Consider the following 114,462-nt stretch of genomic DNA (forward strand, 5'->3'; position numbering starts at 1 on the left):
TGCGTCGAACTTGTCCTCGGCGCCCGCGCTGTCGGCGACGCGGCCGTTGCGCACCTGCTCGATCGCGGTGTTGAGCGCCTCGGGCGTGACACCCGCAGTCTTGAGCGCCTTGCCGGCCACGGTGTTGAGCGACAGCGCGAGCGCGAGGAGCAGCCGCTCGACCGTCACGAAGCTGTCGCCCGACTTGGTCGCGATCTGTTCGGCCTGGTCGAGCACGCGCACTGCGTCGTTATCGAGCCCCGGCGTCGCTTGCGCGCCGCTGCCCGACACCGCCGGGATCTTCGACAGCGCGAGGTCGGTCTCGCTGACAGCGCGCTTGGGGTCGCCGCCGGCCGCGGTGATCAGCCCCGATGCCATGCCCTGCTCATCCTCGAGCAGCGCCTTCAGGATATGTTCGGGTGCGATTCGCTGATGGCTCATCCGGATCGCCACGGTCTGCGCCGATTGCAGGAAGCCCTTGGCGCGGTCGGTGAATTTTTCGATATTCATGTGGAAGTGTCCCTCCTTCTTCCAGCTCGATGTAGTGTTGCACATTTGCAACACAAGGGGTGGCGCCGTCGCGAGACCGCCAATGATGCCGAGCCGTAACGACCGTCATCGGCGTGCCACGGAAAGTACGTATTTCCGCAACGCAGCGTAGCTAGGCACCGCCGCAGGGCGCGGGGAGTAGTGCCTGAAAAAACGATCACATCGGGGACCACATCATGCGCCGTTTCACGCTTTGCCTGCTCGCGGGCGCCGCCCTCGCCTGGCCGCTCGCCGCCTCCGCGCGCGATGCCGCTCCCGCTCCGGCCCCGGAAGCCCCCGTCGCCGACACCGCCGCGCCGGTCGAGGACGCGGCGAGCAGCGACATCATCATCGTCGGCAAGGGCGAGACGCGGCAGGTCCAGCAGCTCGGCCAGGCCGACCTCGCGATCCTCGCGCCGGGCACCAGCCCGTTGAAGGCGATCGCCAAGCTGCCCAACGTCAACTTCCAGTCGGCCGACGCGTTCGGTGCCTATGAATGGTCGCAGCGCGTCTCGATCCGCAGCTTCAACCAGAACCAGATCGGCTTCACGCTCGACGGCATCCCGCTCGGCGACGGGTCGTATGGCAACACCAACGGGTTGCACATCAGCCGCGCGATCTCGTCGGAGAATATCGGCCGCACGCTCGTCTCGCAGGGGGCGGGTTCGATCGGCACGCAGGCGACCAACAATCTCGGCGGGACGATCGAATTCTTCTCGAGCGATCCCGCGGCGACGCCCGGGCTGCAGCTCAACGGCACCTATGGCAGCGCCAATACCGTGCGCGCGTTCGGCCGGCTCGATACCGGCGTGCTCGGCGACAATGGTCCGAGCGCCTACGTCTCCTACGGTTTCCTCGATACCGACAAATGGAAGGGCTTCGGCGTCCAGCGGCAGAACCAGGTCAACGCCAAGTTCGTCGCGCCGGTCGGCGCGGTGCGGCTGGTCGGCACGTTCGATTATTCGGATCGCCGCGAGCAGGACTATCAGGATCTGTCGCTCGATATGATCAAGCGGCTGGGCTACCGGAACGACAACATCGCCAACAACTTTCCGCTCGCCGTGCTGATCGCCGATACCGGCGCGAACAGCGGCTATACCGGCGCACCCAAGCTCAACCCGGCGGCGGGCACCGTCACGCCGGCGCCCTATGCCAATGCCGACGACGTCTATTTCGACGCGGCGGGCCTGCGCGAGGATTATCTCGCCTCGCTCGGCGTCGAGACCGCCAAGGGCGCGACCGTACATGGCGAGTTGAAGGCCTATTATCACGCCAACCACGGCCAGGGCCTGTGGTTCACGCCCTATGTCCCGTCGCCGTCGGGCGTGCCGATCTCGGTCCGGACGACCGAATATGACATCCACCGCAAGGGCGTGTTCGGCTCGCTCGGCACCAAGCTCGGCTTCAACGACATCACCGTCGGCGGCTGGTACGAGCTGAACGATTTCCGCCAGGCGCGCCGCTTCTACGGCCTCGACAGCCGCACCGCGCCGACCCGCAGCGCGCGCGAATTCCAGTATATTCCGTTCGCGACGCAGTGGTACAACACCTACCAGACCGACACCGTGCAATATTACGTCCAGGACAAGATCGCGCTCGGCGATCTGACGGTCGATTTCGGCTGGAAGGGCTTTGCCGTCACCAACAAGGCGACCCCGATCGTGTCGGGCGGGCTCGCCTCGGGCCGGATCCAGGTGAAGGATTTCTTCCAGCCGCACGCCGGGCTCAACTACCGCATCGGCAGCGCCTTCGAACTGTTCGGCGATTTCACCGAGGTTACCCGCGCCTTCGTCGCCTCGGCGACGAGCGGGCCGTTCGCCACGACGCAGGCCGGGTTCAACGCCCTGCTCACCACCAACAAGCTCAAGCCCGAATCGTCGGACACCTATGAGGTTGGCGGGCGCTATCATTATCGCGGGATCAACGCGCTGATCGCGGGCTACTATGTCGACTTCCAGAACCGCACGCTCGCGCAGACGGTCGGGTCGGGGATCCAGGGCAATCCGCCGATCCTGTCGAACGTCGGCTCGGTCCGCGCCTACGGCATCGAGACCGCGCTCGAGGCGAAGATCGGCTACGGCTTCGGCGTCTATGCGTCGTACAGCTACAACGACTCGACCTACCGCAATAACGTGACCGTCGGCGGCGTGCTGCAGGCGATCCGCGGCAAGCAGACCGTCGACACGCCCAAGCATCTCGCCAAGGCCGAGCTGACCTATGACAAAGGCATGTTCTTCGGCCGCTTCGGCGCGGATTATATGAGCCGCCGCTACTTCACCTACACCAACGACCAGTCGGTCCCCGACCGCGTGCTGGTCGACGCGACGATCGGCGCGCGCCTGACGATCGCCGATCGCAAGTTCGAGATCCAGGCGAACGCGACCAACCTGTTCGACAAGAAATATGTCGCGACGATCGGGTCGAACGGCTTCGGCTATTCGGGCGACAACCAGACGCTGCTCGCGGGCGCGCCGGCGCAATATTTCGTGACGATCAAGGCGGGGTTCTAAGCGCCGTTCTCCGGCGAGCGCAGGGATCGAGGGTTGCGGGCGCTCCGCTCGTAACCCTGGATCGCTGCGTCCGCGGCGAACGATCGATGTCGCGAGAAACATTGTCTCGTCTGCGCCGGATCGCCCCGCTACACCTTCGCTCAAACGATAAAGGGGCAGGGTGGATGCGGGGATTGCGGCGGGTGGCGGTCGGGATGATCGCGCTGGTGGTGCTGGTCGCGATCGGGCTGGCGGTGTGGGAGCAGTTCGTCGCCACCGCCGCCGCGCCGCCGCCTGCGCATCGCTATGACAGCGTGATCGCGCGCGACCGCTTCGGCGTGCCGCACATCTTCGGCAAGACCGATCCCGACGTTGCCTACGGTGTCGCTTACGCGCATGCCGAGGACGATTTCGCGACGCTGCAGGAGGCGGTCGCGATGGCGCGCGGGCGGCTCGGCGCGATGATCGGGGCGGATGGCGCGAAGGTCGACTATACACTCGCCCTGCTCGGCGCGCGCGCGACTGCGCATCGCGACTATTTCAAGCAGCCGGCCGATGTCCGCGCGCTGCTCGACGCCTATGCCAGCGGGCTCAACGCCTATGCCAGGCGCCACCCCGGCGAGATCCGGCTCGCGCGGTTGTTCCCGACCAATGGCGAGGACATCGCGACCGGCTTCGTGTTGCGCACGCCGTTCTTCTTCGGGCTCGACCAGACGCTCGGCGCGCTGTCGGGCGACAAGCCGCTGCCGGCCGAGAGCGCGGGCGCGGTGCCCGACAGCCCCGACCCGACCGCGCTCCCCGCGACCGGCGAGGCGATGCCCAACGGCTCGAACGCCTTCGTCGTCGCGCCCAGGCGATCGGCCGATGGCTTCACCCGCGTGATCTCGAACTCGCACCAGCCGTGGAGCGGGCCGGTCGCGTGGTACGAGCTCAGCGTGCAATCGGGCACCGGCTGGCATTTCTCGGGCGCGACCTTCCCCGGCGTGCCCTTCCCGGTGCTCGGGCATAACGAACATCTGGGGTGGACCAACACCGTCAACCGCCCCGATCTGACCGACGTCTACAAGCTGGTGCGCAATGCCGCGGGAACGGAGTATCGCTTCGACGGCAAGTGGCTCCCGCTCGAGGCGCAGCGCGTGTGGCTCAAGGTGCGCTTCGGCCCGTTCGTGCTGCCGATCCCCAAGATGGTCTATCGCGCGGTGCAGGGGCCGGTGATCGTCAACAAGAGCGGCGCCTATGCGATCCGCTATGCCGGCGCCGACCAGCTCCGCATGGTCGAGGAATATTACCGCCTGACGCGGGCGCGAAACTTCGAGGAGTGGCAGAAGGCGCTGGCGATCCAGGGTGTGTCGGCGACCAACTTCCTCTACGGCGATGCGACGGGCAACATCGCCTATGTCTACAATGCGAGCTTCCCCAACCGGAAGCCGGGGTTCGATTACCGCCACGTCCTGCCCGGCGACACGTCGCGCGATCTTGCAGCCGGAACGGTGCCGTTCGCGCAGGTGCCGCGCAACGTGAACCCGGCCTCGGGCTATCTCGCCAACGCGAACAACACGCCGTTCCAGGCGGCGGGGGCGGGGTCCGAGCTCAAGCCTGCGGACTATTCGCCGCTGCTCGGGATCGAGACCGACACGACCAATCGCGGGACGCGCGCGGTCGAACTGCTCGGCGCCGACCCGTCGATCTCGGCCGACGATCTGCTGCGGATCAAGTTCGACACCGGGGTCAGCCGCTTGAGCTGGGCAGCGAAATGGTATGGTGACGTCGCCGGGGTCGATCCGAAGGACGACGCGCAGCTCAAGCAAGCGCTTGGCCTGCTGCGCGGCTGGAACTGGAATTTCGACGGGCATCATTCGGGCCAGGCGCTCGCCGCGATCCTGCTGCGGACGGGGCAGAAATGGCATTATCAGCGCCGTCCCGAGCTCGACCCGCGCGACGCACTCGCCAAGGCGGCGGCGTATTTGCAGACGCATTTCGGCACGCTCGATCCGCCGCTCGGCACGCTGCTGCGCTTGCGGCATGGCGGCGTCGACCTGCCGCTCGACGGTGCACCCGACGTGCTCCGCGCCGCCTCGACGTGGGACGAGGCCAAGGACGGGCGGCTCGTCGTCAACCATGGCGACAGTTTCATCATGGTGATGGCGTGGGACAAGGCCGGGCGCGTCGCGTCGCAGTCGATCCAGCCCTATGGCGCCGCGACGACGCGGCCGCAGTCGCCGCATTATGCCGACCAGGCGCCGTTGTTCGCGGCGCACAGGTTCAAGCCGGTGCTGTTCTGGCGCGACGATCTCAAGCGCAACGTCGAGCGTGTGTACCGGCCCTGATGGCTCCCCTCCCTTCCAGGGAGGGGAGGAAGAGCCAAGCCCTCCTTTCCAACCAAGCTAGAGGAAGCGATTGCTACCGCTGGAGCGCTGCTATAGCCTTCCACCACAGTCCTGTTTTCAGACACAATTCCCGGGGGATCTTCATGACCGTCAAGCTGCTCGCGCTCTCTGGTGTAGCGCTCGCGACCTTTGTCACGCCCGCACTCGCGCAGACCACGCCGAAGCCCGTCCCCGTCGCCGATCTCGTTCGCCAGGTCGACATCCCCTATAGCGAATTCCGCCTGCCGAACGGCCTGCGCGTGATCGTCAACACCGATCGCAAGGCGCCGGTCGTCGCGGTGTCGGTGTGGTACAATGTCGGCTCGAAGTTCGAAACCAAGGGCAAGACCGGCTTCGCGCATCTGTTCGAGCATCTGATGTTCAACGGCAGCGAGAACGCGCCGAAGGACTATTTCACCTACACCAAGGAAATCGGCGCGACCGATCTCAACGGTACGACCTATTTCGACCGTACCAACTATTTCGAAACGGTGCCGGTGGCGGCGCTCGAGCGCGCGCTGTTCCTCGAGAGCGACCGGATGGGCTATCTGCTCGGCGCGATCACGCCCGCCGTCGTCGACGAGCAGCGCGGCGTCGTCCAGAACGAGAAGCGCCAGGGCGACAACCAGCCGTTCGGCCTGGTCGAATATAAGCAGACCGAGGCGCTGTTCCCGGCGACGCACCCCTACGGCCACACCACGATCGGCTCGATGAGCGATCTCGACAGCGCCAGCGTCGCCGACGTGAAAGACTGGTTCCGCAGCCATTACGGCCCCAACAACGCCGTGCTGGTGCTGTCGGGCGATGTCGACGTCGCCACCGCCAGGACGCTCGTCACCAAATATTTCGGCGCGATCCCGAAGGGGCCCGAGAGCGTCGTCCCTGCCGCCGACGTCCCGACGCTCGCCGCGCCGAAGGTCGAGACGATGAAGGATCGTGTCTCGAACACGCGGATCTACCGGATGTGGGCGGTGCCTGGCATCGACAATACCGATTCGGTCGCGCTCGACGTGGCGGCGGGGGTGCTCGGCGGGCTGTCGAGCAGCCGGCTCGACAATGCGCTGGTGCGCAAGGAGAAGATCGCCGTCCGCGTTTCGGCGAATAACGAGAGCTTCGCGCAGATCGGCATGTTCGTCGTCAGCGCCGACGCGAAGCCCGGCGTCGATCCCGCGCTCGTCGCCAAGCGGCTCGACGAGATTATCGCCGACGTCATCGCCAACGGCCCGACCGCCGACGAGGTTGCGCGGGTCGCCACGCGCGATACCGCGGCGCGGATCGCCGGGCTCGAATCGACCGGCGGCTTCGGTGGCAAGGCGGTCGCGCTCGCCGAGGGCGCGCTCTATCGGAACGATCCCGGTTTCTACAAGAAACAGCTCGCCGAGCTGGCTGGCGAGACGCCGGCGCGGGTCAAGGCGGCGACCGCCAAGTGGCTGACCCGCCCGGTCTATGCGCTGACCGTCGTGCCCGGTGCGCGCGAGGCCTATGTCGAGGCGACCCCGCCGGTGAAGGTCGCGATCGCGCCCGAGCCCGAATTCAAGGGAACGCGCGGCGCACTGCCGCCGGTCGGCACGCTGTCGAGCCTGGTCTTCCCGAAGGTCGAGCATAGCAAGCTCAAGAACGGCATCGAGCTGGTCTACGCCTATCGCAACGCCGTGCCGATCACGCAGGCCGCGATCAGCTTCGACGCCGGCGTCGCCGCCGACGTGCCGGGCAAGCTCGGCACGCAGCAACTGACGCTCGACATGCTCGACGAAGGCACGACGACGCGCGATTCGATCGCGATCGCCGAGGCCAAGGAACGGCTGGGCACGACCATCACCAGCGGTTCGGCCCCGGATCGCACCGTCGTCGGCTTCTTCACGCCGAGCGCCAACCTCGCCGCGTCGACCGAATTGCTGTCGGACATCGTCCGCCATCCGCGCTTCGACCCGGCCGAGGTCGCGCGCGTGAAGAACCAGCAGCTCGCGCGCATCTCCGCTGAGCTGACCAGCCCGCAGGGCCTCGCCTCGCGCGTCTATCCCAAGCTCGTCTATGGCGCCGGTTACCCCTACGCCAAGGGCATCGGTGCAGGCGATCCCAAGGCGGTGGCGGCGCTGACGCGCGACGACCTCGTCGCCTTCCAGCAGGCATGGCTGCGCCCCGACAAGGCCAAGATCTTCGTCGTCAGCGATCGCCCGCTTGCCGAGGTCAAGGCGGCGTTCGACGCGCGCTTCGGCGACTGGACGCCGACCGGTCCCGCCGGCGTCAAGGATTTCAGCAAGGCCGCGACGCCGTCGACGCCCAAGATCGTGCTGATCGACCGGCCCGATTCGCCGCAGTCGTTCATCATCGCGGGCGCGCCGACGCCGCTCGTCGGCACCGACGACCTGCTGACCGTGACCACCGCGAACGATTCGCTCGGCGGCGATTTCCTGTCGCGCGTGAACATGGATCTGCGCGAGGCGCGGCACTGGTCGTACGGCGTCAACGGCTCGTTCCGCCGTGCGCAATATGCAACGCCCTATCTGCTCGGCACCGGCGTGCAGGCCGACCGGACCGGCGATTCGATCAAGTCGCTCCAGGTCGACTTCAAGGAGTTCCTGACGACCAAGGGCATCACCGACACCGAGTTCGCGCAGACGATCACCGATTCGGTGCGCTCGCTGCCGGGCAATTTCGAGACGTCGGGGGCGGTGCTCGGCGCGCTGCAGTCGAACGACCTCTACCGCCGGCCCGACGATTATTATGCGACGCTGCCGCAAAAATATCGCGCGATGACCAAGGGCGAGCTTGACGCTGCGGCACGCGCCGCGCTCGACCCGAGCCGCTTCGTGTGGGTCGTCGTCGGCGACGCCGCCAAGGTCCGCGGTCAGCTTGACAGCATCGGGTTGCCGGTCGAGGTGGTCCCCGCGGCATCCGTTGCGGATGTGCGCTAGAAATTTTTGGCAGGAGAGACATCATGGCTGCAGTTGATGGGACGTGGGATACGGTCGTCAAATCGCCGCTCGGCGACCAGAAGGCGACGCTGACGGTCAAGACCGACGGCAACAGCTGGACCGGGTCGCAGACCGGCGCGATGGGGTCGGTCGAGATCACCGACGGCACGGTCGAGGGGGACACGATCAGCTGGAAGATGTCGATCGTCGTGCCGATGCCGATGACGCTCGATTGCAAGGCGACGGCCGAGGGCGACACGCTTACCGGCACCGTCGGTGCGGGCGCGTTCGGCAGCTTCCCGATGACGGGCACGCGCGCGGCGTAAGCTGCGGGGTTCGTTAGGCTGAAGACGGCTCGCTTTCCGAACGGAAAGCGGGCCGTTTTTGTTTTGCGTGCTCCTCTCCCGCGTGCGGGAGAGGCAACGAAGACTTGAGGCGTGCTTCTTCAGCACGGCCCTAGTCGCAGTCGGTGAGGGCCTTCTTTTGGTCCTGGTCCGGAAAAAAGACCCTCACCCAACCCTCTCCCGCAAAGGGCGGGAGAGGGCCAAGCGGCGCTACCGCCCCAGCCGGGTGACATGCCCCATCTTGCGCCCGGGCCGCGTTTCCTTGCCGTAGAGGTGGAGGTGCGCGCCCGGCTCGGCGAGGATCTCGGACCAGCGGTCGGCCTCGTGCCCGATCAGATTTTCCATCGCGACCGTGGGCGCGGTCAGCCCGGTGTCGCCGAGCGGCAGCCCGCAGATCGCGCGGATGTGGTTCTCGAATTGCGAGCAGACCGCGCCCTCGATCGTCCAATGCCCCGAATTGTGGACGCGCGGCGCCATCTCGTTGAACACCGGCCCGTCGCGCCCGGCGAAGAATTCGCAGGCGAGCACGCCGACATAGTCGAGCCGGTCGGCGATCCGCCCGGCGAGCGCCGCCGCCTCGCCCCATTGCGCGGCGATCTCGGCCGGCGCCGGCAGCGTCGAGCGCGCCAGCACGCCGTCGCGATGCTCGTTCCATGGCGGCGGATAGCTCACCATCTGGCCGTCGGCGCCGCGCACCAGCAGGATCGAGAATTCGTGGCTGAACGACACGAACCCCTCGAGGATCGCGGGCCGCGCACCGATCGCGTCCCACGCGGCGTCGATCTCGTCGGCGGCGGTGATGCGCACCTGGCCCTTGCCGTCATAGCCCAGTCGCAGCGTCTTGAGGATTGCCGGCGTGCCGATCTCGGCGACCGCGGCGTGCAACTGCGCGAGCGTCTCGACCTTGGCCCAGGGCGCGGTGCGCCCGCCGAGCTCGCCGACATAGCTTTTCTCGGCGGCGCGATCCTGCGCGATGCCGAGCGCTGCGGGGGCAGGGTGAACCGGCAGCTTGCCCGCGAGATAGCGCACCGGATCGAGCGCGATATTCTCGAACTCATAGGTGACCACGTCGGCCGCGGCGGCGAATTCGTCGAGCACGATGCGGCTGTGATAATCGGCGCGGGTGAAGCTCGACGCGGTCTGCGCGGCGACGGCTTCCTCGTCGGGCGCGAGGATGCGCGTGTGATAGCCGAGCTGTGCCGCCGCCACCGCGAGCATCCGCCCGAGCTGCCCGCCGCCGAGGATGCCGATGGTCGAGCCGGGGGGGAGGGGGGTCATGCTTGGGTATCCGCTGTAGAGGCGTGTGGTCGGCCGATTGTCATCCTCCCCTCCCTGGAAGGGAGGGGCTGGGGGTGGGTTGCTATGGGGCTGGTGACCCGCTCGATAACGGGCCGACCCACCCCCGTCCCCTCCCTTCCAGGGAGGGGAGAACGAACGGTGGCGGGCGTCATTCCGGGTCGATCGCGACGCCTTCGGTCTGCGCCGCGCGCCACGCCTGCAACCGCGCGCCGAGCGCCTCGTCCGAGAGCGCGAGGATCGCCGCGGCGAGCAACGCCGCATTCTTCGCACCCGCCTTACCGATCGCGAGCGTGCCGACCGGAATGCCGGCGGGCATCTGGACGATCGAATAGAGGCTGTCCAAGCCCTTCATCGTCTTGCTTTCGACCGGCACGCCGAGCACCGGCAGGTGCGTCATCGCCGCCGCCATGCCGGGCAGATGCGCCGCGCCGCCCGCGCCCGCGATCACGACCTTGAGCCCGCGCTCGGCCGCGCCGGTCGCATAGTCGTAGAGCCGCTTCGGGGTGCGGTGCGCCGAGACCACCTTCGCTTCATGCGCGACGCCGAGCTCTTCGAGCAGATCGGCGGCATGGTGCATCGTCTCCCAATCGGACGTGCTGCCCATGATGATGCCGACGAGGGGGGACGCGCTGGATGCCATCGCGCCGGACTAGCGGGCGGGCTGCCGCAGGGCAACCACCCGCCGGCTCATATCGCTTGCGGAACTTGTTCGGCTCGGTGCGGGTTGAACGGGTCCAGATTGGTCATAATGGACACACGCTTATGAACCGCATTTCCACCGTTTCGTCCGTCGCGCTCGCGGCGGTCCTCGCCTTCGCCGCCCCGGCCTTCGCCGAGGGCAAGCACGATCGCGCCGAGCAGGCGATCGCCGAGGCCAAGGCCAAGATCCAGGCCTCCGCGCAGGTCGGCGCCACCGCCGAGACGCCGCGTCTCCAGGCCGATGCGCAGGCGCAGCTGCGCGCTGCCGAGGAACATCTCGCCGCCGGCAAGAAGGCGCAGGCGATCGAGGACGCGCACCGTGCGTCGCAGCTTGCCGACACCGCGCTTGGTCAGGCGCAGCGCGCCCGCACCGACGCCGCGCGCGCCGCGACCTCGAATGCGCGTAACGCCGCGCAAGACGCGCAGGCCGATGCGGCTGCCGCCAACGCCCGCGCCGATGCCGCCGAGCAGGCCGCGGCCAGCGCTGCCGCCGATGCAGCCGCCGCGCGCTCGGCGCCGCCGGTCGTCGTCCAGGCGCCTGCCCCGACCACGACGATCACCACCGAGACGACCAAGACCGCCGCTCCGGTCGTGCGCCGTACCGCGGTGAAGAAGGTCGTCGTGCGCAAGCCCGTCGTCCGCCGCGTCACGCCGCGCGTGACCGAGAAGACCACGACGACGGTCACGACAGGCCAGTAAGCCCGCGAAATCCTCCCCCGCGCAGCGGGGGAGGGGGCCATGAGCATTTAGCGAATGGTGGCGCGGAGCTCTCCGCGGGCGGTGCGCTTGTGGCGGCCCCCCCCTCCACCACCAGCCTGAAGGAGGCTGGTGGTCCCCCTCCCCCGCTTGCGCGAGGGAGGATTTGCAGTCTCAGCGCTCGCTCAGATAATAGCGGTCGGTCGCGGCGAGCGTATCGTCGAGCTCGTAAACGATGGGCTGACCGGTCGGGATTTCGAGCGTGGTGATCTCGTCGTCGGGGATCCCCGAGAGATGCTTGACCAATGCCCGCAGCGAGTTGCCGTGCGCCGATATGACGACGCGCTGGCCGTTGTGCAGCGCCGGCGCGATGCGGCCCTCCCAATAAGGGAGCACGCGCGCGATCGTGTCCTTCAGGCTCTCGGTGTCGGGAATGGCGATCCCGGCATAGCGACGGTCCTTCGACAGATCGTAGTCGCTTCCGGCCTCGAGCGGCGGCGGCGGGATGTCGAAGCTGCGGCGCCAGATATGCACCTGCTCGGCGCCATGCTTGGCCGCTGTCTCGGCCTTGTCGAGCCCGGTCAGCCCACCATAATGCCGCTCGTTGAGGCGCCAGTCCTTCTCGACCGGAAGCCACAGCCGCCGCATTTCCTCGAGCGCCAAGTTGAGCGTCTTGATCGCGCGGGTCTGGAGCGAGGTGAAGCAGAGGTCGAAATCGAGCCCCTTTTCCGCCATCAGCCGCCCCGCGGCGCGCGCTTCCTCGACGCCCTTGTCGGTCAGGTCGACGTCCCACCAGCCGGTGAAGCGATTCTCGAGGTTCCAGGCCGACTGGCCGTGGCGGATCAGGACGAGCGTTGGCATGTGAGTCTCCATTTCGTCGCCCCGGCGCAGGCCGGGGCCGCTGGGTTTTTCCAGCGTCGGACAGGTGCAGAGCGGCCCCGGCCTGCGCCGGGGCGACGGTCAGATCGTGTCGATCATGTCGGCGAGTACCTCGAGGCAGGCGTGCGCCAGCGTCTTCGAACGCGCGCCCGACCAGCCGAATTCGGCGTCGGGGTTGGGATCATGATCCTTGAACGGCATTTCGAGCGTCATCGACACCGCGCCAAAGCGCTCGGCGAGCTGGTTGGTCGACATCGCCAGATTGGCCCGGCCGGGCGCTGCCTTGTCATAGCCGCGCGCTGTCTGGAAATCGGGCGAATGCGCTTCGAGCCGCTGGCCGAACTCGGTATATTTGGCGCCGAGCGCGTCGGTCCACGACGGAATGCCCTCGAACCCGGCGAGGAAGTTGGCCGGGATCGCCTCGTCGCCATGCACGTCCATCGCGAACGCCACGCCGGTCGCGTCCATCGCATTGCGGACGCACAGCACTTCGGGGCTCTTCTCGAGGGTAGGCGTGTGCCATTCGCGGTTGAGGTTGATCCCCGCCGCATTGGTGCGCAGGTGGCCGCGGAACGACCCGTCGGGGTTCATGTTGGGCACGCAGTGGAAGGTCGCCTTCTCGCGCAGTGCGACAGCCACCGGGTTGGCGGCATCGGTCAGCCATTCGAGCGCGCCTTCCATCCACCATTCGGCCATGCTCTCGCCGGGATGCTGGCGCGCATAGAGCCAGACCTGCTTGGGGCCGGTGCCGATATCGAGGCAGTCGATCGCGCGCCCGTCGAGCGACTGGCCGAGCTCGCGGTGCGTCACGCCCGGCGCGAGCGCGATGCGCGCGACCAGCGCGTCGTGGCGCTCGATCGAATAGGGTTCGAAATAGGCGAACCAGACGAGCTCGCTCGACCCGGTCCATTCGAATTCGAGCATGCCGTCGACATAGCGCGTAGGGATCATCCGCCACGCTTCCCGATCGGTGCTCGCGCGGACCTTGTAGCCCGGCCAGCCGAACGGATAGGCCGACTGCCCGGCATTGCGGATCCGGAAGGTCAGCGTCCGCCCCTTCGCGCCCGCGACGCGGAAGTGGAACCACTGGAAGAAATCCGACAGGTGATCCTGGCGGATCGTCAAATCGACGCGGTCGCCGTCGATGGCGACCACGTCGATGTTCCCGCTATCGAAAGCGGCGTTGATGGTGATGCTCATCGCACCGTGATAGTGCGCCCCGATTCCCCGGGGAAGCCCAGGAACAGCGCATGTGCCAATTTTGCGGCGGCGGCGTTGGCCTGTGCGGCGGGCGCCTCGCCGGGCGCGAAGGTCTGCGCGTGGCCTTCCCAGATCACCGTCGCGTCGCGGCGACGACGGATCTGCACCGTCAGGTCGGTGAGCACGACGGTGCGATAGCGCTGCTTGCCGATCGGGAAGGAGATGCCGCCGCCGAGCCCGACGCCGCCACCACCGCCGCGATAGCCGCCACCGCTATAGCCACCGCCACCCAGGCCGATGCTCACGCCGCTGCCGCCGCTCCGCGACGGGGCGGGGCGCGTCGTGCGGGTGAAGCTGACCACTGCGAGATATTGTGCCGCCGGGTCGCTGGTCGGCACGGTGAAGCCGTGGCCGAGCGCCTCGGTCTGCACTGCGGCGGCATAGGTCTTATATTCGAGGCTCGGGGGCGCGCCGCCCGGCGCGGGCTCGACCGCGAGCGTACCGGTTTCGAGCGGGGCACTGATCGATCCCAGGTGAAAGCGCGTCACCTCGACCGGGCCGCTCGTCGTCGTCGTCGCGCAGGCGCTCAAGCTCGCTGCCGCCGCGATCGCCATTCCCAAAGCCAGCTTCATAACTCTCGTCCTCGTCTACGCAGTCGTTGCAGGAGTGTAACGCCCGGACCCGGCCTCCGGGTTCCGTCGCCATAGCGGGGCAAATCGGCGCGGTCGCGCTTGACTTGAGGGGCACCCGACCATATGCGCAGCCGCTCTTTTCCACATTCCAGATTTTGCAAAGCGAATCGATCATGAAGATCCGCAATTCCCTGAAGTCGCTCAAGGGCCGTCACCGCGATAACCGCGTGATCCGTCGTCGTGGGCGTACCTACATCATCAACAAGACCAACCGCCGCTTCAAGGCCCGCCAGGGCTGAACGACGTGACGCGGGCCGTCGTCTTCGACGTCGGCAACGTCTTGTACGACTGGAATCCCAGATTCCTCTACGAGCGCCTGATCGGTGACGATCGGGCGCTCGATGCGTTCCTGCGCGACGTCGCGACCAAGGATTGGCACTTCCAGCACGATGCTGGCCGCCCGTTCGCCGAGACCTCGGCCGAACTCGCCGCCGCGCATCCGCAGTATGCCCATCTGATCGCGGCGTGGGGGCCACGCTTTACCGAGCAACTCGGCGGGATGCTGCCGGGGATGCAGGAGCTCGTGCGCGAGCTCGATGCCGCCGGCGTGCCGCTCTATGCGATCACCAATTTCTCGGGCGAGTTCTGGCCCGCCTTCCGCGAGCGCGAGGCGGAACTGTTCGATCGCTTTCGCGGCATCCTGGTGTCGGGCGACGAACTGCTGACCAAGCCCGACCCGGCGATCTATCGCCTCGCGCTCGACCGTTTCGGGCTGCGCGCCGAGGACACGCTGTTCGTCGACGATCGCGAAGACAATGTCGCGGGTGCGCGCGGCGTGGGGATGGGGGCGGTGATCTTTACCGATGCGCCCGCCCTGCGCGCGGATCTGGCGCGTTACGGGGTTCTCGCGACGCCCGCTCTTTAAGCGCTTTCCCTATCGACCCCCTTCGTCACCCCGGCCCTGTGCCGGGGCCCACCGTGCCGCGCGCGCTCGGGCAGTGAGACGCGCATCCCGGTGGACCCCGGGACAAGCCCGGGGTGACGGATGAAGGGGTGTCGGGTGCAGCGAGCGCCTAGCCCGCATACCCCTTGAGCTCGTCGCCATTGATCCGCACGACATGCAGCACGTTGGTCGAGCCCGGCGTCTTGAACGGCACGCCGGCGATCAGGATCACGCGGTCGCCGGCCTTGGCGAGCCCGTGGCGCAGCGCCATGCGCTTGGCCTTGGCGACCATCGCCTCGAACGAATCGACGTCCTTGGTCAGGATCGCATAGGCGCCCCACAGCAGGCCCGCACGGCGCGCCGTCTCTGGATTCGGGGTGAGGATCATCAACGGCACGCCGGGCCGCTCACGCGCGACACGCCGCGCGGTCGAGCCCGAGGCGGTGAAACAGATGATCGCCGCGGCATCGACCGTCTGCGCGATGTTCTTGGCGGCTTCCGCGAGCGCGTCGGCGGTGGTCGGGTCCGAGCGGATCACGGTGAAATGGATCCGGTCGCCGTGAGTCGGATCCTTTTCGACCGCCTCGCCGATCGCATTCATCATCGCCACCGATTCGGTCGGCCACGCGCCCGCCGCACTCTCGGCCGAGAGCATGATCGCGTCGGCACCGTCATAGATGGCGGTCGCGACGTCGGACACTTCGGCGCGCGTCGGCGAAGGCGAGGTGATCATCGATTCGAGCATCTGCGTCGCCACGACGACCGGGCGGCCGAGCCGGCGCGATACTTCGATGATGCGCTTCTGCAGCGGCGGCACCGTCTCGGGCGGCAGTTCGACGCCGAGATCGCCACGCGCGACCATCACGCCGTCGCAATTCTCGACGATCTCCTCGAGCCGGTCGATCGCCGAGGGCTTCTCGATCTTGGCGAGCAGCGACGCCCGGCCGCCGATCAGCTTGCGTGCCTCGGCGAGATCCTCGGGCCGCTGGACGAACGACAAAGCGATCCAGTCGACGCCCTGGTCGACCGCGAAGGCGAGGTCGCTGCGGTCCTTCTCGGTCAGCGCCGCCATCGGCACGACCACGTCGGGGACGTTGAGGCCCTTGTTGTTCGACAGCGCGCCGCCGACGACGACTTCGGTGACGATCGTCGTGTCGGTGTGGCTGGTCACGCGCAGCACGAGCTTGCCATCGTCGAGCAGCAGGCGCGCGCCGGGCTCGATCGCCTCGAAGATTTCGCGGTGCGGCAGTTCGACGCGGGTGGTGTCACCGGGCGTGGTGTCGCGGTCGAGCGTGAAGGTCTGGCCCTTGGTCAGCTCGATCTTGCCGCCCTCGAACTTGCCGACGCGGAGCTTTGGCCCCTGCAGATCGGCGAGGATCGTCGAGGGCCGGCCGTAGATCTTCTCGAGCCCACGGATCGACTGGATGACGGCGATCTTCGATTGCTGGTCGCCATGGCTCATATTGACGCGGAAGGCGTCGGCGCCGGCTTCGAAAAGCGCGGCGATCATTTCGGGGGTGCTGCTGGCTGGCCCGAGCGTGGCGAGGATGCGTACCTTGCGCGCGCGCGGGCGGATTGGCTTGATCATGGGGAGGTCCTTGCCGTGGGGAGGCTGTACGCCTGCTGCTCTACCTCCTATCTCGCCACGATCAACCGTGGAGCGAACAGATGCGCGATTTGGATGAACTGGATGATGCCGTAGCGGCGGCGGCGTTTCGGCGGCTGGTGCGCCATCTGCGCCACCGCAGCGACGCCGAGAATATCGACCTGATGGGGCTCGCCGGTTTCTGCCGCAACTGCCTGTCGGATTGGGTCGAAGAGGCCGATGGCGGCATGACCAAGGACGAGGCGCGCGCGATCGTCTACGGCATGCCCTATGCGCAGTGGAAAGCCGAGCATCAGGGCGACGCGACCCCCGAGCAGCTCGAGCGGATGCGCCAAAGCGTGGCGAAGAATGCGTGACGGCGGCGCCGCGCTGCCCTAAAGCGCGCGCCTTTCACTGATTCAAACCCCGGGGGATTTACCGTGAGCGACATCATCGCCGCCGACCAGCTACGCCTTCTCATCGAGCGCATCGAGCGCCTCGAGGAAGAAAAGAAGGGCATCGCCGACGACATCAAGGACGTGTACGGCGAGGCCAAGTCGACCGGTTTCGACGTCAAGACGATCCGCTCGATCGTGCGCCTGCGCAAGATGGAGAAGCATCACCGCGACGAGGCCGAGGCGCTGCTCGAAACCTACAAGCAGGCGCTTGGGCTCGACTGACCGACCCCTCTCCGTTCGTCCTGAGCTTGTCGAAGGACTGCACTTTCTTCTAACTGCGCCGCAGGAGAAGGGCAGGGCTTCGACGGGCCCCATGAAAATTCCATTTTCATGGGTACCCTGGCAGGCTCAGCCCGAACGGCAGTTTTCAGGACGACATCATGGCAGGCCATTCCAAATATAAGAACATCATGTACCGCAAGGGCGCGCAGGATAAGAAGCGCTCGGGCATGTTTTCCAAGCTGTCGCGCGAAATCACCGTCGCGGCGAAGATGGGCCTGCCCGATCCCGACATGAACCCGCGGCTGCGCATGGCGATCAACGCCGCCAAGGCGCAGTCGATGCCCAAGGACAACATCCAGCGCGCGGTCGACAAGGCATCGAAGGGCGATACCGAGAATTACGAGGAAATCCGCTACGAGGGCTTCGGCCCCGGCGGTGTCTCGCTGATCATCGAGGCGCTCACCGACAACCGCAACCGCACCGCGACCAACGTCCGCACCGGCATGGCCAAGAACGGCGGTAATCTCGGCGCGTCGGGCTCGGTCAGCCATGCGTTCGACCGGATGGGCTTGATCTCCTATCCGGCGACGGCGGGCGATGCCGAGAAGGTGTTCGAGGCGGCGCTCGAAGCCGGCGCCGAGGACGTCCAGTCGAGCGAGGAGGGCCATGAGATCTGGACCTCGAACGAATCGCTCCACGAAGTCGTCACCGCGCTGACCCCGGTGCTCGGCGAGCCCGAGGGCGCCAAGCTCGCCTGGCGCCCGCAGACGATGGTCGAGGTCGGCGAGGACGATGCGGCGACGCTGTTCAAGCTGATCGACACGCTCGACGACGATGACGACGTGCAGACGGTGTGGGGCAATTACGAAGTGTCCGACGCGATTTTGGAAAAATTGGGATGACCTTTTTCTCCCTCTCCCTGTGGGAGAGGAGTTTCGGGTCGGCCATGCCCGCGGCATGGCCTGAACAGCGCGGGGCGCTGTTCACCCGAAACTGGGCCCGCTCGGCACAGCCGAGTGGGAAGGGTGAGGGCAGTTACGGCGCTCTGTCCTCACCCTTCCGTCGCTTCGCTCCTCCCTCCCTCTCCCACAGGGAGAGGGAATTCAGATGCTGATCCTCGGCCTCGACCCCGGCCTCGGCACGACCGGCTGGGGCCTGATCCGCGCCGAGGGCAATCGCCTCAGCCATGTCGCCAACGGCAAGCTCAAGACCGACACCACCGCCACGCTCCCGCGCCGGCTCGCGCATCTCGACGCGATGCTCTCGGCGCTGATCATCGACCGAGCGCCCGATGGCTGCGCGGTCGAGGAGGTGTTCGTCAATTCCAACCCGCAATCGACCTTGAAGCTCGGTCAGGCGCGCGGCGTCGTGCTGTGCGCGGGCGCGCGCGCGGGACTCGAGGTTGGCGAATATGCCGCGCGACTCGTCAAGAAGGCGGTGGTCGGCACGGGCGCGGCGGAGAAGGCGCAGGTCCATGCGATGGTCTCGCGGCTGCTCCCCGGCGTGAAGATCGACGGCGCCGATGCGGCCGATGCGCTGGCGGTGGCGATCTGCCACGCGCACCATATCGCGAGCGCGCGGCGGCTGCCCTGATTTCGCTTTCCCGCAAGCGCCCGTTCCTGTTACGTACCTGCGCATGATCGCCCATCTCAAAGGCCGCCTCGACGCGACGGGACTCGACCATGCCGTGATCGACGTCGGCGGCGTCGGCTATCTCGTCGGCGCGTCGAGCCGTACGCTCGCCAGCATCGGCCCGGTCGGCGAAGCGGTGATGCTGCATACCGAGATGCTCGTGGCGGAGGATTTCATCCGCCTGGTCGGCTTTTCGAGCGCGGCCGAGCGCGACTGGTTCCGCTTGCTCACCGGCGTGCAGGGGGTCGGCGCGCGCGTCGCGTTGGCGATCCTGTCGGCGCTTGAGCCGACCGACCTCGCGCGCGCGATCGCGGCGCAGGACAAGGCAATGGTCGCGCGCTCGAACGGCGTCGGGCCCAAGCTTGCCGAACGGATCGTGCGCGAATTGAAGGACAAGATCGGCGGGGTCGAACTCGGCCACGCCGCATCGTCGATCGCGCCGGTCGGGGCGGGCGCGGATGCCGTCTCGGCGCTGCTCAACCTCGGCTTCCGCCCGGCCGAAGCATCGGGCGCGGTGGCGGCGGCGGAGGAGGAGCTTGGCGCCGGCGCGACGCTCGACGCGCTGGTGCGCCTCGCGCTGCGCAAGGCGGCGAAGTAGGATGGCGACGGTGCGGGAAACCGCGGACGGCAAAGACCGGAGCAACGTCTCGGATTGCGGCACGTCGTGAGCGAACCGGGATCAGATCCGCGAGGCGGGGGCGCCGTGCACGTGGTCCCGACGATCGAGCATATCCGCGATGTCCTCTGGGACGACGAAGGCGGCGTCGCGGAGATCTACAACCATCTGATTTATCGATTCGAAGCGTCGGGGATCATCGCGCGCGCCTATCTCGATGATCCCGACAAAGTGTCGATCATGGAGGTCGGCCCGGTGCCCGATCCGGTGCTCGACTATCTCAAGGATCGCTTCTGGCGGATCGACCAGATCGGCGCCCAAGGCTATCGAACGATTTGGACCGCATGACCGACAAGCCTCTCCTCTCTCCCGCGCGCACGCCCGAAGACGTCGATGCCGCGCTGCGCCCGAAATCGCTCGACGATTTCGTCGGGCAAAAGGCCGCGCGCGAGAATCTGCGGATCTTCATCGCCGCCGCCAAGGCGCGCGGCGATGCGCTCGATCACGTCCTGTTCTTCGGCCCGCCCGGGCTCGGCAAGACCACGCTCGCACAGATCGTCGCGCGCGAGATGGGCGTGGGCTTTCGCGCCACATCGGGGCCGGTGATCGCCAAGTCGGGCGATCTCGCTGCCTTGCTCACCAATCTCGAGGATGGTGATGTCCTGTTCATCGACGAGATCCACCGGCTCCAGCCTGCGGTCGAGGAAGTGCTCTACCCCGCGATGGAGGACCGTGCGCTCGATCTGATGATCGGCGAGGGGCCGTCGGCACGTTCGGTGCGGATCGATCTGCCGCGCTTCACGCTGATCGGCGCGACGACGCGACAGGGGCTGCTCACTACCCCCTTGCGCGATCGCTTCGGGATTCCGGTGCGGTTGAGCTTCTACAGCATCGAGGAGCTCGAGAAGGTCGTGTCGCGCGCGGCCGGGCTGCTCGACCTGCCGCTGTCGCCCGACGGGGCAACCGAAGTCGCGCGCCGCTCGCGCGGGACGCCGCGGATCGCCGGGCGCTTGCTGCGCCGCGTGCGCGATTTCGCGCATGCCGCGGGGCATGAACTGGTCGATGCGCGCGCCGCCGATGCCGCGCTCAACCGGCTCGAGGTCGACAAGCTCGGGCTCGATGCGATGGATCGCCGCTATCTGATGATGATCGCCGACATCTATCGCGGCGGCCCGGTCGGGGTCGAGACGCTCGCGGCGGGCCTGTCCGAACCGCGCGACACGATCGAGGAAGTGATCGAGCCCTATCTGATCCAATTGGGCCTCGTCGCGCGGACCGCGCGCGGGCGCTGCCTCAATGCGGGCGGGTGGAAGCATCTCGGGCTGACCCCGCCAGAGGGCGCGCAGGAGAGCCTGTTCGATAGCTGACCTAAAAGCCCCTCCCCTGAAGGGGAGAGGAGGAACGAAGAAGCAAATCTTGTGCGCCGCACGATAGCCAAGCCCCTCATCTTTCTGTTAGCCCCGCAGGCATGACTGCAGCCGCCTCCGCCCGCGAAATTCTCCGCCGCCTGCACGATGTGATGGCCTCGCGCACCGCACCGCAGGCCAAGCTGAACGCCGTGGTGGGGATCGTCGGTGAGGGCGTCGCGAGCGAAGTCTGCTCGATCTACCTGCTGCGCGAGGGCGTGCTCGAACTCTACGCGACGCGGGGGTTGGCGCAGGAGGCGGTCCATGTCACCAAATTGGCGCTCGGCGAGGGACTGGTCGGCACGATCGCCGAGCAGGCCGAGATCCTCAACCTCGACGAAGCGTCGAGCCACCCCGATTTCGTCCACAATCCCGAGACGGGCGAGGAGAAGTTCCGCAGCTTCGCCGGCGTGCCGATCATCCGGCGCGAGCGGGCGATCGGCGTGCTGTCGGTCCAGCATGTCGACCCGCGCCGCTATGACGAGGTCGAGATCGAGGCGCTGCAGACCGTCGCGATGGTGCTGTCCGAGCTGATCGCCAATGCCGAGCTGGTCGATGCCAGCGGCGCGTCCAACCTGCGCCCGCAATCGACCGCGCCGATGCGTATCCCCGGGCTCAAGCTCGTCGACGGCATGGCGAGCGGCTATGCCGTGTTCCACCAGCCGCGCGTCCATGTCGAGCATACCGTCGCCGAGGATACCGAGGCCGAGCGCCACCGCGTCTATGCCGCGTTCGACAAGATGCGCGAGCAGATCGAGCGGATCGCCGCACAGGCCGAATTCGGCGTCGGCGGCGAGCATGAAGAGGTGCTCGAGACCTACAAGATGTTCGCCTATGACGAGGGCTGGGCACGGCGCATCAACGAGGCGATCGATTCGGGGCTGACCGCCGAGGCCGCGATCGAGCGCGTCCAGCAGCGCACGCGGATGCGGATGCGGCAGATCGACGATCCCCTGCTCGCCGACCGGATGCACGATCTGGAAGATCTGTCGAACCGGCTGCTGCGGATCGTCTCGGGCCAGATGGGCACCGCGGCGCAGATGGGGCTGCGGCAGGACACCATCCTCATCGCGCGGAACCTCGGCCCGGCCGAACTGCTCGAATATGACCGGCGGCGGCTGAAGGGCGTGCTGCTCGAGGAGGGTTCGCTCACCGCGCACGTCACGATCGTCGCGCGCGCGATGGGCGTGCCGGTGCTCGGCCGGGTGCGCGACGTGCGGCGGCTGATCGGCGAGGGCGATTTGCTGTTGCTCGACGTCACCGCGGGCAACGTCTTCGCGCGGCCGTCGTCGGCGATGGAGGAAGCGTTCCAGACCGCGCTCGAACTGCGCCAGAAGCGCCGCGCGGTGTTCGCCGCGCTCAAGACGCAGGCGCCCGTCACCAAGGACGGGCACCGGCTGACGGTGATGGTGAATGCCGGCCTGCGCGACGACGTCGCCGCGCTCGATGTGACCGGCGCCGACGGGATCGGGCTGTTTCGCACCGAATTCCAGTTCCTCGTCTCGGCCACGCTGCCCTCGCGCGAGCGCCAGCAGCGGCTCTACAAGGACGTGCTCGACGCCGCCGGCGATCGCCCGGTGATCTTCCGCACGGTCGATATCGGCGGCGACAAGGCGCTGCCCTATCTCAACAAGGAAGATGCCGACGAGGAGAACCCCGCGATGGGCTGGCGCGCGATCCGGCTCGCGCTCGAGCGCGGCGGGTTGATGAAGGTCCAGGCGCGTGCGCTGCTCGAGGCGGCGGCGGGGCGGACGCTCAACGTGATGTTCCCGATGGTCAGCGAGCCGTGGGAATTCGACGAGGCGCGCGCGCTGTTCGAGGCGCAGCGCGAATGGCTGATCGCGCGCGGCAAGAAGATGCCGAACGAGATCCGCTATGGCGCGATGCTCGAAGTCCCGGCGCTTGCCGAGCAGCTCGACCTTCTGCTGCCCAACATCTCGTTCCTGTCGGTCGGCACCAACGACCTCACGCAATTCCTGTTCGCCGCCGATCGCGCCAACCCAAAGCTCGCCGAGCGCTATGACTGGTTGAGCGGGGCGATCCTGCGCTTCCTCGCCAAGCTCGTTGCGCCGACGCGTGCGGCCGGTGTGCAGCTCACCGTCTGCGGCGAGATGGGTGGGCGCCCGCTGGAGGCGATGGCGCTGATCGGGCTCGGCATCGAGCGGCTGTCGATCACGCCGGCGGCGGTCGGGCCGATCAAGGCAATGGTGCGCTCGCTCGATCGCGCTGCGCTCAGCGCGTATCTCGACGAACTGCTCAAGGCCCCGCCGCGCGACATGCGCGGCGCGCTGACCGACTGGGCGCGCGAAAACGGTGTCGAACTGGCGTGATAGCGCGTTCGGCGGCGCGGCAGGGCGTTGACTTGTCGGGCCCCCTTTGTGAGACACGCCGGGACAGGGTGCTTAACGGGCCGCACACACCCTGCCGGAGATAGTGATGACCGAACCGACCCCGGCCGAAGAGGCGACGCTGTTTCCCAAGAGCTCGGGAGACAAATTGCGCGAGGCGCGCGAAGCGCTCGGCCTGACGCTGGCCGAGGTCGCCGCACGGACGCGCATTCCCGGGCGCCAGCTCGAGGCGATCGAGCAGGGCAATTATGCCGCGCTGCCGTCGATCACCTATTCGGTCGGCTTTGCGAAGGCTTATGCGCGTGCCGTCGGCCTCGACGAAGTCGCGATCGCGCGCGACGTGCGCAGCGCCAGCGACCAGCCGAGCGCGCGCCGCACCGATTACCAGGCGTATGAGATTGACGAGCCGGCGCGCGTCCCACCGCGCGGGCTGGTGCTAGGCGCGGTGGTCGTCGCCGTACTGCTGCTGATCGGGGTCGGGCTGTTCTACGGCACCAGCCTGTTCCGCGGCGACGGCGAACCCGCCCCCGCGTCGTTCGTCGCGATCGAGGCGCCGAAGGCTCCCGTCGCGGCGCCCACGCCGAGCGCGCCGACCGGCGCGGTCGTGCTGAGCGCGACCGACGAGGTCTGGCTCAAAGTCTATCAGAAGGCCGCCGACGGGACGAGCAAGACGCTCTACATCGGCACGCTCAAGGCGGGCGAGCGCTATCCCGTCCCTGCCGATGCGACCGCACCGCTGATCAATGTCGGGCGCCCCGACAAATTGACCGTGACGGTCGGCGGCACGCCGGTTGCGCCGCTCGGCGATGGCCGGATCGCGATCAAGGATGTGCCGATCGACGCTGCGACGCTGACCGCGCGCGGTGGTGCGGCACCGGTCGCGACGCCGACGACGGCCGCTGCGCCGTCCGAGCGCCGCCCCGAAAGCCGCGGCACGCCGCGCGCGCGCGCTTCGTCGTCGATCGCGCCGCTCAATATCGCCGCGCCCGCCGCGGTCGCGCCCGAGCCCGAAGCGCCCGCCGCGACTCCTGCGCCTTAAGGCTGGCAAGGGCATGATCCAGTCCGCTATACGGCGCTCTTCATCAGCACCGGGGGGTGTACGAATGCGCTACCATCTATTGACGGCCCTGCTCCTCGCGGGGAGCACGCTCGCCGCGCTGCCCGCGCAGGCGCAGAGCAGCGATCGTGCGATCGAGGGCCGCGTCGGCCGGCTCGAGGGCGAAATGCGCGCGGTCCAGCGCAAGGTCTTCCCCGGCGGCAGCGGCCAGCAATATGTCCAGCCCGACAATCGCCCCGCCGATCCCGAGGCGATCCTCGCCGGTTCGCCGACCAGCCCGGTCGCCGACCTGACGACGCGGGTCGATTCGCTCGAGACGCAGTTGCGGGCGCTGACCTCGCAGACCGAGACCAACCAGCACCGCGTGCAGTTGCTCGAGGGTCGACTGAAGACGCTCGAGGCCAACGCCGCCGCCGCCGCCGCGGCGGCTGCAGCGCCGCCACCCGCCGCCGCAGGCGACGACAGCGGGTTCGATCGCCCTGCGCCGGTGCGCCCGACGCAGAGCCGCCCGACTGCCGATCGCCCCACGCCTGATCGATCGACCCCGGATCGCGCTGCCGACCAGCCGTTCAGCACGCCCAAGCCGACCGCGACGACGCGGCCGGGCGCGAGCAAGGGTGCCGTCACCCCGCCGCCGGTGGTCGCGACCAAGGATCCCGAGCGCGCCGCCAAGGTCGCCGCGGTCGAGCGGCCCGACAGCGGCGACGTGGCCGAGGACACCTATCTCTACGGCTATCGCCTGTGGGCGGCGAAGCTCTATCCCGAGGCCGAGGCGCAGTTCACCACCGTCACCACCAAGTTTGCGACGCACAAGCGCGCCAGCTATGCGCAAAACCTGCTCGGCCGGTCGTATCTCGAGGATGGCAAGCCGTCGCTGGCGAGCCTCGCTTTCTACGACAATTACAAGAAATGGCCCGACGGCGACCGCGCGCCCGAGAGCCTTTATTACCTCGCGCAGGCGCTGGTGAAGCTCGACAAGCCCGCAGCGCAGGTGTGCAAGGTCTACACCGAGCTCCAGCGCAGCTATGGCGCCAAGGTCGATGCCGATGCGCGGATGAAGGCGGGCGTCGCCAAGGGCCGTGCCGCCGCCAACTGTTCGTGAGATGAGTCCGCCCGACCGCGTGCCGGTGGACCCGGCACTGGTCGAGCGGTTCCGGTGCGATGTCGCGCGGGTGCACCCGCTCGAACCCGACGAACGCCTCGCGCTCGCGGTGTCGGGCGGGCCTGACAGCATGGCGCTGCTCGCGCTCGCTGCGGCCGCTTACCCGGGGCGAATTGTCGCCGCGACGGTCGACCACCGCCTGCGCCCCGCCGCTGCTGACGAGGCGCGCATGGTCGCCGAGTGGTGCGCCGCACATGGCATCGCGCATACGACGCTCGTCGTGCACGAGGCATTCGCGTCCGGCGGCGTGCAGGCCGAGGCCCGCGCGCGCCGCTATGCGCTGCTCGCCGCCTGGGTCGCCGAAGCCGGCGCTGCCTGTCTCGCCACGGCGCACCACGCCGACGACCAGGCCGAAACCTTCCTGATGCGCGCCGCGCGCGGGTCTGGCGTCGCCGGGCTCGGCGGCATCCGCGCGCTACAACGGCTGGCCGGGGTCGCGGTGATCCGGCCGCTGCTCGGCTGGCGGGTTGCGGAGCTGCGCGCGCTGGTCACCGCCCGCGCGATTCCCTTTGTCGATGATCCCAGCAACGCCGACCCGCATTACGAGCGCACCCGCTTTCGCACGTTGCTGCGCGAGACTCCGTGGCTCGACCCGGTGCAGATCGCGCACGCCGCGGCGTATGCGGCCGAGGCCGACGCGACAATCCGCGAGATCGAGGAGTGGCTGTGGCGGACGCGGCGGGTCGATCGGCAGGCTTGCGCGCCGGCGGCCCCACGACCGTTCGCCCTGAGTCTGTCGACGGGCACCGCGTCGCACGACGCAAGTCTCCCGGCGGAGAGCAGGGCTTCGACAGGCTTAGCCAGAACGGGGGAGGGGCCGCGCGAAGCGGCGGTGGCTGCCGTTGCGATCCTCGGTCTCGATGTCGCCGACCTGCCCCGCGAACTCCGGCGCCGGCTCACGCGCCGGGCGATCCACGCGGTCCGCGCCGCGCACGCGATCACCACCCCGGCCTTCACCGACTCGGCCAATATCGAGTCGCTGCTCGACGCGCTCGAATCGGGCAAGACCGCCACCCAGGGCGGAATCCGCGTCAGCGCGCGCCAAAACATCTGGTATTTCGCGCAACAACCGCCGCGTCGCTCACTCTGATCGACGATTTGCCGCGACCGTTGCATTGCCATTAATCCCACTGTGCTTATCTTATGGGTCACGAAAGGTATCCCGTGCCCATGAACGACAATGACAAGCAGCCCGGTTCCGACGCTGGCGGGCCCAATCCCTGGATGAAGTCGCTGCTCATCTGGGTGGGCATCCTTGTCGCGCTGGCGCTGTTCGTCACGCTGATCGACAATCGCGCGGTCGGCCCCAACGTCAACGGGATCGCCTATTCGCAGTTCCTCGACCGCGTCCAGAACGGGCAGGTCAAGGACGTCAACATCTCCGGCGAGGTCGTCACCGGCACGCTGAGCGACAACAGCAAGTTCCGCACCTATGCCCCGCAGGACCCGCGGCTGACCGATCGCCTGCGCGAGAAGAACGTCACGATCACCGCCAAGCCAGAGGAAGGCGCGCCGATCTGGCAGATCCTGCTGGTCAATTCGCTGCCCTTCTTCCTGTTCCTGGGTCTGGGCTATTTCGTGATGCGCCAGATGCAGAAGAATTCGGGCTCGGGCGCGATGGGCTTCGGCAAGAGCCGCGCGAAGATGCTGACGCAGAAGGAAGGTCGCGTGACCTTCGACGACGTCGCCGGCATCGACGAGGCGCGCGAGGAGCTTCAGGAGATCGTCGAGTTCCTGAAGGATCCGACCAAGTTCGCCCGCCTCGGCGGTAAGATCCCGAAGGGCGCGCTGCTGGTCGGCTCGCCCGGCACCGGCAAGACGCTGCTCGCCCGCGCGATCGCGGGTGAGGCCGGTGTGCCGTTCTTCACCATCTCGGGCTCCGACTTCGTCGAGATGTTCGTCGGCGTCGGCGCAAGCCGCGTGCGCGACATGTTCGAGCAGGCCAAGAAATCGGCGCCGTGCATCGTCTTCATCGACGAAATCGACGCGGTCGGCCGTCACCGTGGTGCGGGCCTCGGCAACGGCAATGACGAGCGCGAGCAGACGCTCAACCAGCTGCTGGTCGAGATGGACGGCTTCGAGGCGTCCGAGGGCATCATCATCGTCGCGGCGACCAACCGTCCCGACGTGCTCGATCCAGCGCTGCTGCGTCCGGGCCGCTTCGATCGTCGCGTGACGGTGCCGCTGCCCGATATCGAAGGCCGCGTGAAGATCCTCGAAGTCCATATGAAGAAGGTGCCGCTCGCGCCCGACGTCGATGCGCGCACGCTCGCGCGCGGCACGCCGGGCATGTCGGGTGCCGATCTCGCCAACCTCGTCAACGAGGCGGCGCTGATGGCGGCGCGACTCGGCAAGCGGCTGGTGGCGATGGCGCAGTTCGAGACCGCCAAGGACCGCGTCATCATGGGCACCGAATGGCGCTCGCTGGTGATGACCGCCGACGAGAAGCGGATGACGGCGTATCACGAGGCCGGCCACGCGCTGGTGCGCGTCCACACGCCAGCATCGGACCCGATCCACAAGGCGACGATCATCCCGCGCGGCGGGGCCCTGGGCATGGTGGTGTCGATGCCCGAGCGCGACAATTACTCGTATCACCGCGACAAGATGTATGCCGATCTCGCGACCGTGATGGGCGGCCGTGTCGCCGAGGAACTGATCTTCGGGTACGACAAGGTGTCGAGCGGTGCCTCCGGCGACATCAAGCAGGCGACCAAGCTCGCCCGCGCGATGGTGTCGCAATGGGGGATGTCGGACGCGCTCGGCCCACTGCAATATGAAGAGCAGCAGGGCGAGACCTTCCTCGGCTACTCGCAGACGCAGCGCCAGAACATGTCGAACGAGACCGCGCTGATGATCGACAGCGAGATCCGCAAGCTGGTCGACGGCGGGCTGGCGCAGGCGCGCGAGATCCTGACCGAGCATATCGATCAGCTGCATCGCATCGCGGGTGCGTTGCTCGAATATGAGACGCTGACCGGCGACGAGATCAAGCGTCTCGCCTTCGACGGCGACATCGGCCGCGACGATCCCGACGCGACGGTGTCGATCGTTCCCGGCGTGGGCACCTCGATTCCCAAGACGCGTCGACCCAAGGGCGGCGGTCCGTTCGGCAATCCGGCACCCGCCGGGGCGTAAGACGCCCGATACCGTGGTGGCGACAGGGCCGCGTCCGACACCCGTCGGGCGCGGCTCTTTTTTGTCGCAAGGGTTGGCGCCGGTGCGCCGATCATGGCCCCGGCGCTTGTAGCGGTGGTCGCGGGATTAGCGGCCGAGGGCGCATGGCTGCTGCTGTCCTACAGCGCGGGGATGGCTTATCATTCTGGCCCGCGTCGGATCGCGGGGGACCGCGCCCGGCCTCCTTCGGCACCGCGCGATGGTGAGACTTTCGTGTGACTTTCCGCAGGCCTGCCCCGTGGGCGGCCGCGTTATTCCATCAACCCCATCACCAGCAGCAGAGCGGCAAAGGCGACCAGCGAGATCCAGGCGAACAGCAGCAGCACGACCGCGCGCCACAAGGCCGAGCGCTTGCGCAGCGCATAGGCGCCGCGCAGCTGTACGAACATGTGCACCGGCGGCACGGTCAGCGCCAGCCGCGCGATCAGCCAGCTCGATCCGCCGAGCGCGCCCGCCGTGCTCAGCGCTGCCATCAGCATCATCATGAAGGCGAGCGAATAGGTCACGAAGATGGCGTGGTCATACAGCGTGAAGCGCCGTCGCCACAGGAACAGCAGGGCCACGAACGGGGTCGAGATCGGGATCAGCGCCCAGCTATATTTGTACGCGCTCGACTGCAGCTTGTAGAGCATCAGCCCGGGGTTGGCCTTGACCTTCGCGATGCCCTTGTCGAACGCATGCCAGTCGGTCCGCAGCCCGGCGAGCGACATCTCGCCAAGGTCGGCGGTCGACCCGGTCAGCACCGAGCGGGCGGTTTGCAGGCTCTGCAGGTCGCTCTGCGCCTCGGCGATCCGACGCGCGGTGATCGCGGCCTCTGGGGCGGCGTTCTGGTCGAGCCGCGGGGCGGTCTGCAAGCGCGCAATCTTCGCCTTGCTCTTGGCGATGTCCTTGTCGATGTTCTGCACCGCCTCGGTCCGCGCCTCGGGCGGCAGGTCGGTCCCCAGTTCGCCGCCGAAGCTGTGGATCGAGGCGAACATCAGGAACACCGCGAACAGGAACAAGGCGAGCGGCGAGACGAAGCGCGCGCGTTCACCGGCGATGTAGCGGCGTGTCAGCGCACCGGGCTGGAACATGAGCATCGGCAGCGTGCGCCAGATCTTGCCCTCGAAGTGAAACACGCCGTGGAGCAGGTCATGCCCGATCGAATGGAGCGAGCGGTGAACATGCGCCGACTGGCCGCAGGCGAAGCAGAACTCGCCGTGCAATGCCGTCCCGCAATTGAGGCACAAATTGTGTTCGGCATGAGACGCCACGACTTCGCCCGCGGGCGGTTCGACCGCCCGCGCGAAGATCATTCCCGTGGCGATGTCGCCCGCTGCTTCGATTCCCCCCGACATCCCCGTTGCATAGCAGTGCAAGGCGCGAATGCGATAGCTTTTGCCGCTAGGGCGGTGGCCGTGATACCGGCAACGCCATGACCGATGCTCAAACCCTGCTCGCCACGATGACCGATCGCGCCCGCGCCGCGGCCCGCACGCTTGCGACGCTGCCGTCGACGGTAAAGGGTCGCGCGCTCGCCGCCGCTGCACAAGCGCTGCGCGATGCGGCGCCGCAGATCCTCGCGGCCAACGCAGCCGATATGGCCAAGGCGGAAGCGGCCGGCCTGTCCAGCGCGATGCTCGATCGCCTGCAGCTCGATGCGGCGCGCGTCGCGGCGATGGCCGACGGCGTCGCCGCGGTCGCCGCGCTGGCCGATCCGGTCGGCGCGGTGATCGACGAAAGCGTGCGGCCCAACGGCCTGCGCCTTCGCCGCGTTCGCGTGCCAATCGGGGTGATCGGGATCATCTACGAAAGCCGGCCCAACGTCACTGCCGACGCGGCTGCGCTGGCGGTCATGGCGGGCAATGCGGTGATCCTGCGCGGCGGCTCAGAGGCGATCGAGAGCAATCGCGCGATCCATGCCGCGCTCGTCGCGGGACTGATGGCGGAAGGCGTCCCGGCCGATGCGGTGCAGCTCGTCCCCACCACCGATCGCGCGGCGGTCGGCGCGATGCTGGCGGCCGACGGCACGAGCGGCGGCGCGGCGATCGACCTGATCATCCCGCGCGGCGGCAAGGGGCTGGTCGCGCGCGTCCAGGCCGAGGCGCGCGTGCCGGTGCTCGCGCATCTCGACGGGATCAACCACATCTATGTCGACGGCTCGGCCGATCCGGCGATGGCCAATGCGATCGTGGTCGACGCCAAGATGCGCCGCACCGGCGTGTGCGGCGCGATGGAGACGCTGCTGATCGACCGCGCCTTTCCCGATCCGGTCGGCCTGGTCGCGGCGCTCACCGCCGCCGGCTGCGCGGTGCGCGGCGGCCCCGGCCTGCGCGCGCTGGTGCCGGATCTGACGCCCACGACCGACGCCGATTGGGACACCGAATATCTCGACGCGATCGCTTCGGCCGGGCTGGTCGACGGGATCGACGGCGCGCTGCGCTTCATCGCGACGCACAGCTCGCACCACACCGACGCGATCGTCGCGGCGGACGAAGCCGTCGCGCAGCGCTTCCTCGCCGAAGTCGACAGCGCGATCGTGCTGTGGAACGCCTCGACCCAGTTCGCCGATGGCGGCGAGTTCGGTCTGGGCGCCGAGATCGGCATCGCCACCGGCCGCCTCCACGCGCGCGGCCCGGTCGCGCTCGAGGGGCTGACGACCTACAAATGGGTGGGCTACGGCACCGGACAGGTGCGGGGTTGATGGCGGCGGGGCGAGAGATTACACTCTCGACATGAACCATCCTGCGCCTATCTTGCGATCGGTCACCGCCGAGCTCGATGCCGAGACTGGCGCTTTGCTCGATCAAATGGCGGCATCGCTCGGGATCAGCCCCGCGGCGTATGCCGCCGGAGCAATTCGTCGCGTCGTCGAGAGCGAGGCCGAGTTCGCGGCCTTCGCGCAGGTCGGTATCGATGAACTCGACCGCGGCGAGTTCATTCCGCACGAAGTCGTGATGGCCGACCTGGACGCCATGATCGCCAAGCATGAGGCGCGATGTCGCAGCTGATCTGGTCGCCACGATCGGGACGCGATCTGGCGGAGATCGATGCGTATCTGTCAGAGCGTGATCCGGCGGCCGCCGCCCAGATGCTTCGCGCGATCCAGGTATCGGCAGCGCGATTGGCGGGCTTCCCGCGGCTTGGACGGCCATTCGGCGAACCGTTTCGCGTCATCGGCGTGCGCAAGACCCCCTATCTTATTCTGTATCGCTTGCGCGATGGAACGATCGAAATCGTGCGTATTCGGCACGCTCGCCAAGATTGGCCCGGCGCAATCGAAGCCGAGGTTTGACCCGCATCGGCATCCTCGGCGGCTCGTTCAATCCCGCCCACGCCGGCCACCGCGCGATCAGCCTCGCCGCGCTCGACGCGCTGGGGCTGGACGAAGTGTGGTGGCTCGTCTCGCCCGGCAATCCGCTCAAGGAGCAGGCCGGCGACATGGCGCCGTTCGCCGCGCGCTTTGCCTCGGCAGTGCGGATGGCGCGCCACGCGCCGATCCGCGTGAGTGCGATCGAGCAGAAACTCGGCACGCGCTACACCGTCGACACCATCACCAAATTGCGCCGCGCCTTCCCCAAGAAACAGTTCATCTGGCTGATGGGATCGGACAATCTGGCACAGTTCGACCAGTGGAAAGGGTGGCGCCAGATCGCCCGCGAGGTTCCGATTGCGGTAATCGCGCGTCCGGGGTATGAACGGTCTGCTCTCGCGGCTCCCGCGATGGGTTGGTTGCGGCGCGCACGTCGGCCCGCACACCAGGCGAAGAACTGGACGCAGTGGAGATTGCCGGCACTCGTGCTGTTGCGCTTCCGCCCCGACCCGCGCTCCGCGACGCAGCTTCGTGCTGCCGACCCCGCCTGGCAGCGGCATTTCCTGCCAGCCGTCCCGACCCCACCTTCTGCATAGGAATCATCTTGGCCTCAACTTCTCCCGTCTATCGCGCGTCCGAACCCGAAGAGGTCGACGCGCTGCATCGGCTCGTGCTCGCGTCGCTCGACGACGACCAGGCCGTCGACGTCATTTCGATCCCGCTCGCGGGCAAGTCGAGCATCGCCGACTACATGGTGATCGCCAGCGGTCGCTCGACGCGTCAGGTCGCATCGATGGCGCAGAAGCTCAGCGAGAAGATCAAGGCCGAATATGGCCGGCCGTCGCGCATCGAAGGCCTGCCGACCGCCGATTGGGTGCTGCTCGATGCCGGCGACGTGATCGTCCATCTGTTCCGCCCCGAGGTCCGCACCTTCTACAATCTCGAGCGGATGTGGGCGTTCGGCGATGCGCCGACCCCGCCGGCCGCGCCGGCAACTGAAGCCTGATAGCTAAGGGTGACTGGTCTGGTCTTGCAGGCGATCAGCGTCCTAGTGGCGCTGATCTTTTGCACCGTTCGAGTCGTGATTGACTTTCGGGCGGGTCGGATCGGTTGGGGTTTCGCGGGAATGATTGTCTGCGGCCTGCTAGTTTGTGCCGCGCTGACTCCGATCCCGACCCACGCGGTCAAGATCGACCTCCCGATTCGTTCCTGAAGCGATATGTTGCTCCACATCGTCGCGCGCGGGCGGATCGGGCGCAGTCCAGAGGCCGAGCTCGTCGAGCGCTACGTCAAGCGGCTGTCGTGGCCGTACAAGCTGACCGAACTGCCCGACACCGGCGGCAAGATGCCGGCGGTCGAGCCCGGCTGCCGCCTCGTCATGCTCGACGAGACCGGGCAGGTGCTACCGTCGCGCGATTTCGCCGCCACGCTCGAGAAATGGCGCGACGCCGGGGTGCGCGAGGCGCGCTTCCTGATCGGCGCGGCCGACGGCTTCGACGACGCGCAACGGGCATCGGCCGATCTGTTGCTTAGCTTCGGTCGTGCGACTTGGCCGCATCTGCTCGCCCGCGCGATGCTCGCCGAGCAATTGTATCGCGCGACCAGCATCCTTGCCAATCACCCCTATCACCGCGAAGGATAGGCCGATGCGGGGGCGGGGTCTGGTTTTGGCGATTGTAGCGGGCGTGGTCGGTGCCAGCGTCGCGCTCGCGCAAGCCCCGACCGACCAGCGCGCCAGGCTCGCCGAAGCCAAGGCGCAGTCGCTGGTCGCGGCGCAACGTTCGGCCGCGCTCGAACGCCAGGCCGCCGCCGAACAGAATCAGGCCCGCCAAGCGCAGGCGCGCGAAGCCGCGATCGCCGCGCGCGTCCAGCAGGCCGAGGCCGACATCGTCGCCGGACAGGCGCGGCTCGCGATCATCGATCGGCTGCTCGCCGAACAGCGTGGCCGGCTCGCCGACAAGCAGGCGCCGGTCGCGCGGCTGATGGGCGCGCTGCAATCGCTCGCCCGTCGGCCGGCGATCATCAGCGTCGTCCAGCCCGGCTCGATCGACGATCTCGTCCATGTCCGCGCGGTGCTGTCGAACACGCTGCCGGTGATTCGCGCGCGCACCGCCGCGGTGCGCGCCGATCTCGCGCGCACCCGCCGCCTGCAGGCGGCCGCAGCGGTCGCGACCGATGCGTTGGCCGAGAGCCGGTCGCGGCTCGAGACGCAGCGCCTCGCGCTGACGCGGCTCGAGGCGGCACATCGCTTGCGCTCGCGCGCGCTCGGCCGCGACGCGCTGTTCGAGTCCGACCGCGCGATCGCGCTCGGCGAGAAAGCGCGCGACATCGTCGACCTGATGGATTCGATCGGCAACCAGGCCGCCACGCGCGCCAGTCTCGAGGCGCTGCCCGGCCCGGTCCCGCGCCCGCCGCGCCCGGGGTCGGTGCTGCCGCCGGTCGCGCAGGTCGGCTGGTCGCACAGCGCGCCGCCGTACCGCTTGCCGGTGCAGGGCAAGGTCGTCACCGGCCTGGGCGAGCTGTCAGACACCGGTGTGCGCTCGCGCGGCCTGACGATCGTCGCGGTAGGCGGCGCGCAGGTCGTCGCGCCCGCCGCGGGCCGGGTCGCCTTTGCCGGCCCGTTCCGCGATTATGGGACGATCGTCATCCTCGATCATGGCGGCGGCTGGACCTCGCTCGTCGCGGGACTCGGCAATAGCAGCGTGCGGATCGGCGAGAAGGTCGCGCAAGGGGCGCCGCTCGGCCAGGTCGCCGGGGGCGAGGCACCGCGCGTGACGATCGAACTGCGGCGCCGCGATCGCGCGGTCGACATGACCGCGCTGGTCGGCTGATGGTCGCGGCGGAGGCTGCAAGGGGAAGGCAAGTCCAGTCAGCCGCCGTTCAACCGATCCCTGCCATCGATCGCCCCGCTTTGATCCCCAGACAAACCTCGCTACGGTGTCCCCAAGACCTCCTGCCTGCCGAGAATTGACCGATGTCGCGTTTCACTACCTCGCTGCTGCAAGCCTCCGCGATCGCGGCGGTATTGGCGATCGTGCCCATCGGCACCAGCGCGATGGCGGCGGTCGACAACGGCACCTATCGCGAGATGGCGGTGTTCCTCGACGTCTATAACCGCGTGAAGGCCGAATATGTCGACAAGGTCGACGACAAGGTGCTGGTCAAGGGCGCGATCGAGGGGATGCTCGCCGCGCTCGATCCGCACAGCGCCTACGAGACCGGGCTCGATTACGACAATCTCCGCATCCAGACGATGGGCAGCTATGGCGGGCTCGGGCTGACCGTCACGATGGAGGACGGCGCGGTCAAGGTGATGTCGCCGCAGCCCGACGCGCCGGGCGCGCGCGCCGGGATCAAGTCGGGCGATTACATCACGCATATCGACGGCAAATTGATCTTCGGCGACACGCTCGACGAGTCGATCCAGAAGATGCGCGGCGAGCCGGGCAGCAAGGTCACGCTGACGCTGTTGCGCCCAGGCCGCGACAAGCCGATCGTCGTAGCGCTGATCCGCGAGAAGATCGTCCAGAAGCCGGTCAAGTGGAGCGTCAAGGACGGGGTCGGCCTGATCACCATCACCGCTTTCTCCGAACATACCGGCGATGCCGTGACCGGGGCGATCCGCGGGATCGTCAAGCAGCTCGGCCACGATCCGCTCGGCTATGTCATCGATCTGCGCGACAATGGCGGGGGCTTGCGCGACGAATCGATCGCGGTCGCCGACAATTTCCTGTCGTCGGGCGAAATCGTCTCGCAGCGCGGCCGCGACAAGGCCGACATCGAGCCGTTCTATGCCGAATCCTATGTGAAGGGCGATCTCGCGCACGGCCTGCCGGTGATCGTGCTGACCAATGCCGGCACCGCGTCCGCCTCCGAGATCGTCGCCGGCGCGCTGCAGGACCATCACCGCGCGCTGATCATGGGCGAGCGCTCGTTCGGCAAGGGATCGGTCCAGACGGTGATCGACCTCGGCGCCAACGCCGCGCTGCGGCTGACCACGTCGCGCTACTACACGCCGTCGGGCCGCTCGGTGCAGGAAGGCGGGATCGAACCCGACATCGCCGTCCCGCAGATTTCGGATCCCGACTACAAGTCGCGGCCGGTGTTCCGCGAGGACGATCTGCGCCGCCACCTGATCAACGAGGTCAAGGCCGACAACGCCGCGGTCGAAGAGGACGGCAAGCCCGATCCGCGCTTCGCCGCGACGCCCGAGCAGCTCAAGGCCAAGGGTATCGAGGATTTCCAGCTGAATTACGCACTCAACACGATCGCGCGCCTCGCCGGTGGCGCGCAAGCCGTGGCGGCGAAATAGGATGACGCGCGACCGGTTCCACAGCGCGCGCCTGCTCGCCTTGCTGCTTCCGCTGGCGCTGCTCGGCGGCGCGCTCGCCTTCCAATATGTCGGCAAGCTCTACCCGTGCGAGATGTGCTGGTGGCAACGCTATCCGCACATCGCCGCGATTCCGCTGGCGGCACTCGCCTTCGTCGTCCCCGGGCGCCCGGCGCGCGCGACTTTGGTCGCGCTGGCGGCGGTGGCGATCCTGCTCAGCGGGCTGATCGGTCTCTACCATGCCGGGGTCGAATATCATTGGTGGGCGGGCGTCACCGCCTGCACCTCGACCGTGGCGGGCGCGATCACGCTCGACAGCATCATGGCCGCGCCGATCATCCGCTGCGACGTCGCGCAATGGACTGTGTTCGGTGTTTCGCTCGCCGGCTTCAACGCGCTCTTTTCGATCGGCGGGGCAATCGCCATCTTTGCCCTGATGCGAGGAAGACGGACATGATGACCTGGAAGCCCGGCGACCCCAAGCGCGCGACCGCGTCGATGGTGCGCGTCGACCAAGCCGGCGAATTCGGCGCGACGCGGATCTATGCTGGGCAGCTCGCCGTGCTCGGCGATCGCAGCCCCGCGGCGCGCGCGATCGCCGGCATGGCCAATCAGGAAGAGCGGCACCGCGCCTTCTTCGACGCGATGATGGCCGAGCGTTCGGTGCGCCCGACCCTGCTCCATCCGATCTGGAGTGTCGCCGGCTTCGCGCTTGGTGTGGTCACCGCGGCGCTCGGTCCCGACGCGGCGATGGCGTGCACCGCCGCGGTCGAGACCGAGATCGACAAGCATTATGAAGAGCAACTCGTCGTGCTCGGCGAGAGCGATCCCGAACTGTCCGACGCGATTCGCGACTTCCAGGCCGAGGAGGTCGAGCATCGCGAGACCGCGCTCGCCGCGGGGGCCGAGAATACGCCGGGATATCCATTGCTCAGCGGGATGATCCGGCTGGGCTGCAAGGTCGCGATCGCGACCGCGAAACGCATTTGACGGGAGACAGGATCATGCAGAACCTGACGACGAAGGCCCTGCTCGCGGCGGTCATGGCGAGCGGCATCGCAGCGCTCGGCGGAGCACCCGCGCCGCTGGCAGCGCAGGCCGTTAGCGCGCCGCCGCTGGTCATCTACGGCAAGGAAAAGTGCCCGACCGATTCGAACGGTAACGAGATCGTCGTCTGCGTGCGCCGCGCGCCGGGCGAGCAGTTCCGCATTCCCAAGGAATTGCGCGAATTGAAGGTCACGCCCGAGAATGAAAGCTGGGCGGCGAAGGGCGCGTCGAACGACCGGGTCGGCGCGAGCGGGATCGGCAGCTGCTCGACCGTCGGCCCAGGCGGCGCCTCGGGCTGCTTCGCGCAGGCCGGGCGCTTCTACAAGCGCGAGAAGCAGGATGCCAAGGCCGACCAGCGCGCGGTCGACGCAGCGCTGGTGCCGTGATCGCCTGAGCGGGGCGGGGGGATCGCATGACGACGCTGGCAGGGCACCGCACGGCCAAGGCGATCCCGTCGCTGCGCGCCGATGCCTATGAAAAGCTGCTGGCGATCGGTGCGAGCCTGTTGCTGGCGGCAATCCTCGTCGCGCTCGCCAAGGGCCATGCGCAGTGGGGCGCGGTCCCGCTGGTCATCTGGGGGCATCTCGCCACCGTGCTCGTCGCGCTCGTGCTGACCCCGGTGATGCTGCTGCGGCCACGCGGCGATGCGACGCACCGTGCGTTCGGCAAGCTGTGGGTCGCGGCGATGTTCCTGACCGCGGTCGAATCCTTCTTCGTGCGCTTCGCCAATGGCGGGCAGTTCAGCTTCATCCATATCATCTCGGCCTATGTCGTGATCGCCGCGCCGTTCATCTGGCTGAGCGCGCGGGCGCACCGCATCGCGTCGCATCGCCGTCAGGTGCGCGGCATGGTCACCGGCGCCTTGCTGATCGCCGGCTTCTTCACCTTGCCGCCGTTCCGGCTGCTCGGGCGCTGGCTGCTGTCCTGAGCGCCGCCGCCAAGACCGTTCGCGGGCCGCACGCGGTCGCGCTTTTGCTGTTCGCGCTCGTCTGGCTGTCGTGCGTGTGGTTCGGCTCGTTCGAGTTCAACCCGAACAATGCGACCCGGCTGTTCGGCGCGTTGTCGCTGGTCGAGCGCGGCGAGCCGACGATCGACCGCTATCAGACGCTGACGATCGACAAGGCGGAGTTCACCCACGGCGCGGTGACGCATTACTATATGGACAAGGCGCCGGGCATGACGCTGATGGCGGTGCCGGTGGTGGCGGCGACCAACTGGGTGACGGGCGCGCGCTCCTACGATCAGGTGATCGACATCACCAATCCCCGGCTCGCCGATTTTCTGCGCGTCCGGCTCGCGCTCGCGGTGGCGTGCGGGGCGGCGGTGCTGACGGCGTTTGCGGCGGTGCTGCTGCTCGATTTCGGCACCGGGATCACCGGCAGCCCGGCGGCGGGGCTGTTCGCCGCGCTCGGCTATGCGCTCGGCTCGATCGCGTGGGGCTGGTCGACGACGCTGTTTGGCCATGCGCCCGTCGCCGCGCTGTTGCTGATCGCGACCTGGGCGATCTGGCGCGGGACGTCGGGCGATCGCGAATTCGGGCGCTTGCGCTATCCGCTGATGGCCGGCGCGGCGCTCGGCTGGGCGGTGGCGATCGAATTTCCCGCAGCGCTCGGCGGCATCGCGATCGGGTTATGGGCGCTGTGGCGCAGCCGCATGGCGCCGTGGCCGGTGCGGCGGCGGCTCTATGGCTGCGCGGTGGCGGCGGCGATCGTCGCGCTGCTGCCGATGCTCGCCTACAACCAGTTCGCCTTCGGTACGCCGTTCCGGACGGGCTATCAGGGCGTGGTCGGTTTTGCCGGCATGAACCAGGGGCTGTTCGGGCTGACCTACCCCAAGCCGAACGCGCTGTTCGGGATCACGCTCGGCACGCGGCGCGGGCTGCTGTGGGTCGCGCCGGTGCTCGTGCTCGGGCTGCTCGGGCTGGGGCGCCTGATCCTCGTGCGCCGGACGCGCGATCTCGGGCTGCTCGCGGTCGCCGTCATCGCGATCGTGCTGTCGGTCAATGCGTCCTACGCTTATTGGGATGGCGGCGCCTCGACCGGTCCGCGCCATTCGGTACCGGCGATCCCGTTCCTCGCGCTCGGGCTGGCGCCGGCCTGGGCGTGGCTGCGGTGGCGCGCGGCGAAGATCGCGGCGATCGCGCTGCTCGGCGTGTCGATGCTGATCAACCTCGTCATCGCGGCGACCGACATCTTCGCGCCCGAGCAGATGGCGACGCCGGTATGGACGCGCAACTTCGTCGGGCTGTTCGCGCACGGCAAGCTCAACACGCTGCCGAACCTCTATTGGGGGCTGAAGCCGTGGGGCGGTTTCGCGCTCTATCTCGATTTCGCGCTGCCGATGCTCGGGCTGCTGGCGTGGTGGACGATTCGCGCCGAGCGGGCGGGCTCAGTATAAGCGGCCGCCGTTGGGGATGGGCAAGTTGGGCTGGACGAGCACGACTTCGCCCTTCTCGTCGGGAAAGCCGAGCGTCAGCACTTCGGACATCATCGGGCCGATCTGACGCGGCGGGAAGTTGACCACTGCCGCGACCTGCTGGCCGGGCAACTGCTCGAGCGTATAGCGCGCGGTGATCTGCGCCGAGGAGCGCTTGATGCCGATCTCGGGGCCGAAATCGATCGTCAGGCGGAACGCGGGCTTGCGCGCCTGCGGGAAAGGCAATGCCTCGACGATCGTCCCGACACGGATGTCGAGCTTAAGGAAATCGTCGAAGGTGACCTGCTCAGAAATCGACATCGTCATAATGTTTCGGCGCCATGATGCCCTCCATCCGTTCGGACAGCAGGGGACGGAAGCTCGGGCGGCTCTTGAAGCCGCGATACCATTTCGCGGTCTGCTCGTGGTTGCGCCAGTCGATCCCGCCGAGATAATCGGCGACCGAGATCTGCGCGGCGGCGGCGAGATCGGCGAGGCTCATCGTCGCGCCGGCCATCCAATTGTGATGGTCGAGCAGATAATCGGTATAATCGAGATGGCGCACCGCCGCCTTCATCGCATCGCGCAGCCGCTTCGAATCGGGCGGCTCCTTGGTGACGAGGCGCTTTTCCATCCGCTCGTGGAGCAAGGGCGCGACTATGTCGGCGAAGAATTGCGAATCGAACCAAGCGACGAGCCGGCGGATCTCGGCGCGGTTGACCGCGGTGCCGTTGATCATCGCATTCTTCTCGACCGTCTCCTCGAGATATTCGCAGATCGCCATCGAATCCATCAGGCGGATGCCGCGCTGCGGATCGGTCATCACCGGCACCTGGCCGGCGGGGTTCATGTCGAGGAATTCGTCGCGCTGCTCCCACGGATTTTCGCGCACGAGCTCGCACCCCACCCCCTTTTCACCAAGGAGCAGCCGGACTTTACGTGAGAACGGGCAGAGCGGGAATTGATAGAGTTGCCACATATCCGCTTGGTAGAACGCGCCAGCCGGGAGGGGAAGGCGTCACGCGACATTGTCCTCGCGCGAAAGCGGCGGCTCAGCGGACCGCGTCGACTTCGCTCTGGGTCAGCGCGATCGCGGCGCGCAGGCGTTCGGTGGTGCGCTTGAGCTCGGCGCTTAGGCTGGCGAGGTCGCGTGCGGCCTGGCCGGTGGCGGCGACTGCGCTGCGCGTCTGCGCGTGGAGGTCGCGGCGATAATCGGGGCGGCTGCGCGCGGCGAGATCGCCGAGCGTATCCTCGGGGCGAATATTGGCGCGCTGGTCGGTGAGCTTGGCGAGCGGGCCAACATGCGTCTGGAGCAGCGCGTCGGCATATTGATCGACCGTCGTCGCGATGATTTCCTGGACGAGCGGGCTCGACAGCAAGGCGCCGACCTGCGCTGCATCGGGCAGCGGTCGCGGCGGTGGCGCGCTGTCATTGGCGAAAGCGGGGGTGGCCACGCCGAGGGCCAGCAAACCGAGCAGAATCACACGCATCATCAACCCTCGAACGCCCCCGATCGAGTTTGACGGGTAGCACGATTCGGGGCGTTTTGTCGACAACCCTCCTTCGTCACCCCGGCACGAGGCCGGGGTGACGGGAAGGGGGCTTATTCCGCCGCGACCTGCTCCTCGCGATCGTCGAGCGGATGGCTCAGCCGCGTCAGCATTTCCTTCGGCACCACCTGCCAGAAGCGATCCACCACACGCCCCCAATCGTCGAGCAACGCACCCGACCATTTCGAATCGGTCGCGGCGTGGTGCGCGCGGACGAGGCCGAGCAGCACTGCTTCCCAATGCAGCGACGACAGCCGGTTCCAGGTGATGTTCTCGGGGTTGGCGCGGCGTGCGAAGCTGCCGTCGGCGTCGTAGACGAACGCCATCCCGCCGGTCATCCCCGCGCCGAAGTTCGCGCCGACGGGGCCGAGCACCACCGCGGTGCCGCCGGTCATATATTCGCACCCGTTCGCGCCGCAGCCCTCGACCACGACGGTCGCGCCCGAATTGCGCACCGCGAAGCGCTCGCCCGCTTGCCCTGCGGCATACAGGCTGCCCGAGGTTGCGCCGTACAGCACGGTGTTGCCGATGATCGTGTTGTCCTGCGATGCGAGCGGCGAGCTCACCACCGGGCGCACCGCGATGATGCCGCCCGACAGACCCTTGCCGACATAGTCGTTGGCATCGCCGAACACTTCGAGCGTGATGCCCTTGCACAGGAACGCGCCGAGGCTCTGCCCGGCCGAGCCGCGCAAGCGGACATGGACATGCCCGTCGGCGAGCGCCGACATGCCGAAGGTCCGCGTGATCTCGCTCGACAGTCGCGTACCGACCGCGCGGTGCGTGTTGCGCACCGAATAGGTCAGTTGCATCTTCTCGCGCCGGCTGAACACCGCCGCGGCATCCTTGATGATCTGCGCGTCGAGGCTGTCGGGCACTTCGTTGCGGCGACCCGTAAGGCTGAAGCGGCGCTGATCGTCGGGCGCATCGACCTTGGCGAGGATCGGGTTGAGATCGAGATCGTCGAGATGCTCGGCACCACGGCTGACCTGGCGGAGGAGTTCGGTCCGGCCGATCACTTCGTCGAGGCTGCGGAAACCGAGCCGGGCGAGGATGTCGCGGACTTCCTCGGCGATGAAGGTCATCAAATTGATGACCTTCTCAGGGCTGCCGCTGAACTTGGCGCGGAGCTTCTCGTCCTGCGTGCAGACGCCGACCGGGCAGGTGTTCGAATGGCACTGCCGCACCATGATGCAGCCCATCGCGACGAGCGACAGCGTGCCGATGCCGAATTCCTCGGCGCCGAGGATCGCGGCGATGACGATGTCGCGCCCGGTCTTGAGCCCGCCATCGGTCCGCAGCTTGATGCGACCGCGCAGGCCGTTGAGCGTCAGCGTCTGGTTGACCTCGGACAGCCCCATTTCCCACGGCGTGCCGGCATATTTGATGCTGGTCTGCGGGGAAGCGCCGGTGCCGCCGACATGGCCGGCGATCAGGATCACGTCGGCATGCGCCTTGGCGACGCCCGCCGCGACGGTGCCGATCCCGGCCGAGGAGACCAGCTTCACGCACACCCGCGCGATCGGGTTGATCTGCTTGAGGTCGTAGATGAGCTGCGCGAGATCCTCGATCGAATAGATGTCGTGATGCGGCGGCGGCGAGATCAGCGTTACGCCGGGCGTCGCATGACGCAGCTTGGCGATGAACTCGGTCACCTTGAAGCCGGGCAGCTGCCCGCCCTCGCCGGGCTTGGCGCCCTGCGCGACCTTGATTTCGATCTCGTCGCAGGCGTTGAGATATTCCGCCGTCACGCCGAAGCGGCCGCTCGCGATCTGCTTGACGCCGGAGTTGGCGTTGTCGCCGTTCGCATAGGGTTGGTAGCGCGCCTTGTCCTCGCCGCCTTCGCCCGACACCGCCTTGGCGCCGATCCGGTTCATCGCGATCGCCAGCGTCTCATGCGCCTCCGGGGAGAGCGCGCCCAAGGACATGCCCGGCGTCACGAAGCGCTTGCGGATCTCGGTGATCGCCTCGACCTGATCGACCGGCACGCCCTCGGCGGGGAAGTTGAACTGCAGCAGGTCGCGCAGATAGACCGGCGGCAACGCCTCCACGCCGCGCGAGAATTGCAAATAGGTCGAGTAGCTGTCGGTCGCGACCGAGTTCTGCAGCAAGTGCATCAGCTGCGCCGAATAGGCATGCGTCTCGCCGGTGTGGCGCTGGCGATAGAAGCCGCCGATCGGCAGCGTCGCGACGCCCTCGTCGAACGCCTTGTCATGTCGCAGCTGCGCGTTGAGATGGAGCGAGGCGTAACCCTCGCCCGAAATCTTCGCGGGCATCCCCGGGAACAGATCGTTGACCAGCGCACGGCTCAAGCCCACCGCCTCGAAATTGTAGCCGCCACGATAAGAGGAGATCACCGCGATCCCCATCTTCGAGATGATCTTGAGCAGACCCTCCTCGACCGCATGGCGATGCCGCGCGAGGCATTCCTCGAGGCTCAGTTCGCCGAACAGCCCGCGGGCATGGCGATCGGCGATCGACGCCTCGGCGAGATAGGCGTGGACGGTGGTCGCGCCGACGCCGATCAGCACCGCATAATAATGCGTATCGAGGCATTCGGCGGTCTGGACGTTGATGCTGGCGTAGGAGCGCAGGCCCATCCGCACGAGATGCGTGTGGACCGCCGCGGCCGCGAGCACGCCGGCGATGCCGATCCGGTCGGGGCCGATGTTGCGATCGGTCAGGAACAGCTCGCTATGCCCCTGGCGCACTGCGGTGACCGCCTCGGCGCGGATCCGCGCGATCGCGGCGCGCAGCGTCTCGGGGCCGCCACCGGCCTCGAAGGTGCAGTCGATCTCGGCCGCCTGGCTGCCGAAATGCGCCTTGAGCTTCGCCCACGCCGCGCCGTCGAGCACTGGCGATTCGAGCACGAGCACGCCATCGCGCCGGTCCTCGGTGTCGAGGATGTTGGCGAGGTTGCCGAAGCGCGTCTTGAGCGACATCACATGACGTTCGCGCAATGGGTCGATCGGCGGGTTGGTGACCTGGCTGAAATTCTGCCGGAAGAACTGGCTGATCAGCCGCGGCTTGTCCGAGATGACGGCGAGCGGGGTATCGTCGCCCATCGAGCCGATCGCTTCCTTGGCGCCCTCGACCATCGGCGCGAGGATCAGCTCCATATCCTCGAGCGTCTGGCCGGCAGCGACCTGGCGCCGCGTCAGATCGGCGCGGTCGAAGCGCGTGACCGGATCGCCGCCGGGCAGCGGCAGGTCTTCGATGCTGGTGAACTCGCCGATCATCGCGGCATAATCATGCTCGCCCGAGATCCGGTCCTTCACCGCGCGGTCGTGCAGCAGCACGCCCTCGTCGAGATCGATCGCGATCATCTGGCCCGGCCCGAGCCGACCCTTCTCGATCACGGTCGATTCGGGAACGACGACCATCCCGCTCTCCGACCCGACGATCAGCAAACCATCGATCGTGCGGACATAGCGCAGCGGGCGCAGCGCGTTGCGGTCCATGCCGGCAACCGCCCAGCGGCCGTCGGTCATCGCCAGTGCTGCGGGGCCGTCCCACGGCTCCATCACGCTCGCGAGATACTGGTACATCGCCAGATGTTCGGCGGGCATGTCGATCGACTCGGCCATCGCCTCGGGGACGAGCATCAGCTTGGCGGTCGGCGCATCGCGGCCCGAGCGGCAGATCGCCTCGAACACCGCGTCGAGCGCTGCCGTGTCCGATGCGCCCGCCGGGATCACCGGCTTGATGTCTTCGCTATGCTCACCGAAGGCGAGGCTCGCCATGCGGATCTCGTGGCTGAGCATCCAGTTCTTGTTGCCGCGGATCGTGTTGATCTCGCCATTGTGCGCGAGCGTACGGAACGGTTGCGCCAGCCACCATTGCGGGAAGGTGTTGGTCGAATAGCGCTGATGGAAGATCGCGACGCGGCTCTCGAAGCGCGTGTCGCGCAGGTCGGGGTAGAAAATCGACAGCGATTCGGCGAGGAACAGCCCCTTGTAGATGATCGAGCGGCACGACAGGCTACAGATGTAGAAGCCCTGGATCTGCGCCTCGATCACGCGCTTCTCGATCCGGCGGCGCACCAGATAGAGGTTCTTCTCGAACTCGGCGTAGCTCGCATCCTCGGGCAGCGGCCCGGCGATCATGATCTGCTCGATCTCGGGGCGCGTGGCCAAGCCCTTCTGGCCGATCACCGACACGTCGACCGGCACCTGGCGCCAGCCATAGATGGTGTAGCCCTCGTCGATGATGATGCTCTCGACGATCGTGCGGCACGCTTCCTGCGCGCCGAGATCGGTGCGCGGCAGGAAGATCATGCCGACCGCGAGGCGGTTGGGGAGCGGGCGATGGCCCGACGCGGCGATCGCATCGTCGAAGAATTTGAGCGGCAGGTCGATGTGCAGCCCGGCGCCGTCGCCGGTCTTGCCGTCGGCATCGACCGCGCCGCGGTGCCACACCGCCTTCAACGCATCGATCGCCGACTGGACGACTCGGCGCGATGGCGTTCCGTCGGTCGCGGCGACGAGGCCGACGCCGCAGGCATCGCCTTCGAATTCGGGGCGGTACATGCCGTGCTCGGCGAGATAGGCGTGCTGGTCGGTCATGATGTGCCCTTGGGGTTCTGCAGCTTGCTCTCGTTGGTGCCCAGCGCCTTGGCCAGGCGCGCTTTTTCCGTCGGGCTCAGCTCTTCTATCTTTCGCGGCGGCGGGAGCGCCGCAGTCGCCTTCTTGGCGGCCTCAAGGAAATGCGGCATCTGCTGCATCATCTTGGGCATGAGACCCTTCATCGTATTCATGACCGCAGGATCGGTCATGATCGTCGTGGCGGATGCGGCATATTTGGTGCCGGTTGGCGTCGCGAAATAGCGATCGAGATCTACCAATTCGTCACGCGAGAAGCGGCTCGCATACGCCGTCGCCATCCCTTCGCGGAGCTCGGGTTCCATTGTCGTGAAGAAGTCGCCCATCGCGCCGAACATCGCGTGCATCGTCAGTTCCTGACGCTCTTCCCAATGCGGGTCGTAGATCGCCATGACCTCCGAGAGATCGACCTTGTCGAGCTTCTGCGCTTCCGCAGCGTTCATGCCACCGATCTGCGCGAGCTGGGCGAGCGGCATCGACTTTATCGCCCCGCCAAAGCTCCCCATCATGGCGTCCATCGAGGTGGACATGAGCTTCTTGTAGATGCCGGGGGGCAGGAGCCGTGCCGCCACCCGACGCGCGACCGCCAACCGGGCTGGATCGACGGGGGCGGCGGCCTGCGTGCCGGCCGGGACTGTGGCTGTTGGCGCGCCTTGGGCAATGGCCGGTGACGCCGCCAGGGCTACCGAAACCGCTGCGATACGACCGTATCTCATGCCGCCTTCCTCTCCGCCGTCGCCTTCGCCTTGAGATAGCGGTGCATGCTCGCCGCGACATCCCGCCCGTCGCGGATCGCCCAGACGACCAGGCTCGCCCCGCGGACGATGTCGCCCGCCGCGAACACGCCGTCGAGCGAGGTCATCAGCGTCTTGTTGTCGACCAGCACCGTGCCCCAGCGCGTCACGCCGAGTTCGGGTGCGTCGAACAGCTTGGGCAAATCCTCGGCGTCGAAGCCGAGCGCCTTGATGACGAGATTGGCTTCGAGGTCGAACCCGCCCTCGGGATCGATCTCGGGCGCGCGGCGGCCCGACGCGTCGGGCGCGCCGAGCCGCATGCCGCTCGCCTTGACGCCGCTGACCGCGCCGTCGCCGACGAAGCTTTCGGGCGCCGAGAGCCAGACGAACTCGACGCCTTCCTCCTCGGCATTGGTCACCTCGCGCTGCGAGCCCGGCATGTTGGCGCGGTCGCGGCGGTAGAGGCACTTCACCGAGGCGGCATCCTGGCGGATCGCGGTGCGCACGCAGTCCATCGCGGTATCGCCGCCGCCGATCACGACGACATGCTTGCCGCGCGCATCGAGGCCGCCGTCGTCGAACGCGGGCACCGCGTCGCCAAAGCCCTTGCGGTTCGAGGCGGTGAGGAAGGCGAGCGCATCGACCACGCCGTCGGCCTCGACTCCGGGCGCCTTGATCGCGCGCGCGCGATAGACGCCGGTCGCGATCAGCACCGCGTCATGGCGGCGGCGCAATTCTTCCATCGTCGCGTCGCGGCCGACCTCGAAGCCTTCGTGGAAGACGATGCCGCCCGCCTTCAACCGCTCGACCCGGCGCATCACGACGGGCTTTTCGAGCTTGAAGCCCGGGATGCCATAGGTCAGCAACCCGCCGGCGCGGTCGTAGCGATCGTACACATGGACGTCGTAGCCGTTGCCGCGCAAATATTCTGCGGCGCTCAAGCCGGCCGGGCCGGCGCCGATCACGCCGACCGATTGTCCGCGGGCACGACCCGGGACGAGCGGCTCGACCCACCCTTCGGCCCAGGCTGTGTCGGTGATGAACTTCTCGACCGATCCGATCGTCACCGCGCCATGGCCGGAGAATTCGATCACGCAATTGCCCTCGCACAACCGGTCCTGCGGGCAGATCCGGCCGCAAATCTCGGGCATGGTCGAGGTCGCGTTGCTCAGCTCATAGGCCTCGCGCAGCCGCCCCTCGGCGGTCAGGCGCAGCCAGTCGGGGATGTGGTTGTGCAGCGGGCAATGCACCGAGCAATAGGGCACACCGCATTGCGAGCAGCGCCCGGCCTGCTCTTCGGCATCGGGAACGGCATAGCGCTCGGCGATCTCGCGAAAATCCTCGGCGCGAAGCTCGGGCTCGCGCTTGGCGGGGTAGACTTGCTCGCGATCGACGAACTTCAGCAGCGACGTGTCAGCCATATGCACACCCTTTCGAAGGCGGACCTATCGCTGCTTTTCATGATTGTCATGAGGAAATCGCAATATAGGTCAGCAATGCTACCCTACTTTATCGCATATGATTACGCTCACGAGACGTTCGGTCGATTGTCCTTCAATGATAGGTCCGAAACGGTATTAAATCGAGAGCAGCCAGATCAGCGCCGCACTCCCGGCGACGATTCGATACCAGGCAAACGGCTCGAACCCGAATCGCGTCACAACGCCGACGAACCATTTCACCACCAGCAATGCGACGACGAAGGCGACGATGAAGCCTAGCCCGATCGCGCCGAGCCCGACGCCCTGTCCGCTCAGCAATTCGTGCCGGTTCTTGACCAGTTCGAGCGTCGTCGCGCCGAGCATCGTCGGGATGGCGAGGAAGAAGCTGAACTCGGCCGCGGTCCGCCGCTCCACCCCGAGCGCCAGCGCGCCGAGGATCGTCGCGCCCGAGCGGCTGACGCCCGGCACCATCGCGAGGCATTGCAGGCAGCCGATGCCGACCACCTTCGCCAGCGGGATGTCGGCGACGCCGGCAATGTCGCCCTTGGGGGCGAGGCGCTCGACGACGATGATCGCGATCCCGCCGATCACCAGCGCGACCGACACCACCACCGCATTGCCGAGCAGCGCCTCGATCTGCTTGTGAATCGCCAGCCCGACGATCGCCGCCGGCGTGAAGGCGACGAGGATGTTGCGCACGAAGCGGAGCGACACCGGATTGAGCCGCAGCAGCCCCATGCCGACCGCCCAGAAGGTCCGCCAATAGAGCACGACGATCGCGAGGATCGCGCCGAGCTGGATCACGATGTTGAACACTTCCCAGCGCGACGCTTCGTAGCCGAGCAGCTTGGTCGCCAGGATGAGATGCCCGGTCGAGGAGACGGGCAGGAATTCGGTCACCCCCTCGACGATGCCGAGCAGGATGATGCTGATGATGTCGCCCACGAAATTCCCCCTTCAAACGGCGCGCCGGCAGTGTCGGCCCGGCGATCAGGCCGCCGCCGGCACCGCGAAGCGTCCGCCCTTGCGGTAGCGCACCAGCCAGCCCGGCGCCACCGCGTCGAGCGGGGTGGGGGTGATGCCGAGCAGCGCCAGGCCGTCGCTCCCCGAGACGACATTGTCGTGCGCCAGCATCCGCCACTGGTCCTGCGTGATCGGTGCGCCGGGCAGGAAGCCGACCGATGCGATCGCGCCGCCGATCGCGTCGGGCAGTTCGAGCAGCTTGGGGCTGCGGTTGGTCGCGGTGGCGATCCAGCGGATCAGTCCGCCCATCGACAGCACGTCGGGGCCGCCGAGCTCGAGCGTCTTGCCCGCGGCGGTCGCGCGATCGGCCAGCGCCGCGACGACGGATGCGGCGACGTCGCCGACATAGACCGGCTGGAATTTGGTGCCGGTCCGCAGCACCGGCACGACCGGCGCCTTGGCGATCATCGCGGCGAAGCGATTGACGAACTGGTCCTCGCGCCCGAACACGATCGACGGCCGCAGGATCGTCGCGCTCGGGAAGGCGGCGCGCACTGCGGCCTCGCCGTCGCCCTTCGAGCGACCATAAGCCGAATCCGACTGCGGATCGGCGCCGATCGCCGAGACATGCACCAGCGCGCCGACACCGGCGCGTGCGGCGGCCTCCGCGACGATCCGCGCGCCCTCGACCTGGACCTTGCGGAAATCGCCGCTGAGGATGCCGACCAAGTTCACCACCGCATCCGACCCGGCGATCGCGCGCGCCACCGAATCGGGCTTGGTGATGTCGGTCGCAGCGAACTGGATCTGCCCGAGGCCGCCGAGCGTCTTGAGAAAAAACGCCTGGCGCGGGTCGCGCTGTGCGATTCGCACACGCGCGCCGCTCTCGAGCAGGCTTTGCGCGACATAGCGGCCGAGAAACCCTCCGCCGCCGATCAGCGTAATCAGTGTGTTCTTCATGGGTGCGCGCCTCGTGCCAGCCGTCGGTAATCGTCGCGCAAGCCTTTGCCGAGCAACGCCTGTGTTGACAAGGCCGACTCCGCTCCCCTAAGGCCCGCGACCTACCCCGTGCCCGGATGGCGGAATTGGTAGACGCACCAGCTTCAGGTGCTGGCGCTCGCAAGGGCGTGGAGGTTCGAGTCCTCTTCCGGGCACCAGGTACCCCTCAGGGGGTACCACAGCTTCTCCAAAGGCTTAAAGCCGCGGTTTTCTGCCATAGACTGGCTCTGGAAGACCCGCTGTGTGTCCTTGCATCCCTGACCGATGTTGGCATCAGTGTTGGTACTTCCGGATACCAGTACCAGGAGATACCAAAATGGCTCTCACGGCATTGGAAGGTCGATCCGCAAAGGGCGGGGAGCGTCCGTACAAAGTTGGCGGCCCAGGCGGCCTCTACGGCTTCGAGGTCCGGCTGATTCCACCGGGCCTATGTGAAGCCGTGCGTTAAGCGGCATAAGAACGATGCGGTCGATGCCGGATATCAAAGCGTTTGCGCTGACAGCGGCTGACAGGAAATAACGTTCGGCTGTTAGCGGCGATGCCAAACCATCACCATTCCCGCAATGCGCCATCCGGCCCGCGCCATGCCGGGTTGCGCCAGCGATGCGGTGCCTTGGCGGCGATGCGCACCGCGGCCTCGTCTATCTCGATGCCGAGGCCGGGAGTTTGCGGAATCGACAGCGTTCCCGCCTCGATCGCGAAGACTTCCGGGTTGCGGATCAATGTCGCAAGATCCTGGTCGGCTGCGTTGTAATGGATGCCCAGCGACATCTCCTGGATGACGAAATTGGGGGAGACCGCCGCGACGTGCAGGCACGACGCCAGCGCAAGCGGACCGATCGGCGAATGCGGGGCAAATCCGACGTCGTAGGTTTCCGCCATCGCGGCGATCCGGCGTGTTTCGGAGATACCGCCGGCGTGCGACAGATCGGGCTGGATCAGGTCGAGACAGCCCGCTTCGAGAAACGGCCGGAAATCCCAGCGGCTGTAAAGCCGCTCGCCCATCGCGATCGGGACGCTGGTATGGTGCGCGAGTTGCTGAAGCGCGGTGATATGTTCGCCCAGCAACACTTCCTCGGCGAACATCGGGCGGACCGCTTCGATCGCGCGAAGCGCGCTGCGCGCCATCGGCTTGTGCATCCGGCCGTGGAAGTCGACGCCTACCTCGATGCCGCACGCCTTGACCATCGCGATCCGCTCGACGAGTGAGTCGATCTGCCGATGGTTTTCGAGCCAGCCCATGGCTTCGACCGCGTTCATCTTGACCGCGGTAAAGCCCTGGTCGCGCCGCAGCGCCGCACCCGCCGCAACATCTTCCGAACGGTCGCCGCCGATCCACGAATAGACCGCGATCCGGTCGCGGACGCGGCCACCGAGCAACTGATAGACCGGAACGCCGAGCCGGCGCCCCTTGATGTCCCAAAGCGCCTGATCGATGCCGGCGATCGCCGAAAGTAGGACCGGGCCGCCACGATAGAAACCGAGCCGGTGCAGCATCTGCCACGCATCCTCGATGCGATCCGGATCGTGGCCGATCAACCGGTCGCGCGCGGCGTCGAGGCTGCCCAGCACGGCCTCGGCATGCCCCTCGAGCGTCGCCTCGCCCCAGCCGACCAGCCCTTGTCGCGTCTCGATGCGGACGAAGACCCAGCGCGGCGGAACGGCGAAGAACTCCATCGAGCCGATCGTATCGGGCGCGTGCGTCGCGACCGATGGCTGGATGTCCGATATCGTCAAGTATACCTCCAATGCGAGACTGCGCATGTCCAGCGGGACGGATCCTGGCCGGGCTCGTGCTGCCCGGCCAGGATCGACGGTTAGAATTTGAAGCGCGCGCCCAATGTGAAATAGCGACCGATCACATCGGCATAGGGCAGCGCCGGATAGCGCAAGCCGATGCTGCCGCCCGAATAGATCGTCTGGAAGATGCCGCCCTGCGTATCGAGCAGATTGCTGATGTTGAGGAAGGTCGTGACCTTGCCGCCGCCGACCTTCCAGTCATAGCTGAGGTTGAGATCGGTCTGCCAATAGGCCGGCACGTCCGGGATCGCATAGACCGTGCCCGGTACAGCGGACTGTTTTGCCTTAGAGATGAAGCGCTGCAGGACATTGAAGCTGAACGGACCCGTCTGATAATCGACGAACAGATTGACCTTGTCGCGCGGAACGCCGCTCAACCCCGATTCGATCGCACCGGCGGTGTTGTAGGCAGCAGAGCCGGGCAAGGCCTGCGTCGTATAGACCGGCTGGTGCGACCAGAGCAGTCGGGTCGAAAGATTGCCCGGCAGACCGAGTGGGGCGAGGTTGCTGGCATAATTCAGTTCGACATCGAAGCCGCGCGTCGAGATCTGCGCCAGATTTTGATTGATCGCGTAGCGCAAAGTTGGGAAATTGGCCGGGGACGTGCTGTTGTAGCTGATCGGCCGGACGAGATAGCTGCAATAGGGCGAGGACCCGTTCGATGCGAGGCATAGCGACTGGATGGTCGGATCGTCGCCGTAGACGACGCCGATCGCATCCTCCACCTTGATGCTGAAATAGTCGAACGAGGCGCTGAAACCGCGCAGCGCCTGCGGCGTCAGGACGATGCCGGCGGTCGTGTTGTACGCGATCTCGGGCCGCAATCGCGGATTGCCGCCTCCGACGGTGTTGACGGTCCCGGCCACGCCGGTGAGCGGGTCGCTGATGCCCGATCCGCTTATCACCTGTTGCTGGTAGAGATCCCACAGCGTCGGTGCGCGGAAGTCGCGCGACCGGGTGCCGCGCAGCCGGAGGTCGCTCGAGACTTTCCATTCAAGTCCGAGCTTCCATGTGTCTGCAGAAAAGGACGATTTGGTGCTGTTGCCCGATGCGGAATAAGAGGCGTGGCGGTACGCGCCATTGAACGACAGGTTGCGTACGAACGGCAGGTCCTTGAGGAGCGGAATGTTCGCCTCGACGCTGCCTTCGTAAATGTCCTCCTGCCCGCTGCCAGCGCCCTGGACCTCCTTGAAATAGGCGAGCGTTCCCCCGGGATAGGAGCCTGCGGCGGCGTTGCCCGCGGCGCCGAGCCGCAGGTTGGCGGGATTGAACGTGTCATTGGGGGTCGTCGTCGTCACGTCGAGTGATGCGTGCCGGAACTCGCCGCCGAGCGCGACCTTGACCGGCCCCGCCCAATTTTCGAAGAGCGTTCCCGTCACGTTCGCTCCGGCATCCTCGAGCTTGCTCTTCGCGGTCCACGACGTGTCGTCGAAAATGAAATCGCGCGCGGCCTGCGAGGTGTTGCCCTGACCGAACACGTTGAGCGGCGCGCATCCGGGAAAGGCGCTCGGCGCATAGAGGCTGACGTTGCAGACGACCGTACCGCTTCGCGGGTCGCGCACCGCGTCGAGCGCAGCGTAGAAATTGGCGGTGTTGACGTTGTTTTCGGTCGTATTCTTGGTGCGCGTGTCGCCATGCGTGAAATGCGCATCCCATTTCAAATCGCCGAGCAGATTGCCCTTGAGCCCTGCCGTGAAGGCATCGGCGCGGGTCTCGGTCTTCAGCCCGAGCTGGCTCATCAGATCATTGTCAAAGCGATTGAGGTTGAAGCTCGACGTCCCGCTCGCCGTCAGCGCCGCCTGTTGCGCGCCGGGCAGGAAGGCGTTCCCGCTATAGATCGTGATCGGATAGCTGCCATCGGTGTTGGTATAGATCTGGTTGCGCGCAAAGGCGCGGTTCGACGAATAGCGTCCCTCGACATAGCCCTCGATCCCGCCGCCGAAATCATAATCGAACCGCGCAAAGGCCTGCGCGCTGCGGAAATCCGGGATCACATATTGATTGTGCGTATAGCCGCCATCGCCGCCGATGCTGACGTTCGCGGTATTGGTGGGCGCGCCGGGGTTGAAGGCGACGAGCTGCCCGCTGTTGTTGAACATCTGCCCGGCGATCGGGCCGCTCGTGACGAGGCCGCCCGGAGCGGTGTTGCTCTGCCGTCCATTCAGCGCCAGCGTGTAAGGCGAGGCCGCCGTTCCGGCGCCGAGAACGACCGAACCGTCGCTGCCGCGCGGCCGATCGGCGTCGTCATGAACGCCGTCCCGGCTGTAATATTCGGCACTCGCCTCGAAGTGACCGCGGTCGCCGACCTTCGTGCCGAACGCAAGACCGCCGCGCACCTGCTTGGCATCGCCATAGCCAGAAACGCCGCCCTGGATGAGCCCTTTGAGACCGGTGAACTTCGTATCGGTGATGAAGTTCACGACACCTGCGACGGCATCCGAACCATAGACCGCCGAGGCGCCGCCGGTGACGGTTTCGACGCGCTGAATGAGCATCTGCGGCAGCGTGTTGGTATCGACGGTGGTGTCGAAGAAGGTGCCGGGGACGCGGTTGCCATCCTGCAGGATCAGCGTGCGGATCGGCGTCAGCCCGCGCAGATCGAGGAAATTACCCGGCGAATTGTAGCCGCGACCGTTCGAGTAGGAGACCGAATTCTGCGAGCTGCCATTGGCGTTGAAGGCCGGCAGCTTGGCAAGCGCGTCCGGAATGCTCGTCGGCGTCGTCGCCTGCAATTGCTCGGCCGACACGATGGTGACGGGCGTCGGCTGGCCGTTGCCGTTCTTCAGGCGCGATCCGGTGACGACGATGTCGCCGACAGGCGCCTGCTCGGACTGCGCTGCAATCGCCGGTGGAGCCGCCTCAGCCTGTTGGGCAGCTGCGGGTGATCCAGCGGCAAGCGCAATGGCGGATGCGGCACAGAGCAGCGCGAGTTTCATGGTGTCCCCTCCCTCGAGTCGTCTTATTCCTTAAAAAGTATGATAATATAATCCGTGGCGCAAGTCCGTCTGTTTGGAATGCGGGCGTTTTTGCGTTTCGGTCTGCCGCCCGCGTCGCAAACCGCTACCCCGCGCGCGCGCGGCCATGTAAACGGATGGACAGGACCGAACCCACCGAGAGCGCCTTTGATAGATACCGCACCACGCCCCGACGCTTCCGGTCGAAAAACCGGCACGATCACTGCGCACATCGTTCATGAGATCGGCCGCGCGATCGTCACGCAATATTATTCCGAATCGATCGCCTTTCCCGTCGAGGCGGAGATCGCCCGCCAATATGGGGCGAGCCGATCGATCGTTCGCGAAGCCGTCAAGATGTTGGCCGCCAAAGGCCTGGTCCGCTCGCGGCAGCGCGCGGGCACGGCGGTTCAGCCCGAAAGCGAATGGAATTTGCTCGACACCGACGTCCTCAAATGGCTGCTGGAACGCGATTTTTCGATCGATCTGCTGATCGAGTTCACCGACATCCGCATGGCGATCGAACCGCGCGCCGCATCGCTCGCGGCGAGTTATGCGTCCGGCGCACAGCGTCGCGACATCATGCAGGCGACCAGCCGGATGTTCGCGGCCGAGAAAGGCGAGGACGATGCGCTGGAGGCCGACATCGCGTTTCACACCGCCGTGCTCAATGCCAGCAACAACCGCTTCCTCCGCCAGTTCACGGATCTGTCCGAGACAACGTTGCGCTTCAGCATTCGCCGGACCAACGCCTATGCCGGCGTCGCGCGTGCCAGCGCCTCCGATCATCAGCGCGTCGCCAAGGCGATCGTCGAAGGCGATCCGGTCACGGCGGGGCAGTTGATGAATGCGCTCATCCAGGGCGCACTTGATCTCCTGCTCGCGGCGGGTGGCCATCCGGCTCGCTAGGATAGGCATTGACGGCCCTGCATAAAGTATGACTTTAGGGCAAGGTCGGTCCAATGTTGCCGACCGGGAGGATGCAATGATGAAACGGTTCGTGGCGCCTGTGTGGCTGGCGTTGCTGGCGACGCCCGCGGTGTCGCAACAGGTCGTGCAGGCCGATGCGAGTGCCCCGATCGATCCGGTCAAGACCGGCTTTCTGCAGCTCGGCACCGCGACCTCCCCGCGCGGCGATACGCTCGACGTGAACGACCGCTATCTCACGCTCAATCACCGTCCCTGGCTGCCGGTGATGGGCGAGATCCACTTCGTGCGTCTCCCGCGCGACGAGTGGCGCGCCGAACTGCTGAAGATGAAGGCATCGGGCGTCGACATCGTCGCGACCTATCTCTTCTGGAACTACCATGAAGCCACGCAGGGCCAGTTCGACTGGAGCGGCGATCGCGACGTCCGCGCCTTCGTCAAACTGGCGGACGAGATCGGGCTCAAGGTCCTGATCCGGCTCGGCCCCTGGGCGCATGGCGAGGCGCGCTTCGGTGGCATCCCCGACTGGGTCGTGCGCACCACACCGACGCGCGGCAGCGACCCGACCTATCTGCAGTTCGTCGACCGCTATTGGGGCGAGATCGGCCGGCAGCTTCAGGGCGAGTTGTGGAAGGACGGCGGCCCGATCATCGGCGTGCAACTGGAGAATGAGTATAATCTGACGGGTGCGCTCGAGGGCCGTCGTCATATCGCCGACCTCAAGGCGATCGCGCTCAAGCACGGCTTCGACGTGCCCTTCTACACCGTGACCGGTTGGGACGGCACGATCTACCCCGCGCGCGCGGTCACGCCGGTGTTCGGGGGCTATCCCGACGAGCCATGGGGGACGACGGTTGACAAACTGCCGCCGAAGGAAACCTATGCCTTCCGCTTCGACAGCCGGGTCAGCGGCAATCTCGGTGCGCAGACGCAGGGCGCATCGGGCGATGCGGAGCGCGATACGCGCCAGACCCCGTTTCTAGGCGCCGAATATGGCGCGGGCGTCCCGACCATGTACCGCCGCCGTCCGGTGATCCAGCCCGACGATATCGCGGCCATGCTGCCGGTCCAATTGGGCTCGGGCGTCAACCTGTACGGATACTACATGTATCACGGCGGTCGCAATCTGGTGAACGGTACGACGCTCGAGGAGAGCACCGCGATCGGCGGGTTCAACGATCTCCCTGCGATCGAATATGATTTCCAGGCGCCCTACGGCGAATATGGCGAAGCCAATCCGGTGGTGGATTATCTGCGGCCGTTCCACGCCTTCCTGCACAGCTATGGCGCGCTGCTGGCGCCCATGACCGTGCGCCGCCCCGCCGCCATACCGAGCGGGAATGACGATCTGCGGACGCTGCGATGGTCGGTCCGCGCCGCGGGCAGTTCGGCCTTCGTGTTCGTCAACACCCATGTGCGTCAATATCGCATGGCACCGCAGGCGCCGACGCAATTCGCCGTCAAGCTCGGATCGCGCGACGTCGTCTTCCCGTCGCTGCCCGTCGCGATCCCGAGCGGCGCCTATTTCATCTGGCCGATCGGGCTCGATCTCGGAGGCAGCGTGCTCGACTGGGCATCGGCACAGCCGGTCACGCGGCTCGATACGGCCGAGGGGCCGGTGCATGTCTTCGCGGCGACCGACGGCATCGTCCCCGAATTCGCCTTCGCGCGCGGGACACTGGTCCGCGGCGGCCAGGCGCGGGACGTGGGCGATGCGACCGTCGTCACGGTCACACGGCCGGGAACCGATGCCGTGTTGCGCATCACCGGGAAAGACGGCGTCCAGATCCGCATCCTCGTGCTGTCGCAGGACCAGTCGCGGCATCTTTCGCGCATAAGTCTTGCCGGGAAAGAGCATCTCCTGTTCAGCCGCGCCGAGCTGGTCGAGGACGGACAGCGGCTCGCCTTGACCTCGGTGGGCGATCCGCACTTTGCGCTTTCGCTGTGGCCGGCGCTTCCCGGCGGCGCGCATGGTACTCTGGCGCTGGCGCGCGCGGGGATGGACGGGATGTTCACGCGCTATACGGCGACGGCGCCCCTGCGGACGATGTCGGTCACCTTCCGGCGCACGCGGGCCCCCGGCGTGGCGCCCCCCATTGCCTTCGGTGGCAATGCGAAGGCCGCGATCGAACCCTATCCCGAAATCATCGCCAATACCGCAGGAAGCTGGTCGCTCGACCTGCCGCATGCCGATCTTGCCGGGCTCGATGACGCCACGCTCTCGCTCGGCTGGGTCGGCGATATTGGGCGGCTGTATCGCGGCACCGAGCTGGTCGACGACCGCTTCTTCGACGGGCGAAACTGGCGCATCGGCCTCAAGCGGATCCTGTCGCAGGGTGCGGGGCCGCTATCGCTGCGGATCTTGCCGCTACGCAGCGATGCGCCGATCTATCTCGACGCGGCGCTCCGGCCCAAGCCGGGCCCGGATGGCCAGCGCGCCGACCTGCTGACCGCCGCGATCGAGCCGCGCTATCGGCTGGAGATTTCCGTCGCGACCGCCGCTCAATGATGCCGCACGCACGCTGAGATCGCACCGCCCGGGGCCCCTGACGAGGACTGCCCGGCGCCATCAATAAAGGAAATTGCACCGATGGTGACGCGAACTGTCCTGATCACCGGCGGCCTGGGCGGCATCGGGCTCGCCACGGCGCACGCTTTCGCCAAGGAGCGATCCTGCATCGCCCTGGTCGATTCCCGGGCTGACGATGGCGTGGTGTGCGACGCCTTGCGGAGTGCCGGTGCGGAAGATGTCGTCAGTCTCGTCGCCGACGTGTCCGACGAGGCGGCCGTCGCACGCAGCGTGGCGCAGACGCTCGACCGTTTCACCAGCCTCGACGTGATCGTCAACGTCGCGGGCACGATGATCTACCGGCCGATCGCCGAGCTGAGCGCGACCGACTGGCGGCGGCTGCTCGACATCAACTTCGTCGGCGCCGCGCTCTATACCGGGCATGCGCTGCGAGAGATGAAGACGGGCGGCTGCGTGATCAACATCGCTTCGGTCCATGCGCGGCGCACGACCCCGCTGGTCGCGCCCTACGCAGCAGCGAAGGCAGCGCTCGTCAGCCTCACGCGATCCGCGGCGATCGAGGGGAAGCCGCTCGGGATCCGCGTCAATGCGATCCTCCCGGGCGCGATCGATACCCCCATGCTGCGCGAGAGCCCCGCGATCAAATCCGGCGCCGAAGTGGTGCACGCCGATGACATCGGACAGCCCGAGGACATTGCGGCGCTTGCCTGTTTCCTGGCTTCCGCGGCGGCCGGCTTCATCACCGGTGAGGATGTCGTCGCCGACGGCGGACGCATGGGAAGACTATAATGCACGGCGCTCATCTCGAAACGGGCGGGCAAAGCGCCGCCGTCCCTGCTGGCGCTTCGGGCGCGGTCTGGCTGTGCTCGGCGGTGTCGGCGCTGGGCGGGTTGATGTTCGGTTACGACTGGGTCGTGATCGGGGGCGCCAAGCCCTTCTACGAAGCGAGCTTCCACATCACCGCGCCGACCAGCCAGGCCTGGGCGGTGAGCTGTGCGCTGATCGGCTGCCTGATCGGCGCGATGGGGTCTGGTGCGCTCAGCGAGCGCTTCGGCCGGAAACCCGCGCTCGTCGTTGCGGCCGTCATCTTTGCCGTCTCCTCGCTCGGCACCGCACTCACCGGGAGTTTTGGCGGCTTCGTCGCCTGGCGCGTCATTGGCGGTGTCGCGATCGGGATGGCATCGGGGCTTTCGCCTTTGTACATCGCCGAGATCGCCCCGGCGGGAAGCCGCGGGAGGCTCGTCTGCCTCAACCAGATCGCGGTCGTGCTCGGCATTCTCGGAGCGCAGATCGTCAATTTGCTGATCGCGCATCCCGTCGCGGCGGGCGCGACGCTGCCCGAGATCGCGCAGTCCTGGAACGGGCAATATGGCTGGCGCTGGATGTTCGCGGCGGCGGCGGTTCCCGCGGTCGCCTTTACGCTCGGCTGCTTCCTGATCCCGGAGAGCCCCCGCTGGCTCGCCAAGCGCGGCCGGTGGGAGGCGAGCGAACGCGTGCTGATGCGCTTTGGCGGCGCCGACTATGCGCGCGAGTCGATCGCCGACATCCGCCGCGCGCTCGACGCCGCGCCCGGGCAGAGCCTCCGCGCGGTGCTGCGGCAGGTGCGCTTCCGCCGCGTCATCGTCACCGGCATCGGGCTTGCGGTTCTCCAGCAGTGGTGCGGCATCAACGTGATCTTCAACTATGCGCAGGAGATTTTCGCGTCGGCGGGCTATGCGGTGTCCGACACGCTCTTGAACATCGTCATTACCGGCGTGGTCAATTGCGTCGCCACGCTGCTCGCGCTCGTGACGATCGAGCGCTGGGGTCGCCGACGGTTGCTGCTGATCGGCTGCGCCGGTCTCGCCGCCATCTATACGCTGCTAGGCGCCAGCTACCTGCTCGGCCTGCAGGGGTGGCCGCTGCTGCTGCTCGTCGTGGCAGCGATCGCCTGTTACGGAATGACGCTCGCGCCGGTGACATGGGTGGCGCTGTCCGAAATCTTCCCCGGCGAGGCGCGCGGCGCGAGCATGGCAGTGGCGACGAGCGCCTTGTGGTCGGCATGTTTCCTGCTCACCTACAGCTTTCCGGTGTTGAACGCCGTCGCCGGAACGGGACGGACCTTCTGGCTCTACGCCGTCATCTGCGTCGTTGGGTTCGTCTTCATCTATGCGCGCTTGCCCGAAACGCGCGGCCGCTCGCTCGAAGAGATCGAACGGTCATGGGCCTGAGCGGCGACGACGTGCCGCACGGTTGCGCCTGAGGCATGTCCGTCGATCGAACGCTGTTCGGCAGGCTTCGCGATGGAGCGCCCGTCGAGGCGATCTGCCTGACGGCGGGACCGCTTTCGGCCACGATCCTGACCTATGGGGCCACGTTGCAGGCGCTCCATGCACCCGACCGCGATGGCCGGATCGAGGACATCACGCTCGGCCACGACACGCTCGATCCCTATGTCGACCAGGCGAACTTCTTCGGCGTGACCGTCGGCCGCTATGCCAATCGGATCGGCGGGGGCGCCTTCCGTCTCGACGGGATCCGCTATGCGCTCGACCGCAACGAGGGGGCACAGTGCCTGCATGGCGGCTATCGCGGCTTCGACACGCAGTTGTGGTCGATCGTGGAGATCGAGGATGGCGAGCGTCCCGCTGTGGTGCTGGCATGCAGCAGCGCTGATGGCCATGGTGGTTTCCCAGGTCGGCTGGATGTGCGGGTGCGCTATATGCTCGACGGCGGTAGCGGCACACTGCTGATTGATTTTACGGCCGCTACGACAGCGCCCACGGTGGTCAATCTGACCAACCACGCGGTGTTCAATCTGGCGGGCGCCGACAGCGCCGAAACGATCCAGGCGCATACCCTTGCGATCCACGCGAGCCGCTACACCCCAGTCAACGCCGACATGGTGCCGACCGGGGAGATACGCTCGGTTGACGGCAGCGTCTTGGACTTTCGGGCGCCGCGAGCGCTTATCGACGATGCGGACGTTTTGACGCGCTTCCGCGACGGTCACGCGCAACTCGCCCTGACCAACGGCTACAACCACAACTTCGTGCTGGACCGCGGTCGCGGTGCCATTGCCGCAGTCGCCGCGCGGTTGGAGCATGCGGCCAGTGGTCGCGTGCTGGAGGTGCTTACGACCGAGCCGGGTCTCCAGCTATATTGCAGCAATCACCTCGATGGCGATCTCGTCGGAAAACACGGGCGGCGATACCATCGCGCGCAGGGCGTCGCGCTCGAGCCGCAGGCGTTTCCCGACTCGCCGAACCAGCCACATTTTCCATCGACCCGGATCGACCCCGGGGTGCCGTATCGCCACACGATGGCCTATCGCTTGCCGCCTTGCCGCAAGGCAAGCCTTTGACCCTGCGCTCCGATCTTTCGCCGATGCGTTCGATACGTCGGTTTTCGTCAAACCCGTTCGACCACCGCGTCGGTGCCGCGTGTGCAGCGCCGCACGATGGGTCCGCGCTTCGATCGCCTCTCCATGGTTTGCGGACAAGTGCCGAAACCGGTCGCTACTTCGCTATGACGGGCAGGTTGGCGTTAGGAGCGGAGATCGCTGCCGTCCCTGTCTGAGCACTCGGTCAGCGCGAGCGACCGATTCGTTTGGTATGGCGCGGCACCGCATCGAACCCGCCCATGTCGCTGTAGAAAAATGATTGTTGTTGCGTCGAGCTCGGAGCTTCGCAGTTCGCAAACGTACCATCGGCGTCGCCACGGACTGCCAATCCGAGCCGGGCGCCGGTCTTCATCCATCCGGTAGAGCAGCCTCCCGACGAGCGTCCTCGGCCTGCTGGGCGAGAAAGGCGGAACGTTCCTTTGGTTTCATGTAATTCCCATGAAGGTTCAAAAGGCGCGTAAACGGCCCGCGACTTCGGCTTACTTGGGTATTTGCTTCGGCAGCTGCCTCCGGGGCGTAGCCGGCACGCAGCATCAGACGTACGCCCAGCGCGTCGGCAGCCTGCTCCATCGCAAAGCGTGCAACGGCTTGTTTGGTTACGAGTTGCTGCTCGGTCGCCGCGTGACCGAGGAAAATGTGTGCGGCCTCATGCCCGATAATGAATGCCAATTGATCATCTGAGAGCAGCTGTTCCGTTTGGGTATCTACGCGAATGGTGTTCCCCGACGCGTTCGCAACGCCGCGCGTGCCGGACACGACAATAACACGAACGTCGCAGCTGTCCTGGCCCTGCACTTCCATCGTGATGGTCCGGTCGGCACGGCGGACTGTAAGCTGAAGGCGCGGCTCGTGAAGGCCGCTTGCCAGCGCGGTGCGAAACATGTCCTGGGCGTCGGGCGATTGCGCCCAGGTGACACCGTTGACGGCAGATATCTCATCACCAACGCGTATCCCCGCTTTGAGCGCGGGACTGTCCGGTGCGACCCATAGCACCGTATAACCATCGCCGAGATGCAAGGCGGTCGCCCCGGCGCGCTGAACATTCGGCGGAGCGCTCCGGTTCAGAGTGATCGGAGTAAAGCCATAATCGACCGCTTTTTTCTGACAGTAGCGGAGATTCGATGTCAGAATACGCCTCGTGATAGACTGAACGCGCGTTTGCCTTTTCATCAGCAATCCGATGTCATCCAAGGGCTCCGTCGCTGCACATAGGAGCGTCAATGCCGCGATCGCCATTGGAGTGAGCTTAAGACTCTTTGAAATCACTGACATTTTAAAAGTTTTCCCTGTAGGCTATGCCCCGTGAAGTTCTCTTCATCGACCGTTGATCCGGGATCGCAGCCAAGGGTGCGAAAATCACGCTGAGGCCGTCGCTACCAACCGCCGCAAAAGGTCGTCGAGAGGCCGTGCAATTGCGGGATCGTTATAATCGCCGGCCGTGGTGACGATTGCCATATCGAGATCGGGGACGAGAAAAAGGCGCTGGCCGCCATTGCCGATCGCCGATGTTACCGGCAGGTCCTTCCCGCGCCATCGGGTGGAGGTGGACCACCACTGAAATCCGTACCCGCCGATCGGTTCGGCGGCGACGCTGCGGGCAGTGGATTGGGCGACCCACGCCGCGGGTACAATTTGACGATCCTGCCATCTTCCCTTCGACAGCAGCATCGCGCCGATCTTCAGCAGGTCGCGCGGCTTCAGCCTCAAGCCGGCGGCGGCCAGGGGAATGTCAAAGAGGTTCCCGACCCATTCCCAATCGACAATCCCGAGCGGGGCGAACAACTCCCTGCCGGCGATATCGCGCAATGTACGTTTGGTGGCCCGGGTCATGATCTCGGCGAGAACGGCGGTCGCCCCGCCGCTGTAGACGAAAGACTGTCCGGGCACGGCGAGGACCTCTCGCCCGAACACGTAGCGATATGCGCTCGTCCGCGTGACGAGTCCGCTTTCGTCGCTAGATGTCGCGCGATGCACCGGCGATGGCTCGTTCCATTCGAGGCCCGCGGTCATGGTCAGCAAATGGCGGATTTTTATCAGCCGCTTCGAAGGTATAGCGAGGTCGGGATATTCCGGGAAAAGCGAAACGACCGGTGTGTCTATCCCCGGTATTTCGCGCCGCTCCAGTAACTTTCCGTAGAGCAAACTCACCACGCTCTTGCTGATCGATCGCATGTCGTGGCGATTAGTCGTGCCGAAATTCACATGGGACGGCCAGAGGCTGTAGATGGAGCGGTCCGAGCCGGCACTGTAGAGTTCGGCGACCAACTTTCCGCGGCGGAGGACGAGTACGCTATGGATATTGGCCGTTCCGTCATGGATCGTTTCCAAGACCTTGCGGAGTTCCGCTGCGTCCAAGCCCACATCGGAAGGGGGGGCTTCGATCAGTCCGTCGCGGAACGTCGCTGGCTTATCAACGACGGCTCGGGCGCTTTGCCGCGGGGTTGCGGGCGAACGGGTGGGATACAAAAATGCCGCTGCGCCAGCAGAGGCGGCGGACGCTGCAAGCCCCGTCACCAACCTCCGTCGGCTCAAATCCTGCGCGACGCTCGACGATTTGCGCGTAACAAACGGCATTGCCTCTCCCTCCCCCTAAGCGCGCATGTCGGTCGCGAACTCTCCACTATGATGCGAGCAAAGCTCGACTTCTCCTACTCGGGTTCGGTAGCGGGCGCACAGCTGAGAGGGGCAGGCTTATATCTCTGATTTTGCTGAACTAATATCCGAGAACATTCCATATGCGGCGTCTTGCCGCAATCGTCTGCTCGCTTTTAGCTGGACGTCGCGACGATGCTGCCACGGGCGTGCTGACGATCGTTTTCGCGCGTGCGGACCCAAGGCGTCACGCATACCCGACTTTATGGCCGGACGAACAAAATTCGCTAATTTCTTGTCCTATTGCAATACGTAAGCGCGGATAAGGTCAATCGCCTCGTCTTCGACTTGCCTCAGAGAAAAGCGCCCCACATCCGCTTGTTCGACAAAAGCTCTCGCTATTCCCAAGATCGCCCGCGACACCGCGAACAACCGTGCCGCGCTTATTGGGGGAACGTCCCTTCCGTCGAACAGCTCTCGACGCGCGATGAGCGCCTTGATCATTGCTTCCACGTGTATCTCGTGTTCAGCACCAAACCCTTCGGCGATGTATATGCTCATCACCGTCCGGCGAACGTAACGGTCTTCATGATGTCGTTCGAAGAGCGTACGCAGCAAATGCCGGAGGGTTTCACCGGCGTGTCCCTCGTTCAGCACCGCGGTCAATGCTGCTGCGTCTTGCTCGACAAGTTGCCGCGCGAGCGCAATGTAGATCGCATCCTTGTTGGGGAAATAGCCGTACAGCGTGCCGATACTGATGCCCGCACGCTCGGCGAGCTTGTTGGTTGTGAAGGCGGCGCGCCCATCCGCTCGCAGGATCATCGCGGCCGTCTCCAAGATCACGGACACGGTGAAGTGAGCGCGTTCCTGGGTCGGAATACGCCGCTGAACCGGTGGATTTCTTTTCTTTCGAGCCATCGGGCGGTGCCTCTCTCAGATGCCGGCGATGAAAACCGAGTGACGCTCGAATATTGATACGCGCGAGTCAAATCCGAGATTGCAGAGACACTTAGCGAGATGGCCGAACGCGCTGTCGGGGGACTTATAGGTCGCCATTCAGTCGCTGGCCGGCGAAGCCCTAAGGCAGGCCTGCAAACGAGCATCAACGGTGGCTCGCCGTGCAATAAACCTTGGTTCGTCAATCGGCGGCATGATCTTCTTCCAAGGGATCGGCCATCCTGAGCATGATCTCGGCGGCGGCGCGCAGGCTTGCGCGCTCGGCCTCGCTCAGCCGCGCGGCCATCATGGCGCCGAGCCATTCACGGCGCTGGGTCATCGCCGAGCTCAGCGCGTCGCGTCCCCGGGAGGTGAGCGTGATGACGTGGCGTCTGCGGTCGTCAGGATCGACCGCCCGCTCGATCAGCGCGTCGGTTTCCAGGCGCACCAGGAGGCGACTCAGCGATTGCGGCTGGAGCCCCTCGGCTCGGGCGAGGGCCACCGCACTCAGCGGCCCATCGCGATAGAGCGTCGCGATAAGCGCGAGCGCGCCGCCCGTCAGTTCGGAGGCACCCACCGATCGGCGCATCCCCCTCGCAAGGCGCAGCACCGCCCGAACGATCCGCGCCTCGTCACTTTCCTTAGCATCCGCGCTCGACATGATCATACGCATAGCGTATCAATACGCGGTCCACAACATGGAGGCTCTGGTTCAGCAGTTCGCGTGCTGGACTGCGCCGCGGCACTTTTCCGAGCATGGGCGCGGATGGCGCAACAGGAACCAGATCGTGAGATCCTTAAACGTCCCCTCCCGGCTTTGGCGCAATGTCGTGGCGATCGATCGGGGGGAACCCGTGAGCCTGCGGATGCTCGCGATCGCCGCGCTCGGCATGGGCGCGCCGGTCGCTGCCGGCTTGATGCTCGGACAAGCGGAGGCCGGTTTCACGATCGGTCTCGGCGCCATCCTGCTTGCCGGCGCGCCGACGGGTGCGAGCGGCAGCGCGGCTTCGCCGCCGCCCGGTCTTGCGCAGACGGTTTCACCCGCGCTGATCGCCGTAGCTGCCGCGACCGCGATCGCGGGGTTGCCGTGGTCAGACACGGCGTTGGTCCTGCTCGCCGCGGCGGCCGGCCTGCTGTCGGGCTACAGTCGGCCAATCGCAGGGGGCGCCATCCGTTTCATCATCTATTTTGTGCTGAGCGTCGGCTTCCTCGACGGTGCCCAGGCGCATCGTGGCGCTGCCGCGCTGATATTCGGATCGGGTGCTTTGTGGAACATTGCCCTGCGTGGCATTTTGGCCGGGAGCCGCGGGCGTCAAGAATGCGCCCCGCAAAAGGCGCGGCAAGCGCCCACCGGCGCGCAACGTCGCGCCCACTTCCGCCGCACGCTGTACACGCTCGAGGGATGGCAATATCCGCTTCGGCTTGCCCTCGGTCTCGGCATCGCCAGCGGTCTGCGCCATCTATGGCCGTCGCATCATTTCTACTGGATCCTGCTCACGGTCGCGCTGCTGACCCAGCGCCCTATCGAACACGTACCCGTGAAAACCGTGCAGCGATTGATAGGTACCCTCGGCGGCGTTGTCCTGACGGGCGCGATCCTGTTCTGCCTGTCGTCGCCGATCGCCCTCGGCATCGTCGCGTGCGTGCTAGCGACGGTCGTGCCACTGGCACGCGCCCGAAATTATCTCCTCTATGCAATCGTCAGCACGCCGTTGATCCTGCTGGTGCTCGATATCGGCAGGCCGGTCGCCCCCGCACTGCTCTTCGACAGATTGGTCGCAACTTTGGCAGCGGGGCTTACGGTGATGGCCCTCAATGTGCTCTTCGATCGCTTGCTCACCGCCAGTGCTGGGGGCGAGGCAGACCGGCGGCGGGGAGTGTTGTAGCTCCAGAAGCGGTCGCTCGCCTCCGCTGTTTCGTGACTCGACTCTGGCGATTCCTTCACTCCCCGGATCAGTCCGACTTCCGGACGTCTAATGGGATCGAACGCCACTACAGAAGACTGGAAAATCGCAAGCGATGGGTCGCCGGATTGGTGACCAATTGGCGCTGAAACGCGCGCCGCAGCGCTTGCTCATCACTGTACCCCGCGCGGACAGCAACCACCTTCAGCGGCAGGTCGGTTTCCTCGAGTTCGCGGCAAGCCGCTTCAAGCCGCATCAGGTCGACGGTCTTGGCCGGCGTCCGGCCGACCTTTGCCGCATAGGTTCGCGCGAAGGTCCGCGGCGCCATGCCCGCCTGTTCAGCAAGCCGGCCGACGGACAGGTCCGCCGTGAGATTCACCGCGATCCACGCATGAAGTTCGACGAAGCCCTGGTCGCGGGTCTGCGCAGCCAAAGGAACGCTGAACTGCGACTGGCCACCGGCGCGCTTCATGAACACGACCATCTGCCGCGCCGCATCGATTGCGACGCGCGGGCCGTAATCCTGCTCGATCAAGGCCAGCGTAAGATCGATCCCGGAGCTCACGCCGGCCGAGGTCCACAAATTGCCGTCACGGATGAAGATGCTGTCCGAGTCGATGTCCAGCGTGGGATGTCGGTGTTTGAGCTTGTCGAGCCACGCCCAATGCGTCGCGACCCGCCGACCATCGAGTTGCCCCGCTGCCGCCAGCAGGAACGCGCCCGTGCAGACCGAGCAAAGCCGCCGCACCGATCCGGCGCGCAAGGCGATGAAGTCGCGCAGCGCCGGCTCGACGTCAAAGTCCTCGCCCACGCACCCGCCGGGAGCGATCAACGTGTCGATCGGTATGTCCGCCAAGGACGCGGTCGCCACCGTCACGACCGGCAGGCCAGCGCTCGTCAGGATTGCACCGCCCAGCGCCGAGGCGACGATCGTCTCGTAGCGCGCCGGCGCCCCCGCCGGCGCACCACGGTTTGCGGTGGTCAGCGCCTGCAATGGTCCGGCGAGGTCGAGCAGGTTCATGCCGTCATAGGCGAGCAGGACCACGCGGAGGGTATGCGGCGGCGCGGGCGAGACGATGCGTTTTTCAACCATGATAACCCGGATACTCAAAGCCGAGCGCCACGCCATAGGCAGTCTGCCTGCCGTACAAACGCGCGATCTCGGCGAGAACGCGATCGAGGGTGAATGCCGACGTCCCTGATGAGGGCGTGACGATGCGCGTGAGAGCATTCGGATCGGTCCGATCGGGCAGCAGGGTCAGGCCATGCAGGGTCGTGACCGGAGATGGATTGGGCGCAAATGCATACGCCTTTGCCCGGCCCGTCCGCGCGTAGGCATCTGCCGTGAAGGCGACAGCGATCTCGTCTACACCCGGTGAAATGGTGACGCCGATCGACTGGGGGTGATGGAACCAGCCATTGAAGTATTCCGTCGCTGCAAAGGCCGAGAGATTGCGGCCGAACTTGGGGGCAAACCGGTGACTGTCATGGGCCGCGCTCCAGTCGGGCGCGCCGATGATGGCCGCGGTCGCCGCGGCGCGGTCGCGGCCGGCGATCGCTTCCACCAAAGCCAGCGATGTCGGGACGGCCGCACTGATCCCGGCGCTGGAAACGATCCGTCCATCGGCGACATAGCGCCGGTCGTCGACCCAACGAACCTGCGGATAGGTCTTGCGACGGTAGCCGGCGGTTGCCCAATGCGCAGTCGCGCGATGCCCGTCGAGCACGCCGCTGCTGGCAAGCACCAACGCGCCGTCGCAGATGCTGACGAGCGTGCCGCCCTTCGCTGCCTGCTGCTTGACCCACGAAAGCAACACGGGATCGTCGTGCCGCACCACCGCTGGCACCACCACATAATCTGCTCCCTCGGGGAAGCGCCTGTCGAACTCAGCGACGGAAGCCTGCGGCTGAATGCGGAGTGCCGGGCGCATCGTCATCATACCCGCGCCGGTCGCAACGGTAATCACCTCTCCGACGGCCGCCTGCTGCAAGATGCCGTACGGAATGACATAGTCGGTGAGTTCTGTGCCCGCATTTATCCCGACGATGGCGATAACCGGCCGCTGTCGGCCAAACCGCGCCTGATACGGCAGGATGTGTTCGATTGGCGCCTGAGCAACGGCTGACATATTAGGCTGCGGCGGGTTAGAGGGTTGGCCGGCAGCGACCGAGCCGCAACCGGCAACAAGACAGGCAGCCGCAACAAGGCCAAGGCGATTTCGTGCAAGTGTAAGGTGAAACATGATGCGGTCCGGGCTGTGGAGAATATCCTTTCCTCACCCGGATCGAGGACAGCTCATAGGACGGCCTTGCTTCATTTTCTGCCAAATGGGTGAACCCGTCGACCGCTCAACCACCAAACCTTGGGCTTGAGCTTGCAACAGCGGATCCTTCCGCCGGTCGCGCAAACGTGCCGCTCTTCCCGGCACGCAATGTTGCGGCAATGAACAGCGAGCACGCTCCAATGCACGTACGGACGATCAGTCCGGAAAAGTCTATTCCAGTTGACCCAAGGGGCCTCGGTGCGAATCCTGATAGTAGAAGACGAGATCGAATTCGCCGACACGGTCCGCGATGCGCTCGAGCGCGAGCTGTTTGTCGTCGATCATGTCGATCGCTTGACGATGGCCCGCGAAGCCGTGCGTTCAAATGCCTATGATCTCGTGCTGCTCGACCGGACGCTGCCGGATGGCGATGGACTGACGTTGGTTCGCACGTTGCGGACCGAAAATCCCGGCCTGCCGATCATCGTGCTGAGTGCTCTTGGAGACATCCATGACCGGGTCGCCGGCCTGGACGAGGGCGCAGACGATTATCTCATCAAGCCGTTCGCGCTCGAGGAGATGTTTGCGCGTATTCGCGCGGTGCGGCGTCGCCCCGCGGCGCTTGGCGCAGAGAAGATCGGCGCCGGCGCGCTCGTCTTTGATGTGGTGCATGACGAGGCGCATGTCGCGGGCGTTCGGCTCGACCTGGTCCGCCGGGAATTGCGCGTGCTGGCAACGCTGATGAAGCGTCGCGGGAGAACGGTGCTGCGTGAATCGCTCGAACAGGCGGTTTATGGGTTCGATGACGAGATTCAATCGAACACCCTCGACTCGCACGTCTCGCGCCTCCGCCGGAAGCTGAGCGAGGCGAATGCAGGGCTCGAAATTCACGCGGTCAGGGGCGTCGGTTATCTGCTGAGGGCATCGTCATGAGCAGGAAGCCGCCCTCGCTGAAGCGCTCTCTGATCTTCCAGCCGCTGCTCTTCCAGTTCGTGACGGTGGTCATCATCTTCTTGATCGGCCTGATTGCCCTGACCCAAATGAACAGCGGCGCGGTTTTTACCGATGAGACGATTCCCGGCGTTATCGCTGGCTCCATCCAGCGCACCGGGGATGGTCGCCTGACGGTACGCAGCACGCCGGCGCTGAAGCAACTTCGCGCCGACGCGCCCAGCCTCTGGTTCGTCGCCGAGGACGACAGCGGCCGAAACGTCTCATACGGACAGGTGCCGCGGGAATATGCAAGCCTTGCCGGGACGCTGCACCGGCTGACCAACGTGCAATTGCGAGATCGGTCAGCGCCCTATCGCTTGTCCGCCGTGATCCGCTCGGAGGATTCTCGAGCCGGGTCGCTCACCATCCTTGCGCATGGCAAGTTCACGCTGCTGAGCTTTCTCATCCTCGCCGCGTCGAATGCCATCAGCATCGTGATTATCCTGTTGCTGGCGCTGATTTCGATGATCGTGACGCCCTGGATCGTCAACCGGTCGCTGGCCGGCGTAAACCGGATCGCGGAGGAGGCGCGGCAAATCGATGCCGACCGGCGCGGCTGGCGGCTCAGCGAAGCGAAGGTGCCGCGCGAGATCCTGCCGCTGGTCAGGGCCGTAAACGATGTCCTCCATCGCCTCGACGAGGGATATGAGCGTCAGCGGCGTTTCATCGCCTCCGCAGCGCACGAACTCCGTACGCCCATCGCCATTCTCAGTCTCAAGATCGACGCCGCCGATGACGCGGCCACGCGCCGGCTCGGCAGCGATGTCCAGCGGCTCGCCACCCTTGCCGAGCAACTGCTCGACTTCCAGCGGCTCGATGCCGTGGGGGTCGAGGGTGCCGTCGATCTCGCATCGCTCGTGAAGCACGTGGCAGCTGAGCTGGCGCCGCTGCTGATTGCCGCGGACCGCACGATCGAAGTCGTTGTCGACACGGCTTGGCCGATCCGCGGCGATGCCGGGGCCATCGAGCGGGTTGTGACGAACCTTGTGCAGAATGCGATCGACCATGGCGGACGCCAGGTCGTGATCCGCGTCGTGGGTGCGGCGTTCGAAGTGGAGGACGACGGTTTGGGCATTCCTCCTGACGAACGCGAGCGCGTCTTTGAGCCGTTCCATCGCCTGCGGCCGAGGTCCACGGGAACCGGCCTTGGCCTCCATCTCGTGCAGCAAGTGATCGAACGTCATGGCGGGCGGGTGTCGATCTTCGACGCCATGGCGGGCGGCACGGTCGTGCGCGTGGAATTTCCGCCGCGCTGAGGGTGCGCCCTTTCGCGCCATGTTGACGCAATCTTGTCCCGCCAACGTCGTTCTCGCGGTCGATCACGGCCGTTCAAGATGGGCAGGCCGCACGCTGGCACGTACGCGGCGGCGGGCCGGCCGAAATCTTGATCCGTAAGAGGATTCCGTAATCCCGGAAGCGAGATCAGCAATGCATGGATTTTTTGTCTCCTTTTGCCGTTGGCACATCTTTCGGACCTGCATCGCGATTCTGTCCGTCCTGACTTTGGCCGGCTGCGAAACGCCGGCGGAACGACAGAGGCTATCTCTTGAGCAAGATCAGCAAACGTGCGCCAATTTTGGTGCGTTCGCGGCGCCTGACCATCTGGATTGCATGCTGGTTCAGCAACAGCGCCGCGACACCCAGCAAACCGATCGGTTAGAGCGCGCGCGCATCGCGTTCGAGATCGTCAGGAACATGCAGGAAATGACGGATAGCCGGATACGGCGCTGCGAGCGGGACCGTCGTTTGAATGACCGCGCCGACCGTCGCCGGCGCCCGTGCACGTAAGCACGCCGCGGATTATGCCGCGACACGTGTCGAGGCCCGGGCCTGTCCCTCTCCCAGACCACCACCCGCCAAAATCATAGCGCTGCAATCGGGCATGCAATGTTCCCGCAATTCTCGAGACGCAAAGCATTCGTGCGGTCTGTTCAAAGACTCAGCGAAAGGCATATCGTGAAACAATCTTTATTCATTGCTGGAATACTCATCGCCACGCCGATCGCGGCCACGGCACAAGAACGGCAGTCAGCCGAACCGCAGGTGGCTGACGCGCCGGCAACACCGGCATTCAGTGGGTTCAAGTTCGGTTCGGGCGTCGCCTACCAATGGACAACGGCCGACTACGCGCTCCCGAGCATCAAATCCTCGATCGCCACAAAAAAGCATGAATTGGGGTATCGTCTTCACATCGGATACGATGCGCAGATTGGCAACGTGCTCGTCGTCGGGGCCGAAGCAGGCGTAGGGCGTGGCGGGGCGACCCTGACCGCAGCCCGCGACCTGGGCAAGTATTCGCTGAAGCCCGGCTGGTCCTGGGATGTCTCGGGTCGCGCCGGCGTGCTCGCCGCACCGTCGGTCCTGCTGTACGGCCGCGCCGGGTACAGTTGGCTGCGCGTCAAGGAACAAACGGATTTCAGCGCCGTCGCCGGCAGTGACCTGGACATCCGCAGCACCAGGAAAGGCTTCCTGTTCGGCGGCGGCATTGAGGCGAAGGTCACACACCGAAGCTTCGTTCGAGCCGAATACAATCGCAGCAATTACCGAAACGGTCTGAAATCGTCGAAGGTCTTGATCGCGTTAGCGTCGAAATTCTGATCGTTTGGCGTGGCTCCGTATTGCTCGCGTGTTTAAACAAGATTGAAGGCAAATCACTTCATGGACCTGCTCACGCGGAAATATACCACCATGCATATGGTGCGAACTGTATTCGCATTTTGTTTGTTCGCATTCTGCGCCGAGCCGGTACTGGCCGTGCCGCCGCAACCGGAGCCGGCCGCGATTCGCAACGCTTCGTTTTACATCCCGATGCGGGACGGGGTGCGGCTGGCGGTGGATCTTTGGTTGCCGGTCACCATGCCGCAATCGAGCCAAGTCCCAACCGTGATGGAGACAACGCGATACTGGCGCGCAAGTCGCAAGGGACCGAAGGGCAATGCCACGCAGCGTGCGCTCAATGACAGAGGCTATGCCTATATCATCATCGACGCCCGGGGATCGGGTGCGTCGTTCGGCAACCGCAGAATGGAGTGGGCGCCCGAAGAGGTTGCCGACCTGAAGAACATCGTCGAATGGATTGTCAGTCAACCCTGGTCCAACGGCAAGGTGGGCGGCGTCGGCACCTCATATAGCGGCAATACGGCCGAACTCCTCGCGGCAACCGGCCACCCGGCGGTCAAGGCCGTCGCGCCGCTGTTCAGCGATTTCGATCCAGCGAGCTTCTGGCCGGGCGGTGTCCGTGTCAGTGGCTTTGTCGACGCGTGGGTTGCCGCCAATGCGGCGCTTGATGCCAATGACATGTGTGCGCTTGCCAAACTTGCAAAGTCACCGTGTTTCCTGGCCAAAGCCTTTGTCGGTGGGGTCAAACCGGTTGATGGCCCCGATGGTGATAAATTGCTGGCCGAAGCGCTTGCGGACCACCGCGCCAACGCAGACCTGGGCAGATCGATCGCACAGGCCGAGTTTTCGGACGACAAAGGCCCGTCCGGCCTGGGTGTATCCGACGTGGCACCCTATCGGTATCGCGCCGCGATCGAGGCCGCCGCCGTGCCGATGCTGGTCTATGCCGGGTGGATGGACGGCGCGTCCGCGGCGGGGGCGATCGCGCGGTTCAACAGCTTCAGCAATGTGCAGAAGGTCTATATCGGTGCCTGGTCGCACGGCGGCCAGTTCGATACCGATCCCTTCAAGCCGAAAAAGGCCCCCGCCAATCCGGACAAGACGGCTCAGCAAGACACTGTGTTACGCTTTTTCGATTGTTATCTGAAAGACGTGCAGCCGAACCCCACCGATCGCCTGTGCAGTGCTGACAAGTCGATTGCCTTCTACACCATGGGAGAAGGACAATGGCATACGACCGGCCAATGGCCAATTCAAAGCGCGGACATCAAACGCTTTCAGATGACGCCGGAAACGGGGCTGGAATTGGGCTCGGTGGCACAACGCGCATCCGCCACACTCCGCTATCGCATCGATTTTGACACGACCACTGGGTCATCCAATCGCTGGGCGACGCAGAATGGCGAAGGCGATGTGGTGTATGACAATCGTACCGCACAAAGCGCCAAAATGCTGTCCTTCACCAGCGCGCCGCTGACGACGGACGCAGACGTAACGGGCCATCCAGTGGTCAAACTCAAACTCTCCACGGATCGGCCCGACGGCGTTGTTCATGCCTATCTGGAGGATGTCGCCCCCGATGGCCGGGTGACGTACCTGACCGAAGGGGTGCTTCGGTTGAGCCGCAGAAAGGTCAGTACCTCGGCCCCTCCCTACTGGCAGGCCGGGCCCTTTCAAACGCTGGCGCGCGCCGATCATGCGCCGATGGTGCAGGGGCAATGGGAAGACGTGTCGCTTGTGATGTTTCCCCTCTCTGCACGGATCAAGACTGGCCACCGGATCAGGGTGTCGATCAGCGGAGCCGACAAGGGCGTGTATCAAGATGCACTGCCGCCATGTGGCTGTTGGTTTGATCTCCAAGTCGGCGGCGCCGATTTGAGCTACGTCGACCTGCCGTTCCACGCGTTCGCCGGCTGATGCCGACGGCGCGACTTAAAACGTCGGACTTTCGGGGCGATGTCGCTAGATCCTTCGGCACCGTACCGATCCTGATCACCTCACCCGCGTCGAGCGCGCACGGATCCATTCGTTCGCCGCGTCACCCATCGTTTTCGCTTGGCCGTCCTTTAGGTAGGCCATAAAATCTCGGTCAAATGTGAAGGATAGGCCGCACGCGTCGATGAAAAAACGTCGCACATTTTGCGTGTTGCGATAGCTGTGATCCACCACCGTTGATGGCTCGATCGTGGCACCGTGCCAATCGAAATCGGGCTTCATTATTCCTCCCCATACATTCATTTTGGCATCTACGCTGACGTCGGAACGGCATGACGATAGCCCGATGGATGGGCGGCCACAAATAGGTCGTCCAGACCATAGATCCGGTCTGGCGGCTGCGGTTGAGGGCATTCCAGGCGGCAGTTCGGGCCTGCAAGGCGGCTTCCGCGCAACCGTGCGCGGCGTCGTGATCGCGACCCATCCTAGCTGTTCGAGTGGCCATGGCGGGCGGTAGAGCGTGGCGCGCTCCCATCATGAGCCGAGATTTGCGAGCCATCTAAGCGGCAGATCGGCCTGGCGCGCTGGATACCGCAGCACCACAAAATGAGTGATCGTCATACCACCGTTGGCGCGAACTTCCGCATGATCGAACCAGCGTACAATGCCTTGCGCACTGCCGTGGAAGCGCACGAAGGGATGGCCCATGTTGCACGTGTGTATGCATCAGGGCTGCAGGTAACTGGCTCGCTGGGTTGGGAGATCAGACTTCCGGGGAGCAGTGCCCAACGAAAAGTGTCAGCGTCCTGCCGCCGACCCACACCTGGCCTCGCTCGTCCTGCGTCACGGCAATGCGCCCGGTCCGGTTCACTCTCGTTCCCTGTGCCGCAATGTAGCCGTCTTTCGCCCGACCAGTCGCGAACAGCCATTGCCCCACCGAGGCATTGAGGCTGCCCGTGACGGGATCCTCGGTCAATGCGCGCCCAGGCACGCTGTGGATTGCGCGGAGTTCGAACGCCGCATCGCTGCCCGGCGGGTGTGCGCCGACGATGCCGATATTGATATGGCGGGCATGGTGGTGCGCCGGCTCGACTGCGATCACCGCCGCGGCGGAGTCGAGCAGCACAGCGATCCAGCCTGGGCCGTTATCTGCCCATGCGGCATCGACGATCGCGGCGCGGTCGATGCCGAGCACCGCCGCAACCTCGGCCAGATCTTCCTCGCTTGGCGGCCCGCCGCGGATCAGCGGCGGCGCGGCAAAGGCCAGACCATCTGCATCGTGCCGCAGCGTGACCAGGCCCGCCTTGCATTCCTGCACGACGGTGCCGCTGCGTTTCGGTGACCCGCCGGCTTCGAGCCACGCATGGCAGGTCCCGAGCGTCGGATGCCCCGCGAACGGCAGTTCGTGAGACTGGCAGAAGATGCGCACGCGGTAATCGGCGTCGGGATGCGTTGGTGCGAGCAGGAAGGTGGTTTCCGCCAGATTGAGCCAGCGTGTGATGCGCTGCATGTCCTCGCTCGTCAGGCCCTCGGCTTGCGCGACGACCGCGAGCGGATTGCCGGTGAAGGCTTGGGTGCCGAAGACGTCGACGAGCGAGAAGGGACGATTCATGGGAAGGCCTTCCGATCTGTCATGCGGTGATAGGCGCGGAGCAGCAACGGATCGTCGACGCGCACCATCGCCCCCGCCATCGCTTCGCGCCAGCACGCCGAACGGCGCTCCGCCGCGATCACTTCGCGCAAGCTGACCGACGGAACGCCGCACACCGCCAAGGCGGCCGCATCGATGCGGTTCAGCGTTCGCCGCGCCCCGCTGAGCGTCGTCGGGCGCAGGTCCGGGCTACGGACGGTCGCGGCGTATTGATCTGGACCCAGCTGGGTTTCCTGCGCGATGCAAGGCGGCGCGAGCAGGGCGCATGCGGCGGCTGTGAGGGTGTAGTGCAGTCTCTTCATCGGTACCTCCTGATCGGCGAAGCGATGCGCGATCCGCGCTGGCCAACACAGGAACGGTTCCGTACAATATCGAAAAACCGTGCTGCTAAGGTGGTCAATACAGTGACGATGATCGATCTCGACCGTACGCGCACCGGACACGTCGTGCAGCTAATCCGTGATCGCATCGCGCGGCGCATTCTCACCCCCGGCGCACGCTTGCCCTCGGTGCGCGCGATGGCAGAGACGACCGGCTTCTCGAAATCGACTGTGGTCGAGGCCTATGACCGGCTTGCGGCGGACGGCGCGATCCGCTCGCGGCCGGGCGCGGGTTTCTATGTATCGGCGCCGCTATCGCCTCTCTCGCTCGACCGGATCGGCACGCCGATCGAGCGGGAGGTCGATCCGCTGTGGATGCTGCGCCAGTCGCTCAGCGAACGTCCCGATGCGATCCGGCCCGGCTGCGGGTGGCTGCCCGACAGCTGGATGGCGAGCGAGCCGATCCGCAAAGCGCTCCGCGCCGCCGCGCGCGGCAAGGCCGATGGGTCGCTGACCGGCTACGCATCGCTTCTCGGCTCGCCGCCGCTGCGCGCGCTGCTCGCGCGGCGGCTGGAGGAGCAGGGCGTCGCGGCCTCGCCCGATCAGATCCTGCTGACCGACAGCAGCACGCAGGCGCTCGACCTGATCGGTCGCTTCCTGCTCGAGCCCGGCGACACCGTGCTGGTCGACGATCCCTGCTATTTCAATTTCCTGGCGCTGCTGCGCGCGCACCGCGCGCATGTGGTCGGCATTCCGATGACACCGAGCGGCCCGGACATGGCGGCGTTCGCCGCCGCGCTCGCCGAGCATCGGCCGCGATTCTATCTGACCAACTCGGCGGTGCACAATCCGACCGGCGCGACGCTGTCGGCCACCACCGCGCATCGCCTGCTCAAGCTCGCCGAGGCGCACGACCTGGTGATCGTCGAGGACGATGTCTTCGCCGATTTCGAACATATGCCCGCGCCGCGGCTCGCCGCGTTCGACGGGCTCGATCGCGTCATTCGGATCGGCAGCTTCTCCAAGTCGCTGACCGCTGCGATCCGCTGCGGTCATATCGCCGCGCGGCCCGACTGGATCGAGGCGCTCGCCGACCTGCGCATCGCGACGTCGATGTCGGGCAACCCGCTTTCTGCTGAAATCCTGCACGGCGTGCTGACCGACGGCGGGTATCGCCGGCATATCGAGGGTGTGCGTGGGCGGCTGGCCCGTGCCACTGCACGGACGCTACGACGGTTGCGCGACGTCGGGCTCGAGCCTTGGATCGACCCGGCGGCGGGGCTGTTCGTCTGGGCGCGATTGCCCGGCGGCCGGGACGCGGCGGCGCTCGCGCGGACCGCGCTGGACGAGGATATCGTGCTCGCACCGGGAAACGTGTTCAGTACGAGCGGAACATGGGGAGACTATCTGCGCTTCAACGTCGTGACGAGCGACGACGACCGCGTCAGCGCGTTTCTGGAGAACGCTGTCGGCGGATGAGGGCGATGGCGCTACGACAGCTTCGGGCGATACGTACGGCTGCATGTGTCGATCGCTGCCTGCCACACGCCCAGCACGTTACCGCTCCATAGCGCCTCGATGTGTGCGGGGGACCCACGATCGGCCTCACTCATCTCTGACCGTTATTTGGACGCTTTATAGCTCGCGCTCTGAGCAACTGCGCGGCGGTACGGATCAGAACCTCGGAAACGTCGGGATCGGCGAGAAGATGAGCGCCAGCAGGCCGAACAGCGCGATCGCTACCAGCGCGCCGCCGACACCGACGATCAGCGTACGGCGGGCAAGCCGTTTGACGAGATAGGCGCCGATCGGTGCGGCGACCACTCCGCCGATGACCAGACCCGTAGCGGCGATCGTCACCGACTGCAGGCCAAGCGTCCCGATAAACGCTGCGAGAACGGTGACGGTGACGAAAAACTCTGCCGCATTGGCGGTCCCGATCACCGAGCGCGGGTTCGCGCCTTGCGACAAGAGATTGCCGGTCACGATCGGACCCCAACCACCACCGCCCGATGCATCGAGCATTCCGCCAAGGAACCCGACCGTGCCGACCAGACGCGTCCGGCGGAACGTCTGCGGACGGCGCGGACCGCGCCAGAGGAGGTAGGATCCGACCGCCGCGAGATAGACCAGCACCACCGGGCGCATCAGCGCGATCCCGACATGGGTGAAGATCCACACCCCGATGAAGCCACCCGCGATGCCGGGGATGACCAGCCGGCCGAACAGCGACCAGTCGACGTTGCGCTGCACGGCGTGGCTGAGCCCCGAAATCCCGCTGGTGAAACTCTCCGCCGTACGCACCACAGCCGAAGCAGCAGGGCCGGGCCGGCCGAGTGCGACGAGCAGGCTGTTCGTCATCACGCCGAACCCCATGCCGACCGTACCGTCGACCACCTGCGCCAGGAATCCGATCGCGACGAACGGCGCGAGATCGCGCCAGGAGATCGCGCTGAAATCGATCATGCGCGCGGTCCTCCAAGTTGCGGCCGGGCGGCGCCGCGAAGGCGTCCGATCGGCGCGGTGAGCAGGAAGACGATCGGGAACAGCAGGGCCAGCATCGAGAGGACGCCGCTGATGGCGGGGCCAGCCCCCGCAAGCCACGGCAGCACCGCCGCCCAGATCGACACAGCCAGCGTGATCAGCAAGGCGCGCTCCTGCTCGGTCTCGTCGAAGGCCGCGAGCGGGGTGGTGATCCTGCCCGCAAACAGCGTCCGGAGCCCGAGGGTGGTGCTGCTCTTGCGGTCGATAAAGACGGGCGGAACGGCCGACTGTGCCATCGCGCGAATGCCCACCGCGATCAGGCGCGTGCCGACCGATCCGGCGAAGCGCCGGTAGGTGGGGCTCCTGTCGCTGATCGTGCGAAGACCGCTGCGGCCCCCGAACACCAGCGCGACCAGTGCGTCGTTTTCGCCGGTGGCGGGTGGTGCCATGGCCGACGCTTGGGTGGAGACGATCCATTCGAGGATGCTGGACGGCACGTCCACGCCGCACGCTCGCTCCAGCCCCTGGAACCCGGGTGCCGAGTTCGCCTCGCAAATGCGATAGCCCGTTTCATCGAACAGAATGTCGATGCCGGTCACGTCGAGGCCGAGCGTATCCGCCGCCTGGACCGCCAGTTCGGCCATTTCCCGCGGCGGGTTATAGGCGATCCCGACCCCGCCGAGCGAAACGTTCGACTTGAACCCGCCGGTGAGCGATCGCCGTTCCATCGCCGCGACGACCCGGCCGCCGACGACGAGGACCCGGACGTCGCGACCGTGGCTCGCGCGGATGTAATGCTGCATCACGAAATCGGCTTGCGCCTCGGCGCTTTTCAGCAGCCCTGCCAGATCCTCGAACTGGCTGCGGTTTTCGCATTTGAGCACCCCGGTTCCGCGCGTTCCCTTCAACGTCTTGACGATCACGGGGAAGCCGAGCTCGCGCTCGACCAACTCGATATCCACCGGGAATTTGCCGAGGATCGTGCGGGGCACCGGCAGCCCCGCCCGGACGAGTTCCTGCAGGCTGTGCAACTTGTCCGCGACGAGCTCGATCGCGACCGGGCCATTTACCAGCCGGACGTTGCGCCGTTCGAAATGGCGTAGCAGCGCCAGGGTGAAATAATCGGTCTCGGCACCGCTGCGACAGAGGACGAAATCAGGACGCGCGATCGGGCTCCCCTGATACTTCACCGCCCAATCCTCGCCCGCACCGACGACCAGATCGAAATGGTGCGGGTGGAGGATCTGCAGATCGATTCTCATGGCCGCGGCGGCTTCCTGAAACCGAAAGATATCGGGCACTTCCGGCAACGCCGGGTCAAGCGCGCGATGAAACAGGATCCAGCCCAGCATTGTCGCAGTTCCTTCGATTGCGATCGCCGAATGCATCGATCCCGCCGGTTGCCATTCGAACACAAGCTGCCAATCGTCTTGTCGGTCGGGGCCGCGGTTGGCAACCGGGATGGGCGGTGCTGCCCGTCTTGTCAGCCGGAGCGGGGCATGAGGGCGTCCGCTTAGGGCGCTCCCGAACCGGAGTTGACAACGGCCCCGGTGCATTGCTCAATACGCTGATGGGGCCAGCGATCTCCCCATGAGGCGACAGCCGAAGCATCGCGTCCCTGCCGCACCCGAGGACGCTTCATGCCCGCGATCAACGCCATCACTCCCGAGAAACTTGTCCGCCTGATCGGGCTTCCGCATGGTCCCGCGATCGTCGACGTGCGCACCGACCGGGATTTTGCCGCCGACCCGCACCTGGTGCCGGGGTCGGTTCACCGCGGCGACGCCGATCCTGCGGTTTGGGCGGGCGGGCTTATTGGCAGAGCTGTGGCGATCGTGGACACGCAGGGAAGCGCTGCCAGCGAGGGCGTCGCTGCGTGGCTGCGGCATGAGGGCATCGCGGCCGAAATTCTGGACGGCGGCACGCTCGGCTGGGCCGCCGCGGGGCTGCCGATGGTGCCCGCGGCGGTACTACCCCAACGCGATACACAGGGGCGGACGCTGTGGGTCACGCGCGCGCGGCCCAAGGTCGATCGCATCGCCTGCCCGTGGGTGATCCGCCGCTTCGTCGATCCGGATGCGGTGTTCCTGTTCGTCAGCCCGGCCGAGGTTGCCGGCGTGGCGGAGCGCTTTGGCGCGGCTGCTTTTGATATTGCGGGCGAGGGCGTGGTGTGGGGCCACGCGGGCGAGTGCTGTACGTTCGACGCGATGGTGGCGCGGTTCGGGCTTGCCGCTGTCCCGGGCCTTGCGCATCTCGCGGTGATCGTGCGTGGGGCCGATACCGCGCGGCCCGACCTCGCACCCGAGGCGGCTGGGCTGGTCGCGATGTCGCTCGGCCTGTCGCGGATGTTTTCGAACGACCTCGAGCAACTCGACGTGGGGATGCTGCTGTACGATGCGCTGTATCGCTGGTGTCGCGATGCGACCGGCGAGACGCATGACTGGGTTTCCCATCATCCGAAGGCGGTGCGCCCCAAGGTGTCGGCGTGAGGACGGTGGCTGACGACGCAGCCGCACCGATGCCACGGCCTGCGCCCGTGACGCTGCGGCAGGCCTTCTGGGTGTGGCTGCGGATCGCGGCGCTGTCGTTCGGCGGACCCGCCGGTCAGATCGCGGTGATGCACCGCATCCTGGTCGAGGAGAAACGCTGGATCGGCGAGCATCGGTTTCTCCACGCGCTCAATTACTGCATGCTGCTGCCGGGGCCGGAGGCGCAGCAACTCGCGACGTATATCGGCTGGCTGCTGCACCGGACCCGCGGCGGGATCGTCGCGGGGACGCTGTTCGTGTTGCCGGGGGCGGTGTCGATCATGGCGCTTAGTTGGATTTATGTGCTGTACGGGCAGGTCGGGGTGGTCGCGGGGCTGTTCTTCGGGCTGAAATGCGCGGTCCTCGCGGTCGTGTTGCAGGCGGTGGTGCGGATCGGGAGCCGCGCGCTCCGCAACGGCGTGATGCGGGGCCTCGCCGCGACCGCGTTTGGGCTGATCTTCTTTCTGGACGTGCCGTTCCCGCTGATCGTGCTGGGGGCGGGGCTGATCGGGTATTTCGGGGGCCGCGCCGACATGCCGGCTTTCCGGATCGGCGGGGGCCATGCGTCGGGCAAGGGTGCGGTCGTCGCCGATGCCGACACGCTGCTCGGCGAGGCCTTGCCCGCGCATGCCAGCCCCACGATCCGCCAGTCGGTGCAGCAGGCCGGGGTGTGGCTCGTGCTGTGGCTGGCACCGGTCGCGGCGTCGCTGCTGCTGCTGGGGCAGGGCAGCGTCTTCAGCCAGATCGCGACCTTCTTCTCGACCATGGCGGTCGTCACCTTTGGCGGCGCCTATGCCGTGCTCGCCTATGTCGCGCAGCAGGCGGTCGAGCAGTATCACTGGCTCACCGCGCGCGAGATGCTCGACGGGCTGGGCATGGCGGAGACGACACCGGGGCCGCTGATCATGGTGCTCCAGTTTGTGGGGTTCCTCGGCGCGTATCGCCACCCGGGGATGTTGTCGCCGCTGCTCGCCGGGACGCTGGGCGGGTTGCTGGCGACCTGGGTGACGTTCGTGCCGTGCTTTTTGTGGATCTTCCTCGGTGCGCCGTTCATCGAACGGATGCGTGGCAACGTGGCCCTGTCGGGGGCGCTGTCCGCGATCACCGCAGCGGTGGTCGGCGTGGTGCTCAACCTGGCGGTGTGGTTCGCGATCCATACGCTCTTTCGGACCGTGCGGCCATTTACGGCGGGGCCGGTCCGGATCGACCTGCCCGTGATGGCGAGCCTCGACCCTTGGGCGCTCGGCATTGCGACTGCCGCGATCGTTGCAATGTTCCGGCTGAAGCTCGGCATCTTTGCGACGCTTGGTATCGCATCGACGGTGGGAATTGCACTGCAGGTGAGCGGCGCCCGGTGATCGGGATTGTGAAAGAGCTTTTTATGCAGGGATGTACCTTTTGGCCCAGCCGACGTCCGGCGGCGTCGCAGCGGGCGATCCTTCTGGAATGGGAGCCACTGATGGCGCTGTGACGCGTTGGAAACCGGCACGCCAGTTCGTTCGTTCCGATCCCCATGCGATCTCCGTATTTCCGGTCGCGACGCGATCGGATTTGCCTGCTAGGAATATAATCTATCGAACTGATAGGATATGGATGCGGCTAATGGTCGTTAGGGATCGGCTCCCTCATCGCGCGGCTTTCGCGGCGTGTCGCATCTCGTGATTGATCATGTCGCAATCATCGGGGCCGGGTTTTCCGGCTCGCTCATGGCGATCAACCTCGTTCGCCATAATGGCCCGCGTGCCACGTTGATCGATCGATTGGCGGAACCCGGGACCGGGCTGGCGTACGGCGCGGCACATCCCGAGCATCTGCTCAACGTTCGTGCGTCGAACATGAGCGCGTTTCCCGACGATCCGGATCATTTCGTACGCTGGCTCGATGCGCAAGGTATCGGTGCGGGCGCCGACGCCTTCGTGCCGCGCCTTGTCTATGGCGTCTATCTGCGCGGGTTGCTCGATGAAGCCGTAATGCAGTCGCCCGGGCGTCTCACGGTTCTGCGCGGCGACGCATGCGACATCACGGAGGATGCAACGAGCATTCAGCTGGCGAACGGCGATCGGGTGAATGCCGATGCCGTGGTCCTCGCTCTCGGGAATTTGCCGCCGCACCCGCCGCTCGGGATCGCCGTCGCCGCAATCTGTCAAAATCGATATGTGGGGGATTGTTGGAGCTCGGGAGCAACCGACGGCCTGCGGCCTGACGACTCCGTGCTGGTCGTTGGTACCGGTTTGACCATGATCGATGTCGCCCTGTCGCTGGAGGCGAAAGGGTTTACGGGTCGGATCGTCGCCCTGTCCCGAAGAGGGCTCGTACCGCTTGCGCATGCGCCGGGGCCGCCGTGGGTCCGCATCACGGAGCGTCCGACCACGCAGCTGTCACGCCTGACCCGTCGATTGCGCGCCCGGGGCGCTGAAATCGGATGGCGAAGTGCAATCGACGAATTGCGCCCGTTTACGCAGGATATGTGGCGCGCAGCATCGGACGCGGAACGCGCGCGTTTCATCCGCCATGCCCGTCCGTGGTGGGACATCCATCGCCATCGGCTTGCCCCGCAAGTCGCCACGCGGATCGCGGCGTTGCGATCGAGTGGCCGACTTCAGGCCTTGGCCGGCAGGATAGCCGGTACCGAAGATGGCGCGGACGGGGTGAGGGTGCATTGGACCCCGCGGGGAAAAGACGACCGAGAGCAACTCCTCGTACAGCGCATCATCAACTGCACCGGGCCACAGGGCGATCTTCTCCAAGCGAACGAACCGATTCTCCGGGCCTTGGTCGCACGCGGATCGATCCGCGCGGATACGGGGCGGTTGGGGATCGACGTGGACGCGGGGATGCGCACGATCACGGCGGACGGTCGCGTAAATGACCGGCTGTTCGCGCTCGGTCCGATGACGCGCGGAGCATTCTGGGAAATCGTTGCGGTGCCCGACATCCGTACCCAAGCCTGGACGCTGGCTAGGCGCCTGTCGAACGCGCATTGGGTGACCGAGGGACTCTAGCGGGCCGGGCTACCGGTTGCAGCTTCGCATGGCGAACTGCGGTCATCGGGACAACGCAACCTTGACGAGGGGTTTGGCAGCGCCCGATTTGATGTGCGGCCGTCGAAAGAGAGACTTTCAGTTCCCACAGGAAAACTACGGGTTGAACTCCCATCGGAATAGTAGAGATTAATCCGGTGGGGATCGAGCACGATCATGCTCGGCTTCCGTTTCATCACGGAGTTCAGATATGAAGAAGATCGTTGCCCTGCCGCTTCTCGCCGCTCTGGCATTGTCGGTTACCGCCTGCGCTAAGACCGCGACCAGCGACAATGTTTCGGAAACGACGCTCAACGAGACCATTGCCGAAAATGCGAGCGCATCGGACGAGCTTGGCGGCGGCAATGCGGCCGAGGGCAATGACTCGGATCTCGAAACCACCAGCAACACCACCGCTGTCACGAGCAACGCGCTATAATGGGGGTTGGTGGGTCTACCCAGTTTTGATGAATCGCCAGGTTGCTCCCTAGCGTAAACTCGCGGCCCGGCACATGTTGCCGGGCCTTTTGTATGTCCGATCGACGGAGCGAAAACTCGAACGCGTGCGCCGCTCGCGATGTTTTACGTATCCGCCGCTGTTTCGCACTCAGCCTTGGAAAAGCAAATCTTCGCGCCCGCCAAGATGCGCAGCATTGCATATCCTACTAGATCAGTAGATTTTAAAACTGCTCTTTCTGGCCGAGGATTACCTGTTCATGGCTAAACCGTTCGCCGCTGACGATTCCGGGCTGCGCCGCTCGCCCGCCTGGCCGACCTTGGCGGTGACGCTGGCGGTCTATTCAGGCTGGCTCGCCCTCACGTTCTGGCATGGCGCACTCCCGTTGCCGCTTCTGGCGGTGCTCGGCGGTTGGACTTTGGCATGGCACGGCTCGCTCCAGCACGAGACGATTCACGGCCATCCCACCGGCGTGGCGCCGCTTGATCATGCGATCGGCTTCGTACCGCTCTCGCTCTGGCTGCCCTATGCGCTGTATCGGCGCAGCCATGTCGCACATCACGCGAGCCCGGCCATCACCGATCCGCTGCTCGATCCCGAATCGCGCTATGTCGATCGCGACCACGGCCTCGCTTGGCTGGCAGCGCGCGTGCAGACCACCTTGGTCGGGCACATGCTGCTCGGCCCGCCGATCACGATCCTGCGCTTCCTGTTTGCCGAAGCACGGCGGGCAGGCACGGAACCGCTCGTCGTGCTGCGGGATTGGGCGCCGCATCTGGCTGCAGTCGCGCTGGTGGTGGCGTGGCTCGATCATGTCGGGCTCGATCTTGCGACCTATGCGCTTTGCTTCGTCTATCCCGGCATGGCGCTGACCGCCTTGCGCGGTCATGCCGAACACCAGGCCGAGACGACCACGCCCGGGCGCGCGGCAACGGTCGAGCAGGGCGGGGTGTTCGGCTTGCTGTTCCTCAACAACAATCTCCACGCGGCGCATCATGAGCGCCCCGGGCTCGCCTGGTATCATCTGCCGGCCTATCACCGCCGTAACCGTGCGCGGCTGATCGACCAGGGCGCGATCCTCTATGACGGCTATGGCGACGTGGTGCGGCGCTTCGCAGTGCGCGGGCACGACCAGCCGCTCCATCCCGCGCATCGCGAACCCGCGTGACGCGGCGCATCGCCTCGCTCGGCATGTACGATCACGGCCCGCAGCAGGCCGCGAACGACAGGCTGTGGCGTGAAATCGCGCGCATCCTGAGCGCCCGCGGGATCAGCGGCGTTCCGCGCGACCTCGAGCGGAGCCGCAGTCTGTCGGCCGTGCTGCACGATCCCGCCATGTTGTTCGGGCAGGTCTGCGGCTATCCGCTGGTGACCGAGACGACCCTTGCGTTGCGCGTGCTTGGTACGCCGGTCTACGACGTTCCGGGCGCGCAAGGCGGTGTGCACCGCAGCTTTCTGGTCGCGCGGCACGACGATGCCGCGACGCTCGACGCGTATCGGGACCGGCGCGCCGCGATCAATGGTTTCGATTCGAACACGGGCATGAATTTGCTGCGCGCCACGATCGCACCGATCGCGGCTGGTGGACGCTTCTTCGCGAGCGTGACCGAGACGGGATCGCACCGCGCGAGCATCGCGGCGATCGTGCGCGGCGATGCCGATATTGCAGCGATCGACAGCGTGACCTTTGCAGCGGTCCAGCGCGACGCGCCCGATGCCACCGCGGCGCTGCGCATTCTCGCCAGCACGACCGAGTCCGCCACGCCGCCCTTCGTCACGGCGCGGGCCACGCCGATCGAAACCGTCGCCGCCTTGCGTGTCGCGCTCGCGCAGGTCGCCGAAGATCCTGGGCTCGCCGAAACCCGGGCAACGCTCTTCCTGACGGGTATCACGTCTGGCGGGACCGAGCGCTACGCGCCCATCCGCGCGCTCGAAATCGACGCGGTCGTCGCCGGCTACCCGGAATTGCGCTGATCCAACGCGCGGTGATCTCGTCTTTAAAAGCCCCAACCATTTCTTCGCATCAATTCCCATCTGCGACGTGGGATATGGTCGTTGATCGAAGGAGGATCTCATGCCGCACAGCCCGATGGATACCGCGCCGGACCTCGCCCGGAGCGAACGCGCCGTGAGCGAGGCTGCGCTGCCGACGGTAGATATGGTCGCCACGGTGGCCGGATTGCGGACGGTGCGAGACACGTGGCGGCAGCGCCAGACCGGCCGCCACAGCGCCGAGCGCTTCCCCTCGCAAGCCGCCGTCGCGCAGATCGTCGAACATCTCTCGGCTGCGCTGTTTCCGCAGCGGATAGGCGTTTACCGGGGTTCCGAGGCCGAGCTCGACGGCTTCGTGGCGGGGCAATTGCACCTAGCCTTCACCGAGCTGCAGGTCCAGATCGCGCGCGAATTCGCCTATTGGCAGGCCGAGGCGGACGAGCCATTCGAGCGCGACCAGGCCGCGACGATCGTTCGGTTGTTCGCCACCACCTTGCCTGCCGTGCGGGAATTGATCGATAGCGATGTAGAGGCTGCCTTTCTCGGCGATCCGGCCGCGCGCAGCGTCGATGAAATCCTGATCTGCTATCCCGGCGCGCTCGCCGTGCTGCATCACCGGCTGGCGCACGAACTCTACCAACTCGGCGCGCCAATCGTCGCGCGGATCATTTCCGAGATCGCCAATGCCCGGACCGGGATCGATATCCACCCCGGTGCGACGATCGGGCCGAGCTTCTTCATCGACCACGGCACCGGCGTGGTGATCGGCGAGACCGCGATCATCGGCGCGCGCGTCCAGCTCTATCAGCACGTCACGCTCGGCGCGCGCAGCCCCCTCGGGACGACTCATGTGCAGCCACGCGGGCGCTACGCGCGTCACCCGATTATCGAGGACGACGTCGTGATCTATGCGGGCGCCACGATCCTCGGCCGCGTGACGATCGGGCGGGGTGCGACGATCGGCGGCAATGTCTGGCTGCTGGAAGATGTCGCGCCCGGCAGCGTCGTCGCGCAACCGACCGCGGCGATCCTCGCCGGTGAGGCCGCCCTCAATTTGCACGAAGTCTTGCGCGGGCGCCCGGCATGAGCGTCTTCGACCGGCGCCGCTTCGAGCCGCGCCCGTGCGCGGCGCGCCCGGTCATCGGGGTGCTGTGCTGCAACGAAGTGTCCGAGCGTCCGATCCAGGCGGTGGCGACCCGTTTCATCGAGCCGCTGGTGACCTACGCCGGCGTCACCGTCGTGCTGATCCCGGCGGTCGCCAGCGCGTGCGACGCGATCGCGCTGGCCAGCCGGCTCGACGGGCTGCTGTTGACCGGCTCGCGCTCCAATGTCGCAGGCGTGCGCTACGGCATTGCTGGGGCCGACACCGGCCCGCTCGACGAACAGCGCGACGCGGTAGCGCTGGAGCTTGCCGCGCGGATGATCGAGACGGGGCGCTCGGTGTTTGGCATCTGCCGCGGCTTGCAGGAACTCAACGTGCTGTTCGGCGGGACGCTGAGCGATGCGACGCCCGATCACCACCATCGCGGGGCCAGTGGGACGATCGGTTACGAGGATCTGTTCGACCATCATCACGATGTCGACCTGCTCGCTGGTGGCCTGCTCGCGCGCACCACCGATGCGGCGCGGCTGACGGTCAATTCGGTGCATCGACAAGGCATCGATCGGCTCGGCGCGGGATTGTACGTCGAGGCCCGCGCCGCCGACGACGGATTGATCGAGGCGTTTTCCGCGCGCCCGTGCGGCGGCGACGTGCTCGCGGTGCAATGGCACCCCGAATGGGATGCCGCGCGCAGCCCGGCGAGCAGGGCCTTCTTCCAGCTCATTGGCGAGTCGCTTGGCAATCCGCCGGTTTTGGCGCAGGGGCCGCCAGCGTGAGCGCTGTCAAAAAAGTGTCATGTAAATGAAAAAGGGTAATCTTATGCGTAACCTCAAGGCAGTCCTCGCGCTCGCAACCTCACCGATTGCCCTCCTTTCCAGTCAGGCCGCTGAAGCGCAGAGCGCACCGGCAGCCGCACCCGCAGCCGCAGGGGAAGCCGCAGCCCCGGAAGCGCCCGCAGAACCTGCCGACATCGTCGTCACGGGCACGCGCGGTCGCGGCCGGTCGCGGCTCGACAGCAGCTCGCCGATCGACGTGCTCAGCGCCGCCAGCCTGCAGCACCAGGGCACGACCGAGATCGGCGCCTCGCTCGCCGCGATCGTCCCGTCGATCGACTTCCCGCGCTCCGCGGCGGTCGACGGCACCGACTCGATCCGCCCGGCGACGCTGCGTGGCCTGTCGCCCGACCAGACGCTCGTGCTGATCAACGGCGTCCGCGCGCACACCTCGGCGCTGCTCAACACCAACGGTTCGGTCGGGCGCGGTTCGGCGGCGGTCGATCTCAACACCATTCCCTCGGTCGCGCTCGATCGGATCGAAGTGCTGCGCGATGGCGCCGCCGCGCAATATGGCTCGGATGCGATCGCCGGCGTCGTCAACCTGCGACTTCGCGAGGCGCGCAGTGGCGGTGGCGCGACGGTCAGCTACGGCCAGACCGAAACCGAGGTCAACACCGCGCGCGGTTCGCGCGACGCGCATGACGGCAAGACCGTTACCGCTTCGGGGTGGCAGGGCATCGGCCTCGGGTCGGACGGCTTCCTCACCGTGTCGGGCGAGTATCTCAACCGCGGCGCCACCAGCCGTGGCGACTTCGATCCGCGCAAGACGCCGATCCGCGTTCGCTCGCGCTTTGGCGACCCGGAGGTCGAGCAGTACACCGGCTACGTGAATGCCGCCAAGCCGCTCGGCGACAGCGGCTGGACGCTTTATGGCTTCGGTGGCTATCAGCACCGCGACAGTGTCAGCGCCGCGACGCCGCGGATCGTCGGCGGCGCCGCGACCGGCAACGCCAATGCCAGCGCCGACGCGCTCGCCGCGCTCTACCCGGACGGCTTTACCCCGCTGATCGCGGTGCGCTCCGAAGATCTGACCGCGACCGGCGGCATCCGCGGCGAGCTGTCGGGGTGGAAGGTCGACTTCAATGTCTCCTACGGCCGCAACCAGCTGACCTTCAACACGCGCAACTCGGGCAACGCCACCTATGGCGCGACGTCGCAGACCAGCTTCTACGACGGCAAGCTGACCTACGACCAGCTCGTCGGCGGGATCGACGTGTCGCGCGAGCAGCCGCTCGGCGCGGGTACGATCAACATTGCCTGGGGCTTGGAATATCGCCGCGAGGGCTTCCAGATCGGCGCCGGCGAGCCCACGTCTTACAACCGCGCTCCGGGCGCGGCGACCAACCTCGGCGGTGGTGCGCAGGGCTTCCCCGGCTACCTGCCGTCGAACGTCGTCAATGTGCACCGCGACAATGTCTCGGGCTATCTCGACCTCGAAGCCAAGCCGACCGAAAAATTGACGATCGGCCTGGCCGCGCGCGGCGAGAGCTATTCCGACTTCGGCGAGACCGCGACCGGCAAGGTCAGCGCGCGCTACGAATTCGCGCCGTGGTTCGCCGTTCGCGGCACCGCCTCGACCGGCTTCCGTGCGCCGGCGTTGCAGCAGCAATATTTCACCTCGACCGCCTCGGTGCTGACCAACGGCAACATCGTCGAGACCGGCCTGTTCCCCTCGACCAGCGCGGTCGGCACGGCGCTCGGTGGCAAGGCGCTCGAGCCCGAGCGCTCGCGCAACCTCTCGGCGGGGTTCGTGGTCAAGTCGGGCGGGTTCGACCTGTCGGTCGATGCTTATCAGATCAAGCTGCGCGACCAGATCGCGCTGTCGGAAAATCTGAGTGGCCCGGTCGTCGCCGCGCTGCTCGCGCCGTACAACGTCTCGGCCGGGCGCTTCTTCCTCAACGGCATCCGCTCGACCGCCAAGGGCATCGACGTCGTCGCGCACTACCGCAAGGCGACCGCTGGCCTCGGCACGTTCGACCTGACCGCGGCCACTAACATCAACGATATAAAGGTCACGCAGGCCCCGGGCGCGGCGACGATCACTTCCTCGGCCGGGACCACCACATTGCCGATCTTCAGCCGGCAGCGTATCGTTTCTTTCGAGCAGGGCACGCCGCGCGAGAAGGTCGTCGGCACGATCGAATGGTCGCTCGACAAGCTCGGCGTAACCGCGCGCGCGTCCTATTATGGCGACGTTACCCAGCCGGGCAGCACCGGCTTCGCCGCCGACGACATCCACACCGGGCGCCACACGATCTTCGATCTCGAGCTACGCTATCAGGCGATCAGGAACGTCAACCTGGCGCTGGGGGCTAACAATCTGTTCGATACCTATCCCGATTACGTCCGTGTGCTGTCGTCGCGCGGGATGCCGCTCAACAGCACCGGGCTGGTCGGCTTCCCCTATTACTCGCCGTTCGGTTTCAACGGCCGCTACGTGTACGCCCGGGTTGGCGTGACCTGGTAATATCGTCGATCTGAAGACCGAGCGGTCGTCCACCTTGCACGGCAATCTCGCCGTGCAAGGTGGAGACTATCCCGGATGTCGGTGGCCAGCGATGTCCTCCAATTCCGGTCGGCTTACATATCAGGCCGGCTCTAGGAGCTTCGGCTGCAAGTTTGCAGTGCGTCTGTTCGATGGAATTGGCAGGCCGAGATTGCCGCGTAATGTCGCGTGCGCATAGTCGGTCCGGAATAGCCCCCGCGCTTGCAGGATCGGCACAACCTCCTGGGTGAAGCGCCGGAACTGGCTGGGGTGCCCGGCGTGCACGTTGATGCCGTCGAGCGCACGGCCCTCGAACCAGCGGGTGATCTCGTCGGCGATCGTCTCCGCCGATCCGACGAACGGGCTGGTGAACTGGTCGCGCTGGAACTCGACGGTCTCGCGCAACGAGAGGCCGCGCGCCGTCGCTTGCTCGGTGATGTGCTTGGCTTGCGTGAAGAAGCTGCTCTTGGCGTGCTCGAGCGTCTCGACGGGAAAGGGGGCCTCGAGATCGTATTGGCGGAAATCGTGCCAGCCGAACGCTCGCCCGAACTCGGCCAGTGCCTGATCGAAGCTCTGGTCGAGCCGGCGATACGTGCGCTCGATCTGGCGGGCATCGTCGTCCGTGTCATCGACCGTGATCGAGAAGCCGGGCAGGATCAGGATCTCGTCGGGGTTGCGCCCGAGCGCCACGCCGCGCCGCTTGATGTCGGCGTAAAAGGCCTGGCCCTGCTCGATCGTTCGGGCATGCGTGAAGATCGCATCGGCGACCGTCGCACCGAGATCGCGACCCTGTTCGGAGTCGCCGGCCTGGAAGATCACCGGTTCGCCCTGCGGTGAGCGCTGAATATTGAGCGGACCCACCACCGAGAAATGTTCGCCCTTGTGATTGAGCGCGTGGAGCTTGGTCTTGTCGAGGAACACACCGGTCGCGCGGTCGCGGACCAGCGCGTCATCCTCGTAGCTGCGCCACAACCCGCGCACCACGTCGAGATATTCGAAGGCCCGGCCGTACCGCGTGGCGTAATCGTAATGCTCCTCGCGCCCGTAATTGCCCGCGGTGCCGGCGTCGCCGCTGGTCACGACGTTCCAGCCGGCGCGTCCCTTACTGATGAGGTCGAGCGAGGCGAGCCGGCGCGCGAGGTTGAACGGATCGTTATACGAGGTGGTGAGCGTGCCGACCAAGCCGATATGGCTGGTCGCCACCGCGAGCGCCGAGAGCAAGGTCAGCGGCTCGAGCCGGTTGAGATAGTGCGGCGGGGAGTCGGGGGTGATGAACTGGCTGTCGACGATGAACACCAGGTCGAACTTGGCGGCTTCGGCCTGGCGGACGATATCGATATACCAGTCGATGCTGACGCTGGCATCGACCGGAATTTCGGGGTCGAGCCAGCGATTGGTCTGGCCGGGACCGCCGACACCGGTGGTCACGAGGCCGAGCTTGAGCTGTCGCTGAATCATGAAGCTGTCCTTGGGGGAGGGATTAGAGCTGTTCGAAATGCGGGGCGACCCGGACGGGCTTGGCGAGCAGCCCAGCCTGATGAAACAGGTCGGCAATGCCCTGCTCCTCGGCGATCAATCCGGCGTCGATCGGCACGGGAACGTTGACGCTGCGGTTGAGATAGCGGCGTGTCGCCGCGATCGGCACGCCGGTCTGCTGCGTCAGCATCTGGGCGTATGCCTCGCGGTGGGTCTCGCCCCATTTGCGGGCGCGGGCAAAGCGCGCCGACAGGTCGGTCAGCAACGGCCGCTTGCTCGCGAGCGAGCTGTCGGTTCCGAACACGAAACCGAGGCCCGGGGTCAGCGAGCGGTCGAGGTCGAGGATCCGCAAGCCGTCGCTCAACTCGCCGATCGCGGCATACGGATCCCAGATCGCCCAGGCATCGACCGAGCCGCTGGTCAGAGCGGCGCGCCCATCGCTCGGGCTGAGGAATGTGATGTCGATCGCGTCGAGCGGCTTGCCGGCGCGCTTCAGTCCGGCGAGCAGCAGATAATGGCCGATCGACCCGCGCGGCGTCGCGACGCGCTTGCCGAGCAGATCGTCGAAGCTGTGGATCGCCGATTTGCCCGGCACCATCACGGTCGTCGCATTGCCCTTGGTACGGAACGCGGCGATCGCCTTGACCCCGGCATTGCCCTGAAGGCTGAAGATGAACGGTGCGTCGCCTCCCACTCCGGTGTCGATCGCCCCTGCGGCGAGGGCCTCGATCAACGGCGCGGCATTGGGAAATTGCGCCCATTCGATCGCGTAGGGGACGGTCTTGAGTTCGCCCGACGCTTCGAGCAGCGCCTGAACGCCACCGCGCTGATCGCCGATCATCAGCTTTTTGGCCGAACCCTTTGCGCAGGCGGAGAGCAAGCCGGCGCCGGCGATCGCCAGCGCGCTGCGACGCGAGATCGAGAATTCGAGAGACATAGCGGGATCCTTGGATGGGAAACGCATCAGAAGCGGTTCTTGAGCGAGATGCCGTACGTCCGCGGGTCTCCGAGCCCGACCTGGGTGATGCCCCAGGTCGCGTTGACGGTGGACGTGACGAGATAGTTCTTGTTGAGCAGGTTGCGGCCCCACAGCGAGACGTCCCAGGTCCCGCGCGCCGCGCGCAACCCGAGCTGCGCGCCGACCAGCGCATAGCCCTTGATCTCGGAGAAGGGATCGTCGTTGACCGCCGAGTAGAATTTCGAGCGGTAGCTGGCGTCGCCCGCGACATAGCCGACGAGCGTCTCGCTCACCGGTGCCTCGTAGCGCGCCTGGACCGCGCCGACCCATTTCGACGTGCCCGATAGGCGCTGGCCCGAAATGTCGCATGATGTCTTACACGATTGCAGGAACGGGCAGATCGCGTTGGAGTAGCGAACATATTTGGCATCGGTGAACGAGCCCGAGCCGCTCAGGCTGAGCCCCTTCGCCAGAGTCGCACGCAGATCGACCTCGACCCCACGGCTCTGCACCTTGCCGGCATTGCCGAGATAGCTGATGCGGTTGGAGACGTCGTACAAATTGGCCTGGTAATTCTGGTCGATCGCCCAGAATAGCGCAGTGTTGAATTGCACGTGGCGATCGAACAGCTGCGTCTTCAGCCCGATTTCGTAGGAATCGACCTTTTCGGGTTCGACGAAGATATTGATCCCAGCGGATTTGCGGACGAGGTTGATGCCGGCGGATTTGTACCCGCGCGAATAGCTCGCATAGGCATGAACGTCATCGCCAATATCCTGGTTGGCGCTGAGCAGCCACGACACGGTGCCCTTCGACCGGCTCGCGCTATACGCGCCGCCATCGGGCGCGAAGCTCGCGCGGATCGCCGCGGCACTCGCCTGATAGGCGAGCGGCAGGCTCGATATCGGCGCGACCGCGCCGACGTTGACCGCGTTGTAGCTGCCGGCCTTGGTTTCATTGGTATAGCGCAGCCCGCCGGTCAGGCTCGTGCTGGGCGTGACGTGCCACGTCGCCTGGCCATAGGCTGCATAACTGTTGGTCGAGGGGTTGAGGTAGCTGAAGGTGTCGAGCCCGTTCAGCAGTGCGCTGGGGGCCGCCGCGCCGAGATACCATTTGGCGGCGTCCTTGGCGAACGAGACCTCCTGTTTGAGATCGGCCTTTTGGTAGAAATAGTACAGGCCAGCGGTGTATTCGAGTTTGTGCCCACTCGGCGAGGTGAGGCGCAGCTCCTGGCTAAACTGCTTCTGGTTGGTGGCGACGGTCGCCTGGCCGAGCACGTCGGCACCGAACTGGTCGCCATCCCAATTGGGAATCCACTTCCAGAAGCGGCCGGCGGTGATCGAGGTCAGCGTGTGGCCGCCGAGGATCGTGGCATCGACCCGCGCGGTGACACCGCCGCTCGGCATGGCGATCGCTTGCGAGCCATTGATGTCGGTCTGGCGATTGTACGGGTTGATCGCGATCGGCGTGTACCCGACGTCGGCGGCGTGCGCATAGAAACCTTTCGCGGACGCGCCATTGGCGAGCGTCGTCGGCAGCACCTGGCCGGAGACGTAGAAGCCCATGTTGCCGCTCTGGCGGGCATAGTCGGCGATCAGGCGGAAGCTCAGCGTGTCGCTCGGCTTCCACAGCAGATCGGCCTTCGCCGCGACGTTGGTATAGTCGTCCCAGTCCTGCTTCTGGGTGGTGTTGTAGATCGTGCCGTCGCGACTCGCGACGAGCCCGCTCACCCGCAGCGCCAGGGTTTCGGTGAGGCCGCCCGAGATCGACGCCTGCGCGCGCATGTAATTGTCATTGCCGTACGTCAGATCGGTCGACACCTCCGGCGTGAAGCTGGGGAGCTTGGTGCGGACGTCGATCGCGCCGGCTACGGTGTTCTTGCCAAACAGCGTGCCCTGCGGCCCGCGCAGCACCTGCACGCTGTCGACGTCGAGCAGATCGTTGATCACCGTGCCGGTGCGTGGGCGATAGACGCCGTCGATATACAGGCCAACGCCTTGGTCGAGCCCGTCATTGGTGCCGCCCGAATTGGTGCCGAGGCCGCGGATCGTGATCGTCTGGTTGCGGCCGCTGAACCCCTGGATCGTGACGCTGGGCGCGAAGTTGGCGAGGTTCTTGATGCTGGTCTGCCCGCCGATCGCGCCGATCTGCGCCGACGACAGCGCGGTGATGGCGATCGGCACGCTCTGCAGCGTCTCGTTCTTGTAGCGCGCGGTGACGACGATGTCGTCGCTCGACCCTTCCGTAGCGGCCGGCGCGGCGGGGGCCTCGGCCGCGGGGGCGGTCGCCGCTGGGGCCGGCGCGGCGGGGGCGTCGGCTGCATAGGCCGGTGCGAGCGCGGTGGTGGCGAGCAGCAGCGCCAGCGGGGTGACGACGGTGCGCGAAGGTCGAAGGTGCATGACGGTCCCTGTCTTTGGTCGGGAGCCGCCGTGATCGGCGCGCTCCTCCGTTTCCCGCGACAGCGGCCGCGAGATGGTGTGGTCTTGGTTGGGGCGGGGCGCGGCCTGCTAGGCTGGCCGCATCCTACTGCTCAGCGGCATCGGTAAACTCGCATCAGGCGGCCGCCGCGGCGGCGGGAAGGAGGGTTTCGCGCCCGATCGCGCGGCGCACCGCGGTGCGGTCGAACAGGACATCGGTGCGCTCGGCGAAGCTGGGAAAAGACGTGCGATCGATCCCCAGGCCATCGGCCCAGCGCCGCACGACCAGCGCATAGGCATCGACCGCGCCGAAGCGGTCGCCGATCAGGAAAGGCGACGGCGTGGCGGCGGAGCGCGCTTCGAGCTCGGCGAGCGCGACGGCGAAGGCGGCACGACCGGGTGCCTCTAGCGCCCGGCGGACGGCGGGGTCGTCGGCATAGCGTTCCGGACGCCGGACCTGCGCGAGCGCGACATGCACCGTGCTCGCGATCCAGCCCATCAGCGCAAACGCGTGTGCGCGCTCGATCGAGTCATCGGGCAGCAGGCCGGCGAGAGGATAGCTGTCGTCGATCCAGCTCAGGATCGCGATCACTTCGGAGATCGGCGTGCCATCGACCACCAGCGCCGGCACACGCCCGCGTGGATTGATCGCGCGATAGGCGGGCGTGTGCTGCTCGCCGGCGGAAAGATCGATGCGAACCGCGTTGAATTCGGCCCCGGCTTCCTCGAGCGCAACGAGCGGGGCGAAGGCCGAGCTGTTCGGCGCGAAATAGAGTGTAATCGCCATATTCGTCCTCTCAGATCACGACGAAGCCGTGGGTGCCGTCGCGTGCGAGCTGGTCGACCAGGCCATATTCCCAATCGAGATAGGCCTGCATCGCCGCTGCGGCATTGTCGGTGCCCTCGTACGGGCGCTTGTAGCGGCCCTCGCGACCGCGCGCGGGGAGGGCGGTCGAAGCGGTCTCGAGCGCGCTGTCGAAGCCGCCTTCGAGCACCAGTACGTCCCAGCCCATCTGCGCGAGCCACGACGCGGTCATGTCGGCACGCGCACCGACATCGTCGGCGAGAACGATGCGCGCGCCGCGCACCGGAGCGAAGTGGTCGGTCTCCTGCACCAACTGGCCGCCGGGCGCCTCGACGAAGCCGGCGGGGTGGCCGGCGGCGTGCTCCTCGGGAGTCCGCACGTCGAAGCGGTAGAGAGTGCGGTCGGTTTCGTCGGCGAGCTTGGCGAGTGTTGCCGCATCGATGTGGCGGACCCCGGCGCGATAGGCGACGTCGCGCGCCTTCACGCGCGCCTCGTCGCGTTGGTCGGGCGCAACCTCGGCGACACGGCGCGCCTGGCCCTTGTCGAGGCTCTGGCCGGCGAGCGTCCAGCCGATCGTCCCGTTGCGCAACGCGACGACGCGGTTGGGCAGCCCTGCGTTGATCAGCGACTGCGTGCCGATGATGCTGCGCGTTCGACCGGCGCAATTGACGACGATCAGCGTATCGGGATCGGGCGCCGCAGTGCGTGCGCGCAACACGAGTTCTGCGCCGGGAACGCTGGTGCCGGTCGGAATACTCATCGTCGCATATTCGTCGAAGCGGCGCGCATCGAGGATCGCGATGTCGGCCTTCGCGTCGATCAGCGCCTGCAGATAGGGCGCGGCGACCGACGGCGTATGGCGCCGCACCTCGACGAGCTCGCCGAACGCCTTGCTGTACGAATTGACGTCCTGGAACAGCTCGTAGCCAGCGGCTTTCCAAGCGGCGAGCCCACCGCCGAGCGCGGAAACATTGGTGTAGCCGAGTGCACGGATCTCGCTCAGCGCGGCCTCGACCAGACCTTCGCCATCGTCGTACAGCACGATCGGTGTGTCCTTGCGCGGCACGCGGCGTTCGATTTCGATCGCGATGCGGTGGGGCGGAAGCTGCGCGGCGAACAGCGGGTGGCCGCCGGCAAAGGGATGCTCGTCGCGCAGGTCGAACAAAGCGAGTTCGTCGCGGGCGATCCAGGCGTGGCGGATATCGTGCGGGGTCATGCGAATACCGATGCGGGTTGGGCGTAGCCGGAGATGAAGGGTTTGGCGGCGCCGGTCGCATCGTAGGTCGCGCGCTCGACGCGGCCGATGTCGGCGCCATAGACATGGATGCTGATCGAGACGCGGTCGGCAAAGGCATTACGGACCTGATGGATGTCGCCGCTCTCGGGTGAGAGCGTGGCGACGTCTCCGGCGTCGAGCTGCGTCGGTGGCCCGGCGAACACCAGCGCACCGTCGGCGCTGCGTTGGTAGCGCTGATCGATTTCCGCGCCGCGCAGCACGCCGACCAGGCCCCAGACGCGGTGGTCGTGGATCGGCGTCGCCTGGCCGGGGCCCCAGACGAAGCTGACCACCGAGAAGCGGTCGGCCGGGTCCCGATAGAGCAGATATTGGCGATAGCGCACCGGATCGGGTGCGGCAAAGGCCGGGTCGATCCAGTCGTCCGTGGCGACGAGGGCAGCGAGCGGCGCGGCAGCGCGCGCGAGGATTGCGTCGGGGGCGCCCGCGACGATCGTTTCGATCGCCGCGACCAGCCGGTCGATCGCGCGGGTGTGCGGCGTGCTCATTCTGCCGCGACCGCCAGCGGATTCTCGCGCTCTGCGACCGCGGCGCGCAGCGGCGGCAGGAGATTGCGCCCATAATCGATCGCATCCTCGAGCGGATCGAAGCCGCGGAACAGGAAGGTGCGGATGCCGAGATCGTAATAATCGAGCAGCGCATCGACCACCTGGTCGGGGGTGCCGACCAGCGAGGTTGAGTTGCCGGGCGCGCCAGTCAGCTTGGCGATCTCGGTCCACAGCCGTTTGTCGCGGACCTTGCCGCCGGCTGCGGTCTCGAGCAGGCGGCGCGAGCCTTCCGATTCCATCGTCACGCGGCGGAACGGCGAGGCGCCCGCTTCCTTGATCGCCTGCGCCTCGGCCAGGATGCGTTCGGCACGATCCCACGCGTCCTGCTCAGTCCGACCGAGGATCGGGCGGAACGAGACGCTGAAGCGCGGGGCAGGGCGGCCGTGCTCGGCCGCGCTGGCGCGGACGCGGGCGATCGTCTCGCGGGTCTGCTCGAGCGTTTCGCCGAAAAAGGCGTAGGTTTCGGCATGCCGCCCGGCGACGCGGATCGCCGCGTCCGACGCGCCGCCGAAGAAGATCGGCACGTGCGGCTGCTGCGCCGAGCGGATCGGCGAAAAGCTGTCGCGCACTTTATAGAAGGGCCCGTCGTGATCGAACGGCGCGGCCGAGGTCCACGTCTTCTTGACGACGTCGAGATAGTCGTCGGTGCGCGCGTAGCGTTCGTCCTTGGTCAGGAAATCGCCGTCGCGCTGCTGCTCGGCGTCCGACCCGCCCGAGATGATATGCACCGCGAGCCGCCCGCCGCTGAACTGGTCGAGCGTGGCGATCTGGCGTGCGGCGACGGTCGGCTGAATCACACCGGGCCGATGCGCCAGCAGGATCTTCAACTTGGTCGTGGCCTGCGCGACATAGGCGGCGACCTGGAAGCCGTCTGGTGCCGCACTGTGATAACCGATCAGGATGCGGTCGAAGCCGGCCTGCTCATGCGCCAGCGCGAAGGCGGCGGTGTAGCTCGGGTCGATCTGCGGGCCGCTCGGCGGATGGATCTCGGACGCGTAATTGGTCGAGATCATGCCGAGGATTTCGAGCGTGTCGGGGTGCTGGCTCATCGGTAAACTCCTGTCGAATAAGAAGGGGGTCAGTCGGCGGCTTCGGCCCAAACGGTCTCGACCGGTTTGGGCGTGGCGACACCGAGACGCGCGAGCAGGCGGCGGCGCAGCGCGGGATCGAGCGTGCGCGGCCGATCGGAGGCGATGCGCTCCTCGGCGACGATCCGGCCGCCGTCGAGCACCAGCACGCGGTCGGCGAGCGCGATCGCTTCGTCGATATCGTGCGTGATCAGCAGCACCGCCGGACGATGCCGACGCCACAGGCCGAGCACGAGATCATGCATCTGAATTCGCGTCAGCGCGTCGAGCGCGGCGAACGGCTCGTCGAGCAGCAACACCTTCGGTTCGCGCACCAGCGCGCGGGCCAGCGCGGCGCGCTGCGCCTCGCCGCCGGAGAGGGTGAGCGGCCAGGCATCGGCGCGGTGGTCGAGACCGACTTCGGCCAGCGCGACGTCAGCGCGGGCGCGCAGATCGCGACCCTTCAGGCCGAGCATGATGTTCTGCCACACCGGCTTCCACGGCAGCAGCCGCGCATCCTGGAACACCACAGCACGAGAGTTGGGCACGCGCACCTCGCCTTCGCTAGCTCCATCGAGCCCGGCGAGCGTGCGCAGCAAGGTGGTCTTGCCCGAGCCGCTGCGACCGAGCAGCGCAACGAATTCCCCATCGGCAATGTCGAGGTCGAGACCGGCGATTACGGTGTTACTGCCAAAGCGACGCGTGAAGCCGCGGAGCGACACGACGGGTTGCGGACGCGTTGGGAAGGGGATGGGTGCGTTCATGGCTCAAGCCTCCAGGATCGTCGGGCGCCAGGCGAGCGAGCGGAACTCGATCAGCCGCACCGCCGCATCGGCACCGAGGCCGAGCGCGGCGTAGACCATCAGGCAGACGACGATGATGTCGGTCCGCATGAAGTCGCGCGCATTGTTGATGAGGTAGCCGAGCCCCGACGACGCGTTGATCTGTTCGGCGACGACGAGGATCAGCACCGAGATCGACAGGGCGTAGCGCAAGCCCACGAGGAAGGCGGGCAGCGCGCCGGGCAGCACGACGTGGCGGATGATCGCCGCGCGCGACAGGCCGAACGCGCGTGCAGCTTCGACCAGCCGGGCATCGACGCCGCGAATGCCGTTGTAGAGGTTGAGATAGACCGGAAAGGTTGTGGCGACCGCGATCAGCACGATCTTGGGTGTCTCGCCGATCCCGAACCAGACGATGAACAGCGGGGTCAGCGCGAGCGTCGGCAGCGTGCGCAGCATCTGCACCGGCGAGTCGATCGCGGTCTCACCGCGCTTCGATAGCGCGGCCAGGATCGCCAGCGCCCCGCCGACCAAAACCCCGATCGCGAGACCGAGGCCTGCACGCCCGAGCGAGACGAGGACGTTGTGGCCGAGTTCGCCCGAGGCGATCATGCCCCCCATGGTCACGGCGACCGCGGATGGCGCTGCGAGCGTATGCGCCGGGATCAGTCCGGTGCGCGAACCCGCTTCCCACAAGAGCAGCAGGACGAGCGGCGACACCCAGCGCGCGCCGCCCGACCGGATCCGGCCAAGGTGCGAGCGCAGCGTGTGCGGTGCGTGGGTCGCGTCGTTGCGTGCCATGTCGGCTCCTCACGGTGGCGGGGATGCCAGCGTTACGGTGCCAAGGGACAGTTTATCTCCTACCAAATCAATATAGATTTGCTAACGCGCCTGATTGGCGTTGCTTATAGGTGGCCCATGGCCCTCAATCTTCCGATCGATGTGTTGCGCAGTTTCATTGCCGTGGTCGATGGCGGCTCGATGCTGCGCGCCTCCGAGCGCGTGTTCCTGAGCCAGCCGGCGATCAGCCTGCAGATGAAGCGGCTCGAAGAATTGCTGCAAGTGCCGTTGTTCCTGCGCGAGGGGCGGCGCCTGGTGCTGACCCCGCAGGGTGAAGCTGTGCTGGTCCAGGCGCGCGAAATCCTGGCGCTCAACGATCGCATCGTCGCGACCCTGACAGGCGACGCGCTGGCCGGGCCGGTGCGGATCGGATTCGTCCAGGATTTCGCCGAAACGCTGCTGCAGGGCGTGCTCGCGCAGCTCGTCGCATTGCATCCGGACGTACGGCTCGAGGTGCGCGTCGGTGGCACGCCACAACTGATCGAGTTGCTCGAAAGCGACCGGTTGGACGTTATCCTCGGCATGGGGCCAGTGGGAGATCCCGCTGCCATTCGCGAGGAGCCGATGCGCTGGTTCGGCAACGCGCCGCTCGCCGGACGCGACGCTGTTCCGCTCGCAGTGCTGGAACGACCATGCCGCTTTCGTGACGCGGCGATTGCGGCGCTCGAGGCGGCCGACACCCCGTACCAAGTGGTGGTCGAGACGCCCAGTCTCTCGGTGTTGCGCGCCGCCGTGCTCGGCGGGGTGGCGATTACCTGTCGCACCGAGCTATTTGCAGGGTTGCCCGAAATCATCGGCTCGGCATTGCCCCCGCTTCCCGCGGTCACGTACGTGTTGCGACGGCGCGAGCGATTACCGCCAGCGGTGTTGCATCTCCACGACCTGATCGCCAAGCGGGTGAAGGACATGGATTTGTCGGGTGCCGAATTTGGATGAACGGTCACCTTGAAATCATCTGACGGTATCTGCCTTCACCGATCGCCGACCATCGACGACCGCATGAACGTAGATTGCCGAACCAAGATCTTGAGCGGCGGCCGCCAGGCGGTCGGTCAGCGCTCGATCAATCCAATCCATAATTGAACGCTGAACCAACGTCCGCTTTCAGGAAGGGGGCGGGGGGGCTTGAATGTCGGCTTTTGGGTCAAAGCGGCATGGCGGCTGTCGGGCGATGGCTTGAGGGAAACAGACATTGCGTTGTGCATGCGGGACTACGACGCGATAGCAGGCTCGCGAATTGTCGAAACGACTGATTCACGTGATCACGCACGCCGGTCACGTGCGAAATGTGGGGCCAACTGTGGGGCTGCGAAAGCAACCTCTGAAAAGACTCAAAATTTATAAACGCTTAGAAAGCGTAGCTGGCGGAGCGGGAGGGATTCGAACCCTCGATACGCTGTTGACGTATACTCACTTTCCAGGCGAGCGCCTTCGACCACTCGGCCACCGCTCCGCATGTCCTGGACAGACGCGTGGCCCTAGAGCGTCCCAGCCTCGGGCGCAAGCACTCAGCCACGCATGCGGGATTGCGCCGCAGGGTAGGGTCATGCCACCTTGGGCAAATGTCCTTGCTGCTCCCGCTGTTCGCCCTGCTCGCCGCCGCCCAGGGCGCGCCCGAGCCTCCCGCCAAGCCGGGCGCGGCGCAGCTTGCCGCGGCCGCGCCCGCCGCGGCGTGGGGGGCGATCGATCCGCAGGATCTGCTGCTGATCGACTTTGCCGACGGACAGCGCGCGGTATTGTGGCTCGCGGCCGACTTCGCGCCGGTGCACGTCGCCAACATCCGCGCGATCGCGCGCAGCGGCTGGTGGAACGATGCGACCGTTTACCGCGTGCAGGACAATTACGTCACGCAATGGGGCGACGCCACCGAGAAGAAGCCGCCCGCGGCGGGGATCATGCTCAAGCCGCCGGCCGAATATGAATGGGCGTGGGATGCGCACGGGCCGGCGATCGCCAACCCGTATCGCGACGCCTATGCGGCGCGCACCGGCTTTACCGCGAGCGGCTGGGCGGTGGCGGGGGACGGCACGCGGCAATGGTTGCCGCATTGCTACGGCATGGTCGGCGTGGCGCGCGACCTGGCGCCCGATACGGGGACGGGGGGCGATCTCTATACCGTGATCGGTCATGCTCCGCGCCACCTCGATCGCAACATCGCGCTGGTCGGGCGGGTGATCGACGGCATGGGCGCGCTGTCGGCGTTACCGCGCGGCACCGGTGGCGGGCTCGGGCTGTACGAGGACCCCAAGCAGCGCGTGCCAATCAAGCGGATTGCGATCGTCGCAGACCTGCCGGCCGGCGAGCGACCGGCGTATCAATATCTGCGGCCTGACGCGGCAGTGTTTGCGGCGACCCTCGAGGCGCGCGCCAATCGCGGCGGGCCGTTCTTCACGGTGCCGGCAGCCGCTGCCGACCTGTGCAACCTGATGGTGCCGGTGCGTAGGCTCGCGCGTTAGCGAGTGCGGCTACCCGGCTCGGTGCGTGCTGAGCGCGTCGAAGCCCCGGGCATTCTTGCGACCGGCGCAAGGCAGAACAGCCCTTCGACAGGCTCAGGGCGAACGGGGGAGGGGGATGGCGCGCCCCAACATGGCGCTGGCACCCGCGGAGGGACGGCAGTCCCTCCGGTAGCACTAAGCGCTTACTTACCGACCCAGTCGGCGATCTCGGCGGCAACTTGGTTCGCCGCCTGGTTGAGCGCCTGGCCGACCGGCGCGGCGGCGATCCGGGTAACGGGGACGCGGGCTTCGAAGCGACGCTTCTCGACCACCTTGCCGGTGGTGCGGATCAGCGAGCCGTCGAAGGTCACGACCGCTTCGTTGGTCGCGGCGTCGACGCCGAAATTGCGCAGCTCGCCCGAGAGGATCGCGCCGGGATCGGAGAAGGATTGCGCGCTGCTCAGCACGATCCGCCCGGTCCTCGCCGGCACGGTGTCGATCAGCAGCCGGACGAACATGCGGTTCGGCGGCTCGACCCACTGCGCATTGGTGACGTACGCGATCGAGGTCTGGCTCGCCTGCACCGGCACGCGCGTGCCGGCGATCGCCTGCGACGCGCCGGGCATGAGGATCGTGATTGTCGGCGAGGTTGCCGAGGATTGCGTCTGCCCCGCCGGAACGCTGGCCGCCGAGGTCAGCGACAGCAAGGAGGGCGGGGGCTTGGCGCCGAAGCTGATGCAGCCCGACAGCGCGGCGGTGAGCGGTGCGAGCGCGACGAGCGCGAGCAGCGGCTTGGAGCGGATCATGGTCACTGTCCCTTTCCGGGCTTGTAATCTGGCAGTTTCGGCTGTCCGATCAGCGAGGTCGCGCCGCCGCGGTCGAGCTTCTCGGCGACCGAGGTGAGCGCCTGCGACATCTCGCGCAGATCATGCACGAGCTGGCCGACCTCGGGGATCGTCTGCTTCGAGAAGGCCTGCAGGCCGGGGCGCGCATCGCCGATCGCGGCATCGAGCGTTTCCATGCTGTGCTGCGCCGAGGCGATCGTCTTGTTGAGGTTGCCCATCATCGGATGGATGTCGTCCGCCAGCATGCCGTTGGTGGTCTTGGCCAGGGCCGCGAACTGGTCGGCGGCAAGACCCGCCTTCTGGATCGTCACGCGCGATTCGGCGAGCGTCGCCGCGATCTCGGGACCGCGATCGGCGAGCGCCGAGGTCAGCTTGTTGGTGTTGGCGAGAATGCCGGCGATCGACTGCTGGTTCTTGTCGGAGAGCATGTCGGACAGCCGCTCGGTCAGCGTCGAGATGCGCTCGAGCAGCTGAGGGGCCGAGCTCAGCAGCGCGCCGAGGCCGCCGGGCTTGGTCGGGATCGTCGGCACGCCATTGGGGCAATCGTTGAGCGGATTCTCGACCGGGCAGGCGATCGCGGGTGCACCCTTGATCGCGCCGTCGAGCTGGACCGTGCTGGTGCCGGTGAAGCTGCCCTGCAGCGTCGCGGTGGTGCCGACCAGGATCGGCACGTCGGGGTTGACGCTGATGCGCACGCGGACGAGCTGGGGATCGGGCTTCCACAGCGTGATCTCCTTGACCTGCCCCGAAGGCACGCCCGAGAAGGCGACCGCCGAGCCTTTGGCCAGGCCGTCGACCGACTGCTTGAAGAAGATGTCATATTCCTTGTCGGTCGCGGTGCCCCAGCGCGCGATCCACACCAGGAACAGCAGCATTACCGCCAGCAGGATAAGCACGACGGTGCCGACCAGCACATGGTTCGAGCGGGTTTCCATCAGTTCTTGTCCTCCGCGTGAACGGCCTGTTCAGCGACATCTTTGTTGTGTTGGATCGTCGCGGTCGCGGCACGGCCGCGCGGTCCCTTGAAATATTCCTGGATCCACGGATGGTCCAGCGCGAGCAGTTCGTCGATCGTCCCGACCGCGATCACCTTCTTGTCGGCGAGCACCGCGACGCGGTCGCAGATTGCGTACAGCGTATCGAGATCGTGCGTGATCAGGAACACCGTCAGCCCGAGGGTCTTCTGCAGCGAGGCAGTCAGTTCGTCGAACGCCGCTGCACCGATCGGGTCGAGACCGGCGGTCGGCTCGTCGAGGAACAGCAATTCGGGGTCGAGTGCGAGCGCGCGCGCGAGGCCGGCGCGCTTGCGCATCCCGCCCGACAGCTCGGACGGGAATTTCGGGCCGGCATCGGCGGGCAGCCCGGTCATCACGACCTTGTAGGCGGCGATCTCGTCGAGCAGCACCGCGTCGAGTTCGGGGTAGAATTCGCGCAGCGGCACCTGGACGTTCTCGGCGACGGTCAGCGTCGAGAAGAGCGCGCCGCCCTGGAACAGCACGCCCCAGCGCTTGGTGAGATCGGTGAGCTCGATCTCCTCGCGGTCGATCGTCGAGTCGCCGAACACCTTGATGTCGCCCGCCATCGGGTTCTGCAGCCCGATGATCGAGCGCATCAGCACCGACTTGCCGGTGCCGGACCCGCCGACCACGCCGAGGATCTCGCCGCGCCGCACGCTGAGGTCGAGGTCTTCGTGGACGATCTGGTCGCCAAAGCCGTTCTTGAGCCCGCGCACGACGATGACATCGTCGTCCGCCGGCGCGTCGGTGCGTTCGGTCTGTGTCATATCCAGCCGATCGAAGTGAAGAAGACCGCGAAGAAGGCGTCGACCACGATCACCAGGAAGATCGCCTGGACGACCGCCGAGGTCGTGCGCGTGCCGACCTGCTCGGCGTCGCTCTCGACCAGCATCCCCTGGAAGCAGCCGGCGACCGCGATGATCAGCCCGAACACCGGCGCCTTGACGAGGCCGACGTAGAGATCGGTGATCGGCACGACTTCGCGCAAGCGCTGGATGAAGGTGACGGGCGGGATGCCGAGCGTGATCCAGCACAGCAGGCCGCCGCCGATGATCGTCACGATCGAGGCGTACATGCCGAGCAGCGGCATCATGATGACGGTCGCGAGCACGCGCGGCAGCACCAGCGCCTCCATCGGCGAGACGCCGATCGTGCGCATCGCATCGACTTCCTCGGTCAGCTTCATTGTACCGATCTGCGCGGCAAACGCCGAGCCCGAGCGACCCGCGACCATGATCGCGGTCATCAGCACGCCGAGTTCGCGCAGCGTGATTCGCCCGACGAGGTTGATCGTCAGGAATTCGGCGCCGAACTGCTGCAGCTGGACCGCGCCCTGCTGCGCGATGACGATGCCAATCAGGAAGCTCATCAGCCCGACGATGCCGAGCGCGCTGACGCCAACGACCTCGAAGCGCTGGACGACGGCGTTGAAGCGGAAGCGCTTGGGATGCGTCGCGACGTTCCAGAAGGCGATCAGTGTCGCCCCGAGGAAGCCGAGCAGGCCGTACAGCGTGGCGCCGGTCGTCACGACCGCATCGCCAATCTCGCCGACGACGCGCGCCAGTGCGCTAACCGGGGCAGGGCGCATCGCCACCGGCTGGTCGGCCGCGGAGACCTGTTTCAGTAGATGCTCGCCATCGGCATCGAGTCCGGTGATCTCGGCATCATGCTCGGCGGCGAAGCGGTGGATCAGCCACGCGCCGACGGTATCGATTCGCTCGATCCCGCTGAGGTCGAGGCTCTTGGCGGTCCCGTCGAACGCGCGCAGCCGCTCGGGCAGGTCGCCGATCTTGGCCAGCGACAGGCTGCCGGTGAAGCGCACGACGTCGCTATCGGTGGAGAAGGCGGCCATTTCGGTCATCTGGCGCCTTCTGTGCTGCAATCGTGGTGGATCGGCAAGGCTCTAGCAGCGTATGGCGCATTTATGCACCTGCTTGCCGTCTACGACATGGACAAGACCATCACCCACGCGCCGACCTGGACCGCGTTCCTGCTCCGGACCGCGGCGGACGTGGCGCCGTGGCGCATGGCGCTGCTGCCGCTCGCCGGGATCGCCACGCTCGGCTACGCGGCGCGGCTGATCGGTCGGGCGCGGTTGAAGGAAATCACGCAATTTCTGCTGCTTGGTGGGCGGATGCCCGAAGCGGCGGCAGCGCAAGCGGCAACGCGTTTCGCGGCGCGGGTGGTCACCGCGGGCGTCTACTCAGGTGCGCGGGCGCAAATCGCGGCCGACCGGGCGGCCGGGTACCGGCTCGTCCTGGCGACCGCATCCTATGGCTTCTATGCCGAGGCGATCGCCGCGTTGCTCGGCTTCGACGCGGTCATCGCGACCGGGGTGGTGCGCGATGGGGGCACGATTCGTGCACGGATCGCGGGCGAGAATTGCTACGGGCCGGCCAAGCTGCGGATGATCGAGGCGTGGTTGGCACAGCAGGGTATCGCGCGCAGCGATGCGCTGATTCGCTTCTATTCGGACCATGTCTCCGACGCGCCGTCGCTCGAATGGGCCGATGTCGGCATCGCGGTCAACGCGCATGGGCCGTTGCGAGTGCTCGCCAAGCTGCGCGGCTGGTCGATCGAGGATTGGGCGCGCTGACCCGCCACGGCGGGTGACGTCAGAGCGCGACGTCGACCGCGTGGATCACCAGGCCGACCAGGCCGCCGACGAGCGTGCCGTTGACGCGGATATATTGCAGGTCCTTGCCGACCGCATTCTCGAGCCGGCGCGTGATCGTCCCCGCGTCCCAGCTCTGCACCGTCTCCGACACCAAGCGGACGATCGCGTCGCCATAATCCGCCGCCATGCCGACCACAGCGCGGCGCACGAAGCGGTTGATCGTGCGGCGCAGCTTGGGATCGGTCTGCAGCGTGCCGCCCAACTGGCGCAGCGCGTCACCGACCGGGCCGGCGAGCAGCGCGTCCGGGTTGCGCGCAATGCGCAGCATCCCAGCGCGCGCCTGCTCCCACAGCCCGTCGAGCCACGCCTGCATCGCCGGATTGTCGATGATCTCGCCCTTCACCGCAGCGACGCGCAATCGCATCGCGGGATCGTGCAGCAGATCGTGCGCCAGTTGCGCGAGGCCTTCCTCGGCCTTGGCGCGCAGCGGATGTTCGGGATCTTCCGCGATGCCGGTCAGCAGGCCGTTGAGGCCGTCGATGATCTTGGTGGCGAGCGTCTCGTCGAGCCCGGTCCAGCGCATCACCGCGCCCGCGCGATCGTGCACCATCTGGCGGATCAGTTGCTCGTTCGCGGCGAGCAGCTTGGCGCCCCAGCGCACGATCGAATCGAGTAGCGGCAGATGCCGGTCCTCGGCGATCGCGGCATTGAGTGCCTGGCCGAGCAGCGGCGCAACGTCGAGCGCGCGCAACCGCTGGCCGATGCCGGCCTTGACCATGCCGCCGAGCCGCTGCTGGTCGAACGCCTCGAGCATATGCGCGGCGAGGCCGGCCGCGCCGCGGCGGATCCGACCCTCACCGCCCGGCGGGTTGGCGAGCCAGCGCCCCGCCGCACCCGCCATGTCGACCCGCCGCATCCGCCGTGCGACGACGCCGGGAATCAGGAAATTGTCGCGCAGGAAGGCGGCGAGCGTCGTGCCGATGCGATCCTTGTTGCGCGGGATGATCGCGGTGTGCGGGATCGGCAGGCCGAGCGGGTGGCGGAACAGCGCGGTCACGGCGAACCAGTCGGCGAGCCCGCCGACCATCGCCGCCTCGGCAAAGGAGCGGACGAAGCCGAGCGCAGGATAGACCGGTGCGTAGACGCGCGTGATGAGGAAGGTCGCCGCCATGACGACGAGCAGGCCGCCGGCAATCCAGCGCATCCGCACCAGGCCCGCGGGCGGGGCGTCGATCGTGCGGGGTGGGCGGGTCAGTCTCATAGCCGGACCAATCCCCGAACGCGGCGATAGTTCAAGCCGAAAGGCAAAGAGCGCGCGCGTGGCACAGACCGGTGCTTTCCGAGCGCTCCGCCAACGCTTCCTCGGCGAAGGCCGGGGTCCAGGCGTGGCCGGCCGGTCATCGCGCGCGGCGCTCCATCACAGCCACCTTCGCGACGGGGCCTCGGCCTTCGCCGGGGAAGCGGTTGTATGTCGCTCCGTCACTCCGCCGGCTGCGGTCCATCCTTGCCCTGATAGACGATCCGCGGGGGCACGCCGGGGAGGGCCGGGCCGCCCTCCGGCCGGTTCTCGATCAGCGGGCCATCGGCGTCGCCGACGCGGTAGGTCAGCAGGTTGCGGCGCAGATACGGCCCGACGCGCGCCTCGATCCCGACCGCGAGACTGAACAGGGCCGGCGTGATCAGCAGCGTCAGCACGGTCGACATCGTCAGGCCACCGATCACGGTGATGCCCATCGGCACGCGTGACGATCCGTCGCCGGTCAGCGCCAGGGCGGTCGGCATCATGCCGGCAACCATCGCGACGGTGGTCATCACGATCGGCTGCGCGCGCTTGTGCCCGGCGTCGATGATCGCGGTCACCTTGTCGACGCCCTTGTTCATCTCCTCGAGCGCGAAGTCGATCAGCAGGATCGAATTCTTGGCGACGATGCCGAGCAGCATGATCAGCCCGATATAGACCGGCATCGAGATCGGCGTGCCGGTTGCGGCGAGGCCGAGCAGTCCGCCGAGCGGCGCGACCATCAGCGACAGCACGTTGACGAACGGCGGCAGCAGGCGGCGGTAGAGCAGCACCAGCACCGCGAACAGCAGCACGATGCCCGCAGCGAGCGCGATGATGAAGTTCTGGATCAGCTCGACCTGCCACTTCGATTCGCCGAGCACGAGCTCCTTCACGCCGATCGGCAGGTTCTTCATGATCGGGAGCGCGTGGATCTCCTTCTGAGCGGTGCCGCTGACGACGCCCGGCGCGAGATCGGCGCCGACGGTCAGCTGGCGCTGCTGTGCCACGCGTTCGATCTTGGTGGGGCCGGCGCCGAAGCCGATGTCGGCGACGACGTTGAGCGGGACCGATCCGCCGGTCGCCGTCGCGACGGGCAGGTTCTGGATCGTCGTCAGACGCTGGCGTGAATCCTGGTCGAGCGCGACACGGATCGGGATCTGGCGGTCCGAGAGCGAGAATTTTGCGCTGTTCTGGTCGATGTCGCCGAGCGTGGCCAGGCGGATCGCGTTCGACAGCGCCGCGGTCGTCACGCCCATGTTGGCGGCGAGATCCATCCGTGGGGTGATGACGAGTTCGGGCCGCTTCAGGTCACCCGAGATACGCGGCGCGACGACGTTGCCGAGCGTCGACATCTGCTGGACGAGGATCGCGCCGGTCTCGGCGAGCTGCTTGGGATCGTCGCCGCCGAGCGTGACGGTCAGCGCGCGGCCGCCACCGCCCCAGCCGCTCGACGAGCGGAACGAGATCCGCGCGTCGGGGATCGCCTGGAGCTCGGGCGCGAGCGAGCGCTCGAACTCGTAGCTCTTCATCTTGCGCTGGGCCTTGGGCTTGAAGATCGCGGTGACGCGACCGTTGCCGACGAAGGCGCGCGAATACACCGATTCGACGCTAGGCTGCTTCTGCAGGAAGGCGGCGACCCGGCTCACCGCCGCCTGCGTTTCGGCGAGCGTCGTCCCGGGCACCATTTCGATCTGGGCGACGCTCGAATCGGAGTCGCGCAGCGGCTGGAAGGTCGCCGGGATGACCATGAACAGTAAGATCGTCGCCCCGAACGCGACCGCGCTGCCGACTACCGCCGACCAGCGATGCTGCAAGGTCCATTTCAGGATCGCCATGTAGCGATCCATCAGCCAGCCCTCACCATGCGAGGCCTGACCGTGCGCCTTAAGGAAATAAGCGGCGAGCATCGGCGTGATGAGACGCGCGACGGCAAGGCTCATCAGCACCGAGGCGACGACGGTCAGGCCGAAATTCTTGAAGAACTGGCCCGATAGGCCGGGCATCAGCCCGACCGGCAGGAACACCGCGACGATCGCCATCGTCGTTGCGAGCACGGCGAGGCCGATCTCGTCGGCGGCGTCGATCGAGGCCTGATAGGCGGATTTGCCCATCCGCATGTGCCGCACGATATTCTCGATCTCGACGATCGCATCGTCGACCAGCACGCCCGCGACCAGGCTCAGCGCCATCAGCGTCATGTTGTTGAGCGTGAAGCCGAGCAGCTCCATCACCCAGAAGGTCGGGATCGCCGACAGCGGGATGGCGAGCGCCGAGATGATCGTCGAGCGCCAGTCGCGCAGGAAGATGAAGACGATCACGACCGCGAGGAACGCGCCCTCGACCATCGCCTCCATCGCGGCGTCATATTGCGCCTTGGTATATTTGACGCTGTCCGAGATGCGCTTGAAATGCACCTTCGGGTTGCGCGCCTCGAGCGCGGCGAGCTTCTTCTCGGCTTCCTGGAAGACGGTGACGTCCGACGCCCCCTTGGCGCGCTGGAAATCGAAGCTCAGCACCTGTCGGCCGTTGAGCGCCGAGGCCGAGCGCTGCTCGGCATAGAGATCCTCGACGCGGCCGAGATCGGCGACCTTGATCGTGCGGCCGGTGCCGGTGGCGATCTGGACCTGGCCGAGCGCATAGGCGGTCTGCGCATTGCCGAGCACGCGCACCGACTGTTCGGAGCCGGCGATCTGCGCACGGCCGCCGGCGGCGTTGAGATTGACCTGGCGGAGCTGCTGGTTGACCGCGCTCGCGGTCAGCCCCTGCGCCGACAGCTTGAGCGGATCGAGGATCACGCGGATCTCGCGGTCGACGCCGCCGTTGCGGCTGACCGTGGCGAGGCCCGGCACCGACAGCAATTCCTTGGCGACATTGTTGTCGATGTACCAGCTGAGCTGCTCGACCGTCATGTCGGTGGTCAGCGCGGCATAGCTCGCCAGATCCTGCCCGGTGGTGTTGGCGCGCATGATCTGCGGCTCGAGGATGCCGTCGGGCAGGTTGCTGCGGATCTGCGCGATCGCCGAGCGGACGTCCTCGACCGCGCGATCGATCGGCGTGCCGATGTTGAGCTGGACGATCGTTTCCGAATTGCCTTCGGTAACGGTCGAGTTGATCTCGTCGATGCCCTGCAGCGAGCGTACCGCCGCCTCGACGCGTTGGGTGACCTGCGTCTCGAGCTCGGTCGGCGCGGCGCCGGGCTGCGAGATTTCGATGATGACGACCGGAAAATCGATGTCGGGCTGGTTGTTGACGTCGAGGTTCCGGAAACTGACGATCCCGGCGACCGTCAGCATGAAGAACAAGACGATCGACGGAACCGGGTTGCGGATCGACCAGGCCGAGATATTCCGGAAGCTCATGCGGTTACCTTCTGCTCGTCGCGTCCGCCGTTACCAACGTCGGTTTCACCTTTTGCCCGGCATTGAGGAAAGCGCCAGCCGACTGAACGACCTTTTCGGTGCCGTTGAGCCCATCCGCAATCGCTACCCCGCTATCGGACACCTCGCCGACCTTGATCGCGCGCCGCACGATCTTGTCGTCCGGTCCCACGACATACACATAATTGCCCTTGTCGTCGCTCTGGATTGCGGCGTTGGGCAATTGCGGGACGTTGGCCGAACCTGCGACGATCGCCGCCGAGGCGAATCCGCCGGGGCGCAGCGCGGGATTGTAGCTCAACGCGACTCGCGCGATTCCCTGGCGTGACTGCGGGTCGATCACGGGCGAGACCTGCCACACCTCGCCGGTGAAGACGTCGCTGCCGCCGACCGGCGTGACCTTCGCCTGCGATCCGACATGCAGGCCGCGCAGATCGGCCTCGCTGACCTGCGCCCGCAATTCCATCTGGCCGCCCTGCGCGAGGCGGAACAACACGCCCGAGCCGGCGCCGACGACCTGGCCGGGCTCGACCGCGCGCGTCAGGACCAGGCCCGCCTCGGGCGCGCGGATATCGAGCCGGCTCGTGCGCGCCCGCGATTCGCCGAGCGTCGCCTGCGCCACGCGGACACGGGCAAGCGCGGCGTCGCGCGTCGCGGCCTTGCGTTCGAGATCGGCCTTCGAGATGAAGCCGCGATCGACCAGCGCCTTGGCGCGATCGAGCTCGGACTGCGCGATCGCCGCGTCCGAGCGCGCGACGTTGATCTGCGCGGCGAGCGAGGCGTCGGTCTGCGTGGCGACCGCACGATCGACCAGCGCGAGAACCTGCCCCTTGCCGACCCACTGGCCCGGCTCGACCAGCACGCGCGTGATCATCCCACCTTCGCCGGCGACGCCGACCGGCATCTCGCGTCGTGCCGCGAGCGACCCGGTGGCGGTGATCGTGCGCGCCACGGTCGAGCGGCCGGGAACGACGACCGAGACGAGCG

103 protein-coding genes and 2 tRNA genes (2 of these 105 cut by a window edge) are annotated in these 114,462 nt (G+C 66.5%); 57 read left to right on the plus strand and 48 right to left on the minus strand.

Annotated elements, in window-relative coordinates; genetic code table 11:
- A protein-coding gene (gene clpB, locus U1872_RS13275) for an ATP-dependent chaperone ClpB (RefSeq protein WP_332793368.1) crosses the window boundary here: on the minus strand, positions 1-489 show its start. It extends 2,091 nt beyond the left edge of the window; 489 of the gene's 2,580 nt are visible here — the first part of the coding sequence; the start codon lies at positions 487-489; its stop codon lies beyond the left edge, outside the window.
- Between the two features lie 215 nt (positions 490-704).
- Here clpB and U1872_RS13280 point away from each other — a divergent pair, with 215 nt between their 5' ends.
- The 4 genes from U1872_RS13280 to U1872_RS13295 all read left to right on the plus strand — a co-directional run bounded on the left by U1872_RS13280 (position 705) and on the right by U1872_RS13295 (position 8,603).
- A complete protein-coding gene (locus tag U1872_RS13280) occupies positions 705-3,017 on the plus strand; it encodes a TonB-dependent receptor domain-containing protein (protein ID WP_332793369.1) in 2,313 nt (770 codons plus the stop codon).
- Positions 3,018-3,181: 164 nt separating this feature from the next.
- The gene (locus U1872_RS13285) at positions 3,182-5,323 is read left to right on the plus strand and encodes a penicillin acylase family protein (RefSeq protein ID WP_332793370.1); all 2,142 of its coding nucleotides are present in this window, start codon (positions 3,182-3,184) and stop codon (positions 5,321-5,323) included.
- A gap of 143 nt (positions 5,324-5,466) precedes the next feature.
- On the plus strand, positions 5,467-8,277 hold the full coding sequence (locus U1872_RS13290) for a M16 family metallopeptidase (protein ID WP_332793371.1): 2,811 nt from the start codon (positions 5,467-5,469) through the stop codon (positions 8,275-8,277).
- Positions 8,278-8,300: 23 nt separating this feature from the next.
- The gene (locus U1872_RS13295; RefSeq protein WP_332793372.1) at positions 8,301-8,603 is read left to right on the plus strand and encodes a hypothetical protein; all 303 of its coding nucleotides are present in this window, start codon (positions 8,301-8,303) and stop codon (positions 8,601-8,603) included.
- Between the two features lie 228 nt (positions 8,604-8,831).
- Here U1872_RS13295 and U1872_RS13300 read toward each other — a convergent pair whose 3' ends face one another.
- Positions 8,832-9,899, minus strand: a complete 1,068-nt coding sequence (locus tag U1872_RS13300; RefSeq protein ID WP_332793373.1) for a 5-(carboxyamino)imidazole ribonucleotide synthase — start codon at positions 9,897-9,899, stop codon at positions 8,832-8,834.
- Positions 9,900-10,068: 169 nt separating this feature from the next.
- The gene (purE, locus tag U1872_RS13305) at positions 10,069-10,560 is read right to left on the minus strand and encodes a 5-(carboxyamino)imidazole ribonucleotide mutase (protein ID WP_332793374.1); all 492 of its coding nucleotides are present in this window, start codon (positions 10,558-10,560) and stop codon (positions 10,069-10,071) included.
- A gap of 122 nt (positions 10,561-10,682) precedes the next feature.
- Between purE and U1872_RS13310 the strand changes: the two genes are divergently transcribed.
- A complete protein-coding gene (locus U1872_RS13310) occupies positions 10,683-11,318 on the plus strand; it encodes a hypothetical protein (protein ID WP_332793375.1) in 636 nt (211 codons plus the stop codon).
- A 171-nt stretch (positions 11,319-11,489) separates the two neighbouring features.
- Here the strand turns inward: U1872_RS13310 and gpmA are convergent, their stop codons facing one another.
- The 3 genes from gpmA to U1872_RS13325 all read right to left on the minus strand — a co-directional run bounded on the left by gpmA (position 11,490) and on the right by U1872_RS13325 (position 14,026).
- A complete protein-coding gene (gpmA, locus tag U1872_RS13315; RefSeq protein ID WP_332793376.1) occupies positions 11,490-12,176 on the minus strand; it encodes a 2,3-diphosphoglycerate-dependent phosphoglycerate mutase in 687 nt (228 codons plus the stop codon).
- 99 nt (positions 12,177-12,275) lie between these two features.
- Positions 12,276-13,394, minus strand: a complete 1,119-nt coding sequence (locus tag U1872_RS13320; RefSeq protein ID WP_332793377.1) for a M14 family metallopeptidase — start codon at positions 13,392-13,394, stop codon at positions 12,276-12,278.
- Positions 13,391-14,026, minus strand: a complete 636-nt coding sequence (locus tag U1872_RS13325) for a DUF4136 domain-containing protein (protein WP_332793378.1) — start codon at positions 14,024-14,026, stop codon at positions 13,391-13,393. Before U1872_RS13325 ends, U1872_RS13320 begins: the two co-directional genes overlap by 4 nt.
- Positions 14,027-14,199: 173 nt before the next feature.
- Between U1872_RS13325 and ykgO the strand changes: the two genes are divergently transcribed.
- Both ykgO and U1872_RS13335 read left to right on the plus strand, forming a co-directional pair.
- A complete protein-coding gene (gene ykgO, locus U1872_RS13330; protein ID WP_010160916.1) occupies positions 14,200-14,325 on the plus strand; it encodes a type B 50S ribosomal protein L36 in 126 nt (41 codons plus the stop codon).
- Entirely contained in the window at positions 14,322-14,951 is a 630-nt protein-coding gene (locus U1872_RS13335; protein ID WP_332793635.1) for an HAD family hydrolase, read from the plus strand. The genes ykgO and U1872_RS13335 overlap by 4 nt, the downstream gene beginning before the upstream one ends.
- Before the next feature lie 148 nt (positions 14,952-15,099).
- Here U1872_RS13335 and pyk read toward each other — a convergent pair whose 3' ends face one another.
- On the minus strand, positions 15,100-16,557 hold the full coding sequence (gene pyk / locus U1872_RS13340) for a pyruvate kinase (protein WP_332793379.1): 1,458 nt from the start codon (positions 16,555-16,557) through the stop codon (positions 15,100-15,102).
- Between the two features lie 80 nt (positions 16,558-16,637).
- On the opposite strand from pyk, the gene U1872_RS13345 reads away from it, so the two are divergent.
- The 12 genes from U1872_RS13345 to ftsH all read left to right on the plus strand — a co-directional run bounded on the left by U1872_RS13345 (position 16,638) and on the right by ftsH (position 28,593).
- Positions 16,638-16,931, plus strand: a complete 294-nt coding sequence (locus U1872_RS13345) for a DUF1244 domain-containing protein (RefSeq protein WP_332793380.1) — start codon at positions 16,638-16,640, stop codon at positions 16,929-16,931.
- Positions 16,932-16,994: 63 nt separating this feature from the next.
- Positions 16,995-17,234 (plus strand): DUF2312 domain-containing protein, encoded by a 240-nt coding sequence (locus U1872_RS13350; protein ID WP_332793381.1) that lies wholly within the window; start codon positions 16,995-16,997, stop codon positions 17,232-17,234.
- 158 nt (positions 17,235-17,392) lie between these two features.
- Positions 17,393-18,136: a YebC/PmpR family DNA-binding transcriptional regulator gene (locus U1872_RS13355; RefSeq protein ID WP_332793382.1), complete on the plus strand. Its 744-nt coding sequence runs from the start codon at positions 17,393-17,395 to the stop codon at positions 18,134-18,136.
- A 205-nt stretch (positions 18,137-18,341) separates the two neighbouring features.
- On the plus strand, positions 18,342-18,827 hold the full coding sequence (ruvC, locus tag U1872_RS13360) for a crossover junction endodeoxyribonuclease RuvC (protein WP_332793383.1): 486 nt from the start codon (positions 18,342-18,344) through the stop codon (positions 18,825-18,827).
- 43 nt (positions 18,828-18,870) lie between these two features.
- Positions 18,871-19,464: a Holliday junction branch migration protein RuvA gene (gene ruvA, locus U1872_RS13365; protein WP_332793384.1), complete on the plus strand. Its 594-nt coding sequence runs from the start codon at positions 18,871-18,873 to the stop codon at positions 19,462-19,464.
- Positions 19,465-19,569: 105 nt separating this feature from the next.
- Positions 19,570-19,830 carry a hypothetical protein gene (locus U1872_RS13370; protein WP_332793385.1) on the plus strand — a complete coding sequence of 87 codons (261 nt, stop codon included), beginning with the start codon at positions 19,570-19,572 and terminating at the stop codon, positions 19,828-19,830.
- Entirely contained in the window at positions 19,827-20,849 is a 1,023-nt protein-coding gene (gene ruvB / locus U1872_RS13375; RefSeq protein ID WP_332793386.1) for a Holliday junction branch migration DNA helicase RuvB, read from the plus strand. The genes U1872_RS13370 and ruvB overlap by 4 nt, the downstream gene beginning before the upstream one ends.
- A gap of 101 nt (positions 20,850-20,950) precedes the next feature.
- Positions 20,951-23,218: a phosphoenolpyruvate--protein phosphotransferase gene (gene ptsP / locus U1872_RS13380; protein ID WP_332793387.1), complete on the plus strand. Its 2,268-nt coding sequence runs from the start codon at positions 20,951-20,953 to the stop codon at positions 23,216-23,218.
- A 106-nt stretch (positions 23,219-23,324) separates the two neighbouring features.
- Positions 23,325-24,275, plus strand: coding sequence for a RodZ domain-containing protein (locus tag U1872_RS13385; protein WP_332793388.1), 951 nt, complete (start codon positions 23,325-23,327; stop codon positions 24,273-24,275).
- 64 nt (positions 24,276-24,339) lie between these two features.
- Positions 24,340-25,395 carry a tetratricopeptide repeat protein gene (locus U1872_RS13390; protein ID WP_332793389.1) on the plus strand — a complete coding sequence of 352 codons (1,056 nt, stop codon included), beginning with the start codon at positions 24,340-24,342 and terminating at the stop codon, positions 25,393-25,395.
- 1 nt (position 25,396) lies between these two features.
- Positions 25,397-26,545 (plus strand): tRNA lysidine(34) synthetase TilS, encoded by a 1,149-nt coding sequence (gene tilS / locus U1872_RS13395; protein ID WP_332793390.1) that lies wholly within the window; start codon positions 25,397-25,399, stop codon positions 26,543-26,545.
- Between the two features lie 80 nt (positions 26,546-26,625).
- Entirely contained in the window at positions 26,626-28,593 is a 1,968-nt protein-coding gene (gene ftsH / locus U1872_RS13400; RefSeq protein WP_332793391.1) for an ATP-dependent zinc metalloprotease FtsH, read from the plus strand.
- A gap of 290 nt (positions 28,594-28,883) precedes the next feature.
- Here the strand turns inward: ftsH and U1872_RS13405 are convergent, their stop codons facing one another.
- Entirely contained in the window at positions 28,884-29,969 is a 1,086-nt protein-coding gene (locus U1872_RS13405) for a DUF3667 domain-containing protein (protein WP_332793392.1), read from the minus strand.
- A gap of 77 nt (positions 29,970-30,046) precedes the next feature.
- Between U1872_RS13405 and U1872_RS13410 the strand changes: the two genes are divergently transcribed.
- The 13 genes from U1872_RS13410 (at position 30,047) to U1872_RS13470 (ending at position 39,698) form a co-directional block, all read left to right on the plus strand.
- The gene (locus U1872_RS13410; protein WP_332793393.1) at positions 30,047-31,315 is read left to right on the plus strand and encodes a glutamate-5-semialdehyde dehydrogenase; all 1,269 of its coding nucleotides are present in this window, start codon (positions 30,047-30,049) and stop codon (positions 31,313-31,315) included.
- A 31-nt stretch (positions 31,316-31,346) separates the two neighbouring features.
- Positions 31,347-31,622 carry a CopG family ribbon-helix-helix protein gene (locus tag U1872_RS13415; RefSeq protein WP_332793394.1) on the plus strand — a complete coding sequence of 92 codons (276 nt, stop codon included), beginning with the start codon at positions 31,347-31,349 and terminating at the stop codon, positions 31,620-31,622.
- The gene (locus U1872_RS13420) at positions 31,610-31,906 is read left to right on the plus strand and encodes a type II toxin-antitoxin system RelE/ParE family toxin (RefSeq protein ID WP_332793395.1); all 297 of its coding nucleotides are present in this window, start codon (positions 31,610-31,612) and stop codon (positions 31,904-31,906) included. Before U1872_RS13415 ends, U1872_RS13420 begins: the two co-directional genes overlap by 13 nt.
- Positions 31,903-32,520 (plus strand): nicotinate-nucleotide adenylyltransferase, encoded by a 618-nt coding sequence (locus U1872_RS13425; RefSeq protein ID WP_332793396.1) that lies wholly within the window; start codon positions 31,903-31,905, stop codon positions 32,518-32,520. The genes U1872_RS13420 and U1872_RS13425 overlap by 4 nt, the downstream gene beginning before the upstream one ends.
- An 8-nt stretch (positions 32,521-32,528) precedes the next feature.
- On the plus strand, positions 32,529-32,930 hold the full coding sequence (rsfS, locus tag U1872_RS13430; RefSeq protein ID WP_332793397.1) for a ribosome silencing factor: 402 nt from the start codon (positions 32,529-32,531) through the stop codon (positions 32,928-32,930).
- 213 nt (positions 32,931-33,143) lie between these two features.
- Positions 33,144-33,566, plus strand: coding sequence for a 23S rRNA (pseudouridine(1915)-N(3))-methyltransferase RlmH (locus U1872_RS13435; protein ID WP_332793398.1), 423 nt, complete (start codon positions 33,144-33,146; stop codon positions 33,564-33,566).
- A gap of 4 nt (positions 33,567-33,570) precedes the next feature.
- Positions 33,571-34,755, plus strand: coding sequence for a murein hydrolase activator EnvC family protein (locus U1872_RS13440; RefSeq protein WP_332793399.1), 1,185 nt, complete (start codon positions 33,571-33,573; stop codon positions 34,753-34,755).
- A 143-nt stretch (positions 34,756-34,898) separates the two neighbouring features.
- Positions 34,899-36,236, plus strand: coding sequence for a S41 family peptidase (locus U1872_RS13445; RefSeq protein ID WP_332793400.1), 1,338 nt, complete (start codon positions 34,899-34,901; stop codon positions 36,234-36,236).
- A 1-nt stretch (position 36,237) separates the two neighbouring features.
- The gene (locus U1872_RS13450; RefSeq protein ID WP_332793401.1) at positions 36,238-36,711 is read left to right on the plus strand and encodes a disulfide bond formation protein B; all 474 of its coding nucleotides are present in this window, start codon (positions 36,238-36,240) and stop codon (positions 36,709-36,711) included.
- Positions 36,711-37,244, plus strand: a complete 534-nt coding sequence (locus tag U1872_RS13455; protein ID WP_332793636.1) for a demethoxyubiquinone hydroxylase family protein — start codon at positions 36,711-36,713, stop codon at positions 37,242-37,244. The genes U1872_RS13450 and U1872_RS13455 overlap by 1 nt, the downstream gene beginning before the upstream one ends.
- A gap of 14 nt (positions 37,245-37,258) precedes the next feature.
- On the plus strand, positions 37,259-37,687 hold the full coding sequence (locus U1872_RS13460) for a hypothetical protein (protein ID WP_332793402.1): 429 nt from the start codon (positions 37,259-37,261) through the stop codon (positions 37,685-37,687).
- Positions 37,688-37,713: 26 nt separating this feature from the next.
- A complete protein-coding gene (locus U1872_RS13465) occupies positions 37,714-38,229 on the plus strand; it encodes a DUF2306 domain-containing protein (protein ID WP_332793403.1) in 516 nt (171 codons plus the stop codon).
- Between the two features lie 44 nt (positions 38,230-38,273).
- Positions 38,274-39,698, plus strand: a complete 1,425-nt coding sequence (locus U1872_RS13470) for a hypothetical protein (RefSeq protein WP_332793404.1) — start codon at positions 38,274-38,276, stop codon at positions 39,696-39,698.
- Here the strand turns inward: U1872_RS13470 and U1872_RS13475 are convergent.
- The 8 genes from U1872_RS13475 to U1872_RS13510 form a co-directional block, all read right to left on the minus strand.
- Positions 39,690-40,037, minus strand: a complete 348-nt coding sequence (locus U1872_RS13475) for a tRNA-binding protein (RefSeq protein WP_332793405.1) — start codon at positions 40,035-40,037, stop codon at positions 39,690-39,692. The two genes, U1872_RS13470 and U1872_RS13475, sit on opposite strands and share 9 nt — an antisense overlap.
- Positions 40,024-40,695, minus strand: a complete 672-nt coding sequence (locus U1872_RS13480; RefSeq protein WP_010185761.1) for a glutathione S-transferase family protein — start codon at positions 40,693-40,695, stop codon at positions 40,024-40,026. The genes U1872_RS13475 and U1872_RS13480 overlap by 14 nt, the downstream gene beginning before the upstream one ends.
- Before the next feature lie 73 nt (positions 40,696-40,768).
- Positions 40,769-41,209, minus strand: coding sequence for a hypothetical protein (locus U1872_RS13485; RefSeq protein WP_332793406.1), 441 nt, complete (start codon positions 41,207-41,209; stop codon positions 40,769-40,771).
- Positions 41,210-41,319: 110 nt separating this feature from the next.
- Positions 41,320-45,831 carry a glutamate synthase large subunit gene (gene gltB, locus U1872_RS13490; RefSeq protein ID WP_332793407.1) on the minus strand — a complete coding sequence of 1,504 codons (4,512 nt, stop codon included), beginning with the start codon at positions 45,829-45,831 and terminating at the stop codon, positions 41,320-41,322.
- Positions 45,828-46,583, minus strand: coding sequence for a DUF2059 domain-containing protein (locus U1872_RS13495; RefSeq protein WP_332793408.1), 756 nt, complete (start codon positions 46,581-46,583; stop codon positions 45,828-45,830). Before U1872_RS13495 ends, gltB begins: the two co-directional genes overlap by 4 nt.
- On the minus strand, positions 46,580-48,022 hold the full coding sequence (locus U1872_RS13500; RefSeq protein WP_332793409.1) for an NAD(P)-dependent oxidoreductase: 1,443 nt from the start codon (positions 48,020-48,022) through the stop codon (positions 46,580-46,582). The genes U1872_RS13495 and U1872_RS13500 overlap by 4 nt, the downstream gene beginning before the upstream one ends.
- Positions 48,023-48,178: 156 nt before the next feature.
- On the minus strand, positions 48,179-48,988 hold the full coding sequence (locus U1872_RS13505) for an undecaprenyl-diphosphate phosphatase (protein WP_332793410.1): 810 nt from the start codon (positions 48,986-48,988) through the stop codon (positions 48,179-48,181).
- A gap of 45 nt (positions 48,989-49,033) precedes the next feature.
- Positions 49,034-49,966 carry a complex I NDUFA9 subunit family protein gene (locus U1872_RS13510; RefSeq protein WP_332793411.1) on the minus strand — a complete coding sequence of 311 codons (933 nt, stop codon included), beginning with the start codon at positions 49,964-49,966 and terminating at the stop codon, positions 49,034-49,036.
- Between the two features lie 110 nt (positions 49,967-50,076).
- Between U1872_RS13510 and U1872_RS13515 the strand changes: the two genes are divergently transcribed.
- Positions 50,077-50,163 (plus strand) — tRNA-Leu (locus U1872_RS13515).
- A gap of 391 nt (positions 50,164-50,554) precedes the next feature.
- On the opposite strand, the gene dgoD is transcribed toward U1872_RS13515, so the two are convergent.
- Together dgoD and U1872_RS13525 are read right to left on the minus strand one after the other, a co-directional pair.
- The gene (gene dgoD, locus U1872_RS13520; RefSeq protein ID WP_332793412.1) at positions 50,555-51,742 is read right to left on the minus strand and encodes a galactonate dehydratase; all 1,188 of its coding nucleotides are present in this window, start codon (positions 51,740-51,742) and stop codon (positions 50,555-50,557) included.
- Positions 51,743-51,822: 80 nt separating this feature from the next.
- The gene (locus U1872_RS13525; RefSeq protein WP_332793413.1) at positions 51,823-54,741 is read right to left on the minus strand and encodes a TonB-dependent receptor plug domain-containing protein; all 2,919 of its coding nucleotides are present in this window, start codon (positions 54,739-54,741) and stop codon (positions 51,823-51,825) included.
- Between the two features lie 186 nt (positions 54,742-54,927).
- Here U1872_RS13525 and U1872_RS13530 point away from each other — a divergent pair, with 186 nt between their 5' ends.
- From U1872_RS13530 to U1872_RS13550, 5 genes are all read left to right on the plus strand, one after another.
- Entirely contained in the window at positions 54,928-55,668 is a 741-nt protein-coding gene (locus tag U1872_RS13530; protein WP_332793414.1) for a FadR/GntR family transcriptional regulator, read from the plus strand.
- Positions 55,669-55,744: 76 nt separating this feature from the next.
- Positions 55,745-58,195: a beta-galactosidase gene (locus U1872_RS13535; protein ID WP_332793415.1), complete on the plus strand. Its 2,451-nt coding sequence runs from the start codon at positions 55,745-55,747 to the stop codon at positions 58,193-58,195.
- Positions 58,196-58,276: 81 nt separating this feature from the next.
- On the plus strand, positions 58,277-59,005 hold the full coding sequence (locus U1872_RS13540; protein WP_332793416.1) for an SDR family NAD(P)-dependent oxidoreductase: 729 nt from the start codon (positions 58,277-58,279) through the stop codon (positions 59,003-59,005).
- The gene (locus tag U1872_RS13545) at positions 59,005-60,426 is read left to right on the plus strand and encodes a sugar porter family MFS transporter (protein WP_332793417.1); all 1,422 of its coding nucleotides are present in this window, start codon (positions 59,005-59,007) and stop codon (positions 60,424-60,426) included. The genes U1872_RS13540 and U1872_RS13545 overlap by 1 nt, the downstream gene beginning before the upstream one ends.
- A gap of 35 nt (positions 60,427-60,461) precedes the next feature.
- Positions 60,462-61,559, plus strand: coding sequence for an aldose epimerase family protein (locus U1872_RS13550; protein ID WP_332793418.1), 1,098 nt, complete (start codon positions 60,462-60,464; stop codon positions 61,557-61,559).
- 223 nt (positions 61,560-61,782) lie between these two features.
- Here the strand turns inward: U1872_RS13550 and U1872_RS13555 are convergent, their stop codons facing one another.
- The 5 genes from U1872_RS13555 to U1872_RS13575 all read right to left on the minus strand — a co-directional run bounded on the left by U1872_RS13555 (position 61,783) and on the right by U1872_RS13575 (position 65,799).
- Positions 61,783-61,950, minus strand: coding sequence for a hypothetical protein (locus U1872_RS13555; RefSeq protein WP_332793419.1), 168 nt, complete (start codon positions 61,948-61,950; stop codon positions 61,783-61,785).
- Complete coding sequence (locus tag U1872_RS13560) at positions 61,947-62,789, minus strand: M48 family metalloprotease (RefSeq protein WP_332793420.1); 843 nt, start codon at positions 62,787-62,789, stop codon at positions 61,947-61,949. Before U1872_RS13560 ends, U1872_RS13555 begins: the two co-directional genes overlap by 4 nt.
- 165 nt (positions 62,790-62,954) lie before the next feature.
- Complete coding sequence (locus U1872_RS13565) at positions 62,955-64,172, minus strand: serine hydrolase domain-containing protein (RefSeq protein WP_332793421.1); 1,218 nt, start codon at positions 64,170-64,172, stop codon at positions 62,955-62,957.
- Positions 64,173-64,490: 318 nt separating this feature from the next.
- Positions 64,491-65,108, minus strand: coding sequence for a TetR/AcrR family transcriptional regulator (locus tag U1872_RS13570; RefSeq protein WP_332793422.1), 618 nt, complete (start codon positions 65,106-65,108; stop codon positions 64,491-64,493).
- Between the two features lie 220 nt (positions 65,109-65,328).
- Complete coding sequence (locus U1872_RS13575; RefSeq protein WP_332793423.1) at positions 65,329-65,799, minus strand: MarR family winged helix-turn-helix transcriptional regulator; 471 nt, start codon at positions 65,797-65,799, stop codon at positions 65,329-65,331.
- A 157-nt stretch (positions 65,800-65,956) separates the two neighbouring features.
- Between U1872_RS13575 and U1872_RS13580 the strand changes: the two genes are divergently transcribed.
- On the plus strand, positions 65,957-67,012 hold the full coding sequence (locus tag U1872_RS13580; RefSeq protein ID WP_332793424.1) for an FUSC family protein: 1,056 nt from the start codon (positions 65,957-65,959) through the stop codon (positions 67,010-67,012).
- A gap of 106 nt (positions 67,013-67,118) precedes the next feature.
- On the opposite strand, the gene U1872_RS13585 is transcribed toward U1872_RS13580, so the two are convergent.
- Entirely contained in the window at positions 67,119-68,159 is a 1,041-nt protein-coding gene (locus U1872_RS13585; RefSeq protein WP_332793425.1) for a GlxA family transcriptional regulator, read from the minus strand.
- Positions 68,116-69,273: a DJ-1/PfpI family protein gene (locus tag U1872_RS13590; RefSeq protein WP_332793426.1), complete on the minus strand. Its 1,158-nt coding sequence runs from the start codon at positions 69,271-69,273 to the stop codon at positions 68,116-68,118. Before U1872_RS13590 ends, U1872_RS13585 begins: the two co-directional genes overlap by 44 nt.
- A gap of 279 nt (positions 69,274-69,552) precedes the next feature.
- Between U1872_RS13590 and U1872_RS13595 the strand changes: the two genes are divergently transcribed.
- From U1872_RS13595 to U1872_RS13615, 5 genes are all read left to right on the plus strand, one after another.
- Positions 69,553-70,227 (plus strand): response regulator, encoded by a 675-nt coding sequence (locus tag U1872_RS13595; RefSeq protein WP_332793427.1) that lies wholly within the window; start codon positions 69,553-69,555, stop codon positions 70,225-70,227.
- The gene (locus U1872_RS13600) at positions 70,224-71,543 is read left to right on the plus strand and encodes a sensor histidine kinase (RefSeq protein WP_332793428.1); all 1,320 of its coding nucleotides are present in this window, start codon (positions 70,224-70,226) and stop codon (positions 71,541-71,543) included. Before U1872_RS13595 ends, U1872_RS13600 begins: the two co-directional genes overlap by 4 nt.
- Positions 71,544-71,715: 172 nt before the next feature.
- On the plus strand, positions 71,716-72,075 hold the full coding sequence (locus U1872_RS13605; RefSeq protein WP_332793429.1) for a hypothetical protein: 360 nt from the start codon (positions 71,716-71,718) through the stop codon (positions 72,073-72,075).
- 99 nt (positions 72,076-72,174) lie between these two features.
- Positions 72,175-72,885, plus strand: coding sequence for an outer membrane protein (locus tag U1872_RS13610; RefSeq protein WP_332793430.1), 711 nt, complete (start codon positions 72,175-72,177; stop codon positions 72,883-72,885).
- 60 nt (positions 72,886-72,945) lie between these two features.
- Positions 72,946-74,823 carry a CocE/NonD family hydrolase gene (locus U1872_RS13615; protein WP_332793431.1) on the plus strand — a complete coding sequence of 626 codons (1,878 nt, stop codon included), beginning with the start codon at positions 72,946-72,948 and terminating at the stop codon, positions 74,821-74,823.
- A gap of 75 nt (positions 74,824-74,898) precedes the next feature.
- Here the strand turns inward: U1872_RS13615 and U1872_RS13620 are convergent, their stop codons facing one another.
- The 4 genes from U1872_RS13620 to U1872_RS13635 form a co-directional block, all read right to left on the minus strand.
- Positions 74,899-75,123, minus strand: a complete 225-nt coding sequence (locus U1872_RS13620) for a DUF6434 domain-containing protein (protein ID WP_332793432.1) — start codon at positions 75,121-75,123, stop codon at positions 74,899-74,901.
- Positions 75,124-75,375: 252 nt separating this feature from the next.
- Entirely contained in the window at positions 75,376-75,549 is a 174-nt protein-coding gene (locus tag U1872_RS13625) for a hypothetical protein (RefSeq protein ID WP_332793433.1), read from the minus strand.
- A gap of 55 nt (positions 75,550-75,604) precedes the next feature.
- Positions 75,605-76,453, minus strand: coding sequence for a PhzF family phenazine biosynthesis protein (locus U1872_RS13630; protein WP_332793434.1), 849 nt, complete (start codon positions 76,451-76,453; stop codon positions 75,605-75,607).
- A complete protein-coding gene (locus U1872_RS13635) occupies positions 76,450-76,794 on the minus strand; it encodes a UrcA family protein (protein ID WP_332793435.1) in 345 nt (114 codons plus the stop codon). Before U1872_RS13635 ends, U1872_RS13630 begins: the two co-directional genes overlap by 4 nt.
- A gap of 108 nt (positions 76,795-76,902) precedes the next feature.
- On the opposite strand from U1872_RS13635, the gene U1872_RS13640 reads away from it, so the two are divergent.
- On the plus strand, positions 76,903-78,291 hold the full coding sequence (locus U1872_RS13640) for an aminotransferase-like domain-containing protein (RefSeq protein ID WP_332793637.1): 1,389 nt from the start codon (positions 76,903-76,905) through the stop codon (positions 78,289-78,291).
- 195 nt (positions 78,292-78,486) lie between these two features.
- Here U1872_RS13640 and U1872_RS13645 read toward each other — a convergent pair whose 3' ends face one another.
- A complete protein-coding gene (locus U1872_RS13645; protein WP_332793436.1) occupies positions 78,487-79,278 on the minus strand; it encodes a sulfite exporter TauE/SafE family protein in 792 nt (263 codons plus the stop codon).
- Complete coding sequence (locus U1872_RS13650) at positions 79,275-80,648, minus strand: ATP-grasp domain-containing protein (RefSeq protein ID WP_332793437.1); 1,374 nt, start codon at positions 80,646-80,648, stop codon at positions 79,275-79,277. The genes U1872_RS13645 and U1872_RS13650 overlap by 4 nt, the downstream gene beginning before the upstream one ends.
- A gap of 288 nt (positions 80,649-80,936) precedes the next feature.
- Here U1872_RS13650 and U1872_RS13655 point away from each other — a divergent pair, with 288 nt between their 5' ends.
- From U1872_RS13655 to U1872_RS13695, 9 genes are all read left to right on the plus strand, one after another.
- Positions 80,937-81,785 (plus strand): chromate resistance protein ChrB domain-containing protein, encoded by an 849-nt coding sequence (locus tag U1872_RS13655; protein WP_332793438.1) that lies wholly within the window; start codon positions 80,937-80,939, stop codon positions 81,783-81,785.
- A gap of 29 nt (positions 81,786-81,814) precedes the next feature.
- Positions 81,815-83,182 (plus strand): chromate efflux transporter, encoded by a 1,368-nt coding sequence (gene chrA / locus U1872_RS13660; RefSeq protein ID WP_332793638.1) that lies wholly within the window; start codon positions 81,815-81,817, stop codon positions 83,180-83,182.
- Positions 83,183-83,482: 300 nt separating this feature from the next.
- Entirely contained in the window at positions 83,483-84,826 is a 1,344-nt protein-coding gene (locus tag U1872_RS13665; RefSeq protein ID WP_332793639.1) for an FAD/NAD(P)-binding protein, read from the plus strand.
- Between the two features lie 229 nt (positions 84,827-85,055).
- A complete protein-coding gene (locus U1872_RS13670; RefSeq protein ID WP_332793439.1) occupies positions 85,056-85,283 on the plus strand; it encodes a hypothetical protein in 228 nt (75 codons plus the stop codon).
- A 277-nt stretch (positions 85,284-85,560) separates the two neighbouring features.
- Positions 85,561-86,469 carry a fatty acid desaturase gene (locus U1872_RS13675; RefSeq protein ID WP_332793440.1) on the plus strand — a complete coding sequence of 303 codons (909 nt, stop codon included), beginning with the start codon at positions 85,561-85,563 and terminating at the stop codon, positions 86,467-86,469.
- Positions 86,466-87,275, plus strand: a complete 810-nt coding sequence (locus tag U1872_RS13680; RefSeq protein ID WP_332793441.1) for a phosphate/phosphite/phosphonate ABC transporter substrate-binding protein — start codon at positions 86,466-86,468, stop codon at positions 87,273-87,275. Before U1872_RS13675 ends, U1872_RS13680 begins: the two co-directional genes overlap by 4 nt.
- Positions 87,276-87,375: 100 nt before the next feature.
- Positions 87,376-88,380: a serine O-acetyltransferase EpsC gene (epsC, locus tag U1872_RS13685; protein WP_332793442.1), complete on the plus strand. Its 1,005-nt coding sequence runs from the start codon at positions 87,376-87,378 to the stop codon at positions 88,378-88,380.
- Positions 88,377-89,171 carry a gamma-glutamyl-gamma-aminobutyrate hydrolase family protein gene (locus U1872_RS13690; protein WP_332793443.1) on the plus strand — a complete coding sequence of 265 codons (795 nt, stop codon included), beginning with the start codon at positions 88,377-88,379 and terminating at the stop codon, positions 89,169-89,171. The genes epsC and U1872_RS13690 overlap by 4 nt, the downstream gene beginning before the upstream one ends.
- Positions 89,172-89,214: 43 nt before the next feature.
- Entirely contained in the window at positions 89,215-91,698 is a 2,484-nt protein-coding gene (locus U1872_RS13695) for a TonB-dependent receptor plug domain-containing protein (RefSeq protein ID WP_332793444.1), read from the plus strand.
- 120 nt (positions 91,699-91,818) lie between these two features.
- On the opposite strand, the gene U1872_RS13700 is transcribed toward U1872_RS13695, so the two are convergent.
- The 9 genes from U1872_RS13700 to U1872_RS13740 all read right to left on the minus strand — a co-directional run bounded on the left by U1872_RS13700 (position 91,819) and on the right by U1872_RS13740 (position 101,864).
- Positions 91,819-93,174, minus strand: coding sequence for an LLM class flavin-dependent oxidoreductase (locus tag U1872_RS13700; RefSeq protein WP_332793445.1), 1,356 nt, complete (start codon positions 93,172-93,174; stop codon positions 91,819-91,821).
- A 22-nt stretch (positions 93,175-93,196) separates the two neighbouring features.
- Complete coding sequence (locus tag U1872_RS13705) at positions 93,197-94,129, minus strand: ABC transporter substrate-binding protein (RefSeq protein ID WP_332793446.1); 933 nt, start codon at positions 94,127-94,129, stop codon at positions 93,197-93,199.
- Between the two features lie 26 nt (positions 94,130-94,155).
- A complete protein-coding gene (locus U1872_RS13710) occupies positions 94,156-96,549 on the minus strand; it encodes a TonB-dependent receptor (protein ID WP_332793447.1) in 2,394 nt (797 codons plus the stop codon).
- A gap of 154 nt (positions 96,550-96,703) precedes the next feature.
- The gene (locus tag U1872_RS13715; protein WP_332793448.1) at positions 96,704-97,354 is read right to left on the minus strand and encodes a glutathione S-transferase family protein; all 651 of its coding nucleotides are present in this window, start codon (positions 97,352-97,354) and stop codon (positions 96,704-96,706) included.
- A 10-nt stretch (positions 97,355-97,364) separates the two neighbouring features.
- Entirely contained in the window at positions 97,365-98,588 is a 1,224-nt protein-coding gene (locus U1872_RS13720; RefSeq protein ID WP_332793449.1) for a rhodanese-like domain-containing protein, read from the minus strand.
- Entirely contained in the window at positions 98,585-99,154 is a 570-nt protein-coding gene (locus U1872_RS13725) for a cysteine dioxygenase family protein (protein ID WP_332793450.1), read from the minus strand. The genes U1872_RS13720 and U1872_RS13725 overlap by 4 nt, the downstream gene beginning before the upstream one ends.
- Positions 99,151-100,263: an LLM class flavin-dependent oxidoreductase gene (locus U1872_RS13730; RefSeq protein WP_332793451.1), complete on the minus strand. Its 1,113-nt coding sequence runs from the start codon at positions 100,261-100,263 to the stop codon at positions 99,151-99,153. Before U1872_RS13730 ends, U1872_RS13725 begins: the two co-directional genes overlap by 4 nt.
- Positions 100,264-100,292: 29 nt before the next feature.
- On the minus strand, positions 100,293-101,045 hold the full coding sequence (locus U1872_RS13735) for an ABC transporter ATP-binding protein (protein ID WP_332793452.1): 753 nt from the start codon (positions 101,043-101,045) through the stop codon (positions 100,293-100,295).
- 3 nt (positions 101,046-101,048) lie between these two features.
- The gene (locus tag U1872_RS13740; RefSeq protein WP_332793453.1) at positions 101,049-101,864 is read right to left on the minus strand and encodes an ABC transporter permease; all 816 of its coding nucleotides are present in this window, start codon (positions 101,862-101,864) and stop codon (positions 101,049-101,051) included.
- 117 nt (positions 101,865-101,981) lie between these two features.
- On the opposite strand from U1872_RS13740, the gene U1872_RS13745 reads away from it, so the two are divergent.
- Positions 101,982-102,839, plus strand: a complete 858-nt coding sequence (locus U1872_RS13745) for a LysR substrate-binding domain-containing protein (protein WP_332793454.1) — start codon at positions 101,982-101,984, stop codon at positions 102,837-102,839.
- A 426-nt stretch (positions 102,840-103,265) separates the two neighbouring features.
- On the opposite strand, the gene U1872_RS13750 is transcribed toward U1872_RS13745, so the two are convergent.
- A tRNA-Ser gene (locus U1872_RS13750) sits at positions 103,266-103,356 on the minus strand.
- 109 nt (positions 103,357-103,465) lie between these two features.
- On the opposite strand from U1872_RS13750, the gene U1872_RS13755 reads away from it, so the two are divergent.
- On the plus strand, positions 103,466-104,359 hold the full coding sequence (locus U1872_RS13755) for a peptidylprolyl isomerase (protein ID WP_332793455.1): 894 nt from the start codon (positions 103,466-103,468) through the stop codon (positions 104,357-104,359).
- Between the two features lie 182 nt (positions 104,360-104,541).
- Here the strand turns inward: U1872_RS13755 and U1872_RS13760 are convergent, their stop codons facing one another.
- The 4 genes from U1872_RS13760 to U1872_RS13775 are packed head-to-tail and all read right to left on the minus strand — an operon-like array spanning position 104,542 to position 108,060.
- A complete protein-coding gene (locus tag U1872_RS13760; RefSeq protein ID WP_332793456.1) occupies positions 104,542-105,150 on the minus strand; it encodes an ABC-type transport auxiliary lipoprotein family protein in 609 nt (202 codons plus the stop codon).
- A complete protein-coding gene (locus U1872_RS13765) occupies positions 105,147-106,118 on the minus strand; it encodes an MlaD family protein (protein WP_332793457.1) in 972 nt (323 codons plus the stop codon). Before U1872_RS13765 ends, U1872_RS13760 begins: the two co-directional genes overlap by 4 nt.
- A complete protein-coding gene (locus U1872_RS13770) occupies positions 106,118-106,966 on the minus strand; it encodes an ABC transporter ATP-binding protein (protein WP_332793458.1) in 849 nt (282 codons plus the stop codon). Before U1872_RS13770 ends, U1872_RS13765 begins: the two co-directional genes overlap by 1 nt.
- Positions 106,963-108,060: an ABC transporter permease gene (locus tag U1872_RS13775; RefSeq protein WP_332793459.1), complete on the minus strand. Its 1,098-nt coding sequence runs from the start codon at positions 108,058-108,060 to the stop codon at positions 106,963-106,965. The genes U1872_RS13770 and U1872_RS13775 overlap by 4 nt, the downstream gene beginning before the upstream one ends.
- Positions 108,061-108,123: 63 nt before the next feature.
- On the opposite strand from U1872_RS13775, the gene U1872_RS13780 reads away from it, so the two are divergent.
- The gene (locus U1872_RS13780) at positions 108,124-108,795 is read left to right on the plus strand and encodes an HAD family hydrolase (protein ID WP_332793460.1); all 672 of its coding nucleotides are present in this window, start codon (positions 108,124-108,126) and stop codon (positions 108,793-108,795) included.
- Between the two features lie 19 nt (positions 108,796-108,814).
- On the opposite strand, the gene U1872_RS13785 is transcribed toward U1872_RS13780, so the two are convergent.
- From U1872_RS13785 to U1872_RS13795, 3 genes are all read right to left on the minus strand, one after another.
- A complete protein-coding gene (locus U1872_RS13785; RefSeq protein ID WP_332793461.1) occupies positions 108,815-110,077 on the minus strand; it encodes a DUF445 domain-containing protein in 1,263 nt (420 codons plus the stop codon).
- Between the two features lie 218 nt (positions 110,078-110,295).
- Entirely contained in the window at positions 110,296-113,457 is a 3,162-nt protein-coding gene (locus U1872_RS13790; RefSeq protein ID WP_332793462.1) for an efflux RND transporter permease subunit, read from the minus strand.
- A 4-nt stretch (positions 113,458-113,461) separates the two neighbouring features.
- Positions 113,462-114,462: the 3' portion of an efflux RND transporter periplasmic adaptor subunit gene (locus tag U1872_RS13795; RefSeq protein WP_332793640.1), read on the minus strand. The gene runs 184 nt beyond the window's last position; the window shows 1,001 of its 1,185 coding nt (coding positions 185-1,185); its start codon lies off the right edge, out of view — the gene reads right to left on this strand; its stop codon occupies positions 113,462-113,464.

Source organism: Parasphingomonas frigoris (assembly GCF_036663815.1).
Classification (GTDB): domain Bacteria; phylum Pseudomonadota; class Alphaproteobacteria; order Sphingomonadales; family Sphingomonadaceae; genus Sphingomonas.

What these genes read in the sequence shown, in the direction of transcription:
- U1872_RS13620 (WP_332793432.1), bottom strand. Translation starts at nt 75,123, where the DNA reads ATGAAGCCCGATTTCGATTGGCACGGTGCCACGATCGAGCCATCAACG.
- U1872_RS13545 (WP_332793417.1), top strand. Translation starts at nt 59,005, where the DNA reads ATGCACGGCGCTCATCTCGAAACGGGCGGGCAAAGCGCCGCCGTCCCT.
- U1872_RS13720 (WP_332793449.1), bottom strand. Translation starts at nt 98,588, where the DNA reads ATGACCCCGCACGATATCCGCCACGCCTGGATCGCCCGCGACGAACTC.
- U1872_RS13645 (WP_332793436.1), bottom strand. Translation starts at nt 79,278, where the DNA reads ATGATCGATTTCAGCGCGATCTCCTGGCGCGATCTCGCGCCGTTCGTC.
- ruvC (WP_332793383.1), top strand. Translation starts at nt 18,342, where the DNA reads ATGCTGATCCTCGGCCTCGACCCCGGCCTCGGCACGACCGGCTGGGGC.
- U1872_RS13765 (WP_332793457.1), bottom strand. Translation starts at nt 106,118, where the DNA reads ATGGAAACCCGCTCGAACCATGTGCTGGTCGGCACCGTCGTGCTTATC.
- U1872_RS13285 (WP_332793370.1), top strand. Translation starts at nt 3,182, where the DNA reads ATGCGGGGATTGCGGCGGGTGGCGGTCGGGATGATCGCGCTGGTGGTG.
- U1872_RS13570 (WP_332793422.1), bottom strand. Translation starts at nt 65,108, where the DNA reads ATGGCTCGAAAGAAAAGAAATCCACCGGTTCAGCGGCGTATTCCGACC.
- U1872_RS13790 (WP_332793462.1), bottom strand. Translation starts at nt 113,457, where the DNA reads ATGAGCTTCCGGAATATCTCGGCCTGGTCGATCCGCAACCCGGTTCCG.
- U1872_RS13625 (WP_332793433.1), bottom strand. Translation starts at nt 75,549, where the DNA reads ATGGGCCATCCCTTCGTGCGCTTCCACGGCAGTGCGCAAGGCATTGTA.
- ruvB (WP_332793386.1), top strand. Translation starts at nt 19,827, where the DNA reads ATGACCGACAAGCCTCTCCTCTCTCCCGCGCGCACGCCCGAAGACGTC.
- U1872_RS13740 (WP_332793453.1), bottom strand. Translation starts at nt 101,864, where the DNA reads ATGGCACGCAACGACGCGACCCACGCACCGCACACGCTGCGCTCGCAC.
- U1872_RS13525 (WP_332793413.1), bottom strand. Translation starts at nt 54,741, where the DNA reads ATGAAACTCGCGCTGCTCTGTGCCGCATCCGCCATTGCGCTTGCCGCT.
- U1872_RS13705 (WP_332793446.1), bottom strand. Translation starts at nt 94,129, where the DNA reads ATGTCTCTCGAATTCTCGATCTCGCGTCGCAGCGCGCTGGCGATCGCC.
- U1872_RS13410 (WP_332793393.1), top strand. Translation starts at nt 30,047, where the DNA reads ATGACCGATGCTCAAACCCTGCTCGCCACGATGACCGATCGCGCCCGC.
- U1872_RS13630 (WP_332793434.1), bottom strand. Translation starts at nt 76,453, where the DNA reads ATGAATCGTCCCTTCTCGCTCGTCGACGTCTTCGGCACCCAAGCCTTC.
- U1872_RS13590 (WP_332793426.1), bottom strand. Translation starts at nt 69,273, where the DNA reads ATGTTTCACCTTACACTTGCACGAAATCGCCTTGGCCTTGTTGCGGCT.
- U1872_RS13700 (WP_332793445.1), bottom strand. Translation starts at nt 93,174, where the DNA reads ATGATTCAGCGACAGCTCAAGCTCGGCCTCGTGACCACCGGTGTCGGC.
- U1872_RS13735 (WP_332793452.1), bottom strand. Translation starts at nt 101,045, where the DNA reads ATGAACGCACCCATCCCCTTCCCAACGCGTCCGCAACCCGTCGTGTCG.
- ptsP (WP_332793387.1), top strand. Translation starts at nt 20,951, where the DNA reads ATGACTGCAGCCGCCTCCGCCCGCGAAATTCTCCGCCGCCTGCACGAT.
- U1872_RS13585 (WP_332793425.1), bottom strand. Translation starts at nt 68,159, where the DNA reads ATGGCGTGGCGCTCGGCTTTGAGTATCCGGGTTATCATGGTTGAAAAA.
- chrA (WP_332793638.1), top strand. Translation starts at nt 81,815, where the DNA reads ATGCCACGGCCTGCGCCCGTGACGCTGCGGCAGGCCTTCTGGGTGTGG.
- ruvA (WP_332793384.1), top strand. Translation starts at nt 18,871, where the DNA reads ATGATCGCCCATCTCAAAGGCCGCCTCGACGCGACGGGACTCGACCAT.
- U1872_RS13465 (WP_332793403.1), top strand. Translation starts at nt 37,714, where the DNA reads ATGACGACGCTGGCAGGGCACCGCACGGCCAAGGCGATCCCGTCGCTG.
- U1872_RS13390 (WP_332793389.1), top strand. Translation starts at nt 24,340, where the DNA reads ATGCGCTACCATCTATTGACGGCCCTGCTCCTCGCGGGGAGCACGCTC.
- U1872_RS13295 (WP_332793372.1), top strand. Translation starts at nt 8,301, where the DNA reads ATGGCTGCAGTTGATGGGACGTGGGATACGGTCGTCAAATCGCCGCTC.
- gltB (WP_332793407.1), bottom strand. Translation starts at nt 45,831, where the DNA reads ATGACCGACCAGCACGCCTATCTCGCCGAGCACGGCATGTACCGCCCC.
- U1872_RS13495 (WP_332793408.1), bottom strand. Translation starts at nt 46,583, where the DNA reads ATGAGATACGGTCGTATCGCAGCGGTTTCGGTAGCCCTGGCGGCGTCA.
- U1872_RS13445 (WP_332793400.1), top strand. Translation starts at nt 34,899, where the DNA reads ATGTCGCGTTTCACTACCTCGCTGCTGCAAGCCTCCGCGATCGCGGCG.
- U1872_RS13600 (WP_332793428.1), top strand. Translation starts at nt 70,224, where the DNA reads ATGAGCAGGAAGCCGCCCTCGCTGAAGCGCTCTCTGATCTTCCAGCCG.
- U1872_RS13460 (WP_332793402.1), top strand. Translation starts at nt 37,259, where the DNA reads ATGCAGAACCTGACGACGAAGGCCCTGCTCGCGGCGGTCATGGCGAGC.
- U1872_RS13675 (WP_332793440.1), top strand. Translation starts at nt 85,561, where the DNA reads ATGGCTAAACCGTTCGCCGCTGACGATTCCGGGCTGCGCCGCTCGCCC.
- U1872_RS13605 (WP_332793429.1), top strand. Translation starts at nt 71,716, where the DNA reads ATGCATGGATTTTTTGTCTCCTTTTGCCGTTGGCACATCTTTCGGACC.
- U1872_RS13615 (WP_332793431.1), top strand. Translation starts at nt 72,946, where the DNA reads ATGGACCTGCTCACGCGGAAATATACCACCATGCATATGGTGCGAACT.
- U1872_RS13385 (WP_332793388.1), top strand. Translation starts at nt 23,325, where the DNA reads ATGACCGAACCGACCCCGGCCGAAGAGGCGACGCTGTTTCCCAAGAGC.
- U1872_RS13475 (WP_332793405.1), bottom strand. Translation starts at nt 40,037, where the DNA reads ATGTCGATTTCTGAGCAGGTCACCTTCGACGATTTCCTTAAGCTCGAC.
- U1872_RS13755 (WP_332793455.1), top strand. Translation starts at nt 103,466, where the DNA reads ATGTCCTTGCTGCTCCCGCTGTTCGCCCTGCTCGCCGCCGCCCAGGGC.
- U1872_RS13345 (WP_332793380.1), top strand. Translation starts at nt 16,638, where the DNA reads ATGCGCGATTTGGATGAACTGGATGATGCCGTAGCGGCGGCGGCGTTT.
- ykgO (WP_010160916.1), top strand. Translation starts at nt 14,200, where the DNA reads ATGAAGATCCGCAATTCCCTGAAGTCGCTCAAGGGCCGTCACCGCGAT.
- U1872_RS13785 (WP_332793461.1), bottom strand. Translation starts at nt 110,077, where the DNA reads ATGAGACTGACCCGCCCACCCCGCACGATCGACGCCCCGCCCGCGGGC.
- U1872_RS13635 (WP_332793435.1), bottom strand. Translation starts at nt 76,794, where the DNA reads ATGAAGAGACTGCACTACACCCTCACAGCCGCCGCATGCGCCCTGCTC.
- U1872_RS13280 (WP_332793369.1), top strand. Translation starts at nt 705, where the DNA reads ATGCGCCGTTTCACGCTTTGCCTGCTCGCGGGCGCCGCCCTCGCCTGG.
- U1872_RS13310 (WP_332793375.1), top strand. Translation starts at nt 10,683, where the DNA reads ATGAACCGCATTTCCACCGTTTCGTCCGTCGCGCTCGCGGCGGTCCTC.
- U1872_RS13355 (WP_332793382.1), top strand. Translation starts at nt 17,393, where the DNA reads ATGGCAGGCCATTCCAAATATAAGAACATCATGTACCGCAAGGGCGCG.
- ftsH (WP_332793391.1), top strand. Translation starts at nt 26,626, where the DNA reads ATGAACGACAATGACAAGCAGCCCGGTTCCGACGCTGGCGGGCCCAAT.
- U1872_RS13325 (WP_332793378.1), bottom strand. Translation starts at nt 14,026, where the DNA reads ATGAAGCTGGCTTTGGGAATGGCGATCGCGGCGGCAGCGAGCTTGAGC.
- U1872_RS13610 (WP_332793430.1), top strand. Translation starts at nt 72,175, where the DNA reads ATGTTCCCGCAATTCTCGAGACGCAAAGCATTCGTGCGGTCTGTTCAA.
- U1872_RS13775 (WP_332793459.1), bottom strand. Translation starts at nt 108,060, where the DNA reads ATGACCGAAATGGCCGCCTTCTCCACCGATAGCGACGTCGTGCGCTTC.
- U1872_RS13730 (WP_332793451.1), bottom strand. Translation starts at nt 100,263, where the DNA reads ATGAGCCAGCACCCCGACACGCTCGAAATCCTCGGCATGATCTCGACC.
- U1872_RS13555 (WP_332793419.1), bottom strand. Translation starts at nt 61,950, where the DNA reads ATGAAGACCGGCGCCCGGCTCGGATTGGCAGTCCGTGGCGACGCCGAT.
- U1872_RS13405 (WP_332793392.1), bottom strand. Translation starts at nt 29,969, where the DNA reads ATGTCGGGGGGAATCGAAGCAGCGGGCGACATCGCCACGGGAATGATC.
- U1872_RS13440 (WP_332793399.1), top strand. Translation starts at nt 33,571, where the DNA reads ATGCGGGGGCGGGGTCTGGTTTTGGCGATTGTAGCGGGCGTGGTCGGT.
- U1872_RS13485 (WP_332793406.1), bottom strand. Translation starts at nt 41,209, where the DNA reads ATGATGCGTGTGATTCTGCTCGGTTTGCTGGCCCTCGGCGTGGCCACC.
- U1872_RS13770 (WP_332793458.1), bottom strand. Translation starts at nt 106,966, where the DNA reads ATGACACAGACCGAACGCACCGACGCGCCGGCGGACGACGATGTCATC.
- tilS (WP_332793390.1), top strand. Translation starts at nt 25,397, where the DNA reads ATGAGTCCGCCCGACCGCGTGCCGGTGGACCCGGCACTGGTCGAGCGG.
- U1872_RS13780 (WP_332793460.1), top strand. Translation starts at nt 108,124, where the DNA reads ATGCACCTGCTTGCCGTCTACGACATGGACAAGACCATCACCCACGCG.
- U1872_RS13550 (WP_332793418.1), top strand. Translation starts at nt 60,462, where the DNA reads ATGTCCGTCGATCGAACGCTGTTCGGCAGGCTTCGCGATGGAGCGCCC.
- U1872_RS13710 (WP_332793447.1), bottom strand. Translation starts at nt 96,549, where the DNA reads ATGCACCTTCGACCTTCGCGCACCGTCGTCACCCCGCTGGCGCTGCTG.
- U1872_RS13290 (WP_332793371.1), top strand. Translation starts at nt 5,467, where the DNA reads ATGACCGTCAAGCTGCTCGCGCTCTCTGGTGTAGCGCTCGCGACCTTT.
- U1872_RS13540 (WP_332793416.1), top strand. Translation starts at nt 58,277, where the DNA reads ATGGTGACGCGAACTGTCCTGATCACCGGCGGCCTGGGCGGCATCGGG.
- purE (WP_332793374.1), bottom strand. Translation starts at nt 10,560, where the DNA reads ATGGCATCCAGCGCGTCCCCCCTCGTCGGCATCATCATGGGCAGCACG.
- U1872_RS13510 (WP_332793411.1), bottom strand. Translation starts at nt 49,966, where the DNA reads ATGAAGAACACACTGATTACGCTGATCGGCGGCGGAGGGTTTCTCGGC.
- U1872_RS13715 (WP_332793448.1), bottom strand. Translation starts at nt 97,354, where the DNA reads ATGGCGATTACACTCTATTTCGCGCCGAACAGCTCGGCCTTCGCCCCG.
- U1872_RS13480 (WP_010185761.1), bottom strand. Translation starts at nt 40,695, where the DNA reads ATGTGGCAACTCTATCAATTCCCGCTCTGCCCGTTCTCACGTAAAGTC.
- U1872_RS13535 (WP_332793415.1), top strand. Translation starts at nt 55,745, where the DNA reads ATGATGAAACGGTTCGTGGCGCCTGTGTGGCTGGCGTTGCTGGCGACG.
- U1872_RS13500 (WP_332793409.1), bottom strand. Translation starts at nt 48,022, where the DNA reads ATGGCTGACACGTCGCTGCTGAAGTTCGTCGATCGCGAGCAAGTCTAC.
- U1872_RS13695 (WP_332793444.1), top strand. Translation starts at nt 89,215, where the DNA reads ATGCGTAACCTCAAGGCAGTCCTCGCGCTCGCAACCTCACCGATTGCC.
- U1872_RS13455 (WP_332793636.1), top strand. Translation starts at nt 36,711, where the DNA reads ATGACCTGGAAGCCCGGCGACCCCAAGCGCGCGACCGCGTCGATGGTG.
- U1872_RS13565 (WP_332793421.1), bottom strand. Translation starts at nt 64,172, where the DNA reads ATGCCGTTTGTTACGCGCAAATCGTCGAGCGTCGCGCAGGATTTGAGC.
- U1872_RS13655 (WP_332793438.1), top strand. Translation starts at nt 80,937, where the DNA reads ATGCCCGCGATCAACGCCATCACTCCCGAGAAACTTGTCCGCCTGATC.
- U1872_RS13435 (WP_332793398.1), top strand. Translation starts at nt 33,144, where the DNA reads ATGTTGCTCCACATCGTCGCGCGCGGGCGGATCGGGCGCAGTCCAGAG.
- U1872_RS13415 (WP_332793394.1), top strand. Translation starts at nt 31,347, where the DNA reads ATGAACCATCCTGCGCCTATCTTGCGATCGGTCACCGCCGAGCTCGAT.
- U1872_RS13320 (WP_332793377.1), bottom strand. Translation starts at nt 13,394, where the DNA reads ATGAGCATCACCATCAACGCCGCTTTCGATAGCGGGAACATCGACGTG.
- U1872_RS13670 (WP_332793439.1), top strand. Translation starts at nt 85,056, where the DNA reads ATGAAGAAGATCGTTGCCCTGCCGCTTCTCGCCGCTCTGGCATTGTCG.
- U1872_RS13690 (WP_332793443.1), top strand. Translation starts at nt 88,377, where the DNA reads ATGAGCGTCTTCGACCGGCGCCGCTTCGAGCCGCGCCCGTGCGCGGCG.
- U1872_RS13300 (WP_332793373.1), bottom strand. Translation starts at nt 9,899, where the DNA reads ATGACCCCCCTCCCCCCCGGCTCGACCATCGGCATCCTCGGCGGCGGG.
- U1872_RS13640 (WP_332793637.1), top strand. Translation starts at nt 76,903, where the DNA reads ATGATCGATCTCGACCGTACGCGCACCGGACACGTCGTGCAGCTAATC.
- pyk (WP_332793379.1), bottom strand. Translation starts at nt 16,557, where the DNA reads ATGATCAAGCCAATCCGCCCGCGCGCGCGCAAGGTACGCATCCTCGCC.
- U1872_RS13450 (WP_332793401.1), top strand. Translation starts at nt 36,238, where the DNA reads ATGACGCGCGACCGGTTCCACAGCGCGCGCCTGCTCGCCTTGCTGCTT.
- U1872_RS13745 (WP_332793454.1), top strand. Translation starts at nt 101,982, where the DNA reads ATGGCCCTCAATCTTCCGATCGATGTGTTGCGCAGTTTCATTGCCGTG.
- U1872_RS13420 (WP_332793395.1), top strand. Translation starts at nt 31,610, where the DNA reads ATGTCGCAGCTGATCTGGTCGCCACGATCGGGACGCGATCTGGCGGAG.
- gpmA (WP_332793376.1), bottom strand. Translation starts at nt 12,176, where the DNA reads ATGCCAACGCTCGTCCTGATCCGCCACGGCCAGTCGGCCTGGAACCTC.
- U1872_RS13725 (WP_332793450.1), bottom strand. Translation starts at nt 99,154, where the DNA reads ATGAGCACGCCGCACACCCGCGCGATCGACCGGCTGGTCGCGGCGATC.
- U1872_RS13575 (WP_332793423.1), bottom strand. Translation starts at nt 65,799, where the DNA reads ATGCGTATGATCATGTCGAGCGCGGATGCTAAGGAAAGTGACGAGGCG.
- U1872_RS13650 (WP_332793437.1), bottom strand. Translation starts at nt 80,648, where the DNA reads ATGCTGGGCTGGATCCTGTTTCATCGCGCGCTTGACCCGGCGTTGCCG.
- epsC (WP_332793442.1), top strand. Translation starts at nt 87,376, where the DNA reads ATGCCGCACAGCCCGATGGATACCGCGCCGGACCTCGCCCGGAGCGAA.